The 114,901-nt window shown below is 66.6% G+C and carries 98 protein-coding genes, 1 tRNA gene, 1 other RNA gene and 1 riboswitch (2 of these 101 only partly in view); of the genes, 43 read left to right on the top strand and 57 right to left on the bottom strand.

The genetic code is table 11. From position 1 onward, the window contains the following. Positions 1–1,065, top strand: the 3' portion of a protein-coding gene (gene zwf / locus A1D30_RS07400) for a glucose-6-phosphate dehydrogenase (RefSeq protein ID WP_063460134.1). It extends 390 nt beyond the left edge of the window; the window shows 1,065 of its 1,455 coding nt (coding positions 391–1,455); the start codon falls outside the window, past its left edge; its stop codon occupies positions 1,063–1,065. A gap of 54 nt (positions 1,066–1,119) precedes the next feature. Here zwf and A1D30_RS07395 read toward each other — a convergent pair whose 3' ends face one another. After that, complete coding sequence (locus A1D30_RS07395) at positions 1,120–2,004, bottom strand: LysR substrate-binding domain-containing protein (protein WP_063460133.1); 885 nt, start codon at positions 2,002–2,004, stop codon at positions 1,120–1,122. A 176-nt stretch (positions 2,005–2,180) separates the two neighbouring features. Between A1D30_RS07395 and A1D30_RS07390 the strand changes: the two genes are divergently transcribed. The 6 genes from A1D30_RS07390 (at position 2,181) to A1D30_RS07365 (ending at position 7,740) form a co-directional block, all read left to right on the top strand. After that, positions 2,181–2,930 carry a glucose 1-dehydrogenase gene (locus tag A1D30_RS07390; RefSeq protein WP_063460132.1) on the top strand — a complete coding sequence of 250 codons (750 nt, stop codon included), beginning with the start codon at positions 2,181–2,183 and terminating at the stop codon, positions 2,928–2,930. A 44-nt stretch (positions 2,931–2,974) separates the two neighbouring features. Further along, the gene (locus A1D30_RS07385; protein WP_063460131.1) at positions 2,975–3,961 is read left to right on the top strand and encodes a TRAP transporter substrate-binding protein; all 987 of its coding nucleotides are present in this window, start codon (positions 2,975–2,977) and stop codon (positions 3,959–3,961) included. A gap of 83 nt (positions 3,962–4,044) precedes the next feature. Beyond that, positions 4,045–4,560, top strand: a complete 516-nt coding sequence (locus A1D30_RS07380) for a TRAP transporter small permease (protein WP_063460130.1) — start codon at positions 4,045–4,047, stop codon at positions 4,558–4,560. 27 nt (positions 4,561–4,587) lie between these two features. Continuing rightward, positions 4,588–5,847, top strand: coding sequence for a TRAP transporter large permease subunit (locus A1D30_RS07375; protein WP_063460129.1), 1,260 nt, complete (start codon positions 4,588–4,590; stop codon positions 5,845–5,847). A gap of 37 nt (positions 5,848–5,884) precedes the next feature. Continuing rightward, a complete protein-coding gene (locus A1D30_RS07370; protein WP_063460128.1) occupies positions 5,885–6,739 on the top strand; it encodes a transketolase in 855 nt (284 codons plus the stop codon). After that, positions 6,736–7,740 (top strand): transketolase C-terminal domain-containing protein, encoded by a 1,005-nt coding sequence (locus A1D30_RS07365; RefSeq protein WP_063460127.1) that lies wholly within the window; start codon positions 6,736–6,738, stop codon positions 7,738–7,740. The genes A1D30_RS07370 and A1D30_RS07365 overlap by 4 nt, the downstream gene beginning before the upstream one ends. Positions 7,741–7,815: 75 nt before the next feature. Here the strand turns inward: A1D30_RS07365 and A1D30_RS07360 are convergent, their stop codons facing one another. From A1D30_RS07360 to A1D30_RS07330, 7 genes are all read right to left on the bottom strand, one after another. Next, positions 7,816–8,244: a VOC family protein gene (locus A1D30_RS07360; protein WP_063460126.1), complete on the bottom strand. Its 429-nt coding sequence runs from the start codon at positions 8,242–8,244 to the stop codon at positions 7,816–7,818. Then, positions 8,241–9,218, bottom strand: coding sequence for a glucokinase (gene glk, locus A1D30_RS07355; RefSeq protein WP_063460125.1), 978 nt, complete (start codon positions 9,216–9,218; stop codon positions 8,241–8,243). Before glk ends, A1D30_RS07360 begins: the two co-directional genes overlap by 4 nt. Positions 9,219–9,447: 229 nt before the next feature. Further along, the gene (locus tag A1D30_RS07350; RefSeq protein WP_063460124.1) at positions 9,448–10,515 is read right to left on the bottom strand and encodes an ABC transporter ATP-binding protein; all 1,068 of its coding nucleotides are present in this window, start codon (positions 10,513–10,515) and stop codon (positions 9,448–9,450) included. A gap of 14 nt (positions 10,516–10,529) precedes the next feature. Beyond that, complete coding sequence (locus tag A1D30_RS07345) at positions 10,530–11,399, bottom strand: carbohydrate ABC transporter permease (RefSeq protein ID WP_063460123.1); 870 nt, start codon at positions 11,397–11,399, stop codon at positions 10,530–10,532. Then, positions 11,389–12,270 (bottom strand): sugar ABC transporter permease, encoded by an 882-nt coding sequence (locus A1D30_RS07340; protein WP_063460122.1) that lies wholly within the window; start codon positions 12,268–12,270, stop codon positions 11,389–11,391. The genes A1D30_RS07345 and A1D30_RS07340 overlap by 11 nt, the downstream gene beginning before the upstream one ends. A 122-nt stretch (positions 12,271–12,392) precedes the next feature. Then, a complete protein-coding gene (locus A1D30_RS07335; protein ID WP_063460121.1) occupies positions 12,393–13,511 on the bottom strand; it encodes a carbohydrate porin in 1,119 nt (372 codons plus the stop codon). A 123-nt stretch (positions 13,512–13,634) separates the two neighbouring features. Further along, positions 13,635–14,885 (bottom strand): ABC transporter substrate-binding protein, encoded by a 1,251-nt coding sequence (locus A1D30_RS07330; protein WP_063460120.1) that lies wholly within the window; start codon positions 14,883–14,885, stop codon positions 13,635–13,637. 168 nt (positions 14,886–15,053) lie between these two features. Between A1D30_RS07330 and A1D30_RS07325 the strand changes: the two genes are divergently transcribed. Together A1D30_RS07325 and A1D30_RS07320 are read left to right on the top strand one after the other, a co-directional pair. After that, entirely contained in the window at positions 15,054–15,770 is a 717-nt protein-coding gene (locus tag A1D30_RS07325; protein ID WP_063460119.1) for a response regulator transcription factor, read from the top strand. 140 nt (positions 15,771–15,910) lie between these two features. Continuing rightward, positions 15,911–17,305 carry a sensor histidine kinase gene (locus tag A1D30_RS07320; protein ID WP_063460118.1) on the top strand — a complete coding sequence of 465 codons (1,395 nt, stop codon included), beginning with the start codon at positions 15,911–15,913 and terminating at the stop codon, positions 17,303–17,305. Between the two features lie 208 nt (positions 17,306–17,513). Here the strand turns inward: A1D30_RS07320 and tal are convergent, their stop codons facing one another. Genes tal through A1D30_RS07300 form a run of 4 tightly spaced genes read right to left on the bottom strand, consistent with a single transcriptional unit; the run spans position 17,514 to position 22,840 of the window. After that, the gene (gene tal / locus A1D30_RS07315) at positions 17,514–18,464 is read right to left on the bottom strand and encodes a transaldolase (RefSeq protein ID WP_063460117.1); all 951 of its coding nucleotides are present in this window, start codon (positions 18,462–18,464) and stop codon (positions 17,514–17,516) included. Between the two features lie 10 nt (positions 18,465–18,474). Beyond that, positions 18,475–19,557, bottom strand: a complete 1,083-nt coding sequence (locus tag A1D30_RS07310) for an ABC transporter ATP-binding protein (protein ID WP_063460116.1) — start codon at positions 19,555–19,557, stop codon at positions 18,475–18,477. Beyond that, positions 19,554–21,815, bottom strand: a complete 2,262-nt coding sequence (locus A1D30_RS07305; RefSeq protein ID WP_063460115.1) for an iron ABC transporter permease — start codon at positions 21,813–21,815, stop codon at positions 19,554–19,556. Before A1D30_RS07305 ends, A1D30_RS07310 begins: the two co-directional genes overlap by 4 nt. Next, the gene (locus A1D30_RS07300) at positions 21,815–22,840 is read right to left on the bottom strand and encodes an ABC transporter substrate-binding protein (RefSeq protein ID WP_063460114.1); all 1,026 of its coding nucleotides are present in this window, start codon (positions 22,838–22,840) and stop codon (positions 21,815–21,817) included. The genes A1D30_RS07305 and A1D30_RS07300 overlap by 1 nt, the downstream gene beginning before the upstream one ends. Positions 22,841–23,091: 251 nt before the next feature. Between A1D30_RS07300 and A1D30_RS07295 the strand changes: the two genes are divergently transcribed. Next, positions 23,092–23,937: an SIS domain-containing protein gene (locus A1D30_RS07295; protein ID WP_063460113.1), complete on the top strand. Its 846-nt coding sequence runs from the start codon at positions 23,092–23,094 to the stop codon at positions 23,935–23,937. Between the two features lie 123 nt (positions 23,938–24,060). Here A1D30_RS07295 and A1D30_RS07290 read toward each other — a convergent pair whose 3' ends face one another. The 9 genes from A1D30_RS07290 to A1D30_RS07250 form a co-directional block, all read right to left on the bottom strand. After that, positions 24,061–25,989 (bottom strand): 5'-nucleotidase C-terminal domain-containing protein, encoded by a 1,929-nt coding sequence (locus A1D30_RS07290; RefSeq protein ID WP_242421816.1) that lies wholly within the window; start codon positions 25,987–25,989, stop codon positions 24,061–24,063. Between the two features lie 253 nt (positions 25,990–26,242). Next, positions 26,243–27,280: a dipeptide ABC transporter ATP-binding protein gene (locus A1D30_RS07285; protein ID WP_063460111.1), complete on the bottom strand. Its 1,038-nt coding sequence runs from the start codon at positions 27,278–27,280 to the stop codon at positions 26,243–26,245. Further along, the gene (locus tag A1D30_RS07280) at positions 27,277–28,290 is read right to left on the bottom strand and encodes an ABC transporter ATP-binding protein (protein ID WP_063460849.1); all 1,014 of its coding nucleotides are present in this window, start codon (positions 28,288–28,290) and stop codon (positions 27,277–27,279) included. Before A1D30_RS07280 ends, A1D30_RS07285 begins: the two co-directional genes overlap by 4 nt. 29 nt (positions 28,291–28,319) lie before the next feature. Continuing rightward, a complete protein-coding gene (locus A1D30_RS07275; protein WP_063460110.1) occupies positions 28,320–29,231 on the bottom strand; it encodes an ABC transporter permease in 912 nt (303 codons plus the stop codon). Between the two features lie 118 nt (positions 29,232–29,349). After that, positions 29,350–30,930 carry an ABC transporter substrate-binding protein gene (locus A1D30_RS07270; protein WP_063460109.1) on the bottom strand — a complete coding sequence of 527 codons (1,581 nt, stop codon included), beginning with the start codon at positions 30,928–30,930 and terminating at the stop codon, positions 29,350–29,352. 89 nt (positions 30,931–31,019) lie between these two features. Then, positions 31,020–32,237: a M20 aminoacylase family protein gene (locus A1D30_RS07265; protein WP_063460108.1), complete on the bottom strand. Its 1,218-nt coding sequence runs from the start codon at positions 32,235–32,237 to the stop codon at positions 31,020–31,022. A gap of 150 nt (positions 32,238–32,387) precedes the next feature. Beyond that, complete coding sequence (locus tag A1D30_RS07260; protein WP_063460107.1) at positions 32,388–33,368, bottom strand: ABC transporter permease; 981 nt, start codon at positions 33,366–33,368, stop codon at positions 32,388–32,390. 138 nt (positions 33,369–33,506) lie between these two features. Further along, positions 33,507–35,087, bottom strand: coding sequence for an ABC transporter substrate-binding protein (locus tag A1D30_RS07255; protein ID WP_063460106.1), 1,581 nt, complete (start codon positions 35,085–35,087; stop codon positions 33,507–33,509). Positions 35,088–35,591: 504 nt separating this feature from the next. Further along, the gene (locus A1D30_RS07250; RefSeq protein WP_063460105.1) at positions 35,592–36,644 is read right to left on the bottom strand and encodes a porin; all 1,053 of its coding nucleotides are present in this window, start codon (positions 36,642–36,644) and stop codon (positions 35,592–35,594) included. A gap of 315 nt (positions 36,645–36,959) precedes the next feature. Between A1D30_RS07250 and coq7 the strand changes: the two genes are divergently transcribed. Further along, positions 36,960–37,577 carry a 2-polyprenyl-3-methyl-6-methoxy-1,4-benzoquinone monooxygenase gene (coq7, locus tag A1D30_RS07245; protein WP_063460104.1) on the top strand — a complete coding sequence of 206 codons (618 nt, stop codon included), beginning with the start codon at positions 36,960–36,962 and terminating at the stop codon, positions 37,575–37,577. A 36-nt stretch (positions 37,578–37,613) separates the two neighbouring features. On the opposite strand, the gene A1D30_RS07240 is transcribed toward coq7, so the two are convergent. Then, positions 37,614–38,063: an OsmC family protein gene (locus tag A1D30_RS07240; protein WP_063460103.1), complete on the bottom strand. Its 450-nt coding sequence runs from the start codon at positions 38,061–38,063 to the stop codon at positions 37,614–37,616. A 359-nt stretch (positions 38,064–38,422) separates the two neighbouring features. Here A1D30_RS07240 and ilvA point away from each other — a divergent pair, with 359 nt between their 5' ends. From ilvA to A1D30_RS07225, 3 genes are all read left to right on the top strand, one after another. Continuing rightward, positions 38,423–39,982, top strand: coding sequence for a threonine ammonia-lyase, biosynthetic (gene ilvA, locus A1D30_RS07235; protein WP_063460102.1), 1,560 nt, complete (start codon positions 38,423–38,425; stop codon positions 39,980–39,982). Between the two features lie 86 nt (positions 39,983–40,068). Then, positions 40,069–40,875, top strand: coding sequence for an adenosylcobinamide-GDP ribazoletransferase (locus A1D30_RS07230; RefSeq protein ID WP_063460101.1), 807 nt, complete (start codon positions 40,069–40,071; stop codon positions 40,873–40,875). After that, positions 40,872–41,453 (top strand): histidine phosphatase family protein, encoded by a 582-nt coding sequence (locus tag A1D30_RS07225; protein WP_063460100.1) that lies wholly within the window; start codon positions 40,872–40,874, stop codon positions 41,451–41,453. Before A1D30_RS07230 ends, A1D30_RS07225 begins: the two co-directional genes overlap by 4 nt. Before the next feature lie 45 nt (positions 41,454–41,498). Here the strand turns inward: A1D30_RS07225 and A1D30_RS07220 are convergent, their stop codons facing one another. Next, positions 41,499–41,954 (bottom strand): type II secretion system protein N, encoded by a 456-nt coding sequence (locus tag A1D30_RS07220; protein ID WP_063460099.1) that lies wholly within the window; start codon positions 41,952–41,954, stop codon positions 41,499–41,501. A 71-nt stretch (positions 41,955–42,025) separates the two neighbouring features. On the opposite strand from A1D30_RS07220, the gene gspG reads away from it, so the two are divergent. The 10 genes from gspG (at position 42,026) to A1D30_RS07170 (ending at position 51,666) form a co-directional block, all read left to right on the top strand. Further along, complete coding sequence (gspG, locus tag A1D30_RS07215; protein WP_094286345.1) at positions 42,026–42,466, top strand: type II secretion system major pseudopilin GspG; 441 nt, start codon at positions 42,026–42,028, stop codon at positions 42,464–42,466. A gap of 148 nt (positions 42,467–42,614) precedes the next feature. Then, a complete protein-coding gene (locus tag A1D30_RS07210; protein ID WP_063460848.1) occupies positions 42,615–43,013 on the top strand; it encodes a type II secretion system protein GspH in 399 nt (132 codons plus the stop codon). Further along, the gene (gene gspI, locus A1D30_RS07205; protein WP_063460097.1) at positions 43,010–43,384 is read left to right on the top strand and encodes a type II secretion system minor pseudopilin GspI; all 375 of its coding nucleotides are present in this window, start codon (positions 43,010–43,012) and stop codon (positions 43,382–43,384) included. Before A1D30_RS07210 ends, gspI begins: the two co-directional genes overlap by 4 nt. A gap of 113 nt (positions 43,385–43,497) precedes the next feature. Continuing rightward, positions 43,498–44,142, top strand: coding sequence for a prepilin-type N-terminal cleavage/methylation domain-containing protein (locus A1D30_RS07200; protein ID WP_063460096.1), 645 nt, complete (start codon positions 43,498–43,500; stop codon positions 44,140–44,142). Between the two features lie 101 nt (positions 44,143–44,243). Next, positions 44,244–45,221 carry a type II secretion system minor pseudopilin GspK gene (gene gspK / locus A1D30_RS07195; protein ID WP_063460095.1) on the top strand — a complete coding sequence of 326 codons (978 nt, stop codon included), beginning with the start codon at positions 44,244–44,246 and terminating at the stop codon, positions 45,219–45,221. A gap of 83 nt (positions 45,222–45,304) precedes the next feature. Beyond that, positions 45,305–46,600, top strand: a complete 1,296-nt coding sequence (gene gspL, locus A1D30_RS07190; RefSeq protein WP_063460094.1) for a type II secretion system protein GspL — start codon at positions 45,305–45,307, stop codon at positions 46,598–46,600. Then, complete coding sequence (gene gspM / locus A1D30_RS07185) at positions 46,597–47,145, top strand: type II secretion system protein GspM (RefSeq protein WP_063460093.1); 549 nt, start codon at positions 46,597–46,599, stop codon at positions 47,143–47,145. The genes gspL and gspM overlap by 4 nt, the downstream gene beginning before the upstream one ends. 32 nt (positions 47,146–47,177) lie before the next feature. Further along, positions 47,178–48,008, top strand: a complete 831-nt coding sequence (gene gspN / locus A1D30_RS07180) for a type II secretion system protein N (protein WP_063460847.1) — start codon at positions 47,178–47,180, stop codon at positions 48,006–48,008. Between the two features lie 4 nt (positions 48,009–48,012). Next, on the top strand, positions 48,013–50,259 hold the full coding sequence (gspD, locus tag A1D30_RS07175; protein WP_063460092.1) for a type II secretion system secretin GspD: 2,247 nt from the start codon (positions 48,013–48,015) through the stop codon (positions 50,257–50,259). 18 nt (positions 50,260–50,277) lie between these two features. Beyond that, positions 50,278–51,666, top strand: a complete 1,389-nt coding sequence (locus A1D30_RS07170) for an ATPase, T2SS/T4P/T4SS family (protein WP_063460091.1) — start codon at positions 50,278–50,280, stop codon at positions 51,664–51,666. Positions 51,667–51,773: 107 nt separating this feature from the next. On the opposite strand, the gene A1D30_RS07165 is transcribed toward A1D30_RS07170, so the two are convergent. From A1D30_RS07165 to lpxC, 4 genes are all read right to left on the bottom strand, one after another. Beyond that, positions 51,774–53,426 (bottom strand): methyl-accepting chemotaxis protein, encoded by a 1,653-nt coding sequence (locus tag A1D30_RS07165; RefSeq protein ID WP_063460090.1) that lies wholly within the window; start codon positions 53,424–53,426, stop codon positions 51,774–51,776. Between the two features lie 193 nt (positions 53,427–53,619). Continuing rightward, the gene (thiC, locus tag A1D30_RS07160) at positions 53,620–55,536 is read right to left on the bottom strand and encodes a phosphomethylpyrimidine synthase ThiC (RefSeq protein ID WP_063460089.1); all 1,917 of its coding nucleotides are present in this window, start codon (positions 55,534–55,536) and stop codon (positions 53,620–53,622) included. A 115-nt stretch (positions 55,537–55,651) separates the two neighbouring features. Further along, positions 55,652–55,775: riboswitch (TPP riboswitch) on the bottom strand. 51 nt (positions 55,776–55,826) lie between these two features. Beyond that, positions 55,827–56,003, bottom strand: a complete 177-nt coding sequence (locus A1D30_RS25995; RefSeq protein WP_199865935.1) for a hypothetical protein — start codon at positions 56,001–56,003, stop codon at positions 55,827–55,829. Positions 56,004–56,010: 7 nt separating this feature from the next. After that, positions 56,011–56,934, bottom strand: a complete 924-nt coding sequence (gene lpxC, locus A1D30_RS07155; protein WP_063460088.1) for a UDP-3-O-acyl-N-acetylglucosamine deacetylase — start codon at positions 56,932–56,934, stop codon at positions 56,011–56,013. A gap of 219 nt (positions 56,935–57,153) precedes the next feature. On the opposite strand from lpxC, the gene A1D30_RS07150 reads away from it, so the two are divergent. Next, a complete protein-coding gene (locus A1D30_RS07150) occupies positions 57,154–58,932 on the top strand; it encodes a methyl-accepting chemotaxis protein (protein ID WP_063460087.1) in 1,779 nt (592 codons plus the stop codon). A 184-nt stretch (positions 58,933–59,116) separates the two neighbouring features. On the opposite strand, the gene ftsZ is transcribed toward A1D30_RS07150, so the two are convergent. The 21 genes from ftsZ to A1D30_RS07045 all read right to left on the bottom strand — a co-directional run bounded on the left by ftsZ (position 59,117) and on the right by A1D30_RS07045 (position 85,168). After that, complete coding sequence (gene ftsZ / locus A1D30_RS07145) at positions 59,117–60,358, bottom strand: cell division protein FtsZ (RefSeq protein ID WP_063460086.1); 1,242 nt, start codon at positions 60,356–60,358, stop codon at positions 59,117–59,119. 151 nt (positions 60,359–60,509) lie between these two features. Continuing rightward, the gene (gene ftsA, locus A1D30_RS07140) at positions 60,510–61,739 is read right to left on the bottom strand and encodes a cell division protein FtsA (RefSeq protein WP_063460085.1); all 1,230 of its coding nucleotides are present in this window, start codon (positions 61,737–61,739) and stop codon (positions 60,510–60,512) included. A gap of 113 nt (positions 61,740–61,852) precedes the next feature. Then, on the bottom strand, positions 61,853–62,671 hold the full coding sequence (locus A1D30_RS07135) for a cell division protein FtsQ/DivIB (RefSeq protein ID WP_063460084.1): 819 nt from the start codon (positions 62,669–62,671) through the stop codon (positions 61,853–61,855). Then, entirely contained in the window at positions 62,671–63,660 is a 990-nt protein-coding gene (locus A1D30_RS07130; RefSeq protein WP_063460083.1) for a D-alanine--D-alanine ligase, read from the bottom strand. The genes A1D30_RS07135 and A1D30_RS07130 overlap by 1 nt, the downstream gene beginning before the upstream one ends. Then, positions 63,657–65,090, bottom strand: a complete 1,434-nt coding sequence (gene murC / locus A1D30_RS07125; RefSeq protein ID WP_063460082.1) for a UDP-N-acetylmuramate--L-alanine ligase — start codon at positions 65,088–65,090, stop codon at positions 63,657–63,659. Before murC ends, A1D30_RS07130 begins: the two co-directional genes overlap by 4 nt. A 265-nt stretch (positions 65,091–65,355) precedes the next feature. Then, positions 65,356–66,420, bottom strand: a complete 1,065-nt coding sequence (murG, locus tag A1D30_RS07120) for an undecaprenyldiphospho-muramoylpentapeptide beta-N-acetylglucosaminyltransferase (RefSeq protein ID WP_063460081.1) — start codon at positions 66,418–66,420, stop codon at positions 65,356–65,358. Between the two features lie 79 nt (positions 66,421–66,499). Continuing rightward, on the bottom strand, positions 66,500–67,768 hold the full coding sequence (gene ftsW, locus A1D30_RS07115) for a putative lipid II flippase FtsW (RefSeq protein ID WP_063460080.1): 1,269 nt from the start codon (positions 67,766–67,768) through the stop codon (positions 66,500–66,502). Continuing rightward, a complete protein-coding gene (murD, locus tag A1D30_RS07110) occupies positions 67,765–69,792 on the bottom strand; it encodes a UDP-N-acetylmuramoyl-L-alanine--D-glutamate ligase (protein WP_242421814.1) in 2,028 nt (675 codons plus the stop codon). Before murD ends, ftsW begins: the two co-directional genes overlap by 4 nt. Next, entirely contained in the window at positions 69,789–70,967 is a 1,179-nt protein-coding gene (mraY, locus tag A1D30_RS07105) for a phospho-N-acetylmuramoyl-pentapeptide-transferase (RefSeq protein ID WP_063460079.1), read from the bottom strand. Before mraY ends, murD begins: the two co-directional genes overlap by 4 nt. A gap of 39 nt (positions 70,968–71,006) precedes the next feature. Further along, entirely contained in the window at positions 71,007–72,476 is a 1,470-nt protein-coding gene (gene murF, locus A1D30_RS07100) for a UDP-N-acetylmuramoyl-tripeptide--D-alanyl-D-alanine ligase (protein ID WP_063460078.1), read from the bottom strand. Further along, entirely contained in the window at positions 72,473–73,981 is a 1,509-nt protein-coding gene (locus A1D30_RS07095) for a UDP-N-acetylmuramoyl-L-alanyl-D-glutamate--2,6-diaminopimelate ligase (protein ID WP_063460077.1), read from the bottom strand. Before A1D30_RS07095 ends, murF begins: the two co-directional genes overlap by 4 nt. Continuing rightward, the gene (locus tag A1D30_RS07090; protein ID WP_063460076.1) at positions 73,978–75,723 is read right to left on the bottom strand and encodes a penicillin-binding protein 2; all 1,746 of its coding nucleotides are present in this window, start codon (positions 75,721–75,723) and stop codon (positions 73,978–73,980) included. Before A1D30_RS07090 ends, A1D30_RS07095 begins: the two co-directional genes overlap by 4 nt. Then, positions 75,720–76,040 carry a cell division protein FtsL gene (ftsL, locus tag A1D30_RS07085; RefSeq protein WP_063460075.1) on the bottom strand — a complete coding sequence of 107 codons (321 nt, stop codon included), beginning with the start codon at positions 76,038–76,040 and terminating at the stop codon, positions 75,720–75,722. The genes A1D30_RS07090 and ftsL overlap by 4 nt, the downstream gene beginning before the upstream one ends. A gap of 91 nt (positions 76,041–76,131) precedes the next feature. After that, the gene (rsmH, locus tag A1D30_RS07080; protein WP_063460074.1) at positions 76,132–77,064 is read right to left on the bottom strand and encodes a 16S rRNA (cytosine(1402)-N(4))-methyltransferase RsmH; all 933 of its coding nucleotides are present in this window, start codon (positions 77,062–77,064) and stop codon (positions 76,132–76,134) included. Positions 77,065–77,066: 2 nt separating this feature from the next. After that, entirely contained in the window at positions 77,067–77,495 is a 429-nt protein-coding gene (mraZ, locus tag A1D30_RS07075) for a division/cell wall cluster transcriptional repressor MraZ (protein ID WP_063460073.1), read from the bottom strand. A 252-nt stretch (positions 77,496–77,747) separates the two neighbouring features. Then, positions 77,748–79,073: an ATP-dependent protease ATPase subunit HslU gene (gene hslU / locus A1D30_RS07070; RefSeq protein ID WP_063460072.1), complete on the bottom strand. Its 1,326-nt coding sequence runs from the start codon at positions 79,071–79,073 to the stop codon at positions 77,748–77,750. Between the two features lie 98 nt (positions 79,074–79,171). Further along, complete coding sequence (hslV, locus tag A1D30_RS07065; protein ID WP_063460071.1) at positions 79,172–79,735, bottom strand: ATP-dependent protease subunit HslV; 564 nt, start codon at positions 79,733–79,735, stop codon at positions 79,172–79,174. A gap of 189 nt (positions 79,736–79,924) precedes the next feature. Beyond that, on the bottom strand, positions 79,925–81,679 hold the full coding sequence (locus A1D30_RS07060) for an STAS domain-containing protein (RefSeq protein WP_063460070.1): 1,755 nt from the start codon (positions 81,677–81,679) through the stop codon (positions 79,925–79,927). 58 nt (positions 81,680–81,737) lie between these two features. After that, on the bottom strand, positions 81,738–82,565 hold the full coding sequence (gene dksA, locus A1D30_RS07055; RefSeq protein ID WP_082836357.1) for an RNA polymerase-binding protein DksA: 828 nt from the start codon (positions 82,563–82,565) through the stop codon (positions 81,738–81,740). Positions 82,566–82,745: 180 nt separating this feature from the next. Continuing rightward, entirely contained in the window at positions 82,746–83,807 is a 1,062-nt protein-coding gene (locus A1D30_RS07050; protein WP_063460069.1) for a GTP-binding protein, read from the bottom strand. A gap of 125 nt (positions 83,808–83,932) precedes the next feature. Beyond that, complete coding sequence (locus tag A1D30_RS07045) at positions 83,933–85,168, bottom strand: class I SAM-dependent methyltransferase (RefSeq protein ID WP_063460068.1); 1,236 nt, start codon at positions 85,166–85,168, stop codon at positions 83,933–83,935. A gap of 270 nt (positions 85,169–85,438) precedes the next feature. Between A1D30_RS07045 and A1D30_RS07040 the strand changes: the two genes are divergently transcribed. From A1D30_RS07040 to A1D30_RS07030, 3 genes are all read left to right on the top strand, one after another. Further along, entirely contained in the window at positions 85,439–85,897 is a 459-nt protein-coding gene (locus tag A1D30_RS07040; protein WP_063460844.1) for a chemotaxis protein CheW, read from the top strand. Between the two features lie 32 nt (positions 85,898–85,929). After that, positions 85,930–87,714 (top strand): methyl-accepting chemotaxis protein, encoded by a 1,785-nt coding sequence (locus A1D30_RS07035; protein WP_063460067.1) that lies wholly within the window; start codon positions 85,930–85,932, stop codon positions 87,712–87,714. A gap of 73 nt (positions 87,715–87,787) precedes the next feature. Next, complete coding sequence (locus A1D30_RS07030) at positions 87,788–89,389, top strand: methyl-accepting chemotaxis protein (RefSeq protein ID WP_063460066.1); 1,602 nt, start codon at positions 87,788–87,790, stop codon at positions 89,387–89,389. A 31-nt stretch (positions 89,390–89,420) separates the two neighbouring features. Here the strand turns inward: A1D30_RS07030 and A1D30_RS07025 are convergent, their stop codons facing one another. The 3 genes from A1D30_RS07025 to dapF form a co-directional block, all read right to left on the bottom strand. Next, on the bottom strand, positions 89,421–90,404 hold the full coding sequence (locus tag A1D30_RS07025; RefSeq protein ID WP_063460065.1) for a tyrosine-type recombinase/integrase: 984 nt from the start codon (positions 90,402–90,404) through the stop codon (positions 89,421–89,423). Positions 90,405–90,523: 119 nt separating this feature from the next. After that, positions 90,524–91,216, bottom strand: coding sequence for a DUF484 family protein (locus tag A1D30_RS07020; RefSeq protein ID WP_063460064.1), 693 nt, complete (start codon positions 91,214–91,216; stop codon positions 90,524–90,526). Further along, positions 91,213–92,094, bottom strand: coding sequence for a diaminopimelate epimerase (gene dapF, locus A1D30_RS07015; protein WP_063460063.1), 882 nt, complete (start codon positions 92,092–92,094; stop codon positions 91,213–91,215). The genes A1D30_RS07020 and dapF overlap by 4 nt, the downstream gene beginning before the upstream one ends. 92 nt (positions 92,095–92,186) lie before the next feature. Here dapF and A1D30_RS07010 point away from each other — a divergent pair, with 92 nt between their 5' ends. Then, positions 92,187–92,891, top strand: a complete 705-nt coding sequence (locus tag A1D30_RS07010) for a glutathione S-transferase N-terminal domain-containing protein (protein WP_063460062.1) — start codon at positions 92,187–92,189, stop codon at positions 92,889–92,891. Positions 92,892–93,010: 119 nt separating this feature from the next. Further along, on the top strand, positions 93,011–93,208 hold the full coding sequence (locus A1D30_RS07005; protein ID WP_063460061.1) for a hypothetical protein: 198 nt from the start codon (positions 93,011–93,013) through the stop codon (positions 93,206–93,208). 89 nt (positions 93,209–93,297) lie between these two features. On the opposite strand, the gene A1D30_RS07000 is transcribed toward A1D30_RS07005, so the two are convergent. Then, entirely contained in the window at positions 93,298–94,185 is an 888-nt protein-coding gene (locus A1D30_RS07000; protein ID WP_063460060.1) for a LysR substrate-binding domain-containing protein, read from the bottom strand. Between the two features lie 138 nt (positions 94,186–94,323). Here A1D30_RS07000 and A1D30_RS06995 point away from each other — a divergent pair, with 138 nt between their 5' ends. Next, positions 94,324–95,526 (top strand): MFS transporter, encoded by a 1,203-nt coding sequence (locus tag A1D30_RS06995; RefSeq protein ID WP_063460059.1) that lies wholly within the window; start codon positions 94,324–94,326, stop codon positions 95,524–95,526. Between the two features lie 7 nt (positions 95,527–95,533). On the opposite strand, the gene A1D30_RS06990 is transcribed toward A1D30_RS06995, so the two are convergent. Next, positions 95,534–96,403: a LysR substrate-binding domain-containing protein gene (locus A1D30_RS06990; RefSeq protein ID WP_063460058.1), complete on the bottom strand. Its 870-nt coding sequence runs from the start codon at positions 96,401–96,403 to the stop codon at positions 95,534–95,536. Between the two features lie 101 nt (positions 96,404–96,504). Here A1D30_RS06990 and A1D30_RS06985 point away from each other — a divergent pair, with 101 nt between their 5' ends. The 6 genes from A1D30_RS06985 (at position 96,505) to A1D30_RS06960 (ending at position 103,929) form a co-directional block, all read left to right on the top strand. Further along, a complete protein-coding gene (locus A1D30_RS06985) occupies positions 96,505–97,467 on the top strand; it encodes a tripartite tricarboxylate transporter substrate binding protein (RefSeq protein WP_063460057.1) in 963 nt (320 codons plus the stop codon). A 92-nt stretch (positions 97,468–97,559) separates the two neighbouring features. Further along, positions 97,560–98,312 (top strand): hypothetical protein, encoded by a 753-nt coding sequence (locus A1D30_RS06980; RefSeq protein WP_063460056.1) that lies wholly within the window; start codon positions 97,560–97,562, stop codon positions 98,310–98,312. Positions 98,313–98,400: 88 nt separating this feature from the next. Then, positions 98,401–100,107 carry an MBL fold metallo-hydrolase gene (locus tag A1D30_RS06975; RefSeq protein ID WP_063460055.1) on the top strand — a complete coding sequence of 569 codons (1,707 nt, stop codon included), beginning with the start codon at positions 98,401–98,403 and terminating at the stop codon, positions 100,105–100,107. A 166-nt stretch (positions 100,108–100,273) separates the two neighbouring features. Beyond that, positions 100,274–101,068, top strand: coding sequence for an rRNA pseudouridine synthase (locus A1D30_RS06970; RefSeq protein ID WP_063460054.1), 795 nt, complete (start codon positions 100,274–100,276; stop codon positions 101,066–101,068). Positions 101,069–101,214: 146 nt separating this feature from the next. Next, positions 101,215–102,477 (top strand): YjgN family protein, encoded by a 1,263-nt coding sequence (locus A1D30_RS06965; RefSeq protein WP_063460053.1) that lies wholly within the window; start codon positions 101,215–101,217, stop codon positions 102,475–102,477. Positions 102,478–102,660: 183 nt separating this feature from the next. Further along, positions 102,661–103,929, top strand: a complete 1,269-nt coding sequence (locus tag A1D30_RS06960; RefSeq protein WP_063460052.1) for a M48 family metallopeptidase — start codon at positions 102,661–102,663, stop codon at positions 103,927–103,929. 67 nt (positions 103,930–103,996) lie between these two features. On the opposite strand, the gene rnpB is transcribed toward A1D30_RS06960, so the two are convergent. From rnpB to rtcR, 4 genes are all read right to left on the bottom strand, one after another. Beyond that, positions 103,997–104,348, bottom strand: an RNA gene (gene rnpB / locus A1D30_RS06955) — RNase P RNA component class A. 10 nt (positions 104,349–104,358) lie between these two features. Further along, entirely contained in the window at positions 104,359–105,540 is a 1,182-nt protein-coding gene (locus A1D30_RS06950; RefSeq protein ID WP_242421813.1) for an AAA family ATPase, read from the bottom strand. Beyond that, the gene (locus A1D30_RS06945) at positions 105,528–106,490 is read right to left on the bottom strand and encodes an RNA ligase family protein (protein WP_063460051.1); all 963 of its coding nucleotides are present in this window, start codon (positions 106,488–106,490) and stop codon (positions 105,528–105,530) included. Before A1D30_RS06945 ends, A1D30_RS06950 begins: the two co-directional genes overlap by 13 nt. A gap of 490 nt (positions 106,491–106,980) precedes the next feature. Then, on the bottom strand, positions 106,981–108,609 hold the full coding sequence (gene rtcR, locus A1D30_RS06940) for an RNA repair transcriptional activator RtcR (protein ID WP_063460050.1): 1,629 nt from the start codon (positions 108,607–108,609) through the stop codon (positions 106,981–106,983). 345 nt (positions 108,610–108,954) lie between these two features. On the opposite strand from rtcR, the gene A1D30_RS06935 reads away from it, so the two are divergent. The 6 genes from A1D30_RS06935 to A1D30_RS06910 all read left to right on the top strand — a co-directional run. Continuing rightward, positions 108,955–109,027: transfer RNA gene (locus A1D30_RS06935), tRNA-OTHER, on the top strand. A 314-nt stretch (positions 109,028–109,341) separates the two neighbouring features. Continuing rightward, complete coding sequence (locus tag A1D30_RS06930; protein ID WP_063460842.1) at positions 109,342–110,481, top strand: slipin family protein; 1,140 nt, start codon at positions 109,342–109,344, stop codon at positions 110,479–110,481. A 122-nt stretch (positions 110,482–110,603) separates the two neighbouring features. Further along, positions 110,604–111,824, top strand: coding sequence for an RtcB family protein (locus A1D30_RS06925; RefSeq protein WP_063460049.1), 1,221 nt, complete (start codon positions 110,604–110,606; stop codon positions 111,822–111,824). Positions 111,825–112,048: 224 nt separating this feature from the next. Further along, complete coding sequence (gene rtcA, locus A1D30_RS06920) at positions 112,049–113,134, top strand: RNA 3'-terminal phosphate cyclase (protein WP_063460841.1); 1,086 nt, start codon at positions 112,049–112,051, stop codon at positions 113,132–113,134. 237 nt (positions 113,135–113,371) lie between these two features. After that, a complete protein-coding gene (cysK, locus tag A1D30_RS06915) occupies positions 113,372–114,289 on the top strand; it encodes a cysteine synthase A (RefSeq protein ID WP_063460048.1) in 918 nt (305 codons plus the stop codon). A gap of 213 nt (positions 114,290–114,502) precedes the next feature. Then, on the top strand, positions 114,503–114,901 hold the 5' end (the start) of the coding sequence (locus A1D30_RS06910; RefSeq protein WP_063460047.1) for an NAD(P)/FAD-dependent oxidoreductase. Its footprint extends 1,320 nt past the window's final position; 399 of the gene's 1,719 nt are visible here — the first part of the coding sequence; it begins with the start codon at positions 114,503–114,505; its stop codon lies beyond the right edge, outside the window.

Below are 114,901 nucleotides of genomic sequence, written 5' to 3'. Positions count from 1 at the left end.
CTGAACGGCCCGACCACCCGCGTGGTGCTGGAAAAGCCCCTGGGCCACGACCTGCAGTCCAACCGCGCCATCAACGACACGCTGCGCCGCGTGCTGAAGGAAGAGCAGGTCTTCCGCATCGACCACTACCTGGGCAAGCCCTCGGTGCAGAACCTGTTTGCACTGCGCTTTGGCAACGCGCTGTTCGAGCCCCTGTGGCGCCGCGAGACCATTGCCAACATCCAGATCACCATTGCCGAAGAGCTGGGCGTGGAGTCGCGCGGTGCGTTCTACGACCAGACCGGTGCGATGCGCGACATGGTGCAGAACCACGCGCTGCAGCTCCTGTGCGCGATTGGCATGGAGCCGCCCATCAACTCCAGCGCCAACGCGATCCGCGACGAAAAGCTCAAGGTGCTGCAGTCGCTCAAGCCCTGGACGCTGGAAACCATCGGCCAGCATGTGATCCGCGGCCAGTACGCGGCGGGCAACCACCAAGGCCAGCCCGTGCCCGGCTATGCACAAGAAAAAGGAGTGGCCCCCGGCAGCACCACCGAGACCTTTGTGGCGCTGCGCACCGAAATCAGCAACTGGCGCTGGGCAGGTGTGCCGTTCTACATCCGTACCGGGAAGCGGCTGGCGGGGCGCGATGCGCACATCGTCATCAACTTCCGGCCCGTGCCCCACCCCATCTTCAAGACGCCTGCGGGCGCCGCCAACCGCCTGGTGATCAACCTGCAGCCCAAGGACGGGCTGGAGCTGCACCTGATGGCCCAGGGCGCCGCCCAGCACCAGACGGAACCCGCGCTGTCGCAGGTGCACCTGAACCTGGACTTTGACCAGCGCTTTGGCACCGAACGCGTGGGCGCCTACGAGCGCCTGCTGCTCGACGTGATTGCGGGCCGCCTGAACCTGTTTGTGCGCAGCGACGAGCAGGAAGAAGCCTGGCGCTGGGTAGAGCCCATCCTGCAGTACTGGAAGAACGACCCGGCAGGCCCCCGCCCCTACCCTGCGGGCAGCTGGGGCCCGCGTGCGGCCAGCGCGATGATTGCGCGCGACGGGTATTGCTGGAGTGAGGAGATGTGAGAGCCCCACCACCAGGGCTGCGGACCCTCGCAGTCCTGGTCGCTGGGCCTTCATTCAGGTCTGCGCAGCCTCGCTGTGCAGCCACGACAGAAACGCCTCCACCGCCGGGCGCTTGGCGTGCCGCTCGGGGTACACGGCGAAATGCGCTTTCACCCGCACGGCCTGCTCCATGCCGAACGGGGCTTTCAGCCTGCCATCGGCCAGGTGCCCGCCTGCGTTGACCGCGCTCTCTAGCGCCACACCGAGGCCCTGCGTGGCGGCATCCAGCGACATCTGGGCGCGGTCAAACCGAAGAGAGAAACGGTCGGGCGCCCGTAGCTTGGTGAACCGGCCAAACCAGTCCGACCACTGCACGATGCTCACGTTGCTCTGGATCAGTGGCAGGTCCAGCAGTTGCTCCGCGCGCTTGAGCTTGTGTGCCTTGATGAAGGCCGGGCTGGCCAGCGGCACGATCGCCTCCTCAAACAACGGCTCCACCACCAGATCGCCCCACTGCGGAACGCCGTAGCGGATGTCGATGTCGGCCTGGCCGAGCGCGAAATCGCTGGGTGTGTGGGCGGCCGAGAGGTTGAGCGATATCTCCGGGTAGGCCTGCGCAAAGTGGTGCAGGCGCGGCATGAGCCACAGGCTGGCAATGCTGGGTGCCGTGTGCACATACAGGCTGTTGCGGATGCCCTGCCGCAAATCGTCCGTGGCCGTGGCGATGGCGTTGAGCGCTGCCCCCACGTGCATCAGGTAATGCTCGCCCGCAGGGCTCAGGCGCACCCCGTGGGCGCTGCGTTCAAACAGGCGAACGTCCAGTTGCGCCTCCAGCCTGGAAACCTGGTGGCTGATGGCCGACGCCGTGAGGTTCAACTCCGCCGCTGCCAGCGCGAAGCTGCGGCGGCGCGCCACGGCCTCGAAGGCCTGCAGGTTGGCAATGGGCGGCAAGGTGGGCATGGGGTGAACCCTGACGTTAGATGACGGAATGTCATCTTACGCTGATGATTCATCGCTTGTCATCATCTTGAGCGGCTTTGAGAATCGGCTCCCAGAACAGGAGACACCGCTTTGACAGCCGCCCCACGGGCAGCGTCTGCGTCTCCTGCACCTTCACACCACAGGAGACAAGACACATGCTGCTCAAGAACCAGGTTGCCATCATTACCGGAGGGGCGGGTATCAATGGCCTCGGGTTTGCCACCGCCCGTTTGATGGCCGAGCAAGGGGCCAAGGTCGCGATCCTCGACCTCGAAGGTGCCGACCCAGCGGGCGCCGCCGCGCGGCTGGGCGAGGGCCACCTGGGCCTGGTGGCCGATGTGACCGACAAGGCGTCGTGCGAAGCGGCGGCGGCCCAGGTGCATGCCCATTTCGGCCGCATCGACACGCTGGTCAACAACGCGGGCATCACCCAGCCCGTCAAGACGTTGGAGATCACCGGCGCCGACTACGACCGCATTCTCAACGTGAGCCTGCGCGGCACGCTGTACATGTCCCAGGCCGTGCTGCCCACGCTGCGTGCACAGCAAAGCGGCTCCATCATCTGCATCTCTTCGGTGTCGGCCCAGCGTGGTGGTGGCATTCTGGGCGGGCCCCACTACTCGGCAGCCAAAGCAGGTGTGCTGGGCCTGGCCCGGGCCATGGCCCGCGAGTTTGGCCCCGAGAACATCCGCATCAACTGCATCACCCCCGGCCTGATCGGTACAGACATCATCAAGGGCAAGCTGACCGAAGAGAAGAAGGCCGAGATCGCGGAAACCATTCCCCTGGCGCGCCTGGGCCGGGCCGACGACATTGCCGGAGCCTGCGTGTTCCTGGCCAGCCCGCTATCCACCTACTGCACCGGCATCACGCTCGATGTGAACGGCGGCATGCTCATCCACTGACCGCCCGCACGACCTCTCAACAAACACAAACCAGGAGACAAACCATGCAACGCAAAACCTTCACCCGCACCTTGTTGGCAGCCGCTGCTTTGGCGGTGGCACTGCCCGGCCTCGCGCAGGCGCAAGCCATGAAGCTCACACTGGGCCATGGCGCTGCCCCCGGCAATCCGCGCCATGAGGCCGCCGTCAAGTTTGCCGAAACCCTCAAGGCCAAGACGGCGGGCCGCATCGAGGTGCAGGTGGCGCCCTCAGCGCAGTTGGGCGACGATGCCGCCATGGTCACGGCCGTGCGCACCGGCGCGCTGGACATGACGGCGAACTCGCAAGGCGCCGTGTCGGTGGCCGTGCCCGAATACGCCGCTTACGGCATGCCGTTCATGTTCTCTACCCCCGCGCAGGCCTTCAAGCTGCTGGACGGCCCGCTGGGCCAGGAGCTGGCACAGAAGTCGGCCGACAAGGGCATGGTGGTGCTGGGCTATTGGGACAACGGCATCCGCCACATGACCAACAGCAAACGTCCCATCACCAAGGTCGAAGACATGAAGGGCCTGAAGATGCGCACTCCGCCCGACGCGGTGCTGGTGGACATCATGCAGGCGCTGGGTGCCGAAGCGCAGCAGATCAAGTTTGCCGAGCTGTACGTGGCGTTGCAGCAGGGCGTGGTCGATGGGCAGGAGAACCCGCTGGTCAACATCCATGCGAGCAAGCTGTACGAAGTGCAAAAGCACTTGGCCCTGACCAGCCACATGTTCCAGATGACGCCGTTCCTGATGAGCAAGCGCACCTGGGACCGCCTGTCCGACGCCGACCGCAAGGCCGTGACCGAGGCGGCTGCCGAGGCCACGGCACTGCAGCGCAAGATGTCGCAAGAGGCCGACGACAAGCTGCTGGACGACCTCAAGGCCAAGGGCGTGCAGGTGACCACGGTGGACAAGGCCGCGTTTGCCAAGGCCACGGCTGCGGTGGATGCCAAGTGGTTGACCACGCCCATCGGGCCGTACCTCAAGAAAGTCATCGCCGCCGCGCGCTGACCGTTCTGGCCGCTGCTGCGCCAGTCCTCATTTCCCCGAAGCCGCTGCACGGGCCCTGGCCCTGCAGCCCAAGGAGTCTCCCGATGAACTTCATCGAATGGGCCGTTGTCGGCTTGTGCCGAGTGCTGCTGTGGATCAGCACGTCCGTCATCTTCATCATCCTGGTGGCCAACACCGTGTTGCGCTACGCCACCGGTACCAGCCTGCAGTGGGCCAATGAAGTGCCGGAGCTGCTGTTTCCCTGGCTGGTCATGTCTGGCGTAGTGCTGGCGGCGGCGCATGGTGCGCACATCACCACCAGCTTCCTGATGGACGCCGTGCCCCCTGCGCTGCGCCGCTGGGCGTCCATCGGCAGCTGGCTGGTGGTGGCAGCGCTGTACGGCACGCTCGCCCGGGCCACGTACCAGATGCTGGAGATCGTGCACGACGAGAAGTCGCCCATCCTGCAGGTGCCCGGGTCGCTGACCTATGGGTGCGTGATGGGCGGACTGGTGATGCTGGCACTGCTGGCACTCAAGTCGGCCTGGAACGCATGGGCCACACCGCCGATGCCGACCGCCCCTGATGCAGAGACTGCCGTGCCCGAGGCGCACTGGTAAGCCCCGCCCCCCGCCAAGGATCTCACCATGAGCGCCCTCATTCTTTTTGTCTTTCTCGGTGCGGCCGTGCTGGCCATGCCCATTGCCCATGCGCTGCTGGTGGCCGCCATGGCCGCCGCCGCCACCTCTGACCGCATACCGCTCGACCTGCTGGTGCAGCAGATGGTGGCGCAGGTGCAGAGCTTTCCGCTGATCGCGATCCCGTTCTTCATGCTCACTGGCTCGCTCATGATGGGCGGTCGCCTGGGGGCAGCACTGGTGGGCGTGCTCAGCACGCTGATCGGCCGCTTTCACGGCGGGCCAGCGCAGGTGGGCGTGCTGTCGTCCACGCTGTTCGGCGGTGTGTCGGGCTCGGCCGTGGCCGATGCCTCGGCCATCGGCTCGCTGCTGATCCCCTGGCACAAGCGCCTGGGCTATCCGCCCGCCTTCTCAGCGGCCACGCTGGCTGCGGCCGCCACTATCGACATCCTGATCCCGCCCTCGATCCCGATGATCCTGTTCGCGCTGACGGCCAATGCCTCCATCGCGGCACTGTTTGTCGCGGGCATCCTGCCCGGCATGCTGATGTGCGGCGGCTTCATGTTCATGTGCTGGTGGGTCGGCAAGCGCCGCAACTTCCCCCGGGATCTCACGCCCATCAACTGGAGCGTGCTCCGCGTGCACCTGCTGTACTCGTCGCCCGCGCTGCTGCTGCCGGTGCTGATTGTGTTGTTCCTGCGCTTTGGTATTGCCACGCCGACCGAGGTGGCCGTGTTGTCCACGCTGTATGCCGCCGCTGTGTCGGTGGTGGTGTACCGCGACCTCTCGTTCAAGCGCCTGAATGATGCCGTGGTGCATGCAGGCCTGGCGACCGGCGTGGTGCTGCTGGTGATCATGGCCTCTGCCGCCATCGGCTGGCTGCTGACCTACGACCAGATGCCCACGGGCGTGGCGCACTGGATCCAGCAGAACGTGAGCCAGGGCTGGATCGTGATCCTGATCATGAACCTGCTGATGCTGTTCATCGGCATGTTCATCGACCTGCCCGCCGCCGTGTTGCTGTTGACCCCGGTGTTCCTGCCCCTGGCCGAAAGCATCGGCATGGACCCGGTGCAGCTGGGAATCATGATGGTGGTGAACCTGGCCGTCGGCCTCTACACCCCGCCCGTGGGCACCACGCTGTTCATCACCAGCGCACTGGCCAAGGTCAAGGTGGGCCAGACGGTGCGCGAGCTGGGGCCGTTCTATTTCGTGGCCTTCCTGGTGCTGGCGCTGGTGTCCTACGTGCCCGCCTCGATCCTTCGCTAAACGCTTTTCTTCCCCCGCTTTCACACAGGAGAACTCCATGACTTCCGCCGCAGACAAACTGCAGGCGCTGGCCCGGTGCGCCCATCGCATCCGCCGCTACGCCGTTCGCATGGGTGAGGTTCAGGGCCAGGGCTACATCGGCCAGGCCCTGGGCTGGGCCGACGTGCTGGCCGTGGCCTACGGCCATGCGCTGAACCTGCAACCCCAAGACCCCACCTGGGAGGGCCGCGACCGCTTCCTGCTCTCGCACGGCCACTACGCCATCGCGCACTACGCGGCGCTGATCGAAGCAGGCGTGATTCCACAGGACGAACTCGAAACCTACGGCAGCGACGACAGCCGCCTGCCCATGAGCGGCATGGCCACGTACACACCGGGCATGGAAATCTCCGGTGGCTCGCTGGGCCAGGGCCTGGTGATCGGTGTGGGCATGGCGCTGGGCCTGAAGCAGAAGAAGAACCCCGCGTTTGTCTACAACTCCATGAGCGACGGTGAGCTGGACGAAGGCTCGACCTGGGAGGCCGCGATGTCGGCCGCCCACCACCGGCTCGGCAATCTGATCTGCCTGGTGGACATCAACAACCAGCAGGCCGATGGCCCCAGCAGCAAGGTGCTGGGCTTCGAGCCGCTGGCCGACAAGTGGCTGGCCTTTGGCTGGCATGTGCAGCGCATCGATGGCAACGACCTGGCTGCCGTGCTGGCCGCCTTTGACACCGCCCGCCACCTGACAGAGCCCAAGCCGCGCGTGATCCTGTTCAACACGCTCATGGGCAAGGGCGTGCCCTTCCTGGAGACACGCGACAAGAACCACTTCATCCGCGTCGATCCGCCCGAGTGGCAACAGGCCCTCGCCATCCTCGACCAGACCGACCCCGCAGGAGCCGCCGCATGAACACCGCCGTCGAAAAGAAACCGCGCCTGACCACCTCCGCCATGATCGCCTCCATCGCGGGCGAGGGGCAGCGCGTCAAGGCTGCACCGTTTGGCAAGGCCCTGGTCGAGCTGGCCGCTACCCGCCCCGAAATCGTGGGCATGACCGCCGACCTGGCCAAGTACACCGACCTGCACCTTTTCGCGCAGGCCTACCCCGAGCGCTTCTACCAGATGGGCATGGCCGAGCAGCTGCTGATGGGCGCTGCGGGCGGCATGGCCAAGGAAGGGCTGATTCCCTTCGCCACCACCTATGCCGTGTTTGGCACGCGCCGCGCGTACGACTTCATCCACCAGGTGATCGCCGAAGAAAACCTGAACGTGAAGATGTGCCTGGCCCTGCCCGGCCTGACCACCGGCTACGGCCCCAGCCACCAGGCGACCGAAGACATCGCCATGATGCGCGGCATCCCGGGCCTGACCATCATCGACCCTTGCGATGCGCTTGACATCGAACAGGCCGTGCCGCAGATGGCAGCGCACAACGGCCCTGTCTACATGCGCCTGCTGCGCGGCAATGTGCCGCTGGTGCTGGACGAATACGACTACCAGTTCGAACTGGGCAAGGCCAAGCGCCTGGTGGATGGCGACGAGGTGCTCATCATCTCCAGCGGCTTCCTGACCATGCGCGCGCTGGAGGCGGCCAAGGCGCTGCAGGCCGACCACATTGGCGTGGGCGTGCTGCACTGCCCCACCATCAAGCCACTTGATGTTGGGACCATCCTGGCTGAAGTGCAGCGCAAGCCGCGCCTGGTGGTGGTGGCCGAGAACCACTCGGTGGTCGGCGGCCTGGGCGAGGCCGTGGCCAGCGCACTGCTGCAAAACGGCGTACAGCCCGCGCGGTTCCGCCTGGCGGGGCTGCCCGATGCTTACCTGGATGCGGGGGCCTTGCCCACGTTGCACGACCGCTACGGCATTAGCACCGAGGCACTGTCGGCGCGCGTCAAGGCGTGGTTGAAATAGGACCGTACCCAAAGGGGCAGGTCCGCGCCCTCAGCGCCTGCGCAATGGCAGCGCGGCCTCGCGGCGCTGTGCGGCTTAACGCGCCCTGCCCTCTTCCACCAGCTCAATCGGCAGCCCATCCGGGTCGGCAAAAAAAGTGAACAGCGCCCCCGTGAACGGGTCCGTGCGCACTGGCTCGACGGCCACGCCATGCGCCCCCAGGGCGGCCACGCTGGCCGCCATGTCGGCCACGCGCAGGGCCAGGTGGCGCAGGCCGCAGGCCTCGGGGTAGGACGGGCGCGGCGGCGGGTTTGGAAAGGAGAACAGCTCCACCTGCGTGCCATCGGGCAGTTGCAGGTCCAGCTTGTACGACTGCCGTTCGGCGCGGTAGTGCTCGTGCACCACCTGCAGGCCCAGCACCTCGGTGTAGAAGTGGCGCGAGCGCGCGTAGTCGCTGGCGATGATGGCCACATGGTGCACACCGGTGGGCCGGAGCATGGGCGGTGGTGCGCTGTCGCTACTCATGCGTCCGAGCCCGCAATGTCCAGCGCGCGCGAGGCGCCGTGCAGCGCGGGCGTGGCGCCGGGGTCGATCACCCAGCAGGGGATGCCCGCCAGGTAAGACTGGAAGCGCCCTTTGGATTCAAACCGCGCGCGGAACGGGGACTGATCGAACCAGGCGCCCAGGCGCGGCACCATGCCGCCGCCGATGAACACGCCACCGCGCGCGCCCAGCGTGAGCGCCAAGTTGCCCGCCACGCTGCCCAGAAAGCCGCAGAACAGCTCCAGCGCCTCCAGCGCCAGCGGGTCGTTGGCCTGCAGTGCGAGCTCGGTCACCTGCGCGGCCGAACTGATCTCTTTGCCACCACGCTGGGCCAGCCGGCGCAGCGCGTGGTACAGGTCCACCAGCCCGGCGCCACACACGGCGCGTTCGGCCGACACGTGGCCGTAGCGCTCTTGCAGGATGGCCAGCACATCGAATTCGCGCTGGGTCTGCGCGGCCAGCGTGACATGGCCGCCCTCGCCCGACAACGGCACCCCCAGGTGGGAGCCCGGCGGAAACACCAGGCCCGACACGCCCAGGCCCGTGCCCGGACCCAGCAGCGCAATGGCGGCGCCCGGCACAGCCGCGCCGCCGCCCACGGGGCGCAGCTGCTCAGGCGTGAGCAGGGGCAGCGCCAGCGCGAGCGCGGTGAAGTCGTTGATGACCACCAGCCGCTCAAAACCAAAGGCCTCGCGCACGGCGCGCTGCGAGAAGCTCCAGCTGTGGTTGGTCATGCGGATCGCGTCGCCCGTGACCGGGTTGGCGATGCCAAACGCGGCCTCGCGCGGGGTGGGCACGCCTACCTCCTGCAGATAGGCGGCCAGCGCGGCGTCCACCGTGGGGAACTGCGCGCAGGGCAACACCCGCGTGTCGTTGAGCGGGCCCGTGGGCGATGCCTGCCAGGCCAGGCGGATGTTGGTGCCGCCAATGTCGGCAAGAAGGCGCTGCGGGTGCATAGATCGACGAAAAGAATCCCAAAGGGTCCGAAGAAAGGCCGGACAGGCAGGATGCCACACCCGCCCGGCTGCGGGAGAGCCAGCGGCTGCGGCCCTCGATTGCTACACCATTGATAGCTTAAAAGGCATACCCGTCGCGCGCAGAAGCCTGTTTTTACTTCAAATCCTTGCGCTGACAAAGACCAAAGTCGGGTGGCGGCGCCTGCACCGCAGGATCACGCCTGTTCTCTCAGGCCACCAGCCGCTCTTCCGACTGCGCATCAAACCAGTGGGCATGCGCGGGCGCCAGGGCCAGGCCCACATGCTCGCCGGGCTGCACGCGGGTCTGGGCGTCGGTGCGCAGCGTGACGCTGCCTGCAGCGGTGTCCACCATCACATACGTGTCCGGCCCCGTGGGCTCGACCACGCTCACCCGGCCGCGCCAGGGGGCGGTTTCCTGCATCACCAGGTGCTCGGGGCGCACGCCCAGCAGCACCTCGTTGGCACTGGATGGTGGTGGCGCCAGGTTCAGCGCAGCACCCTGGATGCCAAACTGCCCGCCCGTGACCGCGCCGCGCAGCAGGTTCATAGTGGGCGATCCGATGAAGGTGGCCACATAGGTGTTGGCCGGGCGGTTGTAGATCTCGTCGGGCGTGCCCAGCTGCTGCACCACGCCGCCCTTCATCACCGCGATGCGCGAGCCCAGCGTCATGGCCTCGACCTGGTCGTGCGTGACGTACACGCTGGTGATGCCGCTGGCCTGGTGCAGGCGCTTGATCTCGGCGCGCATTTCCACGCGCAGCTTGGCGTCGAGGTTGGACAGCGGCTCGTCGAACAGGAACAGCTGCGGCTGGCGCGCCAGCGCCCGGCCCATGGCCACGCGCTGGCGCTGGCCGCCCGAGAGCTGGCTGGGGCGGCGGTCCAGCAGGTGGCTGATCTGCAGCATGGCCGCGACTTCGTCGATGCGCTTCTGGCGCTCGGGCTTGGGCATCTTGCGCATCTCCAGCGCAAAGCCGATGTTGTCGGCCACGCTCAAGGTGGGGTACAGCGCGTAGCTCTGGAACACCATCGCGATGTCGCGGTCGCGCGGGGGCATGCCCACCACGTTCTTGCCGCCGATGCGGATCTCGCCCTCGGTGGGCTCGTCCAGCCCCGCAATGATGTTGAGCAGCGTGGACTTGCCGCAGCCCGAGGGGCCGACCAGGATGAGGAACTCGCCGGGCGCGACGTGGATGTCCACCTTGCGCAGCACTTCCACGCTTTTGTCGCCCTTGCCAAAGCGCTTGTTGATGCCTGCAATGTCGAGTGATGACGCCATGATTTCTTACTCTCTTAACCTTTGACCGCACCGGCCGTCAGCCCGCGCACAAAAAACTTACCCGCCAGCACATAGATCACCATCGTGGGCAGGCCCGCGATGATGGCGGCCGCCATGTCCACGTTGTAGGCCTTCACGCTGCTGCTGGTGTTGGCCAGGTTGTTCAGGCCCACCGTCACGGGCTTCGAATCCGTGCCCGAGAACACCACACCGAACAGGAAGTCGTTCCAGATGTTGGTGAACTGCCAGATCAGCGTGACCATGACGATGGGCGTGGACAGCGGCAGCACGATGCGCCAGAAGATCTGGAAGAAGCTGGCCCCATCCATGCGCGCCGCGTTCACCAGTTCTTTGGGGATGGCCGCGTAGTAGTTGCGAAAGAACAGCGTGGTGCCCGCCAGCCCGGCCAGGCAGTGCACCAGCACCAGCCCGGTGATGGAGCTCGACAGCCCCAGCCACCCCAGCACCTGGCTCATCGGCAGCAGCACCACCTGGAAGGGCATGAACACACCAAACAGCAGCATGCCAAACAGCGCATCGCTGCCGCGAAACTTCCACAGGCTCAGCACATAGCCGTTGAGCGCGCCCCACACGGTCGAGATCAGCACCGCAGGCACGGCCATGGCCACCGAGTTCATGAAGAACGGGCGCAGGCCGTTGCAGTCCACGCCCGTGCAGGCGCTCTGCCATGCCGTGCCCCAGGCCGACCAGTTCAGCGAGCCCGGCAGCGCCAGCAGCGATGTGCTGCGGATCTCCTCGGCGTATTTGAACGACGTGACCAGCATCGCGTACAGCGGCAGCAGAAAGAAGGCGGTGGCCAGGGCCAGCACCGCGTAGACCAGAAAGCGGCCCACGGAAGGGAGCAAAGAAGGCTTAGCGGTCATGGGCTTTGGTCCGCAGTTCGCTGTAAAGGTAAGGAATCACCAGGGCCGCCACGGTGGCCAGCATCATGGTGGCGCTGGCAGCGCCCAGGCCGATCTGGCCGCGCGAGAACGACATGGTGTACATGAAGGTGGCGGGCACGTCGGTGGCAAAACCAGGGCCACCGGCGGTGAGCGCCATCACCAGGTCAAAGCTCTTGATTGCCAGGTGCGACAGCACCATGAGCGTGGAGAAGAACACGGGCCTGAGCGCGGGCAGCACGATGCGCCAGTAGATGCGCGGCAGCGAGGCACCATCAACCTGCGCGGCCTTGATGATGCTGTCGTCGATGCCCCGCAGGCCCGCCAGGAACAGTGCCATCGCAAAGCCTGCGCTTTGCCAGATGCCCGCAATGACCACGCAGTAGATGGCCATCTCGGTGTCCACCAGCCAGCCAAATTCAAAGTTGGGAAAGCCCCAGTCGCGCACCATTTTTTCGATGCCCAGGCCCGGGTTCAGCAGCCACTTCCAGGCCGTGCCCGTGACTACAAACGACAGGGCCATGGGGTACAGGTAGATGGTGCGCAGCGCGCCCTCGGCACGGATCTTCTGGTCCAGCAGCACGGCCAGCACCACGCCAATCAGCAGCGATCCACCCACGTAGCCCACGCCAAAAATGCCCAGGTTCTTGAGGGCCACCCACCAGCGGTCCATCTCCCACAGGCGCTCGTACTGCGCCAGACCCGCCCATTCGTAGTTGGGCAGCATGCGCGAGACGGTGAGGCTGAGCACGCCGTTCCACACCATCAGGCCATAAATGAAGGCGAAGCCCAGCACAAAGGCTGGCGCTACGACCAGCTTGGGCAGCCATGTCTCAAACGTGTTCTTGCTCATGGCGGGGGAATGTGTTTGTCATCGTCCTGCGTAGAAAAAAAGCGGGGGACACGCAGGAGTGCCCCCCAAACTGAACAAAGTCACCTCGGAATAACTCGCTAACTCACGATCTCCTCAACAGATCACCACCACACCTCGTACTGCACGCCCACCAGCGTGCGCGAAGTCTTGCCATTGGCGCCAAAGCTGCCCGCATTGGCTGCGGCGGCGGCCTGGTTCCAGTTGGCCTTGGTCACGTACAGGCGCAGCTCGGGGCGCGACCAGAAGTCTTCCGACAGCGCCAGGGCGCCCGCCAGCGTGGCCTTGGACAGGCGCTGGTCGGGGCCACTGCCCTTGCGGGTGGTGGTGGACAGTTCCACCAGGCCCTTGAAGTTCTTGCTGAACGCGTACGAGCCCCGGCCGCCCATCGAGAAGTCCTTGGTCTCCACACCGGTCAGGTCGGCCTTGTTGGTCTGGTAGCCAATGAGGGCCTGGCCGCCAAACGGGCCGCTTTGCCAGTTGATCGAGTCGGCAATGCGCGTGGAGCGGCGGCCAGCGCGCGTGCCGTCGATGGCTTCAAACTCGCCGTCGATGCGGGCATGGCCGCGCGAGGTCTGCAGGTAGAAGGTGTTGCTGATGCTGGGCAGCAGGAATTCCTTTTGCGTGTGCATGAAGGAGATGCCCGAGCCCGAACCGCCGTTGACCTGGCCCTTGCCGCCTACGGCCGTGAGCAGCACCCGCAGCTTGCCGCCGGGGTTGGTGTWGATCTCGGACAGGTCGGCGTTGATGCGGTGTGCCTTGACGTTGTTGGGCAGATTGCCGTCGAACTTGTCGCCGGTGAACAGGCCCACGCCCAGCTTCATACCGCCCACGGGCACATCGGTCACACCGGCGCCGATGTTGTCGCCGTAGTTCAGCAGGAAGTAATCGACGATGTGCACATCCTGAATGCGCAGGCGGCGCTGGCCGGCCCAGAACTTGGCTTCGGGGGCAAACGAGAAGCCGCTCATTTCCACAAACGCCTGCTCGGTGCTGATGTCGCCACTGCCCCACTTGGCGGGCATGTAGTTCACCTTCCACTTCACGCCACCGGCTTCGAAGGTGCGCGCAAAGTTGACTTCGATGCCGTTGTCGCCTTCGTTGCCCAGGCGGAACTTCTGCAGCTCGCCGCCGAGCGCCAGGTTGCCCTTGACGCCGTCCGAGTGGTTGAACACCGGGCCACCGCGTGAGTAGCCGTTGAACTCAAAGCCTGCCACGTCCATGGCAAAGGCGCCATTCGCGCATGCGGCGGCCAAAGCCACCGCCGTGAGGCGGTTTCTTGTCTTCATGATGGGATCCCTCTGGGGTTGGTTTTAGTGTGTGTGTGCGCGTGTGTCTTGCACGGCTTACTTGGTTTTCGCGGCGGCCGCGATCTTCTTCATGGCATCGGCGACGCTGACCTTGTCGTCGTTCCAGAACTGGCTGACCACGTCCTTGATGGCGCCTTCGGTGGCCGGAGCAATCGCCATGCCGTGGGCCGCGCTGGGCACCAGGCCGCCGCTCTTGGCGGTGTCCACAAAGTCTTTGGCCGAGGCCTTGGCGCAGTCGTCGAACTTGTCCATCGGCTGGCCCGCACGCACGGGGATGGAGCCCTTGTTCAGGTTGAACACTTCCTGGAAGGCCGGGCTCATGATGGAGCTGGCCAGGTCGCTCTGCGCCTTCTGCGCGGCCGCGTCCTTGAGCTTGAAAAGGATGAACGAATCGACGTTGAAGGTGAACGCGTTGGCCGAGCCTGGTGCCGCAGCGCACAGGAAGTCCTTGCCCGGCGCCTTGCCAGCGGCCAGGAACTCGCCCTTGGCCCAGTCGCCCATCAGCTGAAAGCCCGCCTTGCCCTGGATCAGCATGGCCGTGGCCAGGTTCCAGTCGCGGCCGGGTGCGCCGGGGTCGGTGTAGCCCTTGATGCGGCGGAAGGTTTCCAGCGACTTCTTCATGGTGTCGCTGGTGAGTGCGGTGTTGTCGAGCTTGACCAATGCGTCCTGGTAGAACTTGGCGCCGCCCACGCCCAAGACCACGGATTCAAAGGTGGTGAAGTCCTGCCAGTTCTGGCCGCCGTGGGCCACAGGCACCAGGCCCGCAGCCTTGAGCTTGTCGGCGGCGGCAAAGAACTCGTCCCAGGTTTTGGGCATGGCGGCCACACCGGCCTTCTTCAGGGCCTCGGAGCTGCCCCACATCCAGTTCACGCGGTGCACGTTGACCGGGGCGGCCACGTAGGCGCCCTTGTACTTCATCACATCGGCGACCACCTTGGGCAGCAACTCGTCCCACTTCTCGGCCTTGGCCAGGGTGTCCATGTTGGCCAGCACGCCTTCCGACGCCCATTCCTGGATGGCCGGGCCCTTGGTCTGCGCAGCCGACGGGGGGTTGCCCGAGATCACGCGGCTTTTCAGCACCGTCATGGCGCTGTCGCCGCCGCCACCGGCCACGGCAAAGTCGCGCCAGGTGTGGCCCTTGCCCTGCATGATCTTCTTGAGTTCGGCCACCGACTTGGCCTCGCCGCCCGACGTCCAGTAGTGCAGGACCTCGACCTCCCCCGCGCTGGCCGACATCGCTGCCGCCAGSCCCACCGCCACTGCGGCGATTTTTGTCATCTTCCACATACCCGTGTCTCCTCGATGTTTGAATCCGTTTGGTGCGCCACAATTCGGTGCTGTTCAGCGCAGTCGGTACTTTAATTACAATAATTAATTTAATTCTCAGGGCTTTCCCTGAGAGTCGCAGCCGGGCCACAAAGGCTTGGCTGCGGGGCCCTTTGATATGCTCAATCCATGGCCACGCTACTCATTGTCGAAGACGACGCCCTCCTGCTCGACGCACTTTCCGGCCAACTCAAGCAACTCGATTACAGCGTCTGCACCGCCAGCAGCGTGCCGCAGGCCATGGCGCTTTTGCAGATGCAAGCGGTGGACGGGATCATCCTGGACCTGGGCCTGCCGGGTGCCGATGGCATTGAGCTGCTGACCTGGGCGCGCGCCCACATTGCGGGCCTGCCGGTGCTGATCCTCACCGCCCGCGACGGCGTGGAAGACCGCGTGCAGGGCCTCAACGCCGGGGCCGACGACTACCTCACCAAACCCTTCAACATGCAGGAGCTGCAGGCCCGCCTGCAGGCCATGCTGCGCCGCGCGCGCCAGCCTGCCTTCACCCAGGCCAGCAGCACCCAGGGCCCGCAGCTCACCACCCTGGGCCCGCTGGTGCTGGACCATGCGGGCCAGGCCGCCGCGCTGAACGGCGACCCGCTGGACCTGACCCAGCGCGAGTGGGAACTGCTGGCCCTGCTGGCCCACCGCGTGGGCGAGGTGGTCACGCGCGACGACGTGCTGGCCGCCTGGCGCGCCAGCCCCACCGAACCCGGCCAGGCCGCAGCGCCCCTGGCCTCGAACGCGCTGGAGGTGTATGTGCACCGCCTGCGCAAGAAGCTGGACGCCTCGCCCCTGAACATCCGCAATATCCGGGGGTTGGGGTACATGCTGAACAGGCCGTGATGAAGCCCCCCCTGAGATGCTTCGCATCTTCCCCCCGTGGGGGGGACGCCGCCAGCGCGGCGGGGCGGCCCTTGCGCGGCGGCACTGGCCTCGGTCGCGCCAGTTGCAGGCCACGCGCCATTTGATTTTTACGGTCATTCATGCGCCACGTTCCCGGGGTCTCTCTTCAACGCAAGCTGCTGCTGTGGCTGCTGCTGCCGCAGCTGGTGCTGTGGCTGTCGGGCGGGTTTCTGGCGTGGCGGATTGCGCTGCAGAACGGCGAGAAGGGCATTGACCAGACGCTGACGCAATCGGTGCGGGCGCTGGCGCGGCAGATCAAGCCGATTGGGGACGGGCTGCTGGTGGACTTTCCGAAGGCCGCGCAGGACATCCTGGAGCAGGACCCGGCCGACCGCATCACCTACATGGTGTCGTCCCCGCCCGGTCGCTTTTTGCTGGGCAACGCGCAGCTGCCACCGCCACCGCCCGTGGAGGTGCGCGTGGGCGACCCCTACCTCTACCACGCCCGCGTGGACGACCGCCCCGTGCGCGTGGCCCTGCTGGACGTGGACTACGGCACCGCCTCCACCCGCCAGCGCCTGCGCGTGCAGGTGGCCCAGAGCCTCACGGTGCGCGAGCGCATTGCCCAGGAGCTGCTGGAGCAAATGGTGTTCCCGATGGGCCTGATGGGCCTGGCCCTGAGCGCCGTGGTGTACGCCGGCGTGCTGCGCGGCCTGCAGCCCTTGAAGCGCCTGGAGGCGCAGATCGAGCGCGCGGGCGCCCGGCCGCACACGGGCACCACACCGCTGCTACCGATCGAGCTGACATCGGCCCCGCAGGAAGTGCATTCGCTGGCCAGCACCATCAACCGGCTGCTGGAAACCGTGGCACGCGGCCAGCAAAAGGAAAAGCGCTTTCTCAACGACGCCGCCCACCAGCTGCGCACCCCGCTCGCAGGCCTGATCGGCCAGACCGAGCTGGCCCTGCACGAAAGCCATGAACCGGCGGTGCAGGCCCGCCTGCAAAAGGTGCTGTCGGCCGCCCAGCGCAGCGCCCACCTGGTGCACCAGCTGCTGCAGCTGGCGCGCTCCGAGTCGAACGTGGAGATGCAGCCCATCGACCTGGCCGCCCTGGCCCGCGAGGTGGCCCGCGAATGGGCCGCCCGCGCCCTGGCCCAGGGCATGGACCTGGGCTACGAGGGCGACGACAGCCTGCCCGTGCAGGGCCACCCGCTGCTGCTGCGCGAGGCGCTCAACAACCTCATCGACAACGCCCTGCACTACGCAGGCCCCGGCGCCACCGTGACGGTGCGCGTGGGCCACGAGGAGCCCGGCCGCTGGGCGTTGCTGGTGGTGGAGGACGACGGGCCGGGCGTACCGGCCGAGCACCTGGGCGATCTGTTTGCGCGGTTCTGGCGCGGGTCGGACAAGGCGGGCGGCTGTGGGCTGGGCTTGTCGATCGTGGAGGAGATTGCGCTGCGGCATGGTGGCCGGACGGTGGCCGAGGGGATGGTGCCGAAGGGGTTGCGGGTGGGGATACGGGTTCCTGCGGGGTGATTTTTTGAGATTTTTTTGGGCTTCACCGCGCTCTGGACATGCCTTTATAGCTATTATTTTTATAGCATCAATAGATCAGAGAGCTGAGTTTTTCATAGTCTGGATGCACCTCAACCCGAACGGGAAATCAAAACAGCAGAGCTAAAAAAACAAAACGGCTGGTGCTCCCAAAACAAGCACCAGCCGCCCCAAAAAACCAAAAGCAACCTCAAGCCGCCAGGATCAACTTCTCCAGCTTCACCGCATCCGCAGCAAACGCCCGAATCCCCTCGGCCAGCTTCTCCGTTGCCATCGCGTCCTCATTCAACGCAAACCGGAACCCCGCCTCGTCATAGTTCACCGCAGGCAGATCCATCGCCTTGGCAGCCTCCGCATCCAGCGCCCGCTGCAACGGCGCATCGCTCGCCGCCAGCTGCGCCAGCAGCTCCGGCGCTATCGTCAGCAAGTCACACCCGGCCAGCGCCGTGATCTGCCCCACGTTGCGGAAGCTCGCGCCCATCACCTCGGTGGCGATGCCAAAGCGCTTGTAGTGGTTGTAGATCTGCGTGACCGACTGCACGCCGGGATCGTTGGCACCGGCGCGCGCGGCCTCGTCCCAGCTGGCGCCTGCCTGCTTCTTGTACCAGTCGTAGATGCGGCCGACAAAGGGCGAGATCAGCTGCACCTTGGCGTCGCCGCAGGCCACGGCCTGGGCGAACGAGAACAGCAGTGTGAGGTTGGTGTGGATGCCCTTGCGCTCCAGCTGCTCGGCGGCCTTGATGCCCTCCCAGGTGGAGGCGATCTTGATGAGCACGCGGTCGATGTGGATGCCTTCGGCCTGGTACAGCTCGATGATGCGTTCGGCGCGCGTGACGGTGGCGCTGGTGTCAAAACTCAGGCGGGCATCGACCTCGGTGGACACACGGCCCGGGATGGTGGCCAGGATCTCGCGGCCGAAGCGCACGAGCAGGCGGTCGATGATTTCATCCATCGGGCGGCCCCGGAACTGGGCCACGGTGTCTTGCAGCAGCGGCGCGTACTCAGGCTTTTGCACGGCCTTGAGGATCAGCGACGGGTTGGTGGTGGCATCCTGGGGCTGGAACTGCGCCAGTTGCTTGAAGTCGCCGGTGTCGGCAACCACGGTGGTGAACTGTTTGAGGGCGTCGAGTTGGTGCGTCATGGTGGCGCCATTATTCCGCATCGGGCGCAGCACCTTCGGTACTACCAACCACCGATACGCCGTGCACCCCCAGACCCAGCTGCACATCGTCGCCCACGGCCAGCACATCGTCGAGGTCGGACGACACCACAAAGATGCTCCCCAGCGCAGTTTCAAACGTGTACTCGTGCACCGCGCCCAGGTAGGCCGACTTGGCCAGCCGCGCGGGCAGCAGCCCCTCGCCCTGGCGGGTGATGCGCCAGGCCTCGGGGCGCACCGCCACCTTCACCGGGCCGCTCTTCACCGCCACGCGCGGGCGCAGCACCAGCGGGCCAAGCGCCACCGTGCCGTCAGCGTCGGCCACGGCCGGGAACAGCATGGCCTCACCCATGAAGCCCGCCACAAACTCGCTGTGCGGGGTTTCGTACAACGCGCGGGGCGAGCCCTTTTGCGCAATCAGGCCCTGGTTCATCACGATGATCTGGTCGCTCACGGCCATGGCCTCGGCCTGGTCGTGTGTGACGTAAGCCACCGTGAGCGACAGGCGCTGCTGCAAGGCACGGATTTCCTCACGCATCTCACGGCGCAGGCGGGCGTCGAGGTTGGACAAGGGCTCGTCGAACAGCAGCACCTCGGGCTCCAGCACCAGCGCGCGGGCCAGGGCCACACGCTGCTGCTGGCCGCCAGAGAGCTCGCTGGGCAGGCGGTCGTCAAACCCCACCAGGCCCACGCCGCGCAGCGCCTCCACGGCCTTGGCGCGCGCCTGCTCCTTGGGCTGGCCCGACATGCGCAGGCCGTACATCACGTTCTCCACCACATTCATGTGCGGGAACAGCGCGTAGCTCTGGAACATCATGCTCACGTTGCGCTGCGCGGGGCCGAGCGTGGTCACGTCCTTGCCGCCGATGAAGATCTCACCGGACGTGGGCGACTCCAGCCCCGCAATCATGCGCAAGGTGGTCGTCTTGCCGCAGCCCGAGGGGCCGAGGATGGTGGTGAGCGTGCCGCGTGGCACCTCGAAGCTGATGCCCTTGACAGCCAAGGCCGCACTGCTGTCAGTGCCGTAGCGCTTGGTGATGTTGCGGAACACGATGCCCGCGTCGCTGTGGTTCATGGCGTTGTTCTTCTTTTGGAGAGGGGACAGTGCGCGGCGGGTGCGGCTGCACGCCGCCCAAGCTTGCGGTCGCCGACGAGCAGTTGAATGAGCCCGATGGAGGCCGACATGAGGATGATGAGCACCGTGCAGTACGCCAGCGCCACCCCGTAGTCGCCATTGCCCACACGGCCGATGATGTAGGTGGTGGCCAGCTCGTTCTCGGCCGTGACCAGGAAGATCACTGCGCTCACCGTGGTGATGGCACGCACAAAGCTGTAGACCAGTGCCGCCACCAGCGCGGGCTTGAGCAGCGGCAGCACCACATGGCGCAGCGTCTGCACGCTACCAGCGCGCAGCATGACGGACGCTTCGTCCAGCGACCGGTCGAGCTGCTTGAAAGCCGCCGTGCCCGCCCGCACGCCCACCGGCAAATTGCGGAACATGAAGCACAACACAATGATGAGCGCCGTGCCCGTCAGCTCGAACGGCGGCACGTTGAAGGCCAGGATGTAGCTCACGCCCAGCACCGTGCCCGGGATGGCAAACGCCAGCAAGGCCGAGAACTCGAACGCGCCCTGCCCCCGGAACTCGGTGCGCGCCAGCAGCCACGCAATGCCGATGCCCAGCGTGGCCGTGAGCGGCGCCGAAATGGCGGCGAGCTTGATGGTCGTGAAGAACGAGTTCCACGCCGTGCCCGCCCACACCACACCGAACTGCCCCCATTCCACGCTGAACGCGGTGCGGAAATGCGCCAGCGTGATGGTGTAGTCGCGCCCCCAGGTCTGCACAAAACCACCGGCGAGCGCGAACAGGTACACGATGAGGGTGAACGCCATCCAGGGCAGCGCAATGGAGTGCACCACGCGGCGCACGCCTTGGGGCAGCGGCATGGCAATGCCTGCATCGCCCTTGCCCGAGACGGTGGTGAAGTTCTGCTTGCCCAGTAGCCCGCGCTGAATGGCGAACACGGTGAGCGCGAACAGCGTGAGGATCCAGGCCAGCGATGCGGCACGGCCCTGGTCGTACTGCGCGCCCACGATGGCGAAGAAGATTTCGGTGGACAGCACCGAGAACTGCCCGCCCACCACGATGGGGTTGCCGAAGTCGGCCATGCTCTCGATGAAGCCCACCAGGAAGGCGTTGGCCAGGCCGGGCTTGAGCAGCGGCAGCGTGACGGTCATGAAGGTCTGGTGCGGGCTGGCGCGCAGGGTTTGCGCGGCCTCTTCCAGGCTGGGCGCCACGCCCTGCACCACGCCGCGCATGATCATGAAGGCGATGGGCGTGAACGCAAAGGTCTGCGCCACCCACACGCCCAGCCAGCCGTAGAACCAGCGCGTGGGCGTGATGCCAAACGCGTATTCGAGGAACTGGTTGAACACACCCGCACGGCCAAACAGCAGGATGAGCCCCAGGCCCACTACAAACGGCGGCGTGATGATGGGCAGCAGCGCCACGATGTTCAGCGGCCGGGCATAGCGGCGCGAGGCACGCTCGGCCATCAGCGCCATGAAGGTGCCCAGCAGCGTGGTGCTGGTGGCCGTCATCAGCCCGAGGAACAGCGTGTTCCACGCAACGCCGCAGCGCTGCCCGCCACCGAGGCAGGCCAGGCCAAAGTTGCGCTCGTGCGCGATGCGCTCCCACATCACGGCAAGCGAGAACGGGCCGTCCTCCAGGAAAAACGCGGCCGACAGCGCCTTGAGCACCGGGAACACGATGAACAGCGCCAGCAAGCTGCCACAGCCCAGCACCGCCGCCGCCACAAACAAATCGCCCTTGAAGAAGCCGCGCCGCGCAACGCCAAACGACAGCAGCACCAGCAGCGCCGACAGCACCACAAAGCCACCCCAGCCCATGCCGGGCTGGCGCGTTCCCAGTTCGCCCAGGTGGGCATTCATCCATTCAAACGCCCAGCCGCGCGCGCCAATGGTGAAGCCACTGAGCAGCAAGGCCACCAGCCCCAGCGCGCCCCCAGCCACCAACACAGCGCCTTGCTGGCGGCCTGCAGGCAGGGCCGCCCCCACGCCTGCCACTGCCAGGCCCAGCAGGCCCAGCCACAGCCAGGGGCGCCCATGCTGCGCGGCCTGCAGCAGGCCATTGGCGGCCTGCGCATCGCCCCACACCAGTCCCACGGCCAGCAGGCCGTTGGCGTCCTGCTGCGCATACCAGGGCAGCAGCAGGTAGCCCAGCACACCGATCAGCACCCAGGCCCACAAGGGCCGGTTGGCTGCCACCGCCCGCCGGGGCGCGGGCCCCATCGCCACAGACACGGCCGCCATCAGCGCGCCGCGTTCTGGACTTCTTTCTCCCAGCGCGCAATCAGGCGGCGGCGCTCGGCGCTGGCACCGTATTTGGCGTAGTCGTAGTTGATGAGCTTGATCTTGGCCGGGTCGGTCATGCGCGGGTCTTTGGGCACCTGCGTGTTGCTGGGCAGCTGGAACTGCTTGGCCGCCAGGCCAAACTGCTGGCCACCGGGCGTGAGCGCCCATTCGTAGAACTTCTTGGCGGCCTCGGTGTTGGGGCCGTTCTTGACGATGCTCATGGAGCCCACTTCGGCGCCCGTGCCTTCGGATGGCGTGACCGAGCCCACGGGGAAGCCGTTGACCGCCTCAGTGGTCACGTCGTGCACAAAACTCACCGACACCGTGGTTTCGCCCCGCGCTGCGGCCTTGACCGGCGCCGTGCCCGAGCGGGTGTAGGTGCTGATGTTGGGGTGCAGGGCCTTGAGGTATTCAAAGGCTTTTTCCTCGCCCATGATCTGCACCAGCGTGGCGATCATGGTGTAGGCCGTGCCGCTGGATGCGGGGTTGGCCATCTGCACCTCGCCCTTGAACTCGGGCTTGAGCAGGTCGGCCCAGGACTGCGGGGCTTTCAGCTTGCGCTTGGCCAGCAGCTCTGTGTTGTAGCCAAAGCCCAGCGGGCCCAAGTACACGCCCACGGTGCGGTATTTGGAGTCCACCGCCTGCTTCTGCGCCCAGGGGTGCAGCTGCGCGAGCAGGTTCGATTTGTATTCGAGCGTCAGGCCCTGCTCGGCCGCCTGCAGGTGCGGGTCGCCCGTGCCGCCAAACCAGATGTCGGTCTTGGGGTTGGCCTTCTCGGCGTTGATCTGCGCGAGCGCTTCGCCCGAGCCCTTGGCCGTCATGTTGACCTTGGTGCCCGTGGTCTTGGAATACACGGTGGACATCAGGTTGCACCACTCGGCCTGCACCGAGCAGATGATGTTGACCTGGCCTTGGGCATAAGCGCTGGAGGCCAGCAGGGCCAGGGCGGCAGCGGCAAAGGTGTGGGAGATGGGCTTGCGCATCGGGGGCTTCCGTTCCAATCAAATATGACAATGAAGTTTCAGTTCATCCTAGAGCCGGGCCACGCCCCCGGCCACCGGGATAACACGCAGGGTGTGCATGCAGAGGGCTCAAGCGGAAGCAAACGCAGAAGCAGACGCAGAGGGCACCGGCCCGATGGAGCCGCCCTCGTGGTAACTCATGACCCACTTTGTATGAAACGCAGTTACCATTTCTTTCTCTGCCGCCGCCCCCCACCAGGAAACCCGCCCCCATGCTCGACCGCATCACCGCCTCGCTTTCGTCCCTGGCCCCTGCCGAACAACGTGTGGCCAAGCTGGTGCTGGCCGACCCCCGCAGCTTTGCCCGCCTGCCCGTGCGCGAGCTGGCCGAGCGCGCCCATGTGAGCAAGCCCACCGTGGTGCGGTTTTGCCGCAGCATGGGGTACGACGGCCTGGCGGACTTCAAGCTCAAGCTTGCGGGCAGCGTGAGCGAAGGCGTGCCCTTCATCCACCGCAGCGTGGACGTGGACGACAAGACGGGCGACGTGCTGGTGAAGGTGGTGGACAACGCCGTGGCGGCGTTCCTGCAGTACCGCAACGCCGCCAGCACCGTGGCGCTGGAGCGCGCGGCCGAGGCCATTGCCGCCACCTGGCAAACCGGCAAGCGCATCGAGTTCTACGGCGTGGGCAACTCCGGCATCGTGGCGCAGGACGCGCAGCACAAGTTCTTCCGCCTGGGCGTCACGTCGATTGCCACCAGCGACGGCCACATGCAGGTGATGAGCGCCACGCTGCTGGGCCCGGGCGACTGCGCGGTGATCATCTCCAACTCGGGCCGCACGCGCGATCTGATGGACGCGGCCGACATCGCGCGCAAGAACGGCGCCACCACCATCGCCATCACCGCCAGCGGCTCGCCCCTGGCCAGCACCTGCCAGATCCACCTGGCCGCCGACCACCCCGAGGGCTACGACCGCTACAGCCCCATGGTGTCGCGCCTTATGCACCTGCTCATCATCGACGTGCTGGCCACCTGCGTGGCGCTGCGCATTGGCGGCTCGCTGCAGCCCATCCTGCAGCAGATGAAGGAAAACCTGCGGGCCAAGCGCTACGCCTAGCCGCCCGGCCGCCTGACATCAGGTCACGCCGAAGGTGTGGGGCACGGGCACTATAAAAATCATAGCTACTAGCGCTTATCCATCAGGCGCAGGCAGCCATTTTTACTTCGAACTCCGACGCACTCAGTTCGCAAAACTCCGGGTGCTGTACAGCTCCACCGGCAGGCGCTGGAGCAGCGGAAGGCTGGTGGCCGCGTCCTTGGCCTGCTTGTCGATGTAGCCGAGGAACACGTCGGCATCCAGCACGCCAATGTCCAGGCGGCGCGCGGCGGGCACGGCGGCAAGGGTCTTGTAGCCGTCGCCGCCGGTGGCGTTGAAGCTCAGCACGAACAGCTTGTAGGTCTTGCCGGTGTCCAGCGCGGCCCAGGCGCCCGTGGCGGGGTTGCGCACCTCGATGTTGGCCACGCGGCTGCCGAAGGCGGCCTTGGCATTCACGTCGTAGCGCAGGCCGCCGGTGTAGGGGTACGGGCCGGTGGAGCCACCCGCACCGTACACGGCTTCCAGGCCGTCTTCGAGCATGCCCTTGACCTCCTGGCCCGTGATGTCGAGGCGGAACAGCATGTTGCCAAACGGCAGCACCTGGATCACCTGTGCGGCCGTCACCGTGCCCTGCAGCGGAATGCGCACACCGCCGCCGCTTTGCAGCGTGATGTCGGCGCCGCCGTACTTCTCGTTGGCCACTTCCAGGTAGGCCTGGGCCACCAGCTGCTGGATGTCGCCGCCGCGCAGGCTCACGCTGCCCTCGGCATTGCAGGCCGCGCTGGAGCGGCTGTAGTCCACCGAGCCCACACCGCCGGGCACACGGCGCGAGCACAGCTCTTGCGGCACCACGGCCACCTGGGTCTTGTTGAACACGGCCACGCGGTCCTTGAATGGTTGCAGGGCGGCGGTGGCGGGGGCCGATGGCGTGGTGATGCGCAGCACGCCGGTGGCGGCGGCACTGGCCTTGATCGCCGCCTTTTCCGCGTCGGTGGCGGCCTTGCCGCCGAGGGTGAAGCTGTCGCCAATCAGCACATGGGGCGTGCCCGTGCACTGCGTGACCTCGCCCTGCGCGTTGAAGCTGACCTTGAGTTCGCCCACCACCTGCGCGTATTCCCAGGCCTGCACCACACACACGGGTTTGCCGTCCTTGTCGGTGATGCGGGTGGGGTAAGCCCCGGCGGGCGAGCCCACGCCGGTGGTGGTCAGGGTGTTGGGGCCCAGCAGCGTGTGCGAGTCTCCGCCCACCACCACATCCACCCCCGACAGGCGCGCGGCCACCTGCTTATCGTACTCATAGCCGATGTGGCTGAGCAGGATGATCTTGTTCACGTTCCTGGCGCGCAGTGCGTCGATCTCGCGCTGCGCGGCGGCGGTCTCGTCCTGGAAGGTGGTGTCTGCGTCGGGGCTGGACGAGGCCTTGGTCTTCTGCGCAATGGTCAGGCCCACGATGCCGATCTTTTGCCCATCACGCTCGACCACGGTGGAGGGGCTGACGTAGCCCGCCGCACGCGTCGCATGGAGCGCCGAGCCCGCGCCGAACTGCACATTGGCGCTGAGCACGGGCGTCTTGCACGTGCCTTTGCGCAGCAGGTCCAGAAAACCCTTGAGGCCCGTGTCGCCCTTGTCGAACTCGTGGTTGCCCAGGGTGAAGGCGTCAAAACACACGGTGTTCATCAGGGCGGCGTCGGCCTCGCCATCGGCCCCTGCGCGGTTGAAGTACAGCGTGCCGGTGAGCGCATCCCCCGCGTGCAGCTTGAGCACATGGGGAGACTGGGCGGCCAGCTCGCTGATGGCGGCCGTGACGCGCGGAAAACCGCCCGCGTCCACCGCCACATCCACAGCCGATGCACCACCGGCCGAGAGCTTGAGCGTCTTGGACCGGGACTCCAGCGTGGAGTGGTGGTCGTTGATGTGCAGGATGGTCAGCTCCAGCGGCTTGGCCTGATCGCCGCCGTCGGAGCCGCCACAGGCGGCCAGCGCACTGGCGGCCGCCAGCGCCAGCAGGCCCACGCGTGCTCGGTGCAGTGCGCAGTGCACCTGCTTCTGAATTGCCCACAAACCCATCGTCATGTTCCGGCCCCTGTCTGTGTATCGGTGTGGTGGATCACAAAAGCCTGCATCGTGGGCAGGCCGCGTGACAGGGGCGTGAAACAACACAGGGAGGCACCACGGCAAAAACGCCACAGGCTCCCGAGGGAGCCTGTGGCGCTGGATGGGCGAGGGACGGGTGTTCTCTAGGCGGGAGAGGGCAATTTTCTAAAGAAAAAAGGCCTTTACCGCGCTTCCATCATGCCTTTATAGCTACATATTTAATAGCAAATCATCAAATACGGCCCTCTTCCACCGCGTGGCAGGCGATGCGGATGCCGCCGATGCTCAGCAGCTTGGGGCGCTCGGTGCGGCAGCGGTCGTTCACATGCGGGCAGCGGGGGTTGAAGGCGCAGCCGGGCGGCGGGTTCAGCGGGTTGGGCACCTCGCCCTGCACGGGGGTGCGCGCCTTGCCGGTGTCGTGCATCTTGGGGATGGCATCGAGCAGCATGCGCGTGTAGGGGTGGCGCGGGCTGTTGAACAGCTGGTGCTTGTCGGCCAGCTCCACCAGGCGGCCCAGGTACATCACGCCGACCTGGTCGCTCACGTGGCGCACCACGGCCAGGTTGTGGCTGATGAACAGGTAAGTGAGCTGCCGCTCGCGCTGCAGGTCCTTCATGATGTTGAGCACCTGGGCCTGCACCGACACGTCGAGCGCCGAGGTGGGCTCGTCGCAGACCAGGAACTCGGGCTCGGTGGCGAGCGCACGCGCAATGGAGATGCGCTGGCGCTGGCCGCCCGAGAACTGGTGCGGGTACTTGACCATGTCGAGCGGCGACAGGCCCACGGACTTGAGCAGCTCGCCCACGCGGGCCTTGAGTTCGGCCTTGTCGGTGATCAGGCCGTGCTCGCGCAGCGGCTCGCCGATGATGTCTTCGACCAGCCAGCGCGGGTTCAAACTCGCGTACGGGTCCTGGAAGATCATCTGGATGCGGCGGCGCATGGCCTGCGCGTCCTTGCCCTTGAAGGCGGCGTGGGCATCCTGGTTGTCGAACGTGAGGCCGCCGCGTGTGGGCTCGTACAGGCCCACCAGCAGGCGGGCCACGGTGCTCTTGCCGCAGCCGGACTCGCCCACCAGGGCCAGGGTCTTGCCCTTTTCGATCTCGAAGCTCACGCCGTCCACCGCATGCAGCAGAGTGCGCGGCTTGCGCTCGATCACGCGGTTGAGCCAGGGGGCAGAGACGTCGAAGGTCTTGGCCAGGTCATGGGCCTGGACCAGGGCCTTGCTCTTCACGGGTGCGGAAGCCGCCGTGGTGGTGGTCGCGGCGCTCATGCGGTCACCCCGGCTTTCGTGGCGGCAGTGGCGGTAGGGGCGGTCGTGGACGCACCGGCGTGCAGCCAGCAGGCGGCACGGGTGGAGCCCGCTGGCATCAGGTCAGGGCGTTCGGTCATGCAACGGTCAAAGGTTTGGGGGCAGCGGGGGTTGTAGGCGCAGCCCTTGGGGATGGCGTTCAGGCGCGGCATGGCGCCGTCGATCTGGTTCAGGCGCTCGCGGTCCATCGTCATGTCCGGGATGGACGCCATGAGGCCCGAGGTGTAGGGGTGCGACGGCTTGTTGATCACGTCGTGCACCGGGCCGATCTCGGCCACGCGCCCGGCGTACAGCACGGCCACGCGGTCGCAGGTCTCGGCGATCACGCCCATGTCGTGGGTAATCAGCATCACGGCCGCGCCGCGCGATTTGCAGATGTTTTTGAGCAGCGTGATGATCTGCGCCTGGATGGACACATCGAGCGCCGTGGTGGGCTCGTCGGCCACGATGAGCTTCGGCTCGGCCGCCAGGGCCAGGGCAATCACCACCCGCTGGCGCATGCCGCCAGAGAACTGGTGCGGGTAGTGGTCGATGCGCTCCTCGGCGGCCGGGATGCCGGTGTCCTTGAGCAGCGCAATGGCGCGCTGGCGCGCCTCGGCGGGCGTGACCGGCAGGTGGGCCAGGATGGTCTCGGTAAGCTGGCGGCCCACGGTGTACAGCGGGTTCAGCGAGGTCAGCGGATCTTGAAAGATCGCACCGATCCGGCGGCCCCGGATGTGGCGCATTTCCTCGTTGCTGAGGTTGTCGATGCGCTGGCCTTCCAGCAGGATCTGGCCCGAGGCCACGCGGCCCGGCGGCTCCAGCAGGCCGATGATGGCTGCGCCGGTGAGGGATTTGCCAGCGCCGGACTCTCCCACCACGCCCAGGATCTCACCGGGTGCAATGGAAAAGGAAATGTCGTCCAGGGCGCGCAGGGTACCGCGGCGGCCGGGAAATTCGACTACGAGGTTTTTGACTTCGAGAAGACTCATGGGAATGTCGCTTTTCTTGTTGTTCTTGTTCAACGCAGGCGCGGGTTGAGCGCGTCGCGCAGCCAGTCACCGAGCAGATTCACTGACAAGGCAATCAGCACCAGCATGGCGCCAGGGAACACGGTGATCCACCATTCGCCCGAGAACAGGTAGTCGTTGCCGATGCGGATCAGCGTGCCCAGCGAGGGCGAGGTGGGCGGCGCGCCCACGCCCAGGAAGGACAGCGTGGCTTCGGTGATGATGGCGGTGGCGACCTGGATGGTGGCCAGCACCATCACCGGGCCCATCACGTTGGGCAGTACATGCTTGCGCATGATGCGCAGCGGCGACACGCCGGTGACGCGGGCGGCCTGCACGTATTCCTTGTTGCGCTCGACCAGCGTGGAGCCGCGCACCGTGCGCGCGTACTGCACCCAGCCGGTGAGCGAGATGGAGATGATCAGCACACCAAAGGCCAGGGATTCGTGCGCGTTCGGGAACAGCGCGCGGCCCACGCCGGCGATCAGCAGGGCCACCAGGATGGCGGGGAAGGACAGCATCACGTCGCACAGGCGCATGAGCACGGCATCGATCCAGCCGCCCTTGAAGCCTGCCAGCAGGCCAAAAGCCACGCCCACCAGCACCGACAGCACCACCGAGGCCAGGCCCACGACGAGCGAGATGCGGGCGCCATAGATCAGCGCGGACAGGATGTCGCGGCCCTGGTCGTCGGTGCCCAGGGGGTATTTCATGGAGCCTTCGGCGCTCCAGGCGGGGGGCAAGCGGGCGTCGCTCAGCTCCAGCGTGGCCAGGTCAAAGGGGTTGTGGGGTGCGACCCATCCGGCAAACACCGAACAGAACACACAGATCAGCGCAATCGCGGCAGCGACCATCGCCATGGGCGATGTGCGAAAGCTGTAGCCGACATCGCTGTCAAACCAGCGGGCAAGGGTTGTTTTCATTGTGGGAACCAGTAAACAAACACCGCCGCCCGGCCCGGGTAGCAGCCGGGCGGTGGTGCGAACTTTCAAGAGAACCGGTTGTTCTCTCTTTCTTCTCTTCGATCTTTTGCGGGCGGACTTACTTGTTGATGCTCATCCACTTGAAGGGCATGAAGTTGTCCGCCAGCTGCACCAGCTTGACGTTCTTGTTCACACCCCAGGCCAGGGCCTGCTGGTGCAGCGGGATGTGGCCCACATCGGCAGCATGCAGGTCAAACGCTTCCTTGATCATGGCGTTGCGCTTGGCCTTGTCGGTCTCGGACTGGATCTTGAGGGTCAGCTCGTCCACCTTGGGGTTGCAGTACGCACCCAGGTTGAACTGGCCTGCGCCCTTGTCGTCCACGCAGCGCACCAGCGCATTCAGGGCGTTGTGCGAGTCATAGGTGGCGGGGGTCCAGCCCAGCATGTAGAAGCTGGTGTCGCGGCGCAGGATCTTGGGGAAGTAGGTGCCCTTGGTTTCGGCCTGCAGGTTGACCTTGACGTTGATGCGCGAGAGGTTGGCGGCCACAGTCTGGCAGATGCGGCCGTCGTTCACGTAGCGGTCGTTCGGGCAGTTCATGGCCACTTCGAAGCCGTTGGGGTAACCCGCTTCGGCCAGCAGCTTCTTGGCGGCTTCCACATCGTAGGGCAGCCGCTTGGCATCGGGCTGGAAGCCGTTGATGCCGGGGCCGACCAGCAGGGCCGAGGGGTTGGAGGCGCCGCGCATCACGGTGCGCTTGATGCCTTCGATGTCGATGGCCTGGTAGAAGGCCTGGCGCACGCGCTTGTCCTTGAAGGGGTTCTTGCCCTTGACGTTGGAGTACAGCAGCTCGTCACGCTTCTGGTCCATGCCCAGGAAGATGGTGCGCAGTTCGGGGCCGGTGATGGCGCGGGTGTTGGCGCCACCGTTCACGCGGTCGATGTCCTGCACGGGCACGGGTTCCATCACGTCCACTTCGCCCGACAGCAGGGCCGCCACGCGGGTTGCATCGTTGCCGATGGGGGTGAACACGACTTCGGTGGCGTTGCCTTCGATCTTGCCCCAGTAGGTGCCGTTGCGGGTGAACACCGAGCGCACATTGGGCTGGCGCTCACGCAGGCGGAAGGGGCCCGTGCCGTTGGCGCGGAACGAGGCCGCGTTCTCGATGCCCTTGCGGCGGTCCACCGGGCCCAGGGCCTGGTTGGTCTCACACCACTTCTTGCTCATGATGTACACGAGCGAGATCACGTCGGGCAGGATGGGGAACGGCGTCTTGGTTTCGATCTCGACCGTGTGGTCGTCGATCTTGCGCACTTCCTTGAAGTCGTTGGTGTAGCTCTTCATGTCCGAGCCTTCCACCTGGGTGCGCGCGAAGCTGAACACCACGTCGTCGGCGGTGAACGGCGTGCCGTCATGGAATTGCACGCCCTTGCGCAGCTCGAAGCGCCAGACGGTGGGCGAGGTCTGCTTCCAGGCCGTGGCCAGCGCGGGCGCCAGGCTCAGGTCCTTGTTGCGGCCGACCAGGGGTTCGTACACGTTGCCGGTCACGCTCAGCTGCAGCGACTCGTTGAGCGAGTGCGGGTCCATGGACAGCGAGTCGCCCTGGTTGGCAACCCGGATGGTCTGCGCACTGGCAACCACGCTGGCCGTTGCCATGGCGGCAAACAAGGTGGCAAGGGCAACTTTCTTCTGGAATTTCATCGGAATCTCCTCGTGAAAAAAAGGATACGAAAGGGGGACATCCAAGGGGATGGGGTGTGGCGTTGCGTGGAGAAACGGGAGGCGTGCTCTCAGGGCATGGCCAGCGGCATCGATTGCTCGATCAGGCTTGCGTGCAATGCGGCGCCCAGCGGCAGGATGTCGTCGTTGAAGTCATAGCGGCTGTTGTGCAGCGCACTGCCGCTGGCCCCCGTGCCCTGGCCCAGGCGCAGGTAGGCACCGGGGCGGGTCTGGAGCATGAAGGCGAAATCCTCGGCGCCCATGCTAGGCTCCAGGTCGCGCACGACATGGTCAGCACCCAGCAGGGATTCGGCCACGTCGCCAGCAAAAATGGCTTCGCTTTCGCTGTTGATGGTGGCCGGGTAGATGCGTTCGTAGTGCACGGTGGCCGTGGCGCCAAAGCCCAGGGCGATGGCATTGCACAGCTCTTTGAGGCGCTTTTCCACCATCTCCTGCACCACCGGGTCGAACGTGCGCACGGTGCCCACCAGCGTGGCAGAGCCCGGCAGCACGCTGAAGGCCCCCAGGTCGCCCGCCTGCGCGGCGCAGATGCTGACCACGGCGCTTTCGATGGGGCGCACATTGCGCGACACGATGCTTTGCGCCGCCGTGATGATGTGCGCGGCCACGACCAGCACGTCCACCGTCTGGTAGGCATGGGCCCCGTGGCCGCCACGGCCCGTGATCTCGATCGTGAAGCGGTCCGCCGCTGCCATCATGGGGCCGGCATTGATGCCCACGGTGCCGGGCTTCATCGCAGGCCAGTTGTGCATGGCATAGATGGACTGCACCGGGAAGCGGTCAAACAGGCCGTCCTCCATCATCACGCGGGCACCCGCAAAACCTTCTTCGCCGGGCTGGAACACCAGCACCGCCGTGCCGTCGAAATTGCGGGTCTCGGCCAGGTAGCGCGCGGCGCCCACCAGCATGGCGGTGTGGCCATCATGGCCACAGCCATGCATCAGGCCGGGTTTGCACGACTTCCAGGAGAAATCGTTGTGCTCGGCCAGGGGCAGCGCATCCATGTCGGCGCGCAGGCCGACCATGCTGCCGCTGGACGTGCTGCGCCCCCGGATCACACCCACCACACCGGTGCGCCCGATGCCGTCGTGGATCTCGTCCACACCGCAGAGCGTCAAGGCTTCCTTGACGCGTTTGCTGGTGTAGACCTCCTCGAACCCCAGCTCGGGGTGCGCGTGCAGGTCGCGTCGCAGCGCGGTCAGCTCGGGGTGGAACTGCGCGATGTGCGAAAACGCCCGGCCTCCGGCTTTGTATTTCAAGGACTGCATGTCAGGTGTCCGGAAAGTTCGTGCAGCACAGGCGACAACCGGCAAAACTGGCGCGGCCCAGGCCAGCGCTCCCGCGCAAGGGCCGCCCCGCCGCGGGGGGAGCACCCCCCCTCTGGGGGGATGGCGCGCAGCGCCTCAGGGGGGAGCTCATCAATGGCCTCCGGCCTTGCCCACGCGCAGGCGGGGGTCCACCGCAAAGTACAGCAGGTCCACTACCAGATTGATGACCACAAAAATCAGGGCAATCAGGCAGAGGTAAGCCGCCATCACAGGGATGTCGGCAAAGGTCACGGCCTGGATGAACAGCAGGCCCATGCCCGGCCACTGGAACACGGTCTCGGTGATGATGGCAAAGGCGATCAGGCCACCCAACTGCAGGCCGGTGATGGTCATCACAGGCACCAGCGTGTTCTTGAGGGCATGGCCGAAGTGGATCGCCCGGTTGGACAGGCCCCGTGCGCGCGCAAACTTGATGTAGTCGGTGCGCAGCACTTCCAGCATTTCAGCCCGCACCAGCCGCATGATCAGCGTGAGCTGGAAGATGGCCAAGGTGACGGCCGGCAGGATGATGTGGTGCCAGCCCTTGGCCTTGAGCAGGCCTGTGCTCCACCACCCCATCTGCACCACTTCACCGCGTCCGAAGCTCGGAAACCAGCCCAGCGTGACCGCAAACACCAGGATCAGCAGGATGCCGATGAGGAAGGTGGGCAGCGACACGCCCAGCAGCGACAGGGTCATGAACAGCTGGCTGGTAAACGTGCCGCGCTTGAGCGCTGCGTACACGCCCATGGGTACGCCAATCGCCAGGGCCAGGAATGCAGCCACCAGGGCCAGTTCGAGTGTGGCCGGGAAACGCTCGGCAATCAGCCGCGACACCTTGGCGCCCTGGCGCAGGCTCAGGCCGAATTCGCCTTGGGCTGCGTTCACCAGGAAGTGGCCAAACTGCACAAAGAAGGGTTTGTCCAGACCGAGCGAGGCGCGCAGCTCACGGATCTGTTCAGGGGTGGCATCCTGGCCCAGCAGGAACACCACGGGATCTCCCACGTACTGGAACAGCATGAAGGAGATGAAGGCCACCGTGATCATGACAATCACAGCCTGGATCAGGCGGCGCAATATAAAGGCAAGCATCGGAGAGTCGAGTGAGTGTTCGATAGGAGCGCCGCAGCCACTTTTGATGGGCAGGGCGCCGGGGGGCGAAACGTCTTCAATCTAAGTCAAAAAAGAGCAAGGACCGCCGGGCCCTTGCTCTCTTCAGGCTGAGCGAGATCAGTTCACCTTGACCGTACGCATGTCCACGCGGTTGTCTGCGCGGTGGACCACTTCCACGTTCTTCTTCATGGCCCATGGGATCACCTGGTCATGCAGCGGAATGTGGGACACCGTATCGTTGGACAGCTGCAGCGCTTCGGTCAGCATGCGCGAACGCACGGGCGCATCGGTTTCCGCCTTGATGCGGTCCACCAGGTAGTCCATGCGCTGGTTGCTGTAGCGGCCCACGTTGTAGTTGCCGTCACCACCCTGGCCCACGGAGCGGGTCAGCGACTGCAGGCTGTACAGCGCGTCGAAGGTGGGCACGCCCCAGCCCAGCATGTAGATGCTGGCTTCGTAGCGCTGGATCATCGGGAAGTAGTTCACCAGCGGCAGCGTGCGCAGCTTGGCCTTCACGCCCACGCGCGACCACATGGCGGTCACGGCCTGGCAGATGGCCTCGTCATTGATGTAGCGGTTGTTGGGGCAGGCGAAATCCACTTCAAAACCGTCGGGGTAGCCCGCCTCGGCCAGCAGCTTCTTGGAAGCTTCCACGCTGTAGGGGAAGCGCTTGCCCACCGCCTCGGTATAGCCCGCCACCTGCGGTGCCACGATGGTGCCCGTGGGCTTGCCCAGGCCGCGCATGATGTTGCGCGAGATCGTCTCGGCATCAATGGCCTGGTACAGGGCCTTGCGCACGCGCACGTCCTTGAGCGGGTTCTTGCCCTTGATGTTGGAGCCGGGAAGTTCTTCGCGGAACTGGTCCATGCCCAGGAAGATGGTGCGGTTCTCGATGCCGTCAATCACCTTCAGCTCAGGGCTTGCACGCAAGCGGCCCAAATCCTGGGGCGTGGGATCCAACACCATGTCCACCTCACCCGAAATCAGCGCTGCGATCCGCGTGGCATTGGACTTGATCGGCGTGTAGATGATTTCGGTCACGTTGCCGTCCATCTTGCCCCACCAGTTGGGGTTGCGCTTGAACACCATCTTCACATCGGGCTGCCACGAATCCAGCGTGTAGGGACCGGTGCCCATGGCGTTGCGGTGTGCAAAATTCTCGTCCGAGCCCTTGATGTCCTTGGGCTCAACCGACTTGTTCTTTTCCGCCCATGCCTTGCTCATGATGCGCAGCTCGGTCATCTGGCGCAGCAGCACCGGATTGGGCGCCGACAGGATCACGTCGAAGGTCTGCGCATCGACCTTCACGACCTTGCTGATGCCCTGAACGTAGGGCGTGAAGTTCGAGGTCTTGGCCATGGCACGCTGGATCGAATACACGGCATCGTCCGTGGTCAGCGTGGAGCCATCATGGAACTTGACCCCCTGGCGCAAGGTGAAACGCACCTGCGTGGGGCTGACTTCCCTCCAGGCGGTTGCCAGCACAGGCTCCACCTCAAATGTCTTGCTGTTGTAGTAAACCAGGCTCTCATACACATTGGCGTGAATGCCGTTTTGCAGGGCATTGTTTTGAGAGTGGATATCCCACGTGGCGATTTCCCCCTGGCTCGCCCATTTGAAGGGCTTGGCATGCACCATAGGCGCACACAACAGCGCGGCAGCTGCAGCCACCGACAAAAGACTGTATTTGAGTTTCATGGAACCCTCTTGAATAAAAGTTTTACTATGCAGTAATGATTGCTCTATAGCCAACGGGAAATCCCTGAATCCCGGGCACACCGAAGGGCCAATCCATGCTGCTTTCGGCAGGCATCTTATGCAAGGATGGTGCCAATCAGTCGGCATCTCTCGCACCAAAGAGATTGCGCCTGAAATAGGGTTACAAGACGCCCAGCCCCGTAGCAGCAAAGGGCCAACACCTCTTGTGCAGCACTCCCAGTGTGCATTTCCCCCGTCTTGCTTTCCAAGCCTTGCCCCATCAGCAAACAAAAGCAGCACAGATCGAAGAATCACCGCCTCCACACCATCAGAATTCATCACCTAGCATTAGCGCAGCCACCCCAAGCGGCAATCTATCCATCCGCCAGTACAAATATCCAGAACCACATACCCACGCTACAGCCATCAAACAGGCAAAAAAAAAGCCGCCCGAAGGCGGCTTTTTGCTTTTATATCGACCACTGGCATAAGCCAGTGTTGATATTAGAAGCTGTGACGGATACCGAAGTCGTAACCGGTCGAGTTGCGGTTTGCAGCAGTCACTGCACCGTTCAGGGACTGAGCGGCGCCATTCTTGTTGCTCACGCGAGCGAACGTGGTGTACAGAGCGGTACGCTTGGACAGGTTGTGCACGTAGCCCAGAGCGATCTTGTTCGAACGGGGATCAGCACCCACGGTGTCGATCTTGTAGGTCGAGTAAGCCAGACGAACTTCGCCAGCGCCCACGGGGATCAGACCACCGATCAGGAAGCCAGTGCCTTCGTTGCCGTTCTTGATGTCGTCGCTGTTGTAGTGAGCCATGATCTTGGCCACGCCCAGGTCGTACTGGCCGCCCAGGTTGAACGCCTGGATGTTGCCGGAAACGAACTTGGTTTCAGAGAAAGCCAGAGCGACGTTGATGGGGCCGTTGGCATAGCCAGCGCGCAGAGCCAGGCCATTGCCGTCCTTCTTGGCAGGCGTGCCGCTGTTGTTTTCACCCATGTAGTACTGGGCTTGGCCGTAGAAACCGCCCAGCTTGCCTGGCAGGAAGTAGCCGATGGAGTTCGAAGCGCGGACGGTGGTAGGGCCACCCAGGCTGGAGTTCAGGGTTTGGGTCGTGCCCACGCCGTTCGTGCCGAACGGATCGAACACGGTCAGATTCCAGAATTGGGGGGTGTAGTCACGGCCCAGACGCACTTCACCAAAGCCGCCGTTCAGGCTGACCGTCGAACGACGGTTGAAAGTCAGACCGCCACCACCGGTAGCACCGCTGGCGCCTTGGTTGTTGGTGCTCGTGTTAGCGCCGGAACCATTGTCATTGTTCACACCGGCTTCCAGCCAGAACGAAGCGGACAGACCGCCACCCAGATCTTCAACGCCACGGAAACCCAGACGGCTGCTGTTGTAGCCGGAGTTCGTCAGTTGCGACTTGTTAGAGACGCTGCCGGAGCCGTAGGCATAGGTTGCGTCAACCACGCCGAACAGGGTCACGGAAGATTGAGCCATTGCAGCGCCGGAAGCAGCCAGCACAGCCAGGGCAATCAGGGATTTTTTCATTGCGAGTTACTCCAAGGTTAAACATCGGGCTCCGGTACGGGGGGTCTATGGTGAAAGCACCTGCACAGTCCCGCCGGTTTCCCGGGCCAACCTCCTGGTGGGGAAGTTGCTCTTATTGCACCAGACCCGGCCGGGTTTCGCAAAGGAATTCACCCACAATCGCCCCGAAAGGGAAATTCCGTTGCAGTGTTGCAACATTCCAGTGCATGGGGGCAGAATCGCTCTTGGCCATGCAACTCCCGTGCCCCGCACATTGATTTTTTGTATCAAGGTGCAATTTGTGTTTCGGCGCACCCTTCGCGCCCCAAGGTATCCATGGACGCTTTTTTGACTGCCGCAGACAGCGCGCTGCGCACACTTTTTGCATCACCCCAGGCGGCCGAAAAGACACCCGCCCACGGAATGGCCGAAGCCGCGCTGGAGCCCGGCGAGAAGCGGCTTGCGGGTGCCCTGATGCGCGTGAACCACGTGGGCGAGGTGTGCGCGCAGGCGCTTTACACCGCCCAGGCCGCCGTGACCCGCGACCCCGCGTTGCGCGCGCACCTGCAGGAGGCGGCGCGCGAAGAAACCGACCACCTGGCCTGGACCCGGCAGCGGCTGGACGCACTCGGCGCCCGGCCCAGCCTGCTCAACCCCCTGTGGTTTGGGGGCGCGTTTGCCCTGGGCCTGGTGGCGGCCAAAGTCAGCGACCGGGCCAGCCTGGGGTTTGTGGTCGAGACGGAAAACCAGGTGGCCGCGCACCTGCAAAGCCACCTGGATCGGCTTCCTGCGCAGGACCTCGCCTCCCGGGCCGTGGTCGCGCGCATGAAAGACGACGAGGAACGGCACGCCGCACAGGCCCGCGCATCCGGCGCACTGGAGCTGCCCGCACCGGCGCGCCTGGCCATGAAGGCGGCGGCCAAGGTCATGACCACCACTGCCCATTACCTCTGAGCAGCAGCCTCCAGGACTTGACCGCCCCGGCAGGCCTCAGGCCTCCAGCACGTCGAACCCGGTGGTGATGTCCGCCGTTTTCCCCAGCATGATGCTGGCCGAGCAGTATTTATCGTGGCTCATCGCAATGGCGCGCTCCACGGCCGCCGCCGGAATGCCCTTGCCGGTCACCGTGAAGTGCATGTGGATCTTGGTGAACACCTTGGGATCGGTGGTGGCGCGCTCGGTGGTCAGCTTGACGCTGCAGCCGCGCACATCATGGCGGCCGCGCTTGAGGATCAGCACCACGTCATAGGCCGTGCAGCCGCCCGTGCCCGCCAGCACGGTTTCCATGGGGCGAGGCGCCAGGTTCTGGCCGCCATTGGCGGGGTTGGCGGCATCGGGGGCGCCGTCCATGGTCAAAACATGGCCGCTGCCGGTCTCGGCCACAAAACCCATGCCCGAGCGGGTTCCCGCCCCGCCGGTCCAACTGACTGTGCATTCCATTTGTGTTTCTCCTGTGTGACACGTGGTTTTTTTCGCACGAAAAACCGAAACGAAAAGAATTTGATGCGAATTTTGCTGCATCGCAACAAGACTCGCGCTAAACTTCGCCCATGCATTGCCGCTTTCGAACAGAAAGGAAGCGGCAGGCGGCAAGAAGTCCGGAACCCGGCACTTGCCCTGCACCGATTGTCTCCTCCATCTCCTCAAAGGATGGATTAGCCCCAGGCCTCACGGCCCGGGGCTTTTTTTTGGCTGGACCGGTCGTGTGGCAGCCCCCACCGGCAAATCGGCCCACAAAAACCGACCCCCTATGATGTGGGCCCCCGCCGCTGCCCCGTGGCGGCCCCACCTGCCCTGCCATGACCCAGCACCTCACCCCCGCCGACTACCTCAAGAAGATTCTGACCGCCCGCGTGTACGACGTGGCGGTGGAGTCGGCCCTGGAACCGGCCAAGAGCCTCAGCCGCCGCCTGCACAACAAGGTGCTCCTGAAGCGTGAGGACCAGCAGCCCGTGTTCAGCTTCAAGCTGCGCGGCGCCTACAACAAGATGGCGCACCTCACGCCCGAACAGCTGCAGCGCGGCGTGATCTGCGCCTCGGCCGGTAACCATGCCCAGGGCGTGGCGATGAGCGCCCACAAGCTGGGCACGCGCGCCGTGGTCGTCATGCCCACGACCACGCCACAGCTCAAGGTGGATGCCGTCAAGACGTTGGGGGGCGAGGTGGTGCTGCACGGCGAGAGCTATTCCGACGCGTACGAGCACGCCGCCCGCCTGCAAAAGGAGCAAGGCCTGACCTTTGTGCACCCCTTCGACGACCCGCTGGTCATCGCGGGCCAGGGCACCATCGCCATGGAAATCCTGCGCCAGCTGCAAAGCCTGGGCAGCAACCAGCTCGACGCGGTGTTCGTGGCCATCGGCGGCGGTGGCCTGGTGTCGGGCGTGGCCAACTACATCAAGGCTGTGCGGCCCGAGATCAAGGTGATCGGCGTGCAGATGAACGACTCGGACGCGATGATCCAGTCCGTCAACGCCCACCAGCGCGTCACGCTGCCCGACGTGGGCCTGTTCTCCGACGGCACGGCCGTCAAGCTGGTGGGTGAGGAAACCTTCCGCGTGGCGCAGGGCCTGGTGGATGAGTTCGTGACGGTGGACACCGACGCCGTCTGCGCCGCCATCAAGGACATCTTTGTGGACACGCGCAGCATCGTCGAGCCCGCAGGCGCGCTGGCCGTGGCCGCCATCAAACAGTATGTGGCCACGCACAAGACCAAGGGCGAGACCTACGCGGCCATCCTCTGCGGCGCCAACATGAACTTCGACCGCCTGCGCTTTGTGGCCGAGCGCGCCGAGGTGGGCGAGGAGCGCGAAGCCCTGTTCGCCGTCACCATCCCTGAAGAGCGCGGCAGCTTCCGCCGCTTCTGCGAGGTGGTGGGCGGCCTGCCGGGTGGCCCGCGCAATGTGACCGAGTTCAACTACCGCATCAGCGACGCCGCCCAGGCGCATGTGTTTGTGGGCATCACCACCAATGGCAAGGGCGAATCGGAAAAGATCGCCAAGAACTTCGGCCGCCACGGCTTCGAGGCGCTAGACCTGACCCACGACGAACTGGCCAAGGAGCATCTGCGCCACCTCGTGGGCGGCCACTCGGCGCTGGCGCAGGACGAGCGCCTGATGCGCTTCACCTTCCCCGAGCGGCCCGGCGCGCTGCTCAAGTTCCTGAGCCTGATGCAGCCGACCTGGAACATCAGCCTGTTCCACTACCGCAACCAAGGCGCGGACTACGGCCGCATCCTCGTGGGCATCCAGGTGCCGCCCGAAGACACCGCCACCTTCGACGCCTTCCTGGCCACGCTGGGCTACCCCTATGTGGAAGAGACGCTCAACCCAGCCTACCGGCTGTTCCTGCGCTCAAAATAATACTCAAAATGGCCGTCACCGCCTGATACAAGGGCGTTGATAGCTATCAAAACAGAAGCAAACACCCAACCCACCCGCCGCACGCCATGCAAGCCCTGCGCCACTACCTGCTGGCCGTGCAGTTCTTCACCCGCATTCCCGTCACCGGGCGGCTGGCAGACTGGGTGGGTTACAGCCCCGCCATGCTGCGCGCCAGTGCCGCGCATTTCCCCGGCATCGGCTGGCTGGCGGCCCTGCTGGCGGCGGGCGTGTATGGCGGCCTTCACTGGGCGCTGGCCCCCAACCCCTTTGCCCCGGCCGCGGCCGCCGTGCTCAGCACCGTGGCCACCGTGTTCATGACGGGCGGTTTCCATGAAGACGGGCTGGCCGACGTGGCCGACGGCCTGGGTGGCAGCGCGCAGCGCGAACGTGCGCTCGACATCATGAAAGACTCGCGCATCGGTGCCTTTGGCGCCATGGCGCTGGTGCTGGCCCTGTTGTCCAAACTCAGCCTGCTCGCGCTGCTGGGTGCGCACAGCCTGGCCGTCGCGTTGTCGGCCCTGGTTGGCGCGCATGTGCTGTCGCGCCTGTGGCCGCTGTTCATCGTGCGCAGCCTGCCGCATGTGGGCGACACCGCACGCTCCAAAAGCAAACCGCTGGCCGACCAGATATCGAGCAGTGCCCTGGCCACGGCCATTGTGTGGTGTTTTGCGCCGCTAGCGCTTGTCTGGCATGCCCAATCAGCTATTTTTCTCATAGCGTCTGCAACCCTCAGCGCAGCCGCCGCCGCGTGGATGGCACGCTGGTTTGCACGGCGCCTGCAAGGCTTTACCGGCGATTGCCTGGGCGCCACCCAGCAGGTGAGCGAAATCGGCTTCTACCTGGGCGCAGCACTCGCCCTGCGCTGGGCATGACCCACCCCGGCGCCCGCCTGTGGCTGGTGCGCCATGCCGCCCCCCAGGTGGCCCCGGGCACCTGCTATGGTGCGCTGGACATGCCCGCCGACCCGGCCGCCACCCAGGCCACCGCGCGGCGCCTGGCCGCCGCCCTGCCCCCCGCACCGGGGGTGTTCTGCTCAACGCTACAAAGATGTGAGCAGCTGGGGCAATCCCTGTGCGCGGAAAGGCCCGATTTGATGCTGATTCCTGATGCCCGCCTGCGCGAAATGGACTTTGGCGCCTGGGAAGGCCGGGCCTGGAGCACCCTCGCCAAAAGCGACATCGATGCTTGGATGGAAGACTTCGCCCACCACGCGCCCGGCGGCGGCGAGCCCCTGTCCCACATGCTCGGCCGCGTGGCGCTGGCGCTGCGGGCGGCCCGCCAGTGGAGCGCCCAGCATGCCGGGGCCGATGTGGTGTGGATCACCCACGCAGGCGTGGCGCGCTGCGTGGCCTGGCTGCAGCAGCATGGCGAAGGCGTGATGCCCCGGCCAGACAACTGGCCCGTGGCAGCCCCGGGCTGGGGCGAATGGGAAGTGCGGGATCTGGCCTAAAGCCAGGCTTGAGACCCAACCAGGGGCCGGGCCTTGAAGGCGGGCTCAGTTCTTGAGCGGCATGTCCAGCGTCAGCGTGGCAGGCCCACCCACCTGGCCGCCCAGCTGCGCCTGCCGGGGGCCCAGCGCTTGCAGCACCAGCCCCTCGTCCACCGCAGCCCCCACACGGAAGGGCTTGGCCGGTTTGCCATCCACTGCAATCAGGGCCGCCCCGCCGCCACTGCTGCGGCCCGACAGCACCCCGATCAGCGTGAAACGGCTGGCCGCTGAGGCCACGGGCGCCACAGGCGCGGCGCCCGGCACCAACGGCTGGGCGCCCAGCAAACGGGCCAGGGCCTGGGCATCGGGCACCACGGGGGTCGGGGCCATCGCCGGGCCCACCGCTACCGCCGAGGGCGCCGACAGGCGCAGCCCCCAGAACACCACACTGGCACCGGCCACGGCCCAGAGCCCCAGCGTGCCCAGACGGACGCCCCATTTGCTGTACGAATTGGTCACCATGCGGCGATTATGATTCACGCGATTCGACCACCGAGAGACCGCCTGCAGTGAACACCTCCCTTCCCCTCCTCGTGCGCTCCGCCCCCCGCCGCCTGGCCCGTACCGTGGCCCGGGGCTTCACCCTCATCGAGCTGATGGTGGTGCTCGTCATCATCGGCGTGCTGGCCGCCCTGATCGTGCCGAATGTGCTGGAGCGCGCCGACGACGCCCGCGTGACGGCCGCGCGCACCGACATCACCAACATCATGCAGGCGCTCAAGCTCTACCGCCTGGACAACCAGCGCTACCCCACGGCCGAGCAAGGCCTGCAATCCCTGGTCATCAAACCCAGCGCCGCCCCGGTGCCCGGCAACTGGAAGCTGTACCTGGAAAAGCTGCCCAACGACCCCTGGGGCCGCCCCTACCAGTACCTGAACCCCGGCATCAAGGGCGAGATCGACGTGATGTCGTTCGGTGCCGACGGCCAATCGGGCGGCGAAGGCAAGGACGCCGACATCGGCAGCTGGCAGTGATGACCCATTCTTTGCCGCGCCCTACAACCCTATGAAACTGGCACGCCCCAGGCGAGGGATGCCGTGGAGCTGGCTTGGCCAGGCCACCGGCATCGTCCCCTCGGGGGGAAGCCGCGCAGCGGCTCAGGGGGGGTTCACACTTCTAGAGCTGCTGGTGGTCCTCAGCATCGTTGCGCTGGCCACGGCCGGTGCGGGCCTGGCCATGCGCGACAGCGGGCAGACGCAGCTGGAGCGCGAGGCCGCGCGGCTGGCGGCGCTGCTCGAATCCGCACGCGCGCAGTCGCGGGCCGGGGGCCTGCCTGTGCGCTGGCGTGCCCTGCCCCAGGGGTTCCGGTTTGAAGGCCTGCCACCCAGCGCCCAGGCGGCACTGCCCAACCAGTGGCTGGACAGCGGCACCACCGTGCGCGGCCCGGCCGTGCTGCAACTGGGCCCCGAGCCCCTCATCGGCCCGCAGCAGGTGCTGATCACCCACCAGACGCACCCCGAGCGGGTCTTGCGCATCGCCACCGATGGCGTGCGCCCGTTTTCTGTGGACGCGGTGCAGTGACCGCCCACCGCCTTCACATCAAGCACCGCGGTTTTACCCTGGTGGAAGTGCTGGTGGCGCTGGCCATTGTGGCCATTGCGCTCATGGCCGGGCTGCAGGCGACTTCGGCACTCACGCGCAATGCGCTGCGGCAGTCCGACATCGTGCTGGCACAGCTCTGCGCCGAGAACGAGCTGGTGCGCGCGCGGCTCTCGCGCCAGATGCCCAGCGTGGGCGACAGCACCCAGCCCTGCGAGCAGGCCGGGCGCCAGCTGCAGGTGCTGACCGTCGTGCGCCCCACGCCCAACCCGAGCTTTAGGCGCATCGACGCGCAGGTGCTGGATGGCGACAACTCCATCCTGCGCATCTCCACCATCATCGGAAGGTATTGATGCCCCCCCTGAGTCGCTTCGCGCCTTCCCCCCGTGGGGGGGACGCACCCGGTGGCCTGGCAGAGCCAGCTCCACGGGTGCGCTGGCCTCGCGCCGCGCCAGTTTTGAAGGTTATGCGCGGCTTCACCCTGGTCGAGCTGCTGCTGGCGATTTCGGTGATGAGCCTGCTGGCCATCCTGAGCTGGCGCGGGCTCGATGGCATGGTGCGGGCGCAGGAGATCACGCGCCAGCGGGCCGATGAGATGCTGGTGCTGCAGGCCGCCCTGGGCCAGTGGGGCACCGACCTCGACGCACTGATGCCGATTGCCAACACCACGCCGCTGGACTGGGACGGCCAGGTGCTGCGCCTCACGCGCCGCAGCAGCGCCGTGCCCGACGAGGGCGCACTGGTGGTGGCCTGGACACGCCGCAATGCCAACGGCGGCGGCCAGTGGCTGCGCTGGCAGTCGCCCCCGGTGCGCACCCGCGCAGACTGGCAGCAGGCCTGGCAGCAGGCGGCCCAGTGGGCGCGCACGCCCGGCGATGCCGAGCGGCGCTACGAAGTGGCGCTGCTGCCGCTCGAAAGCTGGCAAATCTTCTATTACCGGGGCGGTGCCTGGTCCAACCCGCTGTCCAGCACCGGCACCACGCCGGGCGACAGCTCGGCGGCGGTCCCCGACGGTGTGCGCCTGCAGATCACCCTGCCGCCCGGCCAGGCGCTGGCGGGCCAACTGACGCGCGACTGGGTCAACCCGGTGCTGGGTGGGGGCAGGTCATGAAATCCCCCCTGAGTCGCTGCGCGCCTTCCCCCCTGGGGGGGGACGCCACCCGTGGCCTGGCAAAGCCAGCTCCACGGTGGCACTCGCTGTTGCGGGGCCCCTTGCGCAGACACAGAACGCGCGGTGCCGCCCTGCTCGCCGCCATGCTCACCGTCACCCTGGTCGCCACCTTTGCCGCTGCCGCCATGTGGCAGCAGTGGCGTGCGGTGGAGGTCGAGACGGCCGAGCGGGGCCGGGTGCAGTCCACCTGGATCCTGATCGGCGCACTCGACTGGTCGCGCCTCATCCTGCGCGAGGACGGGCGCTCGGGCGGTGCCGACCACCTGGCCGAGCCCTGGGCCGTGCCGCTGGAGGAAGCCCGGCTGTCCACCTTCCTGGCCGCCGAAAACAACGTGAGCCAGGTCGATGACGCGAGCACCGACACCACCGAGGCGTTTCTGTCGGGCCAGATCACCGACATGCAGGGCCGCCTCAACATCACCAACCTGGCCGAGGGCGGACAGGTGCAGGCAGTGGCGCTGCGGCAGTTCACCCGCCTGTTCGAACGCCTGGGCCTGCCCCCGCAGCAACTCACGCGGCTGCTGGACGGGCTGCGGCGGGCGCAGGCGGGTGTGGGCAGCGATGGCAATACCGCGCCGCTGCTGCCCCCCACCATCAGCCAGCTGACCTGGCTGGGCCTGAGCCCGGCCACCTTGGCCACGCTGGCCCCGCATGTGACCCTGCTGCCGGTGCGCACGCCGGTCAACCTGAACACCGCTGGTATCGACGTGCTGATGGTCGCCATCGACGGGATGGACAGCGCCACCGCGCAGAAGATGGTGCAGGCGCGCGAGGCCCGCCATTTCCGCACCCTCAGCGAGGTGCGCGACCTGGTGGGCGCGAGCATCGACATCAACGAAAGCGCCCACGCCGTGGCCTCGTCCTACTTTGAAGTGCGGGGCCGCCTGCGCCTGGGTGACGCGATGGTGGACGAACGCTCGCTGGTGCGCAAACAGGGCATCGACGTGACCACGCTGTGGCGCGAGCGGGGCGCGTTTGACCGCGAAAACGCCCTGGCCACGGCGCCGCTCCCACGATGAGCTGCAGCACATTGGCGACACCCGCGCAACGACTGGCTGCCAGTGTCAAGTCCGCCCCCTAAAATGGCCCGCAAAACCTGCCCATGAGCACCCTCATCCTTTTCCTGCCGCCGGTCCGTCCGGGCCCCGCCACCGAGTACAGCTACACGCTGACGGCAGACGGCCACACCGCCCTTCGCCACGCCACTGCGCCCGCCGCGCTGCTGCCCGAGCCCACCCGCCCCGGGGGCGAGGTGGTGGCCGTGGTGCCCGCCCGTGCGCTGTCGTGGCAGCGGGTACAGATGCCCGCCGGTGTACCCCTGGGCGCGGGCCAGCAGACACCCCGTCTGCGCTCGGTGCTCGAAGGCCTGCTCGAAGACCGCCTGCTTGACGACGCCACCCAGCTGCACTTTGCATTGCAGCCCGGTGCCCACGGCACGGCCCAGGGCGGCGAACCCGTTTGGGTGGCCGTGTGCGACCGCGCCTGGCTGCGCGAGAACCTGCAGGCACTGGAGGCCGCAGGCCGCCGCGTGTCCCGCGTGGTGCCTGAATTTGCCCCCGGCCCTACGGCCAGCGGCGGCCCTGAACTCTGTGCGCTGGGCACCCCGGAAGAAGCCTTTGTGGTGCTCACCGGCCAGGGCGCTGACCAGGGCGTGGCCGTGTTGCCCCTGACCCCCATGGCCTTGGCGCTGGCCCGCGCGGGGACGCCCATGGCCAGCGCCACAGCCGAACAAGATGGCAACACGCTCCCCGTGCGCGCCGAACCCGCCGTGGCCGCCTTGGCCGAACGCATGTTGAACCAGCAAGGCCAGCGCGTGGCACTGCACACCGCCAGCCAGCGCGCCCTGGATGCCGCCCGGGGCGACTGGGACCTGGCCCAGTTCGACCTGGCTAGCACCGGCCGCACCCGGGCCCTGCGCAAGGCGGGCAGCGCACTGAGCGCGCTGCTGAACGCGCCCCAGTGGCGCGCCGCGCGCTGGGGCGTGGGGCTGCTGGTGGTGGCCCACCTGGTGGGCCTCAACGCCTGGGCCTGGCAAGAGCGCCAGGCGCTGGCCGCCAAACAGGCCGCCGTGCGGGCAGCGCTCACCCAGACCTTCCCCAAGGTGCAGGTGGTGGTCGATGCCCCCGTGCAGATGGAGCGCGAACTGGCCCAGCTGCGGCAGGCTGCAGGCAGCGCGTCGGCCCGCGACCTGGAGCCCCTGCTCGCCGCCGCCGGGGCCGCACTGCCCGACGGCCGCCTGCCCACCAGCATCGAATACACCCCTGGCGAGCTGCGCCTGCGCGGCGTGACGCTGGCCCCTGATGAAGAAGCCGCGCTCTCGGCCCGCCTGCAGGCTGCGGGCTACCGGGCGCGGCTGGATGACGGCAGCCTGGTGCTGCGCACCGAGGTGAGCCCATGACCCCCCAACCTGCACTGCAAGCCCGCTGGCACGCGCTGGCCCCCCGTGAGCAAAACCTGGTGCTGGCCGCCGCCGCCCTGGTGGGCCTGGCCCTGCTGTGGTGGGTGGCCGTGGCCCCGGCGCTGGCCACCCTGCGCGCCGCCCCTGCGCGCCACACGGCGCTCGACGCCCAGTTGCAGCGCATGCAGAGCCTGCAGGCCGAAGCCCAGCAGCTGCAGGCCGCGCCCGCCACCAGCCCCGGCGATGCCGTCGGCGCCTTGCGCGCGGCCCTCACGCAGCGCCTGGGCACCACGGCCCAGCTCAATGTGGTAGGTGACCGCGCCACCATCACCCTCAAAGGCGCATCGGCCGATGCGCTGGCGCAGTGGCTGGCCCAGGCACGCAGCAATGCCCGCGCCACCCCCGTCGAGGCCCGCCTGACCCGCAGCGCCACCGCCGCCGCGCCCGCAGGCCAAACCCCGGTCACCCTGGGCCGCCCCGTGGTGGCCATGCCCCGCTGGGACGGCACCCTGGTGCTGGCCCTGCCCACGGCATCCAACCGGTGAACCCGGTGAGCCCCTTGAACCGCCCCGCCACTGTGAACCGATCCTCCCGCACGCACCGTCCCCCCCGAGGCCGCACAGCCACGGCCGCCGCCGCCCCCCGCCCCGCCTGGGGCTGGGCCCTGGTGGGCGCCGTGGCCGGGGTGCTGCCCGCCGTGGTCGCGTTTGCGCCCGCGCACTGGCTGGCCAGCGGCGTGGCACGCGCCACCCAGGGGCAGGTGCAGCTGCTGCAGGCGCGCGGCACGGTCTGGACCGGATCGGCCCAGCTGGTGCTGACCGGTGGCGCCGCCAGCCGCGACAGCGCCGCCCTGCCCGGCCGCCTGGACTGGCAGCTGCGCCCCTCCTTCGATGGCCTGCGCGTGCAACTGCACGCCGCCTGCTGCACCCCCGCCCCCTTGCAGGCCCGGGTGCAGGCCAGCTGGGCGGGCATGACCCTGAAGGTGGCCGATGGCCAGAGCCAGTGGCCGGCCGCGCTGCTGGCGGGCCTGGGCACCCCCTGGAACACGCTGCAGCCCCAGGGCCAGCTGGCCCTGCAGACCCAGGCGCTTGCCATGCGCTGGGCGGCGGGCCGCATGGTGCTGTCTGGCCAGGCGCAGCTGGATGCGCGCGCCATGTCGTCGCGCCTGTCCACCCTGCGGCCCATGGGCAGCTACCGGCTGGCCCTGCAAGGCGGCGAAGCGCCGACCCTCACGCTCAGCACCCTGGACGGCGCGCTGCAGCTCAGCGGCACCGGCCAGTGGGTGGGCCAGCGCCTGCGGTTTGCGGGTGAGGCCAGCGCCGCCCCCGAGCGCGAGGCCGCCCTGTCGAATCTCCTGAACATCATCGGACGGCGCAACGGCGCGCGCTCCATCATCACCGTGGGATGAATCTATGACCTCCTCGTTTTCTCCACGCCTGCGATTTGCTCTCAAAACAATAGCTGCAAGCGCTTTACTAGCGGGCGGTAGCAGCCAAATTATTGCCCAAACTGCGATCGACACCCGCACCGGCAGCGTGCGCCCGAGCGAGCCCGTCACGCTGAACTTCGCCAACGCCGAGATCGAAGCCGTGGCGCGCACCATGGCCACCATCACCGGCCGCAACGTGGTGGTGGACCCGCGCGTGAAAGGCCAGCTCAACCTGGTGACCGAACGCGCCGTCACCCCCGCCGCCGCGTTCCAGCAGTTCCTGGCCGCGCTGCGGCTGCAGGGCTTCACGGTGGTCGAGGCTGCAGGCCTGTACAAGGTGGTGCCCGAGGCCGACGCCAAGCTGCAAGGCGGCAACGTGAGCGTGGTGCAGGGCAGCAGCGGCAACGCCCCCAGCGGCGGGCAGATCGTCACGCAGATTTTCAAGCTCAACTTCGAGAACGCGGCCAACCTGGTGCCCGTGCTGCGCCCGCTGATCAGCCCCAACAACACCATCAACGTGAACCCCGGCAACAACTCGCTGGTGATCACCGACTACGCCGACAACCTGCAGCGCCTGGCGCGCATCGTGGCGGCCATGGATGTCTCCAACGCCAGCGACGTGGAAGTGATCCCGCTGCGCAACGCCATCGCCGCCGACATGGCTCCCCTGGTGGCCCGCCTGATCGATGGCGGCAGTGCGCCCGCAGCCACGCCCGGCCAGGCCGATACCTCGTTCAAGACCACGCTGATTGCCGAGCCGCGCAGCAACTCGCTCATCCTGCGCGCGGCCAACCCGGCCCGCGTGGCCCAGGTGCGCGCCCTGGTGGACCGGCTGGACCAGCCGCCCGCCCCCGGCAGCAGCGCCGCCAGCGGCAACATCCACGTGGTCTACCTCAAGAACGCCGACGCCACCAAGCTGGCCACCACCTTGCGCGCGGCCATGGCGGCCATGGGCACAGGCAGCCCCACCGGGGCCGGTGGCGGCGCCAGCCCGGCAGCAGCCCCCAGCACAGGGCTGAGCGGGGGTGGCAGTAGCGGCAACATGCTGTCCACGGGCAGTGGCCTGTCGGGCACCGGCAGCAGCAGCGGGCTCGGGTCGGGCAACAACGCCATGGGCACCAGCGCCACCAACAACAACCAGCCCTCCACCGGTGGGCAGATCCAGGCCGACCCCACCACCAACTCGCTCATCATCACCGCCCCCGAGCCGCTGTACCGCCAGCTGCGCGCCGTGATCGACAAGCTCGACGGCCGCCGCGCGCAGGTACTGGTGGAGAGCCTGATCGTCGAGGTTGCCGCCAACAAGGTGGCGCAGTTCGGCATCCAGTGGCAGGGCATCCTGGGCAAGCAGGGCGATGGCACCGTGGGCGTGATCGGCACCAACTCTGGCGCGGCGGGCTCCAACATCATCGGGCTGACGGCCGCGCTGGCCTCGGGCAGCACCACCAGCATCGCCACCGCAGCGGCAGGCCTGGGCGCGGGCATGAACGTGGCATTGGCGCCGCGCATCAACGGCCAGTACTACCTGGGCGCGCTGGCCAACTTCCTGCAGAACAGCGGCGACGCCAACGTGCTGTCCACCCCCAACCTGATGACGCTGGACAACGAGGAGGCGCGCATCCTCATCGGCGACAACGTGCCCTTCGTCACGGGCTCGTATGCGAACACCGGCAACAACGGCACCGTGAACCCGTTCAACACGGTGGAGCGCAAGGACGTGGGCCTGATGCTCAAGGTGCGCCCGCAGATCGGTGAGAACGGCACCGTGAAAATGGCGATCTACCAGGAGATCTCCAAGATTGACCGCTCCACCCTGTCCAATGCCACCGGCCCCACCACCAGCAAACGCGCGGTCGAATCCAACGTGGTGGTGGACGACGGCAGCATCATCGTGATCGGCGGCCTGCTGGAGGACACCTACTCGCAGGGCGAGGACAAGGTGCCCCTGATGGGTGACCTGCCCGTGGTGGGCAACCTGTTCAAGAGCGAGAACCGCTCGCGCCGCAAGACCAACCTGATGATCTTCCTGCGCCCCATCGTGGTGCGCGACAACGCCACCAACGACGCCCTGGTGGTGGACCGCTACGACGCCATCCGTGCGCTGCAGCAGAACACCCAGCCCGCCCCCAGCCTGATGATGGGCACCGTGTCGGGTGCCCCCGTGCTGCCGCCGTTGCCCGCACCCGCCGCCAAGCCCGCCACCCCAGCGGCGCCCCAGCCGCAGCAATAAGCAGGCAGACCGACGACCATGCGCCACCCCCTGCCCTACGCCTTTGCCCGCACGGCCCAGCTGCTGCTGGAGGATGACGGCCACCAGCTTGTGCTGTGGCATGGCCCCAGCCCCGACGCGGGTGCGCTGTCCGAGGTGCTGCGCAAGCACCCCGTGCAGCAGCTGCTGCCGCTCGATGCGCCCGGCCTGGCCCAGCGCATCAGCGCGGCCTATTCGCACAGCGAATCGAGCGCCGCCACGGTGGTCAGCGAGGTCGAAAGCGACGCTGACCTCTCGCGCATGATGCAGGAGCTGCCCGCCGTCGAGGACTTGCTGGAATCGGCGGGCGATGCGCCCATCATCCGCATGCTCAACGCCCTGCTCACGCAGGCTGCACGTGACGGCGCGAGCGACATCCACATCGAGCCGTACGAGCGGCATTCGAGCGTGCGCTTTCGGGTAGACGGCACGCTGCGCGAAGTGGTGCAGCCCAACCGCGCGCTGCACGCGGCCCTGATCTCGCGCCTGAAGATCATGGCCGACCTGGACATCTCCGAGAAGCGCCTGCCGCAGGACGGCCGCATCAGCCTGCGCCTGGGCACCCGCGCCATCGACGTGCGCGTGTCCACCCTGCCCAGCGCCCATGGCGAACGCGCGGTGCTGCGCCTGCTGGACAAGAGCGAAAGCAAGCTCAGCCTGGAGTCCGTGGGCATGCAGGGCGACACGCTGCGGCGTTTTGAGGGCCTGATCAGCCAGCCACACGGCATCATCCTGGTGACCGGGCCCACGGGCTCGGGCAAGACCACCACGCTGTATGCGGGCCTGGGGCGCCTGGACGCCACGCGCAACAACATCATGACGGTGGAAGACCCCATCGAATACGAGCTGCCGGGCGTGGGCCAGACCCAGGTCAACAGCAAGATCGACCTGACCTTCGCCAAGGCCTTGCGCGCCATCCTGCGCCAGGACCCGGACATCATCATGATCGGCGAAATCCGCGACTTCGAGACCGCGCAGATCGCCATCCAGGCCTCGCTGACGGGCCACCTGGTGCTGGCCACGCTGCACACCAACGACGCCGCCAGCGCCGTCACGCGCCTGACCGACATGGGCGTGGAGCCCTTCCTGCTGTCGTCATCTTTGCTGGGCGTGCTGGCCCAGCGGCTGGTGCGCAAATACTGCAGCCACTGCCACGGCACGGGCTGTGATGCCTGTGGCCACACGGGCTACGCGGGCCGCACGGGCGTGTTCGAGCTGCTGGTGACGAACGATGCCATCCGCGCACAGATCCACAACCAGGCCGCCGAGGCCGACATCCGCGCCGCCGCCATGGCCGATGGCATGGCCCTGATGCGCGAAGATGGCGAGCGCCTGATCGCAGCAGGTATCACCAGCCGCGAAGAAGTGCTGCGTGTGACGCGGGATTGACGCGGGATCGGGACTGGATTGGCGCAGGACTGAATTGCTACATATTTAATAGCAATCAAGACATACTGGCCGCGCGCAGACGGCCTAAAAGCCTGAAAAATCTGCGGCTACCGGATCTGCAGCGCTGATCGGCGAGCCACCTGGGCCACGGCCGGGGAGGGCGATGCCACCGGTGCGGGCATGGCATACGCCGAGGCCACGCCGTCCTGCAGCTTGAACTGGCTGACCGCATTGGTCAGGTGGTGCGCCTGCTCCCTGAGGGATTCGGACGCGGCCGTAGATTCCTCCACCAGCGCGGCGTTCTGCTGCGTCATCTGGTCAAGCTGCGTGACCGACTGGCTGATCTGGCCGATGTTGTCGCTTTGCTCGGCCGACGAGGCGGTGATCTCGGCAATGATGTCCGACACGCGGCGCACGCTGCTCACGATCTCGGTCATGGTCTGGCCGGCCTGGCTCACCAGGCGCGAGCCGTCTTCGACCCGCTCCACCGACGAACCGATCAGGCCCTTGATCTCCTTGGCCGCCTCGGCGCTGCGCTGCGCCAGGTTGCGCACTTCGCTGGCCACCACGGCAAAACCCCGGCCTTGCTCGCCCGCGCGCGCTGCTTCCACGGCGGCATTGAGCGCAAGGATGTTGGTCTGAAACGCGATGGAGTCGATCACGCCGGTGATGTCGGCAATCTTGCGCGAGCTGGTGGTGATCTGATCCATGGTGGTCACCACCTGCGACACCACGGCACCGCCGCGCGCTGCCACTTCGGCGGCCGACGAGGCGAAGTCGCTGGCCTGGCGCGATGACTGGGCACTTTGCTGCACCGTGCTGGTCAGCACTTCCATCGACGAGGCGGTTTCTTCCAGGTTGGCCGCCGTCTGCTCGGTGCGGTGGCTCAGGTCGTGGTTGCCGCTGGCGATCTCGGAGCTGGCGGTGGAGATGTTGCCCGCTGCGTCCTGCACCTGGCGCACCAGGCCGCGCAATGCGTCCTGCATGCGGCCCATGGCGCCCACCAGCTGGCCCACCTCGTCCTGGTTCATGGCCGCCACATCGCGAGACAGGTCGCCGCTGGCGATGCGCTCGGCCAGCTCCTGGGCCTGGCCCAGCGACTTGGTGATGGAGCGCACGCTGAAGAAGGTGAGCGGGATCAGCACCGCCAGCCCCAGCACCAGCCCGATGCCGATCAGCGCCGACATGGTGGAGGTGCGCGACTCGACGCCCGCGCGGGCCTCATCCATCTGCGTGCGGGCCGAGCTGGCCAGGCTGGAGAACAGCTTGTCGGTGGCCTCCATGTGCACCTTGAAGCGGTCGGCATAGGCGCCGCCGCCCGCGCCATCGAGCTGCGCACCTTCGATTTTCTCGAAGATGGGGGAGATGCCGGTTTCGTACTGCTTGATCTCGTCCAGCGACTTGTCGATGGAGGCCACAAACGCGGCGTCGCCCGACTGCACCTGGCGCACATCGGCCAGGCTCTTGCGCAGCGAAGCCAGGGTCTTGGCCCAGGACTCGCGCAGGGCAGACACCTCGACCGAGTTGTTGAAATTGATGATGATGTCTTTTTCAGTCCGGCGCAGGTCACCCAGGGTGGTGCGCAGCTCGGACATGTCGGTCAGCGTCTGTACCCGCTCGGAGAACAGCACCTGCAGCGTGCCACGCGTGCGGTCCAGGGCCACATAACCCATCGCGCCAATGACGACCAGAAGAATCAGGGAAAAGACGGTTCCGAAATAGAGACGCGTGCGGATGGAGAAGCGGCCGAGAGCATTCATGGCTCTTCCTTACAATTTTTAACAGATTACCCAGCATAGCAAATTTGGTGCCACACCCACCAACCGGCCTTTCTGGGCCGGACGTTGGGGGAAATATAGGCCCAGCCGCTGCCCCCGCCGCACAGGGTAAGCACGGCCCCGTGGCCCTTTTGTAGGGAAACCACGGGGCCAGTAGCCGTTCTTATCCAGCCGTTCAGACGGGCTTGAGGGGGATGTAGAGTTCGCCGCCGCCGCGCTGGAACTCCGCTGCCTTGGTCTCCATGCCCTGGGCCAGCGCATCGGCCTCGGCCACGCCCTTCTGCTTTGCAAAGTCGCGCACTTCCTGCGTGATCTTCATGGAGCAGAACTTGGGGCCACACATCGAGCAGAAATGCGCCACCTTGGCCGAGTCCTTGGGCAGGGTTTCGTCGTGGTACTCCTTGGCCGTTTCGGGGTCCAGGCCCAGGTTGAACTGGTCCTGCCAGCGGAAGTCGAAGCGCGCCTGGCTGAGCGCATCGTCGCGCGAGCGGGCACCCGGGTGGCCCTTGGCCACGTCGGCCGCGTGGGCGGCGATCTTGTAGGCAATGATGCCCTGCTTCACGTCGTCGCGGTCGGGCAGGCCCAGGTGCTCCTTGGGCGTCACGTAGCACAGCATGGCCGTGCCCATCCAGCCGATCATGGCCGCGCCAATCGCGCTGGCAATGTGGTCATAGCCCGGTGCGATGTCGATGGTCAACGGGCCCAGGGTGTAGAACGGCGCTTCGTGGCAGGTCTTGAGCTGCTCGGTCATGTTGGCCTGGATCATGTGCATGGGCACATGGCCGGGGCCTTCGATCATGGTCTGCACGTCATGCTTCCAAGCCACTTGCGTGAGTTCGCCCAGCGTGTGCAGCTCGGCGAATTGCGCTTCGTCATTGGCGTCAGACGCGCAGCCGGGACGCAGGCCATCGCCCAGGCTGAACGAGACGTCGTACGCCTTCATGATGTCGCAGATGTCCTCGAAGTGCTCGTACAGGAAGCTCTCGCGGTGGTGTGCCATGCACCACTTGGCCATGATGGAGCCGCCGCGCGAGACGATGCCCGTGCGCCGTTGCGCCGTGAGGTGGATGTAGGCCAGGCGCACACCGGCGTGGATGGTGAAGTAATCCACGCCCTGCTCGGCCTGCTCGATCAGCGTGTCGCGGAAGATCTCCCAGGTCAGGTCTTCGGCCACGCCGCCCACCTTTTCCAGCGCCTGGTAGATCGGCACCGTGCCAATCGGCACGGGCGAGTTGCGTACGATCCAGTCGCGCGTGGTGTGGATGTTCTTGCCGGTGGACAGATCCATCACGTTGTCGGCACCCCAGCGGATCGCCCACACGAGCTTTTCCACTTCTTCCTCGATGCTGGACGTGACGGCCGAGTTGCCGATGTTGGCGTTGATCTTGACCAGGAAGTTGCGGCCGATTGCCATCGGCTCCACTTCGGGGTGGTTGATGTTGGCGGGGATGATGGCGCGGCCGCGCGCCACTTCGTCGCGCACGAATTCGGGGGTGATGATGCGCGGGATGCTCGCGCCCATGGGGTTGCCCATCAGGCGCTGCTCGCGGCCTGCGTCGGCCATGTACTGCTCCATCCATTCGCGCTTGCCGTTTTCGCGGATGGCCACGTATTCCATCTCGGGGGTGATGATGCCCTTCTTGGCGTAGTGCATTTGCGTCACGTTACCGGTGTGGTTGGCGCCGCTCTTGGCGCGCAGCGGCTTGCGCTGCAGCGCGGCAGCCTCGGCACGCAGCTGGGCCAGGCGGGTGGCGTCTTCGCTCTTTTGCCCATCGTCCAGCGCCACGGGGGCACGGCCTTCGTAGTGCTCCACATCGCCCCGGCCGGTGATCCAACCACCGCGCACGCTGGCCAGGCCCTGGCGCACGTCGATCACTGCATTGGGGTCGGTGTAGGGACCCGAGGTGTCGTACACGCTGACCAGCTCGCCGTTGGTGAGCGCGATGTCGCGCACCGGCACGCGCAGGTCGGTGTGCAGCTGGCCGGGAATGTAGGCCTTGCGCGATGCAGGAAAGGGTTCGCGGGTGCGGGCCAGCAGCTCGGCAAACTTTTCGGGGGCGGCGAGCTGGGCGTGGGGATCGGGGGCGTTCATGGGCAGGTCTCCTGGTTCCGGTGGCGGTGGGGTCTGCTCCGGAATGGACCTGTGCGCCCCCCAGGGGCGGCAGCGCCTGGGGCATGGCGTGCCTGCAAAAAAATGCGGGCACGGGGACAAGGAGGTCGGCTCTTCTTCCGCCGGTATGAACCGGATCAAGTTCGTCGGGTTCGCAAGCTCGCCTGAATTCCTTCAGGACCCTTGCATCTCAGCGCATCAGCACACCCCGGAGCAGGCGCGAGTATAGGGCAGAGGAAAAACGGGGCGGCAGAGCCCGTGCGGTCAGAAGCTCAGGCCAGGCGGCCGATGAGGATCACCGCAAAGAAGAAGACGGTTGCAATCACCGTCCATTTGAGAATGACCAGCCCCAGGCGCTTATAGCGCGCCTGCCCGGTACCGGCATAAAACGCAAACGACACGGCCGCCGCCAGAAGCAGCAGCATGGCCAGCCAGCGGAAGATCAGCATCGCAGCGCTACCAGGCGCGCACGGGCTGCGCAAAACCGGTGGGGGCCTGGCGCTCATCCTCGAAGGTGACCACCTCCCACGCATCGCGCTGGGCCAGCAGTTCGCGCAGCAGCAGGTTGTTCATGCCATGGCCCGAGCGGAAGGCGCTGTAGGCCGCCAGCAAGGGCTTGCCGATGAGGTACAGGTCGCCCATGGCGTCCAGGATCTTGTGCTTCACAAACTCGTCGTCGTAGCGCAGGCCGTCGCTGTTGAGCACCTTGTAGTCGTCCATCACGATGGCGTTGTCCAGCCCACCGCCCAGCGCCAGGCCGTTGGAGCGCATCATTTCCACATCGCGTGTGAAGCCGAAGGTGCGGGCACGGGCGATGTCGCGGCTGTAGTTGCCGGCGCCCATGTCGAACTCCACGCGCTGGCCGGTGGAGTCCACGGCCGGGTGATCGAAGTCGATCTCGAAACTGAGCTTGTAGCCGTGGTACGGCGTGAGGCGCGCCCACTTGGCATTGGCACCGTCGCCCTCGCGCACCTCGACGGGTCGGGTCACGCGGATGAAGCGCTTGGGGGCGTTCTGCAATTCGACGCCCGCACTCTGCAGCAGGAACACGAACGATGCCGAAGAGCCATCGAGGATGGGCACCTCTTCGGCCGTGATATCCACATACAGGTTGTCGATTCCGAGCCCAGCGCAGGCCGACATCAGGTGCTCCACCGTGTGCACCTTGGCACTGCCCACCGCAATGGTGGAGGCCAGCCGCGTGTCCGTCACGGCCTCGGCCCGGATCGGGATGTCCACGGGCTGGGGCAGGTCCACCCGGCGGAAGACGATGCCGGTGTCCGGCTGGGCCGGGCGCAGCGTCAGTTCGACCCGCTGGCCGCTGTGCAGTCCGACGCCAACGGCGCGGGTCAAGGTCTTGAGGGTGCGTTGCTGGAGCATCCGCGCATTTTAGTTTCTGGGCCCCTGCCCCGTACACCCTGAGGTTTTGCGGCCCTCGGCATGCCGGGTAGGTAGAGCTATCGCCGCGTTTTCACATACTGCGCCCGGCCCGGCGTTCGCCGCACAATCCTCTGGCGGCAGCGCCCCGGCGCACCCTGCAAACACAAAGTGACAGCCCACAGAGACCGACAGACGCCGCCCCACCGGAGAACGCACACCATGAGCAAGCTCAGCTTCAAAATGAAAATCATGCTCATGATCGGCACCGCACTTGCTGCGCTGCTGATCATGGCCATCATGTCCCTGCTGCAGGAGCGCCGACTCATCAGTGAATCACGCAAAGACCTGCTGACCACGGCCGTCCAGTCCGCGCACAGCATCGTGGCGGCCTACCAGGCCAAGGCGGCCAGCGGCGCCATGCCGCAGGAAGAAGCCCAGAAAGCCGCCAAGGAGGCCCTGCGCCTGGCGCGCTACGGCGGCCCCGAGGGCAAGACCGAATACTTCTACATCTGGACCACCGAAGGTGTGGGGGTGATGCACCCCTTCAAGCCCGAATGGGATGGGCAGGACATGCTGGGCAAGGTCAAGGACGGCTCGGGCGTGGACATCATCGGCCTGCTTGTGAACGGCCTGCGCAGCAGCAAGGACGGCAAGGCGTTTGTGCCCACCATGTTTGCCCGCCCCGGCCAGACAACCGCCGTGCCCAAGCTGCAGTACATCGTGCGGGTGGATGGCTGGAACTGGATGGTGGGCTCGGGCCTGTACACCGATGACGTGGATGCCCTGCTGCAAAAAGCCCTGTGGTCCAGCCTGGCGCTGGTGGTGGTGGTGTTCCTGGTGGTGGGGGCGATTGGCCTGATCGTGTCGCGCTCTGTGCTGCGCCAGATCGGCGGCGAGCCCACCGAGGCCATCGCCATCATGCAGGAAGTGGCCGAAGGCAACCTGGATGCGCAGATACCGACCTCCCACCCCGGCTCGATGCTCGACGGCCTGGCCCACATGGTCACCTCGTTGCGCAAGCTGGTCACTGAAGTGCGGTCGGCCACGGACAGCATTGCCACGGCGTCGGGCGAAATTGCCCAGGGCAACAACGATCTGGCCCACCGCACCGAAGACACGGCCAGCAACCTGCAAACCACGGCCAGCAGCATGGAAGAGCTGACCAGCACCGTCAAGCAGACCTCGGACTCGGCCCAGACCGCCAACCAGATGGCGACATCCGCTGCCGCCGTGGCGGCACGGGGGGGCGAGGTGGTGTCCCGCGTGGTGTCCACCATGCAGGACATCAACGCCAGCAGCAACAAGATCAGCGACATCATCGGCGTGATCGACGGCATCGCGTTCCAGACCAACATCCTGGCGCTCAACGCTGCGGTGGAAGCCGCCCGCGCGGGCGAACAGGGGCGCGGTTTTGCGGTGGTGGCCAGCGAGGTGCGCAGCCTGGCCCAGCGCAGCGCTGCAGCCGCCAAGGAGATCAAGGCGCTGATTGATGCGTCCGTGGAAAAGGTCGCATCGGGCACCCAGCTGGTGGGCAATGCAGGCGCCACCATGACCGAGATCGTGGACAGCGTTCAGCGCGTGACGGACATCATCGGAGAGATCCGCTCGGCCACCTCCGAGCAGAGCCAGGGCATCGCCCAGGTCAACACCGCCGTGAACCAGCTGGACCAGATGACGCAGCAGAACTCGGCGCTGGTGGAGCAGTCTGCTGCCGCTGCAGACAGCCTGCGCGAGCAGGCCATGAAGCTCACCCAGGTGGTTGCGCTGTTCCGCGTGAATGGCAGCCACACGGCGCCCTCCGTGCCCGCCAGCCGCCCGGCCCCCCGGCCCCCAGCAGCCGCCCCCGCCGTGCGTGCCGCCGCGCCCCGCCCGGCCCTGGCCAAAGCCCCGGCAGCGCGCCCCGCAACCCCGGCACCCAAACCGGCAGCGGCCCTGCCGCCCAAGGCCAGCAGCCCCAAGCCTGCGGCGGACAACAACGACGACTGGGAGTCCTTTTAAAGGCCTGAGTTTGAACGGCTGAAGCAGTGACTTTGCCGCGCGGCTGCCTCTGCACCCGCGAAGCCCGCCACCGCCCCCGCCTCGGCGCCCCCAAAAGAAAAACCCTGCCAGCGTGAGCTGGCAGGGTTTTTTGATGAAGGCTTGCTCAGCCCCGGGAGCACCGGGGCCTCACCCTCTCAATCAATCAATCGGCTTGCTTGCGCAGGAAGGCCGGGATCTCCAGGTCGTCCATGCCGCCGGACGACAGCGCATCGACGCGTGCTGCGGCCTGCGTGCGGTTGGTGCGCCACACGCTGGGCACCGACATGCTGCCGTAGTCGGCCTGCGCGCTGCCCGCATGGCCGCCTTGCACGCCCACGGCACCGCCCACCGTGCCCACACCCGCCACGGGCATCTGGTAGGCCATGTTGTCCGTGCCCGTGCGCAGGCCGCCCTGCACCACCGAGATCGGCTGGCGGCGTGCATTGGCGCGCGACAGGCCCGTGGCCACCACGGTCACGCGGATCTCGTCGCCCAGGGTTTCGTCGTAGGCCGCGCCGAAGATCACATGCGCGTCGGTCGATGCGTAGGCGTTGATGGTGTTCATGGCCTGGCGCGACTCAGACAACTTGAGGCTGCCCTTGCTCGCCGTGACCAGCACCAGCACGCCCTTGGCGCCCGACAGGTCGATGCCTTCGAGCAGCGGGCAGGCGATGGCCTGCTCGGCAGCGATGCGTGCGCGGTCGGGGCCGCTGGCCGTGGCCGTGCCCATCATGGCCTTGCCGGGCTCGCCCATCACGGTGCGCACGTCTTCAAAGTCCACGTTCACCTGGCCGTACTCGTTGATGATTTCAGCGATGCCGCCCACGGCGTTCTTGAGCACGTCGTTGGCATGCGCAAAGGCCTCGTCCTGGGTGATGTCGTCACCCAGCACATCGAGCAGCTTTTCGTTGAGCACCACGATCAGCGAGTCCACATTGGCTTCGAGTTCGGCCAGGCCGTCGTCGGCATTCTTCATGCGGCGGCCACCTTCCCAGTCGAAAGGCTTGGTCACCACACCCACGGTCAGGATGCCCATTTCCTTGGCAATGCGCGCGATCACGGGGGCCGCCCCCGTGCCGGTGCCACCGCCCATGCCCGCCGTGATGAACAGCATGTGCGCGCCCGAGATGGCGTCGCGGATGTCTTCCACGGCGGCCTCGGCCGCATCGCGGGCCTTTTCAGGCTTGCCACCCGCGCCCAGGCCGCTGCCACCCAGCTGGATGACACGGTGCGCCGAGCTGCGCGTGAGCGCCTGTGCATCGGTATTGGCGCTGACAAACTCCACGCCCTGCACGCTGCGGGCAATCATGTGCTCAACGGCGTTGCTGCCGCCGCCGCCCACACCGATCACCTTGATCTGGGTGCCCTGGTTGAATTCTTCGGCTTCGATCATTTCGATGGTCATCTTGGAGCTCCTGTTTCTAAATTCGTATGCAATTGCCAAATGGGAGATGGGGTACTGACAGATGAAGAGCGCGGCGGGCCTGTGCATCGCCATCGCTCGCGCGGTCTTCGGTGTGGACTCCCTCGCGCCAGCCAGAGTGGGTATTTCATGGTCAGAAATTCCCCACGATGAAATCCTTGAAGCGCCCGAACGCGGTCTTCATGGAGCCGCTCTTCTGAGCGACCTTGAAGCCCCGCAGGCGCGCCAGCCGTGCCTCTTCCAGAAGACCCATGACAGTGGCCGCACGGGGCTGGGCCACCATGTCTGCCAGGGCGCTGGAATACTTGGGAATACCACGCCGCACGGGCTTGAGGAAGATGTCCTCGCCCAGTTCGATCATCCCGGGCATCACCGAGCTGCCACCGGTGAGCACGATGCCCGACGACAGCACTTCTTCGTAGCCCGACTCGCGCACCACCTGCTGCACGAGCGAGAAGATTTCCTCGACACGCGGTTCGATCACACCGGCCAGCGCCTGCTTGCTCAGCATGCGCGGGCTGCGGTCGCCCAGGCCGGGCACTTCCACCTGCGCTTCGGGGTCGGCCAGCAGCTGCTTGGCGTAGCCGCTTTCGACCTTGATGTCTTCGGCATCCTTGGTGGGCGTGCGCAGCGCCATGGCGATGTCGCTGGTGATGAGGTCGCCCGCAATCGGGATCACCGCCGTGTGGCGGATCGCGCCGCCGGTGAAGATGGCCACGTCGGTCGTGCCCGCGCCGATGTCCACCACCACCACACCCAGCTCGCGTTCGTCGTCGGTCAGCACCGCCTGGCTGCTGGCCAGCGGGTTCAGCATCAGCTGCTCCACTTCCAGGCCGCAGCGGCGCACGCACTTGATGATGTTCTCGGCCGCGCTCTGCGCACCGGTCACGATGTGGATCTTGGCTTCGAGGCGGATGCCGCTCATCCCGATGGGCTCCTTCACATCCTGCCCGTCGATCACGAACTCTTGCGGCTCCACCAGCAACAGGCGCTGGTCGCTGCTGATGTTGATGGCCTTGGCGGTCTCCACCACCCGCGCCACGTCGGCGGAGGTGACTTCCTTGTCCTTCACCGCCACCATGCCGCTGGAGTTGAGGCCGCGGATGTGGCTGCCGGTGATGCCGGTGTACACGCGCTGGATCTTGCAGTCGGCCATCAGCTCGGCCTCTTTCAGCGCCTGCTGGATGCTCTGCACCGTGGCGTCGATGTTCACCACCACGCCGCGCTTGAGGCCATTGCTGGGCGCCACGCCCAGGCCCGCGAGTTTCAGCTCGCCACCGGGCAGCACTTCGGCCACCACGGCCATGACCTTGGCCGTGCCGATGTCGAGCCCCACCACCACGTCTTTGTACTCTCTTGCCATATCAGCCTCTGCCCTTTTCTGTTCTGTCCCGCTGACCATCCCACCGCGTGCTCAACCGCCCGATGGCGGTGGCCTGCCCCGCACCTTGTGTTGCCTTGTTGCACTGCATCGCATCACCTCCTGCGCACACCGCCGGTGGCACCGGCCACGGCCCCTGCGGCATCGGGGATCACCGTGGTGACCCCCCGCAACCGCAGCGCATAACCACCGGCATGGCGCAGATCAGCCGACTCCAGCGCATCCACACGCCGCCCGTATTGCGCCGCCACCTGGGTCAGCGTGCGCACAAACCGCTGCGTGCGCCGCACCACCTCTTCGGGGGTGCCGCCGCCCAGCTCCACCACGGCATCGCTGTCCAGCCGAGCGCGCCAGCCGCCCCGGCCGGTCAGCTCCAGCTCTTCCACTTCCAGCCCCAGCGGCTCGAACACAGGCTGCAACAGCCCCACCATCTTCAGTGCCTCGGCCGACGAGCCCTGGGGGCCCAGCAGACGCGGCAGGCCTTCCAGCTCCACATCGCCCACATTGGCCTCGAACACCTCACCGTGGCTGTTGACCATGGCCGAGCCGGATTCGGGCCCCCAGAAGGCCACGGCGTCGTGCTCCTGCAGCTCCACCCGCAGGCTGGCGGGGTACACACGGCGCACCTCGGCGCTGCGCACCCAGGGCACCTGCTCGAAGGCCTCGCGGGCGGCGCGCAGGTCCACCGTGAAGAAGTTGCCCACCAGGTGCGGCCCCACATTGGCCCGCAGCGTGACGGCGTTGTTGTGCACCAGCTCGCCCTGCACCACGATGCGCGCAATCGCAAAGCCCGGGTAGCGCAGCACCCACCCCACCCCCGCTGCCAGCACGGCCAGGGCGCAGCCCACGAACAAGACCGACGCGGTCAGGTTCATGAGCTTGACGTCCAGGGGTGCGGGCAGCGCGTGGGTCATCAGGCAGCCTTTGGCCTTGCGGGCGTATCCAATGCCGCGCTCTCCAGAATGCGCAGGCACAGTTCCTCGTAGCTGATGCCCGAGGCCCGTGCCGACATGGGCACAAGCGAGTGGCCCGTCATGCCTGGCGAAGTGTTCATCTCCAGCAAGAACGGCTTGCGGTCGCTGGCGCGGATCATCAGGTCAGCCCGGCCCCAGCCCCGGCAGCCCAGGGTGCGGTAGGCCTCCAGCACGATGCGCTGGATCTCGCGCTCCTCGGCCTCAGGCAGGCCGCTCGGGCACTGGTACTTCACATCGTCGGTGAAATACTTGTTCTGGTAGTCGTAGGCACCATCGGGCGCCACGATGCGGATCACCGGCAGCGCGCGGGCGTCGGCGCCCTGCCCCAGCACGGGGCAGGTGACCTCTTCGCCGTCAATGAACTCCTCGCACAGCACATCGGGGTCGTACTGGGCCGACAGCTGCACGGCTTCCTGCATGTCCGAGTAGCCCCGCACCTTGGTCACGCCAATCGACGAGCCTTCGCGCGGCGGCTTCACGATCAGGGGCAGGCCCAGTTCGTCGGGCACGGTGCGCACCACTTCGCGCTGTTGGCGGTCGGGCGCCAGCCACACATAACGCGGCGTGGGCAGGCCCTCGGCCAGCCACACGCGCTTGGTCATGACCTTGTCCATGGCGATGCTGGACGCCATCACGCCCGGGCCGGTGTATGGGATGCCCAGCAGCTCCAGCGCGCCCTGCACCGTGCCGTCTTCGCCATGGCGGCCATGCAGCGCGATGAAGCAGCGCGCATAGCCGTCGCGCTTCAGGTCGCCCAGCGCGTTCTGCGCCGGGTCGAAGGCATGCGCATCCACACCGCGCGAGCGCAGCGCCTGCAGCACGCCGCTGCCCGACATGAGCGAGACCTCGCGCTCGGCCGAATCACCGCCCATGAGCACGGCCACCTTGCCCAGGGATTTCACATCAATATTGGAATCAAAAGAGGTCATACCGCGCTCCCCTTCAGCGCTTTCAGCTCACTATTTTGTAGCATATCCACCACCTTGCCCGGCACCGCGCCGATGGAGCCCGCGCCCATGCACATCACCACGTCACCGTCCTTGGCGTTGTCGGCGATGGCCTGGGGCAGGTCGGCCACGTTGTCGATGAACACAGGCTCCACCCGGCCCGCCACGCGCAGCGCGCGCGCCAGCGAGCGGCCATCGGCCGCCACCACGGGCGCCTCGCCCGCTGCGTACACCTCGGTCAGCAGCACGGCGTCGGCGTTGCCGATGACCTTCACGAAATCCTCGAAGCAGTCGCGCGTGCGGCTGTAGCGGTGCGGCTGGAAGGCCAACACCAGGCGGCGGCCCGGGAATGCACCGCGTGCAGCGGCCAGCGTGGCGGCCATCTCCACCGGGTGGTGGCCGTAGTCGTCGATCACGGTGAACTGGCCGCCGTCCTTGGCGGGCAGTTCGCCATAGCGCTGGAAGCGCCGCCCCACGCCCTTGAAACCTGCCAGCGCGCGCTGCACAGCTTCGTCGGGGATGTTCAGTTCCACCGCCACGGCGATGGCCGACAGCGCGTTGAGCACGTTGTGCTCGCCCGCGAGGTTGAGCACGATCTCCATGTCGGGCAGCGTCACGCCGTTGCGCCGCTGCACGGTGAAGCGCATCTGGCCAGCCTCGGCCTGCACGTTGATGGCGCGCACCTGGGCGTCTTCCGAGAAGCCGTAGCTGGTGATGGGGCAGGTCACGCTTTGCAGGATGTCGCGCACGGCCGGGCTGTCCACACACAGGATGGCCGTGCCGTAGAACGGCATGCGGTGCAGGAAATCGACAAACGCACCCTTGAGCCGGCCGAAGTCGTGACCGTAGGTCTCCATGTGGTCGGCGTCGATGTTGGTGACCACCGCCATCACGGGCAGCAGGTTCAGGAACGACGCATCGGACTCATCCGCCTCGACCACGATGTAGTCGCCGCTGCCCAGCTTGGCATTGGCGCCCGCGCTGTTGAGCTTGCCGCCGATCACAAAGGTCGGGTCCAGGCCCGCCTCGGCCAGCACGCTGGTCACGAGGCTGGTGGTCGTGGTCTTGCCGTGGGTGCCCGCAATCGCAATGCCCTGCTTCAGGCGCATCAGCTCGGCCAGCATAAGGGCGCGCGGCACCACGGGAATCTTCTTCTCGCGCGCGGCCAGCACTTCGGGGTTGTCGGGCGTCACCGCCGTGGAGGTGACCACGGCGTCCGCGCCGTCGATGTGTGCCGCTGCGTGGCCCAGGCAGGTCTGGATGCCCAGGCCCTGCAGGCGGCGCAGCGTGGCGCTGTCGGCCAGGTCCGAGCCCGAGATGCGGTAGCCCAGGTTGAACAGCACCTCAGCGATGCCGCTCATGCCCGCGCCGCCCAGGCCGACGAAGTGAATGTGGCGAATGGCGTGTTTCATAGAGCCTGTCCAAAATCTTTTCGTGGTACCCGCAAGGCATCAAAAGGCTGCAATCGAGGCGCGCGCCGCAGGCCAGGCTGGTGGCCTGGACAAGGCGCGCAACGATGAGTGCGGCCTTTTGCTGCCTTGCCCGAAGGGTTGCCCCGCAAAGGCGGCATCTGCGGCGTTGCCCATCCTCGCCGCACTCCAGTGCGGCTTGCGGTGTGCGCCTTGCACCTGCCGCCTTTGCGGGGCAACGGGCACCACGAAAAGACTTTGGACAGGCTCATGCCAACTCCTCGCAGGCAGTCACCACTTCGCGGGTGGCGTTGATTTTTTGCATGTTTTTGGCCTTCTGCGCGCTATCCACCAACGTGGAGCGCTCTAAATTCAATAGCATCTGCGACAGCCCCTGGGGCGTGAGGTCGCGCTGCTGCACCAGCCAGCCGCCCCCCGCATTCACCAGGAACTGCGCATTGGTCGTCTGGTGGTCGTCCACGGCCGAGGGGAAGGGCACAAAAATGGACGCGGCCCCCACGGCGGCAATTTCGGTCACGGTGCTGGCACCGGCACGGCAGACGATGATGTCGGCCGCAGCAAACGCGCTGGCCGTGTCGTCGATGAAAGGCGTGCATTCGGCCTCGACCCCGGCCGCCGCGTAGTTGGTGCGCAAGGCGTCGATCTGCGTAGCGCCGCTCTGGTGGACCACAGTGGGCCGTTGTTCGGCAGGCATCAACGCCACGGCCTGCGGCACGATCTCGTTGAGCGCACGCGCGCCCAGGCTCCCCCCCACCACCAGCAGGCGCAGCGGGCCGCTGCGGCCCGCAAACCGCTCGGCCGGGCCGGGCTGCTGCGTGAAGGCGGTGCGCAGCGGGTTGCCCACCCACTGGCCCTGCTTGAACACGTTGGGGAAGGCGGTAAAAACGCGGTCGGCCACACCGGCCAGCACCTTGTTGGCCATGCCGGCCACCGAGTTCTGCTCGTGCAACACCAGCGGTTTGCCCGCCAGCACACCCATCATCCCGCCCGGAAAGGTGATGTAGCCCCCCAGGCCCACCACCACATCGGGCTTAACGCGGCGCACCACCTGCAGCGCCTGCCAGAACGCGCGCAGCAGGCGCAGCGGCAGCAGGGCCAGCGTAGCGATGCCTTTGCCGCGCACACCCGAAAAATCGATGAGTTCCAGCGCAAAACCGTGCTGCGGCACGATGCGCGACTCCATGCTGCCAGGCGCGCCCAGCCAGTGCACGCGCCAGCCACGTGCGCGCAGCTCTTCGGCCACGGCGAGGCCAGGGAAGATGTGGCCGCCTGTGCCACCAGCCATGATGAGGGCGGTCTTCTGCTTGCTCATACGCGACCTCCCCTCATGAGGCACTGCGTGCCTGGCATTGCTTGCGCAATGCACCGCTTGTTTTGGTGAAACAAACTTCTCATACGCGGCCTCCGCGCATGAGCAGTTTGTTTTCGTAGTCCACGCGCAGGACAACAGCCAAAGCCACCAGATTCATCAGGATCGCTGACCCCCCAAAGCTCATCAGCGGCAGCGTGAGCCCCTTGGTCGGCAAGGCGCCCAGGTTCACGCCCATATTGATAAAGGCCTGAAAGCCGATCCAGATCGCCACGCCCTGCGCGACGAGGCCGGAGAACACGCGGTCCAGCGCAATCGCCTGGCGGCCGATGTGCATGATGCGGCGGATCATCCAGAAGAACAGCACGATGAGGGCCAGCACACCCACCAGGCCGAACTCCTCGCCAATCACGGCCAGCAGGAAGTCGGTGTGGGCCTCGGGCAGCCAGTGCAGCTTTTCCACGCTGCCGCCCAGTCCCACGCCAAAAATCTCGCCCCGCCCGATGGCGATCAGCGAGTGCGACAGCTGGTAGCCCTTGCCCAGCGCATGCTGTTCGCTGAAGGGGTCAAGGTAGGCAAACACGCGCTCGCGCCGCCAGGGCGAGCTGGCGATCATGAGCGCAAAGGCTCCCACCAGCACGCCCGCAATCAGGAAGAACATGCGCGCATTGACGCCGCCCAGGAACAGGATGCCCATGGCGATCACGGCCACCACCATGAAGGCGCCCATGTCCGGCTCGGCCAGCAGCAGCACACCCACAATGGCCACGGCCGCGCCCATGGGCAGCACGGCGCGGAAGAAGCGTTCCTTCACTTCCATCTTGCGCACCATGTAGTCGGCGGCGTAGATGAGCACGGCAAACTTGGCCACCTCGGACGGCTGAAAACCAATGGGGCCGATGGACAGCCAGCGCCGCGCGCCATTGACCACCTTGCCCACGCCGGGGATCAGCACCGCCACCAAGAGCAGCAGCGCCACCACAAACAGCCAGGGTGCCACCCGCTCCCACAGCAGCATGGGCACCTGAAACGCCAGCAGGGCCGCCACAAAACCCACCACCAAGTACATCATGTGGCGCGTGAGGAAATGGGTGGGCGAATAGTTGGCAAACCGGGGGTTGTCCGGCATCGCAATCGATGCCGAATACACCATCACCAGCCCCCAGGCAAGCAGCGCCACCACCACCCACAAAAGGGTCTGGTCAAAGCCCAGCACACTTGCGGGTGTGCTGGACGACTGGCGGTACTCGGTGCCGCCCACACGCACGGGCAGCACATCGGCCGCCTTGCCGGGCAGGCCGCCGAACCAGCCGGTCAGGCGTTGCAACAGGGTGCTGGCGGGTGCGGTCATGCCATGCCCTCCGCCGACTGGCCGGCGTCGTCGGCCATGGCCCGCACCGTGTCGCAGAAAACCTGCGCACGGTGTTCGTAGTCCTTGAACATGTCAAAACTGGCGCAGGCGGGCGACATCAGCACGGCGTCGCCCGCATGGGCGCGCTGGGCGGCCAGCGCCACGGCGTCGGGCAGCGTGGGGGCGTCCAGCAGCGCCACGCCGGTGTCCTGCAGCGCGGTGCGGATCAGCGGTGCGTCGCGGCCGATCAGCACCACGGCACGTGCATAGCGCGCCACGGGGGCGGCCAGCGGTGCAAAGTCCTGCCCCTTGCCCTCGCCGCCCAGGATGACCACCAGGCGGCGCTCGGCGCCCAGCCCGACCAGGGCGGCCGCCGTGGCGCCCACGTTGGTGCCCTTGCTGTCGTCGAAATACTCCACGCCGTGGAGGATGGCCACGGGCTCCACACGGTGCGGTTCGCCCCGGTATTCGCGCAGGCCGTACAGCATGGGCGCCAGCGGGCAGCCAGTGGCCGAGGCCAGTGCCAGCGCGGCCAGCGCGTTGGTGGCGTTGTGGCGGCCCCGGATGCGCAACGCATCGGCGGGCATGAGCCGCTGTATGTGCAGCTCTTCCTCCACCTCGTTGCGGCCGCGCTTGCGGGTTTCGTCAGCGTCCATGGCGCGCACCAGCCAGGGCATGCCGCTCACGACCTCGATGCCAAAGTCGCCCGGGCGCCGGGGCATGTCGGCACCAAAGGTGATGTGGGCACGCACCTGGGGCTTTTGCAGCTTGACCTTGACGGGCGGGGGCAGCATCGCCATCACGGCCGGGTCTTCGCGGTTCAGGATCATCAAGCCCGCCTGCCCGAAGATGCGCGCCTTGGCTGCTGCGTAGGCGTCCATGCCGCCATGCCAGTCCAGGTGGTCCTGCGTGATGTTGAGCACGGTGGCGGCCGTGGGCTCGAAACCCCCTTCACCCACGTTCGTGCCATCGAGCTGGAAGCTCGACAGCTCCAGCACCCACACCTCGGGCAGCGTGTCGGCGTCCAGGTGCGTGGCCAGCGTGTCCAGCAGCGTGGGGCCGATGTTGCCTGCCACCGCCACGCTTTTGCCAGCGCGCTCCACCAGCTGGCCGGTGAGCGAGGTCACGGTGGTCTTGCCGTTGGTGCCGGTGATGGCCAGCACCGCTGGCGCGTACGCGTGCGAGGCGCGCAGCGCGGCCAGCGCATCAGAATACAAGCTCAATTCGCCCCCTGCGCGCACCCCGTTTGCCTCAGCAGCTCGCAAAACAGGAGCAACCTGTTGGGGACTCAGCCCGGGCGAGCGGTAGACGGCCTGCAGGTTGTGCCCCACCACCAGGCTGGCATCGAAGGCGCCCGCCACAAAGCGGACCTGGGGCATCTCCTGCTGCAGCGCGGGCAGTTGGGGTGGGGCCGCGCGGGTGTCGGCCACGGTGACCTGTGCCCCGCAGCGCACACACCAGCGCGCCATGGCCATGCCCGAGGCGCCCAGGCCCAGGATGAGGATGTTCTGGCCCTGCAGCAGCTGGGCCATGGCCTCCACGGGGCTGACCAGGGGTTCTGCGGGCGCGGCGTCCTCCCCCACGTCCGCGTCTTGCGCGGCATCGGGCTCGGCAGCAGCGGGCCCTTCGGGGGCAGCCACCTCGGCAAAAATCTGCGCCACAAAATCGGCGGCGGCCTTGGCGGCCGAGACGGCGGGCACGGCCTCGGGGTTCCAGGCGGTGCTGGGGGCTGGTGCCGTGGCAGGGGCTTCGGTGGCGGGCGCTGGAGCCTCGGCGTCGGGAGCAGCCGTCAGTTCGGGGGCGGTCTCAGCAGGCGGGCCCAGGTCCGTGTCCACACCGGCATCCACATCTGCCTCACTGGCTGGGGTGGCCGGAACGGCAGACGACCCGGGCAACGCCACCCCATCGGGCATGGGCCCGGCGCTCGCAGCACCGGGCGCGCCCACCCCCAGCCCCGCCTCAGTCGGCGTGGCCTCCGGCACATCCGAGGTGCCAGGGATGGTGGAGGGATCGTTCGGGTTCATCGCAGTTTCAGGGTGGACAGGCCAATCAGGCACAGCAGCATGGTGATGATCCAGAAGCGCACAACGACCTGCGTTTCTTTCCAGCCGCTCTTTTCAAAATGGTGGTGCAGCGGCGCCATCTTCAGCAGGCGGCGGCCTTCGCCATAGCGCTTCTTGGTGTACTTGAACCAGGTCACCTGCAGCATCACCGACAGGGCTTCGACCACGAAGATGCCGCCCATGATGGCCAGCACAATCTCTTGCCGCACGATCACGGCGATGGTGCCCAGCGCGCCGCCCAGCGCCAGTGCGCCCACGTCGCCCATGAACACCTGCGCGGGGTGGGCGTTGAACCACAGAAAGGCCAGGCCCGCACCGGCCATGGCCGCGCAGAAGATCAGCAGCTCGCCCGAGCCGGGAATGTGCGGGAAGAACAGGTACTTGGAGTACACCGAGCTGCCGGTGACATAGGCGAACACGCCCAGGGCCGAGCCCACCATCACCACCGGCATGATGGCCAGGCCGTCCAGGCCGTCGGTCAGGTTGACGGCGTTGCTCGACCCCACGATGACCAGGTAGGTCAGGACCACGAAGCCCAGCACGCCCAGCGGGTAGCTGATCTCCTTGAAGAACGGCAGCTGCAGCCCGGCCTTGGGGGGCAGGTCGAGCGAGAAGCCGGACTGCACCCAGGCCACGAACAGCTCCCACACCTTGGCGTTGGAGCTTTCAGAAATGCTGAACGCCAGGTACAGCGCGGCCACCAGACCGATGATGGACTGCCAGAAATACTTCTCGCGCGAGCGCATGCCCTCGGGGTCCTTGTTGACCACCTTGCGCCAGTCGTCCACCCAGCCGATGGCGCCAAAACCCAGCGTGACGATGAGCACGATCCACACGAAGCGGTTGGAGAGGTCGAACCACAGCAGGGTCGAGATCGCGATCGACAGAAGGATCAGCACGCCGCCCATGGTGGGCGTGCCGCTTTTGGACAGGTGCGACTGCATGGCATAGCCCCGGATGGGCTGGCCGATCTTGAGCGAGGTGAGGATGCGGATCACCTTGGGGCCCGCCACCAGGCCGATGAGCAGCGCCGTCATGGCCGCCATCACCGCACGGAAGGTGAGGTACTGGAACACGCGGAAAAAGCCGAACTCGGGCGACAGCCCTTGCAGCCATTGCGAGAGCATCAGCAGCATGGGGCACCTCCGGCCAAGGCGGGCACCACGCGGGCAAGGTCAATGTGTTGCGCCATGGGGTCCCTCCAGTGATTCCATCGTCTTTTGTTGTTGTTCTGGGGGTGGTGCAGCAGCGGCAATGGCCCCCACCACCTGTTCCATCTTCATGAATCGCGATCCCTTGACCAGCACACTGCCCACTGTGGGCAGGGCCTGGCGCACCGCATCCAGCAGTGCGCCCATCTCGTTGAAATGCCGGGCAACACCCCCCTGCCCGTTGCCATAGGCCGAAGCCGCGTGCACCGACTGCGCGCCCAGCGCAAACAGCAGGGGAATGCCCGCCGCGTGGGCCAGCGCCCCGGCCTCGGCGTGGAACTGCGGCCCCTGGTCGCCCACCTCGCCCATGTCGCCCATCACCAGCAGCTGCGGGCCGGGCAGTTCGGCCAGCACCTCGATGGCGGCGCGCATGGAGTCAGGGTTGGCGTTGTAGGTGTCGTCCACCACCGTGACCTCGCGGCCCGCCACCGCCACGCTGAAGGCGCGCGAGCGGCCCTTGACCGGTGTGAAGTCGCGCAGCCCCTGGGCAATGGCGGCCAGCGGTACGCCAGCGGCCAGCGCGCAGGCGGTGGCGGCCAGGGCGTTGGTCACGTTGTGGCGGCCGGCGATGTGCAGGCGCGTGGCGACCTCGCCCCGGGGTGTGGCCATGGCCACGGCCCAGGCGCCGCGCTCCCAGGCGGCGCGCGCGCAGCGGACATCGCCGCCCTCGCCAAACGTGAGCGTGCGGCGGCCCGGCTGCGCCAGCGACTGCCACAAGCCCGTGTAGGCATCGCCCGCCGGAAACACGGCCACGCCGTCGGCGGGCAGGCTGGCAAACACCGAGCCGTTCTCGCGCGCCACGGCCTCGACGGTGTGCATGAATTCCAGGTGCTCGCGCTGCGCGTTGTTGACCAGCGCCACCGTGGGCCGGGCCATGGCCGCCAGCTGGGCAATTTCGCCCGGGTGGTTCATGCCCATCTCGATCACGGCGGCGCGGTGTGCGGGCGTGAGGCGCAGCAGCATCAGCGGCACGCCTATGTCGTTGTTGAAATTGCCCTGCGTGGCAAACGCGGCCTCGCCCTGCCAGGCGCGCAGGATGGACGCAACCATCTGCGTCACCGTGGTCTTGCCGTTGCTGCCGGTCACGCCGATCAGCGGCAGGTTGAACTGCGCGCGCCAGCCCGTGGCCAGCGCCCCCAGGGCGGCCAGGCTGTCGGGCACTTCGATGCCCGGCAGGCCCGCAGCCGCGAGGCCGCCATGGGCGATGGCCGCAGCAGCGCCCCCGGCGCGTGCGTCGGCCAGGAAGGCATTGGCGTCAAAACGCTCGCCCTTGAGCGCCACGAACAAATCGCCGGGCTGCAGGGTGCGCGTGTCGGTGTGCACACGGGCCAGGGGCGTGCCGCCCTCGCCCACCAGGCGCGCGGCGGGGATCTGCGGCTGCAGCAGCGCCCAGGCCTGTTGCAGGGTGAGCATGGTGCCGGGGGTGGCGCTCATGGGCGGGCTCCTCGGGCCTGCAGCGCACCAAGCGCATGGGCCATGTCGGAGAACGGCTGGTGCACACCCGCCGTCTCCTGGGTGTTTTCGTGGCCCTTGCCCGCAATCAGCACCACATCGGCAGGCGCGGCGGCTGCCACGGCCAGGGCGATGGCGGCAGCGCGGTCGGGCTCGGCCTGCACAGCGGTGCTGGCAATGGTGCCTTGCAGGATCTGGTGCAGGATGGCGGCGGGGTCTTCGCTGCGCGGGTTGTCGCTGGTCACGACCACCTGGTCGGCCTGCTGCTGCGCCACGGCGCCCATCAGCGGGCGCTTGCCCGCATCGCGGTCGCCACCACAGCCAAACACGCACCACAGCCGCCCACCGCGCTCGGCAGCGATGGGGCGCAAAGCTTGCAGGGCCTTTTCCAGGGCATCGGGCGTGTGGGCGTAGTCCACGGCCACCAGGGGCTGGCCGCTCTGGTGGATCTGCTCCATGCGGCCGGGCACGGGCGAGAGCTGGGCGCAGGCATACAGCGCGTGCTCCAGCGGCACGCCCAGCGCGCGCAGCCCGGCCAGCACACCCAGCAGGTTAGCGACGTTGTACAGACCGATCACGCGCGTCTGCAGCACATGCGCCTGCACGCCTTCGGCCACGGTGAAGCGCAGGCCGCCGTCGCCCATGCCGATGTCGCGCGCCGCCAGCCGGGCGGGGCCGGTGATGGAGACGCTCCACAGATCCAGGTGGCGCCCGGCGAGCGTGGCGTGAAGCTCGGCACCGCGCACATCGTCGATGTTGACCACAGCGGCCTGCAGGCCCGGCCAGTCGAACAGCATGCTCTTGGCCTGCCAGTAGGCGGCCATGCCCGCGTGGTAGTCCAGGTGGTCCTGCGTGAAGTTGGTGAACAGCGCCACGCGGATGCGGGTGCCCACCATCCGGTGTTCGGCGAGGCCAATGGACGAGGCCTCGATGGCGCAGGCGCCACGGCCTGCATCGGCAAACTGCCTAAACGCGCGCTGCAGGCGGACCGGGTCGGGCGTGGTCATGCCCGTGCTGGTGAGCGCAGGCGGTGTTCCCATGCCCAAAGTGCCCACTACCGCGCACCCATCATGCCCATATAGCTCATTTTTTGATAGCACATTGAGTGCTTCGGCCAGCCACCAGCTGGTGCTGGTCTTGCCGTTGGTGCCTGTCACGGCCAGCACGTCCAGGCCCTGCGTGGGGTGTTCGAACCAGTCGGCAGCGATCAGGCCCGTGGCGGCCTTCAGTCCGTGCAGAGCGGCAACGGGCAGGCCAGACAGCACAAACGCTTCGGCGCCTTCATGCTCCACCAGACAGGCCACGGCCCCGCGTGCCAGCGCATCGCCAATGTGCGCGCGGCCATCGGTGGCGGCGCCGGGCCAGGCAATGAAACCATCGCCCGGGCGGATCTGGCGGCTGTCGGTCTGCAGCGTGCCCGTGACGCGCTCGCGCAGCCAGGCCACGGCGTCATGCACCGAGGTGAGCAAGGGCACGGCCAGCGTCATAGCGACTCCTCCACCGCGTTGGCCACGATCTGCGGCTTGACCGCCATGTCGGGCTGCACACCCATCATGCGCAGCGTCTGCTGCACCACTTCGCTGAACACCGGCGCGGCCACGGCACCGCCGTAGTACACGCCGTTGCTGGGCTCATCGATCATCACAGCCACGACGATGCGCGGCTTGTCGATGGGCGCCATGCCGGTGAACCAGGCGCGGTACTTGCCCACGGCGTAGTTCTTGCCGACCTGCTTGCGCGCCGTGCCGGACTTGCCCCCCACCGAGTAGCCCACGGTCTGCGCCTTCTGGCCCGTGCCGCCGGGGCCTGCGGCCATCTGCAGCATCTTGCGCACCTGGTCGGCCGTGCGCTCGGAGAACACGGGCACGCCCACGGCGGGCTGTTCGGACTTGAGCATGGTGGCGGGGATCACGCGCCCGCTGTTGGCAAACACGGTGTACGAGCGCGCCATCTGGAACAGGCTGGCCGACAGGCCGTAGCCGTAGGACATGGTGGCCTGCTCCACTGGGCGCCAGCTCTTGTAGGGGCGCAGCCGGCCGCTGACCGCGCCAGGAAAGTCGATCTGCGGCTTCTGGCCGAAGCCTGCGGCCGAGAAGGTTTCCCACATCTCGCGCGCAGGCATCTGCATGGCGAGCTTGGTGGTGCCCACGTTGCTGGATTTCTGGATCACGCCTTCCACCGTGAGCACGCCGTAGTTGTGCGTGTCCGAAATGGTGGAGCCGGTGATGTTGATGCGGCCAGGGGTCGTGTCCACCACGGTCTCGGGCCGTACCCGGCCGCTTTCGAGCGCCAGGCCGATGGTGATGGGCTTCATGGTCGAGCCCGGCTCGAAGGTGTCGGTGAGCGCACGGTTGCGCAGTTGCTCGCCGGTCAGGTTCTGGCGCTTGTCGGGCACATAGCTGGGGTAGTTGGCCAGCGCCAGCACCTCGCCCGTATGGGCATCGAGCACTACCACGCTGCCCGCCTTGGCCTTGTGCGCCGTGACCTGGTCGCGCAGCTTCTGGTAGGCAAAGAACTGCACCTTGCTGTCGATGGACAGCTGCATGTCCTTGCCATCCACGGGCGGCACGGTCTCGCCCACGCCCTCGACCACCCGGCCCAGGCGGTCCTTGATCACACGGCGCGAGCCCGGCTTGCCCGCCAGGTCCTTGTTGAAGGCCAGCTCCATGCCCTCCTGGCCATGGTCTTCCACGTTGGTAAAACCCACCACGTGGGCAGCGGCCTCGCCCTCAGGGTACTGGCGCTTGTACTCCTTGCGCTGGTAGATGCCCTTGATGTCGAGCTTGGCAATCTGCTGGCCCACGTCCCAGTCGAGCTGGCGCTTGACCCAGACGAAGGTCTTGTCCTCGTCGGCCAGCTTCTTCATCAGCTCGGCCTGGGGCATGTCGAGCAGCTTGGCCAGCTGCTTGAGCTTGGCGCGCACCTCGGGCTTGTCCTGGTCCACATCCTCGGGGATGGCCCAGATGCTGGCCGCTGGCACGCTGGACGCCAGGATCAGGCCGTTGCGGTCCAGTATCTTGCCGCGGTTGGCGGGCAGCTCCAGCGTGCGTGCGAAGCGCACCTCGCCCTGGCGCTGGAAGAAGTCGTTGCCGAACACCTGCACATAGGCCGCGCGCGCGCCCAGGCCCACAAAGCCCAGCGCGATCATCGCCACGATGAACTTGCTGCGCCAGACCGGCGTCTTGCTGGCCAACAGGGGGCTGGCGGTGTAGACCACGCTGCGGCTCATGGCTGTGCGCTCCCAGGCTGCGCCGCCGTGCTGGCCGCCGCCACGGCCGCACCTTGCGGGTCGGACACGTACTGCGTGATGGCCGGGGTGGCGGTGCGCATTTTCAGCTGGTCGCGGGCGATCTTCTCCACGCGCAGCGGCGTGGCCTGCGCGCGCTTTTCCACCTGCAGGCGCTGGTGCTCGGTTTCCAGGCGGCGCGCCTCGGCAATCGCGCGGTCCAGCTCGGTGAACAGGCGGCGCGACTCGTACTGGGTGTGAACCAGATAGATGGCACTGGCCAGCACGGCCACCAGCAGGACGAGGTTGAGCCGGGTCATGCAGCCCCCACGCTCCGCACTGGCGTGTCGTCGCTGCCCCCCAAGGGGGCCGCGTTTTGCCTTGGGGCGGCCCGGCGGCAAAACATCTCGCTCATGCGGTTACCCCAGTGCGTTCGGCCACGCGCATGATCGCGCTGCGCGCGCGGGGGTTTGCCTCGACCTCGGCGGCAGAAGGCTTGATGCGGTCCAGCGCCACGAGCTTCATCGCCTGCGGCAGGGCAAAGGGCGCACGGCGGTCGTACACCTCCTTGGAGTGCTTGGCGATGAACTGCTTGACGATGCGGTCTTCGAGCGAGTGGAAGCTGATCACCACCAGGCGCCCGCCCGGCTGCAGCACCGAGAGGCTGGCCTCTAGCGCCTGTTGCAGCTCTTCAAGCTCGGCGTTGATGAAAATCCGAAGAGCTTGAAATGTGCGCGTTGCAGGGTTCTGGCCCGGCTCGCGGGTTTTGACCGCGCCAGCCACGAGATCGGCCAGTTCGGCGGTGGTTGCAAGAGGACCCCGTTCTTCGCGCCGAGCAACAATCGCCTTTGCAATGGGGCCAGCAAACCGTTCTTCACCGTAGTCACGTATCACCTCCGCAATCTGACCGACTTCGGCCGTGGCCAACCAATCGGCCACGCTTTCGCCGCGCGTGGTGTCCATGCGCATGTCCAGCGGGCCGTCAAAACGGAAACTGAAACCCCTCTCGGGGCTGTCGATCTGGGGCGAACTCACGCCCAGGTCCATCAGCACGCCAGCGGCGCTGGCGGGCGGCAAATCGGCCAGATGGCGAAAACCTTCGTGCCGAATGGAAAAACGCGCATCGGTGATGCGCGTTGCTTCGGCGATGGCTTCGGGGTCCTTGTCAAACGCGACAAGACGCCCTTGGGGGCCCAGCCGCAGCAGGATGCGCCGCGAGTGCCCTCCCCGCCCGAAGGTGCCGTCTACCCAGGTGCCCGCAGGCTCGGGGCCCGCGCCGCCCAGCAGGGCGTCCACGGCTTCTTCGAGCAGGACGGTGGTGTGTTGCAAAGGAGTGGATGTCATGGTCAGAAGGAGAAGTCCTTGAAGACATCCGGCATCTCGCCCTGCATGGCCTTGGCCTCCTGCTCGTCGTAGGTGGCCTTGTCCCAGAGTTCGAAGTGGTTGCCCATGCCCAGCAGCATGGTGTCCTTGGAAATACCGGCTGCCTCGCGCAGCTCGGGCGAAATCAGCACGCGGCCCGTGGCGTCCATCTCCACGTCCATCGCATTGCCCAGAAAAATGCGCTTCCACCACTGGGCGGACATGGGCAGCTGGGCGATGCGCTCGCGGAACTTCTCCCACTCGGGGCGGGGAAACACCATCAGGCAGCCGTGCGGGTGTTTGGTGATCGTGAGCTGGCCCGCTGCGGTGGCCGCGAGCACGTCACGATGCCGGGTCGGCACGGACAGCCGACCCTTCGCATCGAGACTTAGCGACGAGGCACCTTGAAACACGGACAGATTCCCAGTTCGGTTTTGCGCCTCGCAAGTCCAGAAACGGACTCTGAGGGCACTTTTCACCACTTAATTGCACTTTTTTGCACTGTAGCAGGAAAAGCACACCGAACAAGAGGGTGTCCACCAAACTTTGGTAATGAAATCAACAACTTAGGCGCGACTTTGCAGCCCACAAAGAGCCAAAAGTTGTTGAAAAAGAAGAACTTACGGAAGCCTATGAAAGTGACCTCTCAAGGCTGGGCCGTATCGTCACAGGATGTAGCGCGACAGGTCTTCGTCCTGGCTCAGGGCCTGCAGGCGGACATCCACATAGGCGGCATCCACCGTCACCGTCTGCCCCGAGAGACGCGCCGCATCAAAACTGACCTCATCGAGCAAGCGCTCCATGACGGTGGACAGTCGGCGTGCGCCGATGTTTTCGGTGCGCTCGTTCACCTCGAAGGCAATGTGCGCGAGGCGCGTGATGCCTTCGGGCGCAAACTCCAGCGTGACCCCCTCGGTGGCCAGCAGCGCCTGGTACTGCTTGACCAGCGAGGCATGCGTCTGCGTGAGGATGGCCTCGAAGTCCTGGACCGACAACGACTCCAGCTCCACACGGATGGGGAAACGCCCCTGCAGCTCCGGGATCAGGTCGCTGGGCCTGGACAGGTGGAACGCGCCCGAAGCGATGAACAGGATGTGGTCCGTCTTGATCATGCCGTACTTGGTGGACACCGTCGTGCCCTCCACCAGCGGCAGCAGGTCGCGCTGCACACCCTGGCGCGACACGTCCGCGCCACTGCTTTCCTGCCGCGCGGCCACTTTGTCGATTTCGTCGATGAAGACAATCCCGTTCTGCTCGGCGTTCTGCACCGCACGGGTCTTGATCTCCTCCTCGTTCACGAGCTTGGCCGCCTCTTCGTCGGTGAGCAGCTTCAGTGCTTCCGCAATCTTGAGCTTGCGCGCGCGGCGCCGGTCCTGGCCCATCTGGCTGAACATGCCGCGCAGCTGCTCGGTCATTTCCTCCATGCCCTGCGGGCCCATGATCTCCAGCGGCGCGCGGGCCTCGGCCACGTCGATCTCGATCTCCTTGTCGTCCAGGGCGCCCTCGCGCAGCTTCTTGCGGAACACCTGCCGGGCGGTGCTGTCGGCAGCCGGCTCGGTGCCCGTGGCGGCACGGGCGGGCGGGATCAGCACGTCCAGGATGCGCTCCTCGGCGGCGTCTTCCGCGCGCATGCGCACCTTCTTCATCTCAGCCTCGCGCGTCTGCTTGACGGCCATCTCGGCCAGGTCGCGGATGATGGAATCCACGTCCTTGCCCACATAGCCCACCTCGGTGAACTTGGTGGCCTCGACCTTGATGAAGGGCGCATCGGCCAGTTTGGCCAGGCGCCGTGCGATCTCAGTCTTTCCCACGCCGGTGGGGCCGATCATGAGGATGTTCTTGGGCGTGATCTCGTGGCGCAGGCTGCCTTCGACCTGCTGGCGGCGCCAGCGGTTGCGCAGTGCGATGGCCACGGCGCGCTTGGCGCTGGCCTGGCCGACGATGTGGTGGTCGAGTTCGGAGACGATTTCCTGGGGGGTCATGGAGGACATGCGCTGCCTGCCTTCAAATTCAAAGCCAAATCAGCCGTCTACGCGCAATGGATAAGCGCAAGCAGCTATCAAAATGTGAGCAAAAGCACCTCGCCGCCTTACAGCGTTTCGATGGTGTGGTTCATGTTGGTGTAAATGCAGAGTTCGCCCGCGATTTCGAGCGACTTCTTCACGATCTCCTGCGCGGACAGATCGGTGTTCACCAGCAGCGCCTTGGCAGCCGAATGCGCGTAGGCGCCGCCCGAGCCGATGGCCACGATGCCCTGCTCGGGCTCCAGCACGTCGCCATTGCCGGTGATGATGAGCGAGGCGCTCGCGTCGGCCACGGCCAGCATGGCTTCGAGGCGGCGCAGCACGCGGTCGGTGCGCCAGTCCTTGGTGAGTTCGATGGCAGCACGCGTCAGGTGGCCCTGGTGTTTTTCCAGCTTGGCTTCAAACCGCTCGAACAGCGTGAAGGCATCGGCCGTGGCGCCCGCAAAACCCGCTAGCACCTTGCCGTGGTAGAGCTTGCGCACCTTGCGTGCCGTGCCCTTGACCACGATGTTGCCCAGGGTGACCTGGCCATCGCCGCCAATGGCGACCTGGATGCCTGTGGGCGTCTGGCGGCGCACGCTGAGGATGGTGGTGCCGTGGAACACCGGGGTGTTTTGAGATGAGTCCATAGCTGGCGCAGGTGGGGGCGCGGACGCCACTTTCAAGCCAAGATGGCGCCACACGCTACAAGCCAACCCACGCCACTGTACGCAGCCGCCAAACTGGCACTGCCGAGGTCAGTGCCCCCGTGCAAGGGCCGCCCCGCCGCACTGGGGGCATCCCCCTCAGGGGGAAGGCGCGAAGCGACTCAGGGGGAGTCAATTCTTCCGTGGAACCACCCAGGCGTGTTCGTTGATGCCGATCACGTTGAAGAAAATCGCCACCAGCCGCTGCAGGTTGTGGAACTGCACCACATGGCCATGCCCTTGCTGCTCGGCTGCCCAGTTGAGCACCGAGCCTGCCGCCGCAAAATCCACGCGGATGAGCTTGTCGCAGGCAATGGTCAGGGGCACGCCGGGCCGCAGGAAGGCCTCGAACGGCTGCAGCAGTGGCGTGGCATCGCCATCGATGTGGCCACTGAGCTGGGCCACGGGCCCGGACTCCAGCGGCGCGGGCGCGGACAACTCGCCCAGATCGGAGGCCATGAAGTCGCTGTCGGCCGCCAGGGGCGCTGCGCCGGAGGACACGCCTTCGTTGTCGGAATACCCGCAACGCGGCGACACCCAGGAGGGGGGCGAGACCTCGTAGGTGACGCAGTAGTCCAGCGCCACCAGCTCGAACTCATCGGGCTTGCCCATGAGCCGCATCATGGCCATGCGCAGACGCCACCATTCGGGGCTGTTGGACCGGTCGCCCGACTGGGTCTTGGCGTCGAGCAGGGCGTTGAGCTTTTCCACCCCCGAGAACACCAACTGGCCTTCGCGGTCGGACCACTGCGAAACCAGGTCGGCCAACAGGGGCACCGCCGCCTCGTCGATGCTGGTGAGGCGCGACCAGGACAGCGTCCAGGGGGAGGCTGCGCGTGCCAGCGAGGCCTGCAGGGCGGCCACCGACGACACCGCCAGCGCGGGGGGCGCATTCCAGCTGAAATCGCGGCGCATGCTGGCTGCGGGCGCAGCCTCAGCCGCACCTGCGGCGGGCGCGGGCGCCGCCACCATCCCGAGCAGCTCCGGCATCGAGAACCACAGGGGGGCCGAGCGGCTGTACTGGGCCGCAAAGTCGATGGCCAGCGCATCAAAGCGGTCGTGTTGCCCGGTGGCGCGGTACAGGTCAAACAGCGTCATCCAGATTTCGAGCTGCTGCTCGGGCTCGTCCTGCTGGTGCTGGGCCAGCACATCCAGCAAGCCGGACTCGGCACCCGCGTGGTCACCGTTGGCAAACCGGATGGCGGCTTCTTCTAGGTCGGGTTCGTGCACGAATTCCTCCGGTTCGAATGCGGTCGCGGGCGCTGCCGCAGGGGCCGCAGGGCTGAAGGACGCCTCGACAGACTGGTGGTTGCCCGCGAGCATCTGCGCATCGGTGCCACCAAACTTGCCAATGGCCATGCTGTCGTCGGCAAACAGCGGCTGGACAGCGGCTTTGTTATCGAGCGGCGCAGGCAGGCTGCCGGGGGCCGTGGGGGCATAGGCCCTGGCATGTGCAGAGTCGGAGGGCTCCGTGCTGGATCCGGGCATCACACCAGGCTGGGTGGGCGCATCGGCCCCTTGTTTGCTCTTCCACCATTGCTGCGACATCTGCGCTTCGATCTCGTCGATCTTCTTGAGCGTGACGGCACGCTCGTCGGGCGATGCCATGCTGCTCTGAAAGAACGAAGGGCGGCCGGCAGCGTCTTCCACGCGCTGGCCTTGCAGCACTTCGCGCTGGCGCAGCTTGCGCAGCTGATCGAACTCGCGGCGCCGCACGAAGTCGTTGCGGCGCTTGCGCTCGATCATCTCCTTGAGCATCTGCTTGCTGTACTGGCTCTCCCGGTCGTCCTGGATGGAGTCCAGCTCCGTCCAGTTGACCGTGGGATTCTTCACGAACCGAACCACCTTCGATAGCAGGCCGCCGGGGGTGGTTTCTTCCTTGCTCATGGCTCAGGGTACAGGGGAGAGTGCGCAGCGATGATCGTCATCAGGCCGTGGGGCCCGATCAGTCTCCGAACATCTTTTGCTTGAGTTCGCGGCGCTGCTGCGCTTCCAGCGACAGGGTGGCCGTGGGGCGGGCGATCAGGCGGCCCGTGCCGATGGGCTCACCGGTCTCATCGCAGTAGCCGTAGTCGCCAGCGTCGATGCGGGCGATGGACTGTTCGATCTTCTTGAGCAGCTTGCGCTCGCGATCACGGGTACGCAGCTCCAGGGCGTGCTCTTCCTCGATCGTGGCGCGGTCGGCCGGGTCGGGCACCACCACGGTGTCTTCCCGCAGGTGTTCGGTGGTTTCGCCAGCGCTGTTGTGGATGTCCTGCTTGAGCTGAACGAGCTTGAGGCGGAAAAACGCCATCTGCTTGTCGTTCATGTACTCGCTGTCGGGCATGGCCATGACTTCAGCGTCGGTCAGCTCGGCGGCGGACTTGGTTTTCCAGTTGTTCGCCAGCTTGGGGTCTTTTTTGGCAGCCGTGAAAGTGGGCTGCGCTTGCGCGGTCGTGGGCATGGTATGTAGATAACTGGCTTTGGCAGCGGTGGACGCCACTGCCTGTGCCATGGATGGTACGGTCAATTGGGCCAATCGGGAAGAAGGCCGGGTTGTGCGCACGGGTACCTGCGAGTCGGCCGGTGCGGCAGGGCTGGGCGCCGGGGCTGCCACAGCGGGGCTGGCCGCCTTGGCCGCAACAGCTTTGGGGGCCGCCGCTGCTTTGGGTGCGGCTGCTGCCACTTTGGCCGCAGCGGCTTTGGCGGCGGGTTTGGGCGCCGCCGCAGGGGCTGCAGCGGCAGGCTTGGTTGCCTTCGTGGCCGCCTTGGGTTTGCTGGTGTCGGCTTTCACTTCCTGGTCTCCTCGCTGTACGGGCGGGCCCTTGGCCGCTCTCACGGCCCGGGACTGGTGGCAAGCCTTGGGTGGTTTTACCGGGGCGCGATTGTATCGACCTGGGCTGACGCAAACAGAAACGTTGCAGATACAACACAGATCGGGCCGAATCGACGCCCCGACACCGGCGAAGGGGGGTCAGACCAGGCTCTGCTCCAGCCCCTGCAGGAAGATGTCCTTGGGCAGGTCGATGCCAATGAAGACCATCTTGCTCACCCGTGGCTCGCCCTCGGCCCACTGGGGGCCCAGGTCGCTGCCCATGAGCTGGTGCACACCCTGGAAGATCACCTTGCGCTCGGTGCCCTTCATATTAAGCACGCCTTTGTAGCGCAGCATGCGCGGGCCATAAATGTTGACAATCGCCCCGAGAAAGTCTTCGAGCTTGGCAGGATCGAAGGGGCGCTCCGAGCGGTACACAAAACTCTTCACATCGTCGTCATGGTGATGGTGGTGGCCATGCCCGTGGTCGTGCTGGTGCGAGGGGTGGCTGCAGTGCTCGCCATGCTCGTGGTCGTGATCATGGTGGTCATGCCCGTCCCCTTCTTCCTTGAGGAAGTCCGGGTCGATGTCCAGCTTGGCATTGAGGTTGAAGCCGCGCAGGTCCAGCACCTCCTTGAGCGGCACCTCGCCAAAATGCACCGCCTTGATGGGCGCACGCGGGTTCATGTGCTTCAGGCGGTGGATCAGCGCATCGGTCTCCTCGGCGCTGACCAAGTCGGTCTTGGACAGGAAGATCTGGTCCGCAAACCCCACCTGGCGGCGCGCTTCCTGGCGGTCATTGAGCTGCTGGGGCGCATGCTTGGCATCCACCAGCGTGATGATGGAGTCGATGAGATAGGTCTCGGCGATTTCTTCTTCCATGAAGAAGGTCTGCGCCACCGGGCCCGGGTCGGCCACGCCGGTGGTCTCGATCACGATGCGGTCGAACTCCAGCAGGTTCTTGCGCTTCTTGGCGGCCAGCAGCTGCAGCGTCTCGCGCAGGTCTTCGCGGATGGTGCAGCAGATGCAGCCGTTGCTCATCTGCACGATCTGCTCCTTGGACTCGGTCACAAGGATGTCGTTGTCGATGTTTTCTTCACCGAACTCGTTTTCGATCACGGCGATCTTCTGGCCGTGGGCTTCGCTGAGCAGGCGCTTGAGCAGCGTGGTCTTGCCCGAGCCCAGGAAGCCGGTGAGGATGGTGACGGGAATCAGTGCCATAAATCTGTCTTTCAGGGGGTCAAATACTTGCACTGCAGCCCGATGCTGCAGGCTGCAGGGCCCCGCACAGGGGGCGTTTTTTCAGTGTACCGAGGCTGTCAAGCCCTTGCCGGGAGCCGCCGGCTTCACCCTTTGCGCATCACGACCAGGCCCTTGAGATATTCCCCCTCCGGAAACTCCAGCGTCATCGGGTGGTCGGGCGCGCCGCCCAGACGCTCCAGGATGTAGCCGTCCACCCCGGCATCCGCACCGGCGGACGCCACGATCTTGTGGAACAAGTCAGCGCTGATGCCGCCCGAACACGAGAAGGTGAACAGCACGCCGCCGGGCGTGAGCAACTGCAGTGCCAGGCGGTTGATGTCCTTGTACGCCCGGGCCGCACGGTCGGCGTGGGCCGCAGTGGGCGCAAACTTTGGCGGGTCGAGGATGATGGCGTCAAAGCGCTGGCCCTCCTTCAGGAACTGGCGCAGCGAGGCATTCACGTCGGCATCGAGAAAGGTGGCCCGGTTCGGATCGAAGCCGTTGAGCGCGACGTGGGCGCGGGCGCGCTCCAGGGCCGGGCCGGACGAGTCGATGGACGTCACGTGTCCGTCGGCCGAGGCGCCGCCGGCGCGCATGCCGGCCAGCGCCGCCACGCTGAAGCCGCCGGTGTAGCAAAAGCAGTTGAGCACGTGCTTCAAGCCCAGGCGCTGGGTGTAGTCAGCAAAGCGCTTGCGGCTGTCGCGCTGGTCCAGGTAGAAGCCGGTCTTGTGGCCTTCGGCGATGTTCAGCGTCAGGTTCCACTGGTGTTCGTGGATGGTGAGTTCGAGCGGCGGGCCTTCGCCGTCGCCTGCTGCGCCCGTAGGGCCGCCGCGCAGCCAGCCGGTGGCGGGCTCCAGGCCTTCCAGCGCACGCACGCTGGCGTCGGAGCGCTCATACAGCTTGGCGAGGCCCGTCTCGCGCAGCAAGGCGTCGGCGATCACGCCCTTCCAGCGCTCGGTGCCCGCGCTGGTGAACTGCGCCACCAGCGTGTCGCCGTAGCGGTCCACGATGAGCCCGGGCAGGCCGTCGGATTCGCCGTGCACCAGGCGCACGCCGTCGCTTTGCACGTCAAAACGGGCTCTGGCGATGATGGAACGTGCGCAAGCAGCTATGAAAAAAGGAGCATCGATGCGCTGCGCCTCGTCAAAGCTCCACACCCGCGCACGGATGCGCGAGCTGGGGCTGAAGGCGGCCCAGGCCAGGAACTGGCCCTCGTGCGACTCCACACGCACAGTCTCGCCGCTGTCGCCGCCGCCTTTCGCGATGGCCGATTCAAAGATCCAGGGGTGGCGGCGCAAGAGCGAACGCTCTTTGCCAGGGCGGAGGCGAAGGGTTTTCATGCCCCGGATTGTGCGGGTTGGGAGCCCGCCTCACCCCCTGGGCCGCGCAAAAACAGCGATGCAGCCTCCCAAACCCACCAAGCCCTGCAACAGCTGGCGGTGCGCTGCGCCTCCTGAATTTATCAATTTTCACCTCTTTATTTGACAACAATGATTACACATACATAGAATTTCTGACATTATCATTTTTATCAAACAGCCATGCCTGCAACCCACACCCACATTCCCGCCACCCGACTGGCACCTGCGCCCGGCACCGCCCAGGCCACGATGACCGACCTCCGCGAGTTCCTGGCATTCAAGATCGGGAACGAGGAATACGGGGTGGACATCCTGCGCGTGCAGGAGATCCGTTCGTACGAAAAGCCCACCACCATCGCCAATGCCACGGGCGAACTCCAGGGCGTGATGAACCTGCGCGGCGTGATCGTTCCGATCATCGACCTGCGCCTGAAGCTGGGGCAAACCGCCGTGCAATACGACCACCTGAAGGTGGTGATCGTGCTGCATATAGGCCAGCGGACGGTGGGCGTGGTGGTGGACGGCGTGTCCGACGTGCTCACGCTGGAGCGAGAGCAACTGCGCCCCGTGCCCGCCCTGCGCGGCGACATCGCCCCCGAGCATCTGCTGGCCATTGGCTCGGTCGGCCAGCGCATGTTGATCCTGCTCGATATCGAAAAATTTCTTGCCAATTCTGTGGCGAGTGGTACACCTGCTGCCTGCCACTGAGCTGCAGCACAACCTGCAAGGAACTGCACACCATGAACTTCAACGATCTGAAGATTTCTACCCGGCTCACACTGGGCTTCGGCCTGATGGGCCTGCTCATTGGCATCATGGGCACGCTGTCCATGGGGCTGGCCCACCGCGCGGACAACGCCTTCCACTCCATCATCGACGATCGCTTCCCCAAGGTGCTGAACCTGCACGTGGCCAAGGAAGACGTGACGGCTGTGGAACTGGCCCTCACACAGATGCTGCTGGATACCCGTCCCGAAAACCTGCAGCGCCACCAGGCCCTGGTCAACAGCAAGCGGCAAGAGATCACACAGCTCCTCGACACCCTGGGCCAGCAGATCACTTCGCCCGAAGGCAAGGCCGCGCTGGCCGAGACCCAGCGTGCGCGCAGCGACTATGCAGCGCAACTGCAACGCTACTCCGAACTGGCCAACGCGGGTCAGCTGGACGAGGCCCGGACTATCCTCACAGGTGCCATGGCGGCGCCACGCGCCACCTACTTTGAGGCGCTGGACAGGCTGATCGCCTACCAGGAGTCGCTGGCCAAGAACGCCCAGGCCGAGGCGGTGGCCGCAGTGTCCACCATGAATGTGTTTGTGCTGTCGCTTACGGGGCTGTCCCTGATCGCGGGCGCCGTGATTGGCCTGCGCATCGTCCGCTCCACCACCGAGCCCCTGCGCCGCGCCGTGGATGCCGCGCGCGCCGTGGCCGCCGGTGACCTGAGCCTGCCCATCACCTACCGGGGCACCAACGAAACCGCACAGCTGCTCAAGGCCCTGCTGGAGATGCAGCAATCGCTGGTGCATCTGGTGGGCCAGGTGCGGCACAACAGTGACAGCGTCTCCAACGCATCGGCCGAAATTGCCCAGGGCAACAACGACCTTTCGGCCCGCACCGAGCAGCAGGCCAGTGCGCTGCAGGAAACCGCCGCGTCCATGGAACAGCTCAACACTGCCGTGCGCAACAACGCCGACAACGCACAGCGGGCCGACGCCATGGCGCGCAGCGCCAGCGAAGTGGCCGCACAGGGCGGCAGCGTGGTGGCCGAGGTGGTCCACACGATGAAAGACATCAATGAAAGCAGCCGCCAGATTGCGGACATCGTGGGCGTGATCGACTCCATCGCTTTCCAGACCAACATCCTGGCGCTCAACGCCGCGGTAGAAGCCGCCCGCGCCGGTGAACAAGGCCGGGGCTTCGCGGTGGTGGCCACCGAGGTGCGCGTACTCGCCAGCCGGTCGGCCGAGGCCTCGCGTCAAATCAAGGGCCTGATCGGCACCAGCGTGGAGCGCGTGGAAGCAGGCACCGCCTTGGTGGACCGCGCCGGGCAGACCATGAGCGAAGTGGTCGCCTCTATCCGCCGCGTGACCGACATCATGGGCGAGATCAGCGCTGCCAGCACCGAGCAGAGTCAGGGCGTGGACCAGATCAACGAAGCTGTCACCCAGATGGACCAGGCCACCCAGCAGAACGCCGCGCTGGTTGAAGAGATGGCCGCCGCCGCAGCCAGCCTCAACCACCAGGCCACGGATCTGGTGAACACTGTGGCCACCTTCCGACTCTCGCCCCAGGACGAAACCGTGGCCCTGCCGCCGCCCGCCCGCGCAGAAGCCCTGGCCCACACCCAAAACACCCAGCACGCCCCACAGGCTATGCAGCCGCGCACCCCGGCCCGGCCCTTGGTGAGCAGCCACAGCACCCCACGCCCAGCCCTGGGCAACCGGACCCGCACCACCACCGCCTTGAAGCCCGCTGCCGTTGCGCTGGCACCTGCTGGCGGAAGCGACGCAAGCTGGGAAAGTTTCTGACGCGTCACAAGCGCAACAGGCCCTCAGTCCACAGTAGAGGGCAGCAATTTTTTTACCGAGGAGGGCGTTCACCATGAACTTCAAACAGCTGAAAATTTCCACCCGCCTGTCGCTGCTGCTCGCAGCGCTGTGCCTGCTCACCACCGTGATCGGCAGCGTGGGCCTGGCGGGCATGCAGCGCGCCAATGCGGGCTTGAACACCGTGTACCAGGACCGGGTGGTACCCCTCAAGCAGATCAAGCTGGTGTCCGACGCTTACGCCGTGAACGTGGTGGACACGGCGCACAAGGTGCGGGACGGCGCCTTCACGCCCCAGCAGGGGCTGGACTCCATCGCCAAGGCCAAGAAGGAGATCAGCGACAACTGGAGCGCCTACCTGGCCACCGAGCTGGTGGCCGACGAGGTGCGGCTGACTGCGCAGTTCAAGACACTGCAGCCCCAGGCCGATGGCGCTGTGCGCACCCTGGAAGAACTGATTGGCCGCAAGGACCTGCCCGGCCTCACAGCCTATGCCGCCAAAGAGATGTACCCCGCTCTCGACCCCTTGCAGGACGTGCTGGGCGCGCTGGTACAGGTGCAGCTGGACACGGCCCGCAAGGAATACGACCAGGCCGTGGTGTCGTACGCCAATACCCGGCTGTTTGTGGTCTTGGCGATTGCAGGCGGTGTGCTGTTTGCCCTGGGTTTTGGCACCGAGCCCGGCACCGCAGCCGCCCTGGCGCGCAGCGTGGCGCATGGCGACCTCACGGTGGCGATCCACCTCAAGCCTGGCGACACCACCAGCCTGATGGCCCAGCTCAAGCGCATGCAGGACAGCCTCGTGGCCATGGTCGCCATGGTGCACCAGAGTTCGGTCAACGTCGCCAGCGCGTCCGAGCAGATTGCCCAGGGCAACCACAGCCTGTCGTCCCGCACCGAGGAGCAGGCCAGCGCGCTGGAGGAAACCGCTGCGTCGATGGAACAGCTCAATGCCACCGTGCGGCAGAACGCCGACAGCTCGCGCCAGGCCAACCAGCTTGCACACAGCGCCACCACCATTGCCATGCAGGGCGGCGCGGTGGTGGCCGACGTGGTGCGCACGATGAAAGACATCAACGACAGCAGCAGCAAGATCACCGAGATCATCGGCGTGATCGACTCCATCGCCTTCCAGACCAACATCCTGGCGCTGAACGCAGCGGTGGAAGCCGCCCGCGCCGGGGAACAGGGCCGGGGCTTTGCGGTGGTGGCCACCGAGGTGCGGGTGCTCGCCAGCCGCTCGGCCGAGGCCTCGCGCGAAATCAAGGGCCTGATCGGCTCCAGCGTAGAGCGCGTGGAAGCAGGCACCGCCCTGGTGGACCGCGCCGGGCAGACCATGAACGAGGTGGCGGCCTCCATCCGCCGCGTGACCGACATCATGGGTGAGATCAGCGCCGCCAGCACCGAGCAGAGCGAGGGCATGGACCAGATCAGCGAGGCGGTCACGCAGATGGACCAGGCCACCCAGCAGAACGCCGCTCTGGTCGAGGAGATGGCCGCTGCCGCCGCCAGCCTGAACCACCAGGCCGGGGAACTGGTGGACACCGTGGCCACCTTCAAGCTGCCCGAGGTGTATGAACACCGCGCCGCCCTGCCCCACCAGCCTTCGCGCCGCAACCTGCTGGGCCACGGCCCGGCGGGCATCGCTGCGGCCTGACGCGCCCCGGCGGGTGCGCCGCGCAGCGGACTTAGCCTCCTGGCTTTTTCCGGCGAGCGCGCGGATGGGCCGCGTCGTACACCTTGGCCAGGTGCTGAAAATCGAGCCGCGTATAGACCTGCGTGGTGGTGATGTTGGCGTGGCCCAGCAGCTCCTGCACCGCGCGCAGGTCGCCGCTGCTTTGCAGCAGGTGGCTGGCAAACGAGTGGCGCAGCATGTGCGGGTGCACGGGCGTGGTCAGCCCGGCCTGCTGGCTGCGCTGGCGCAGGCGCAGCCAGATGGACTGCGCCGTGAGCCGCGCACCGCGCTGGCCCACGAACAGCGCGGCATCGAGTCGCGCTGCGCCCTCGCCGCCAAACGGCGTGGCGCGGATGGCCAGCCAGGCCTGCAGCGCGGCCGTGGCGGCGGCGCCCACCGGCACGCTGCGGCGCTTGCTGCCCTTGCCAAACACATGGGCCTCGCCCGCCTCCAGATCCACCCAGCCGCGCCCCAGTCGATGGGTGTCGGCGTTGGCAACCGCATCCAGCCCGGCCAGCTCGCCCACGCGCAGGCCACAGCCATACAGCAGCTCGACCATGGCGGCATCGCGCGCCTCCAGCCAGGGGTCGGCGCCTGTGTTGTCAAACTCGGCCAGCCGCACGGCGTCGTCCACGCCCAGGGCCTTGGGCAAGGGCTTGGGTGCCTTAGGGGCGCGCACGTCCTGCACCGGGTTGTGCGGAATCAGCCCCTGCCGCCCGGCCCAGGTGAAGAACCCCCGCCAACCCGAGAGGATGAGCGCAATGCCGCGCCCGCTGCGCCCCGCACTGTGCATCTGCGCCACAAAGCGGCGGATGTGGGCGCTGGTGAGCTGCAACAGCGGCACATTCACCGCCGCCGCCAGCTGGGCCAGCCTTTCCAGGTCCAGGGTGTAGAGCGTGAGCGTGCGCGCGGCCAGCCGCTTTTCGACGCGCACATGCTCCAGATAGCGCAGGACGTGCGGGTCTGCGGGGATCTGCGTGGGCGGCGCGTCGGGCATGGAGCACTACCCCAGCAACGGGCGCGCCCCCAGGCCAGCGCCACCGTGGAACCGGCTTCGCCGGGCCAGGGGTGGCGTCCCCCCGCAGGGGGAAAGCGGCGCAGCCGCACAGGAGGGCATCATTTCAGGCGCAGCAGCGCTGCGCTGGCCAGCTCGGCCATGCGCGACAGGAAGTCGGTGCCCATGGTGGCATCAAAGCGCTGCGGGTCGTGCGAGCCCAGCACCAGCAGGCCAAACGCGGGCGTGGCGCTGTCGATGGCGCCCGCGCGCAGCGGCAGCAACGCCAACGACTGGGCGGGCTCGCCGCTCTCCTGCGCCAGCCAGCCTGCGGGCTCGAAACCCAGGTTGGGGCCGCAGAAGGGCATGGTCAGCGACGAGGCAAACGCGCGCGCGTCTTCGCTCGCGCCCTGGGTGAAGTCGGCGTCGATGTACGGGGCGGCCACTTCCCACACCCGCACGGCCGCCTGGGGCACATCGAACAGGGTGCGCACGCCATCGACCACGGCCTGCGGCAGGTCGAACGGGTCGCGCACCTCCAGCAGGCTGCTGGTCCACTGGTGCACCTTGTGGGCAATGGCCGCGTTTTCGTTGCTGTTGCGCACCATTTCCATGATGCGCTGCTCCAGGCCCTTGATCTTCTCGCGCAGCATCTCGGCCTGGCGCTCCTGCAGGCTCACGGCGCGCGCGCCGTGGGGGCTGGTGATCTGCACGCTGGCCAGCACCTCGGCATGCCGCTCGAAGAAGCCGGGGGTGTTGGTCAAAAACTGGGCGATGTCGTCTTCAGTGATCGGTGGGATGTGGGAGGTCGTCATACGAGGGTGTCAGGAATGTCGATCTGGCCTTCGAACACCGTGGTGGCGGGGCCGGTCATGAAAACGGAATCGGCCTCCTGGCCGCTCCAGGCAATGGTGAGGCGGCCGCCGCGCGTGTCCACCTGCACCTCGGGGTCGAGCAGGCCCAGGCGGATACCCGCCGCCACCGCCGCGCAGGCGCCGGTGCCACAGGCCAGGGTTTCGCCCACGCCGCGCTCGAACACGCGCAGCCGCACATGGGCACGGTCCACGATCTGCAGGTAGCCCGCATTCACCCGCTGCGGAAAGCGCGGGTGGCTTTCGATGAGGGGGCCGGTTTCTTGCACGGGCGCGGTGTCCACGTTGTCCACCAGCTGCACGGCATGGGGGTTGCCCATGGACACAATTGCTACCAAAACGATAGCTGAAAGCGCTTTACCATCGGGCGGTAACGGCCATTTTTGGCCCAAACCTTGCGCCACGGGCACCAGGCCGGACGCATCAAAGGGCACCTTGGCCGGGTCAAACTCGGGGCGCCCCATGTCCACGGTGACGCGGCCATCGGCCGTGAGGCGCGGAGCGATCACGCCGCTTTGGGTCTGCACCCGGATCTGGTCCTTGCCGGTGAGACCCTTGTCGTGCACAAAGCGCGCAAAGCAGCGCGCGCCGTTGCCACACTGCTCCACCTCGCCGCCATCGGCGTTGTGGATCACGTATTCGAAATCAATGCCCTCTGCCGGGGAGGGCCGCACGGTGAGGATCTGGTCGGCCCCCACGCCAAAGTGGCGGTCGGCCAGGAAGCGGTACTGCGCCGCAGACAGCCCCAGGCGGCCCTGGGTTTCGTCGAGCACCACGAAATCGTTGCCCGCGCCCTGCATTTTGGTAAAGCGAATCTGCATGGGAAGGGATTATGGCCCCGGCCCTGCGCCAAACCACGAGGGGGCGTAGGCTTCGCCATTCCCTTCGTCCCTCGGCTTTTCAGGAACCGCGCATGACCGATCTTTCCGCTTTTGCCATCACCCGCAAGTGGCCCGCCCAGCACCCCGACCGCCTGCAGCTGTACTCGCTGCCCACACCCAACGGCGTGAAGGTGTCGATTGCGCTCGAAGAGCTGGGCCTGCCCTACGAGCCCCACCTGGTGAGCTTCGAGACCAACGACCAGACCTCGCCCGAGTTCCTCTCGCTCAACCCCAACAACAAGATCCCGGCCATCCTGGACCCGAATGGCCCCGGCGGCCAGCCACTGGCGCTGTTCGAATCCGGCGCCATCCTGCTGTACCTGGCCGACAAAACCGGCCAGCTGATCCCCCAGGACGCCGCCGCGCGCTACGAAACCATCCAGTGGCTGATGTGGCAGATGGGCGGCGTGGGCCCCATGTTTGGCCAGCTCGGCTTCTTCCACAAGTTTGCGGGCAAGGACTTTGAAGACAAGCGCCCGCGCGACCGGTATGTGGCCGAATCGAAGCGCCTGCTCAAGGTACTGGACGAGCGCCTTGCGGGCCGCCCATGGGTGATGGGCGACCAGTACACCATCGCCGACATCGCCATCCTGCCCTGGGTGCGCAACCTGGTGGGCTTCTATGGCGCGGGCGAGCTGGTGGAGTTCGACCAGTTCAAGCACGTGCAGCGCGTGCTCACCGCCTTCGTGGCCCGCCCGGCCGTGGCCCGGGGGCTGGCGATTCCGGCGCGCGGCTGACGCTGGGGGCCGGGGCGGCGGGTTTCTCGTCCGCCCTTGATCTTGATCATGCCGCGCAGCCCGGCGCACGTTGGCCCCGCACCTACGATGGACCTCCCCAAAAAAACAAGGAGTGCCCCATGGGATTGACCGTTGATGTTCTGCAGGATCTGGACACCCACAACCTGCAGGCTGCTGCCCGCGCAGCGCTGCAAGAGAACAATGCCATCGCGCTGATTGAGCTGCTGGAGATGATGTGGAGCTGCGAGGTCGATGGCGCCAACGCCGTCATCGATGCCGTGCTGCAGCGCCTGCAGCAGCTGCGTGCGCTGCGCTGAGGGCGCGCACAAGCCAAGGGCCCTGCGCCAAGGGCTGAAGGGGGCCACACACAGTGCCCCTTTCCCCGCTCCCCGTCCCCCTTTCCCTTTCAGCCCCCCATGCGCTCCTGCAGAAAATCCAGAAAACACGCGATCCGTGCGGCCAGCTGCGTGTTGCGGTAATACACCGCGTTGATCGGCTGGCGCACCTCCACCGTGTCGCGCGCCAGCACCTGCACCAGGCGGCCGCTCTCGCGGTCGGCGGCGGTCATGAAGTCGGACAAACACACCAGCCCCACATGTGCCAGCGCCAGCTGGCGCAGCGTCTCGCCGCTTGACGCCGTGAGGCTGGGCACGATGGGCCACTCGTCCCCATGTGTGCCGCGCAGCGGCCAGCGGTTGAGCGACTCCGGCTGGTTGAAGCCCAGCAGTGTGTGCCCGGCCAGGTCGGCCACGCTTTTGGGCCGGCCCGCGCGCGCCAGGTATTCCGGGCTGGCCAGCACCCGCAGGCGGCTGGTGCACAGCGGCCGCGCGTGCAGGGTCGAGTCCTGCAGCTGGCCGATGCGGATCGCCACGTCCGTGCGGCGCTCCAGCAGGTCGATGTAGGCCTCGTCCGTGTCCAACTCCAGCGTGATCTGCGGGTAGGCACTGCGAAACGCTGGCACCAGCGGCACCACCGCGTGCAGCATGAAGGGCGTGGCCGCATTCACGCGCAAGCGCCCTGCGGGCTGCTGGCGGCGCGCGGCCATGTGCTCTTCTGCGTCTTCGATGGACGCCAGGATGGCGCGCGTGCGCTGCAGGAAAGCCTGACCCTCCTCCGTCAGCGCGGTGCGGCGGGTGGTGCGGCGCAGCAGTGTGGTGTCGAGCTTTTTCTCCAGCCGCGCCAGCGCCCGGCTGATGCCCGAAACCGTCTGGTCCAGGTGGTCTGCGGCAGCGGTGATGGAGCCGCCGTCCACCACGGCAACAAAGGCCTGCAGCTCTTCCAAAGTGGTCTTCATGGCGCGGGGGTTGGTGGGGTCAATATCCCGCCATTATTGACTTCAAGGCAAGTATTTTCTTCCGATAACCCACTTTTTTCGCAAAAGACAAGCCTCCACACTCCGGCCATCCACACATTGCCTCAGGAGTTTGCTTCCATGCCCATTGCCCTGCTCGCGCTGACGCTCAGCGCATTCGCCATCGGCACGACCGAGTTCGTGATCGTGGGCCTGCTGCCCACCGTGGCGGCAGACCTTTCCATCAGCATCCCCTCGGCGGGCCTGCTGGTGAGCCTCTATGCCCTGGGTGTTGCCATTGGTGCACCCGTGCTCACCGCCCTTACCGGCAAGCTGCCGCGCAAGGCGCTGCTGCTGGCGCTGATGGCGCTGTTCACCGCTGGCAACCTGCTGGCCTGGCAGGCCCCCAGCTACGAGACGCTGGTGGCCGCGCGCATCCTCACCGGGCTGGCGCATGGGGTGTTCTTCTCGATCGGCTCAACCATCGCCACCGGCCTGGTGCCGCGCGAGAAGGCCGCAAGTGCGATTGCCATCATGTTCACCGGCCTCACGGTGGCGCTGGTCACCGGCGTGCCGCTGGGCACCTTCATCGGCCAGCATTTCGGCTGGCGCGAGACCTTTCTGGCCGTGGCGGCGCTGGGCGTGGTGTCGTTCATCGGCAGCGCCTTTTTTGTGCCGCGCAATCTGGCCCACACGCCACCCGCCTCGCTGCTGCAGCAGGCCAAGGTGCTGGCCGAGCCCCGACTGTTGCTGGTGTACGCCAAAACAGCGATTGGCTACGGCGGCACCTTCATTCCTTTCACCTTTCTAGCATCCATCCTCACCGACATCTCCGGCTTCAGTGCCAGTGCCGTGGGCTGGGTGATGCTGGTGTACGGCGTGTCCGTGGCCGTGGGCAACCTGTGGGGCGGCAAGCTGGCCGACCGCCTGGGGCCCATCCCGGCGCTGCGCATCATCTTTGCGCTGCTGGCGGCCGTGTTGCTGTTGCTGCAGTTCACCGCGCCCCACCCCTGGCTGGCGCTGGGCACCGTGCTGCTGTGGGGCGCTGTGGCCTTCGGCAATGTGCCGGGGTTGCAGGTGTATGTGGTCAAGCAGGCCGAGCGCTTCACGCCGCAAGCGGTGGACGTGGCCTCGGGGCTGAACATCGCAGCGTTCAACCTGGGCATCGCGGGCGCCGCCTGGGCCGGGGGCCTGATCGTGACGCACTGGGGCCTGCAGCACACGCCGTGGATCGGTGCGCTGGTGGTGCTGGTGTCGCTGGTCCTCACGCAGTGGAGTGGTGTGCTGGACCGGCGCAGCGGCATCCCCGTGCGCGCCGCTGGTGGCGTGCCTGTGGGGCACTGAGCCCCCTTCAGCCCGCCATCACCCGCACAAAGGCTGGCACCACGCCCAGCAGGTTGTCGCGCCGCTGCACCGCATGCACATCGGCGCGCGGTGCCTTGGCGCCCAGGGGCTTGAACACCACGCGCGGCCCAAACAGCATGCCCAGGGACGATGGCACCAGGGCCACGCCCAGCCCGGCCGCCACCAGGCTCAGCACGGCCGCCAGCTCCACCGTGGTCTGCGCCACGCGGGGCGCGAAGCCCGCCTGCACGCAGCACTGCACCATGTGCTCGGCATGGGCCGATGAATCGCGGCGCAGCATCACAAAGGGCTCGCTGCGCAGGTCTTTCAAAGCCAGCGCCTTGCGCGCTGCCAGCGGGTGGCCGGGCGGCAAAGCAGCCACCACAGGGTCGGGCCACAGCAGGGTGCTGGCGAGCTGGTCGTCATTGACCGCCGTGCGCGAGATGCCCACGTCGATGCGCTTGTCCCGCAGGGCCGCCTGCTGCAGCGAGGGCTGCATCTCGTGCAGCACCACGTCCACGCCCGGGTGGCTTTGCCGGTAGCGCGCCAGCGCCGCCGGAAACGGCCCCAGGAAGTGTGAGCCCGACAGCCCCACCTCGATGCGCCCCGCCTGCCCCTGGCCAATGGCCGCCACGCGCTGGCGTGCCGTATCGAGCCGCTCCAACACCGCCCGCGCATCCACCAGATAGGCCTGGCCTGCCAGCGTCAGCTCCACGCGCCGGCTGGTGCGCACGAAGAGCTGGGCACCCAGTTCTTGTTCCAGCTGGGCGATCTGCAGGCTCAGCGGCGGCTGCGAGACATGCAGGCGCTGCGCGGCGCGCGTGAAGCTCAGCTCTTCCGCCAGGGCGACGAAGTAACGCAGATGGCGCAGTTCCATTGATACTTTTCCGATCTAGATCAAGACCAACAATATATTGGACTGCAGACCCTGCCGTTTCGACAATACGCCCAGACCACAACAACCCGGCGGAGACAACCATGAAGATTCCACACAGCCTGATGGCAGCCACGCTCGCCCTTTCAGGTCTGGCCATGGCCCAGGACAACTACCCGAGCAAGGCCATCACGCTCACCGTGCCCAACCCGCCCGGCGGGGTGGTGGACACCTCGGCACGCCTGCTCAACGAGCCCCTGGCGCGCGTGCTCGGCCAGCCGGTGGTGATCGACAACAAGGCCGGTGGCAGCGGCAACGTGGCCTATGGCGCCGTCGCCCGCGCCAAGGCCGATGGCTACAACCTGCTGATCTCGTACTCGGCCTACCACGTTGGCAACCCGGCGCTCACCCAGAGCCTGCCCTGGGAGGCCAAGGACTTCGCCCCCGTGGCGCTGCTCACCGTGGCCACCAACGTGATTGCGGCCCACCCCTCGGTGCCAGCCAACAACCTCAAGGAATTCATCGCCTACCTCAAGGCCAACCCGGGCAAGGTGAACTACGCCTCGCAGGGCAACGGTTCGCTCTCGCACATCGGCACCGAGATCTTCAAGCAGCAAAGCGGCACCTTCATGACCCACATCCCCTACCGTGGCTCGGGCCCGGCCGTGGCGGATGTGCTGGCGGGCCAGGTGCAGGTGTTCATCACCACGCCGCCGTCGGTCATGCAGCATGTGCTGAGCGGCAAGCTCAAGGCCTTTGCCGTGACCGGCACCAAGCGCCACCCCGGCCTGCCCAACGTGCCCACCGTGGCCGAGGCCGGCATGCCCGACTTCAAGCTCGAAGCCTGGGTGGGCCTGTTCGCCCCGGCCGCCACGCCGCCCGCCGTGGTGGCCAAGCTCACAGCCAATGTGAAGAAGGCGCTGGACATGCCCGAGACGCGCCAGCGCGCCGACGCAGCGGGCATCGAACTGCGCTACCTGCCGCCCGACGCGCTCGGTGAGCTGGTGAAGACCGAAACCGCCTACTGGGCCAAGACCATCAAGGCCGCCGGTATCAAAGCCGACTGACCGGCCCACAAACATCCCCTGCGCGATCCCATTCCCGGCGCTCCGCGCGCCGGGCGGGCAGCGCTTTGCCCATTGACCCCTGAAAGACCACCATGCAACGCACCTACCGCATCGGGCAGATCGTGCCCAGCTCCAACACCACCATGGAGACCGAGATCCCGGCCATGCTGCGCGCCCGCGAGCAGATCCTGCCCGAGCGCTTCAGCTTCCACGCCAGCCGCATGCGCATGCAGAAGGTCACCCAGGAAGAGCTGGCCGCGATGGACCGCGACTCCGACCGCTGCGCGCTGGAGTTGTCGGACGGCAAGATGGACGTGATGGGCTACGCCTGCCTGGTGGCCATCATGAGCATGGGACTGGGCTACCACCGCATGTCCGAGAAGCGGCTGCACGAGGTCACCGTGGCCAACGGCAAGCCCGCGCCCGTGGTGTCGAGCGCGGGTGCGCTGGTCGAAGGCCTCAAGGCCATGGGCGCCAAGAAGGTCTCGGTGCTCACGCCCTATATGAAGCCGCTGACCCAACTGGTGGTGGACTACATCGAGCACGAGGGCATTGCCGTGCACGACAGCCTGTCGCTGGAAATTGCCGACAACCTGCAGGTGGGCGCGCAGGACCCGGCCGCCCCCGCCGAGCTGGTGCAACGGCTGGACACGCGTGGCGTGGACGTGGTGGTGATCTCGGCCTGCGTGCAGATGCCCTCGCTGGCGTCCGTGCAGGTGGCACAGGACCGGCTGGGCATTCCTGTCGTGTCCGCTGCAGCCTGCACCACCTGGGCAATGCTCAAGCGCCTGGGGCTGGAAACGCGGGTGCCCAACGCAGGCGCGCTGCTCTCCGGCGCCTACTGATCCCTGCAGGGAGCAAAAGGCTTCGTCTTTGGCGAAAGCCGAAAGCAGCCAGGCGGCAGGCTGCAGGGCAACGCCGGATAATCGCCCGATGCCCCGCTCCACCCAACAGCTTCACCCCTTCCGCGAACCCGTCGCCACCCGCCCTGCCGCCACCGTGCTGCTGCTGCGCGATGCCATCGCCGCTGGCGGCGCGGGGGGGATCGAGGTGCTGATGACGCGGCGCTCCGACAAGGCCAGCTTTGCACCTGGTGCGTATGTGTTCCCCGGCGGCGGCATTGACGCGCTGGACGCGGCCCCCGACACCCACGCCGCCGCAGACCGCCGCCCCACACAGAGCGACCTGCACCTCACCCAGGCCATCGCCGCCATCCGCGAGAGTTTTGAAGAGCTGGGTGTGCTGCTGGCCCGCCATGCCAACGGCCCGCGCCGGGGGCAGATGGCCGACGCGCAGGACATTGCCGCCATCGACCGCCACCAGCCCTTTGTGGCGCAATGCACCGCGCGCGGGCTGCGGCTGGCTGCGGACGGCGTCTTCTTGCTCGCGCACTGGATCACCGACCGCGACCTGCCGCGCCGCTTTGACGTGCCCTTTCTGGTGGCCCGCATGCCCGAGGGCCAGGAGCCTGTGGCCGACGAGGCCGAGCAGTTCGAGCCCGTGTGGGTGCGCCCGGCCGACACGCTGGTGCGGCACGAGGCAGGGCAGTTTTTCATGATCTTCCCGACCATCCGCACCCTGCAACGGCTGGCCGCGTTTGGCAGCACTCAGGCGGTGTTTGATGCGCTGAAAAGCGAAGCGCCGCTGTGGACCAGCTGCCCCCGCGCGGGCACGCTGGCGGGCAAGGAAGCCCGCTACATGGAAAGCGACATGCCCTATGGCGAGCTGGCCCTGGTCTGCCCCGATGGGCAGATCGTGCACCCGCTGGATTGGCAGACCGAGCGCCCCGTGCCGCTGCTGCGCAATGTGATGCGCCTCACCGCGCCCAACCCCGGCGTGATGACCGGCCCCGGCACCAACAGCTACCTGGTGGGCGACCCGGCCACGGGTTTCATCGCCATCGACCCCGGCCCGGCGGATTCCGAGCACCTGGACAAGCTCTGGCGCGCCGCAGGCGGCGACATCCGCATGATTGTGTGCACGCACTCGCACCCCGACCATTCACCCGGTGCGGCGCCGCTGCAGGCGCTGTGTGTGCAGGCAGGCAAGCCCCCACCGCCCATCCTGGGCCTGCCCTCGGCCCCCACGGCGCGCGCCGCCAGCCAGTTCACGCCCGACAGGGTGCTACAAAATAATGAGCTACTCAGGCTTTATGGTAGCGCGGGAGAGGCCAAAATAACCCATACCCTGCAGGCCATCCACACCCCCGGCCATGCAGCCAACCACCTGTGCCTGCTGCTGGTGGAAGACGGCTTGCTCTTCAGCGGCGACCACATCCTGAACGGCAGCACCACGGTGGTGGACCCGCCGGACGGCAACATGGCCGACTACCTGGATTCGCTGGACCGGCTGGATGCCGTCTGTGCCGAGCACGGCGTCGAGTTCATCCTGCCCGCGCATGGCTATGTACTGGGAGGCCCTGTGAACGGGGCGCGCGGCGCGATCGCCAAACTCAAGGCCCACCGCCTGGCGCGCGAGGCCAAGGTGCTGGCCGCCATGCAGGCGCTGCCCCAGGGCAGCATGGAAGACTGGGTACGCCACGCTTACGACGACGTACCGCCGCGCATGTGGCCGGTGGCGCAGCGATCGCTGCTGGCGCATGTGGAACGCATCCGGGCACTGCAGCCCGGGAACAACTGACAGGAAAATAAATGCGGCCGCTTCACCCCCAAACCGTTCACGCTGAGCCTGTCGAAGCGCCGCGCAATGCTTCGACAGGCTCAGCACGAACGGATGTGCCTGATCGCCGCCTTGACCGGAACGCCCCTGCGCAAGAGGTGTTCCCCATGAACCCCACTCCACCTCCATGACTGACAAGAACCCCGACCCCACCCACATCCGCCTGGCCAAACGCGTGGCCGAACAGCTGAACTGCTCGCGCAGCACGGCCGAGCAATTCATCGAGGGCGGCTTTGTGAGCGTGGACGGCCAGATCGAGGAAGCCCCCGGCGCGCGCGTGCGCCCCGATCAGGCGGTGGCCGTGGCACCCGATGCCAGCCTGCTGGAGCTGACCCCGGTGACCTTGCTGCTGCACAAGCCCGCTGGTTTTGAAGCGGGCCTGGGCCTGCCAGGCGCCCCCACAGGGCAGGCGGCCCACGCCAGCCGCAGCCAGGGTGCGCAGCAGGCGCTCACGCTGCTCAGCGCCGCATCCCACCTGCCTGAGGACGCCTCGGGCATCCGCGTGCTGCAGCGCCACTTCAAGCAGCTGGAATGTTTCACGCCCCTGCCCACCGAGGCCAGCGGGCTGGTGGTCTACACGCAGGACAAGCGCATTGCACGCAAGCTGGCCGAAGACATCGAGGCGCTGGAGCAGGAGTGCATCGTGGAGGTGAAGGGCGAGATCGTGCCCAATGGCCTGCAGCGCCTGTGCCATGGCCTCAGCTTCAACGGCCGCCCGCTGCCGCCCATCAAGGTGAGCTGGCAGAACGAGACCAAGCTGCGTTTTGCGCTCAAGGGCATCCGGCCAGGCCAGATCCCGGCCATGTGCGAGGCCGTGGGCCTCACGGTGGAGGCCATCAAGCGCATCCGCATCGGCCGCGTGCCACTGGCCAAGGTGCCCGAGGGGCAGTGGCGCTACTTGCAGCCGTGGGAGAAGTTCTGAGGCCGCGCCGGGTGGTGCGCCATCGCGCCCCTTAGCTCCTAAAACAATAGCTATCAAGGCATGATGGTAGCGCGCTGACGGCTTTTTTTCATGATTCCCTTGCGCTGGGGCCGCTGCTACACTGCGCAGCACTCAGGAGGGAGTTCATGAACCAAGAAAGATCCGGTGGCGCGGCGGGGCCGATGTCCACCTTCATGCCACAGGCCATCGACGCCTACCCCGTCGAATTCACCGGCAGCGGGGGCGAGTATTTCCGGGTGTGGATCGTCAACGTGCTGCTGTCCATCGTCACGCTGGGCGTCTACACCCCCTGGGCCCGGCGCCGCACCGCCCAGTACTTCTACAGCCACACCCTGGTGGCGGGCAGCCCCCTCGAATTCACCGCGCAGCAGCGCAAGATGGTGATGGGTTTTGTGATGCTGATGATGCTCACCATCGCCTACAACATCGCCGTGCGAACCGGGCAGGACACGGCTGTGGGCCTGTTCCTGCTGACGGGTGCGGCGCTGGCCCCCTTCATCTGGGCCAGTGCCATGCGCTTTCGCCTCGCGGCCACGCGCTGGCGCGGCCTGCGGCTGCAGTTCACCGCCAGCTGGAAAGAGGTCTACATCGCCAGCTGGCCCGTGTTTGCGCTGGCCCTGGTGTGGTTTGGCGTGTTCTTTGGCATGCAGATGCTGTCGCCCGATCTGGCGCAGGCGCTGGAAGCAGTCGAGGAAGAAAGCACCAAAGCACCCATGCCCAGCTTCACCCCCGCCATGGGCGGCTTGCTGCTGCTGGGCCTGGTGCTGTCGATTCTGTGTTTCATCCGGCTGGAATACAACTTCAAGAGCCTGCTGGTGCTCAAGGCCCAGCTGGGCGCAGAAAAGGGCCGCTGGAAGCCGGTGTACATGGACTTCGTGAAGATCTGGCTGGCCACCGTGGCCGTGTTCATCCTGTGTGTGGTGGGCATCGCCGTGCTGGTCGGCGTACTCGCGGGCAGCTCCATCGCCCTGATGGCCAGCCAGAGCGAGCGCATGGGCCTGTGGATGATCGTGGTGGGCATCGTGTCGGCCGTGGTGGGTTTCTTCATGCTGATCCTGGCCTCGGCCCCCGCCCGGGCCTACCGCGAGGCGCGCATGTTCCAGCTCATGTGGGACAACATCGGCGTGAGCCATGTGGCGCGCTTCAAAAGCCGCCTCAAGAGCGGCAGCTACATCGGGCTGCGCATCAAGAACATGCTGCTCACCCTGCTGACGCTGGGCCTGTACCGCCCGTTTGCGCGGGTGAGTGAGTACCGCATGAAGGTCGAGTCCGTCACCCTGCACATCAAGGGCGGCGTGGAACAGGTGGCGGGCGCCATGGTGCGCCAGCAGCAAGGTGCGCTGGGCGATGCGCTGGCCGACGCGGCTGGTTTGGACCTCATCGGATAAAGCGGAACATCCCCCTGAGGCGCTTCGCGCCTTCCCCCCTTCCCGAATCGCTACGCGATTCGGGAAGGGGGGCGCCGCCAGCGCACGCAAGTGCAACGCTGCATTCCCAGCTTGGCGGCCGCTGGCCTGGGTAGCGCCAGTTTCAACGGCCACAGGCCACCTATCACGTGATGGACGACTGAGATGAATGCAACCCTTCACACCGCAACCCCAGTCCCCGGACGCTGGTTCGATGGCCACAGCAGCAAGGCCCGGCATGTGATGGTGAGCCTGCGGCCCACGCCGCAGGGCCCGTCGCTGGTGCTGCATCCGCTCTCGCAGGCCGGTGCCGAGCCCGTGGTGTTTGCCTGCAAACAGGTGGGCTGGCCCGAGGCCTGGAACGAGCGCAAGCCCCAGCCCCGCGTGGTGGTGGATCTGCGCGACCACGGCAGTGTCGAGATCGACGCCGTGGCCGACTGGCGCGCTGCGCTGGCAGCAGCGGGCGAGCGCCCCGGCATCGCTCAGCGCATGCAGACCCGCTGGCCCATGCTGCTGGGCGTGACGGCCGCCGCCGTCATCGGCCTCACGCTGTTCTACCGCTACGGCACGCCCTGGGCCGCCACGCAGCTCACGCGGTTTGTGCCCCTGGGCTGGGAAACCAGCGTTGCCGAGAACGTGCTCAAGCAGATGGACGACGGCACCCTGAAGCCCAGCAAGCTGCCCCCGGAGCGGCAGGCGCAGCTCAAGGCCCGTTTTGACGTGCTGGTGCAGCAGGCGCCCGCCACGCTGCACCGCTACCCCGACTACCGCCCGCCCCTGACGCTGGAGTTCCGCGCAGGCATGGGCGCCAACGCGTTCGCACTGCCCGGCGGCAAGATCGTGATGACCGACGGCATCGTGAAAGCCGCCGCCGACAAGGGCCTGCCCGACGACGCCCTGGTGGGCGTGCTGGCCCATGAGATCGGCCACGTGGTGCACCGCCACACCACCCGCATGGTGGTGGAGCAAGGCGTGCTCAACATGGGCCTGGGCCTGGCGCTGGGGGACGTGTCGGGCATCGTCTCCACCGGCGCCTCGGTAATGACGGGCCTGGCCTACAGCCGCAGCCACGAACGCGAGGCCGACTGCTACGCCATCGCCCTCATGCGCCACACCGCGCTGCCCACGGCACCCATGGGCCAGCTGCTGCTGGCGATTGCGCGTGACGAGGAAGACGAAGAGGGCAAGGGCAAAAGCAAGGACAAGGGCAGCGACAAGGACAAAAAGGCGCCCGGCGACAACAACCCAGCCGATGCCGCCCACGCCCCCACACCCCAATCCGCCGCCAGCGCTCCCGACACCGCACGCAAGCGCAAACTGGGCAAGGAGGCCGAATCCCACCCGGTGTGGTCGCTGCTCAGCAGCCACCCCGAAACGCTGAAACGCGCCACCGAACTGGAGCAGGGGCATGCGCCGCACTGCGCCAAAAGCTGAATGGATGGTGGAAAGCGGTGCCCAGGGCGGGCACCGCACCCGCGTGCCAGCGCGGGCTAGAAATAAAGTGTGAAGCACGCCGATAAGCCGGATTCTGTGCACTGTGGAAACCCTTGCGGGCTCCCGCAGCGTGACCGCCATTAATCTGGGCCGGGTGTCGCCACCACGGCTCGGTGCTACCTACCCGCCAGCTCTGCGGAACCACATCAACGCTGGCCTACTTGGTATTGCTGCGCGTAGAGATTGCCCGTTTCACCCCCGGTGGTTTGCCTTGCGGCACTCCCCCGGGACTCGTCTCTGTTGCTCTGATCCTCACCTCACGGTGGGCAGCTGTTAGCTGCTACGCTGTCCTGTGCAGTCCGGACGTTCCTCCAGTGCCTGGTTTCCCAGATTGCACCAGCGGCGGTCTGGCGTGCTTCACGGGGTGGATTATCCCGCACTTGGCAATGCCACGCCGCTTTCATACATCACAAGGTGCGCTTCCGTGGGCAACGGAGCCTCCCAGCGATGCAACATGCGCAGCAGCGCGGCATTGGTCAGCGTGGTGTCGCGGTGCTGGTTGCGACGCAGCAGTTCGGGCAAGGGCTGTTCCAGGTGCACGATGTCCACCTGCGCATGGTAGGCATACAGCAGGTCCAGCGTCTTGTCGCGCATGCTGTGCGAGAGGTGGGTGGCATTCCATACGAATGGGGCCTGGGCGCGCAGCAGGCTGCGCGCCTGGTCCCAGACCTGGTGGGCCACCTTGCCTTCGTTGTCGCCATGGGCCAGGCCCAGAGCCTCGCGGGCATCGTCAAACGACACCACAGGAAGGTCTGGCCGGTGCCTGGCCACCCAGTGGTTCTTGCCCGATGCGGGCAGACCGCACATCACCGTGACACGCGATCCCGGCTGCGGATGCAGCGGCTCGTCCGGGTACAGGCGCGTGCCACGGAAGTACTGCAGCGCAGTGTGGGCATCTGCAAAGTGTCGGGGACCATCCCACGCACCCTCCTCGCGCACCAGCTCCTCCAGCAAGAGCAAGTCGTCCAGATGGCTGGCCTGGTCCTGGCAGACGCGCCCGCGCATGTCGGCACGGGCCACTGCCAGCAGCTCAGCCCAGCACAACTCCCACGACAGCTTGCGCACCACGTACTCCGGCGGAGTTCCCCGGTGCGAATGCCACACGAAGAACGGCTGCTGGTGCACAGCGATCAGGCGGCAGATGGCCTCGCGCAGCTCCCACGGGCAGCCACTGAGCCAGAGCAGCACGCGCGCATCCACCGCGCCGCGCTGGGAGTGCCCCGGCTGGCGGATGCGACCCGTGGCCTCGTCCACCACCGTGGTGGCGGGCTTGGCAATGTCGTGCAGCAGCGCGGCCATGAACATCACCCACTGCCGATCCGGCAGGGCTTGCTGGAACGTCGCATCCTCGCGCAGGCACGCGATCACCCAGCGGGTGTGGGTGCCAACATCGCCTTCTGCGTGGTGCACCGGGTCCTGCGGAGTAGTGTCCAGCGCGCGCAGAGCCTCAATGGCTTCACAACACAACGCCCAGTCCAGGTCCTGGCCCGGCAGGGGCAACAGCTTGCGCAGGGTCGCATAGGGCGCCACGCGCATCATCAACGGCGCCATGGGGCACCTCCTTTCCGTGCGCGGCGCACAACACGCGCAGCGTCATTGGCATGGTGGGCTTGCAAAGCCTCCAAACCGTACAAACATTGCGCTCCCAGGTCTGCCCAGTTGCAGCGCAGCTGCGGGGCATACAGATCCACACCAGGAGCCAGACCGTTGGGCACGATGGGGCGCTCGCTGTGGTGCGAGCCCGAATCCAGGATGTGCTGCACAAAATCCGCGCGCACAAGTTTGAAACGCGCCAGCACCTGGTGCTCGTCCTCCAACTTCACATACAGCCCCTCGGCCAACGGCGAGGGGTCGCTCTGCTGGCGGCACAGCGCATGCGGCAACGCCAGGCGTTCGATGGTTGTGTCCAGGGCCTCGCTCCAACGCGGTGTGCGCGCCAGTGAATGGCCGACCAGCGACCACAGCCAATCGGCGCGCTGGGGCATGGGGCCTTCGTACAGCACGGGCACCGATACCACCGGCAGGCCTGCCAGCAGAGCATGTCGCCGCGAGGTAGACAAAAAGCACTGCTCCATGCGGTCCCATACATCGAACTCCAGCAGGTAATGCGGAAGCCTGTCGTAGAACATGGCGTGCTTGGCAAACATCCATTCGCCATACAGCACGTAGCGGTCCTGCAGGCAAGCCAGCAGCCCAGCTTCGTGCGCGCGAGCCCAGGGGTGCAGGGCAGCAAACTGGCGCTCGCGCGCCCCGCCCAGCAGGTAGTGGCCACGGGACTGCAGGCACAGCTCGCCACCTTCGGTGAACGAGATGGCACAGTTGGCACCATCCATCTTTTCTTCGATGACGGCGTGGTGCCCCGCCAGCGGCGCGAGCGGCTGCACATCGGGTGCATCGCCCGCCTGTTGGCGCGATCCTTCCAGATGAGGGGTGCGCGGGTAGCGCAGGATGGGCAGCGAAAGTTGTGCTGCCACAGGGGTATTCGAGAGCGTTTTCGCCATGGCGCGCTCCTCCTTACAAGTCAGGTCTGATCGGAATGCAACCCGTGCATGAGGGTTCTCAGACGCAGGGCGAACCGGCGCGCGCAGAGACAGAAGCGGCGCCCCACAGGGCACCACCACGGGTTGCAAAAAACGAAGAAGCCCGACCGCGTGATCTTGGGCGAGCGCAACCGCGCACGAGGAGGCGCGGAGCAAGGCTGGCAGGCGACATGCCACTGCAGCGCTGAAAGCGGTGCCCGTCGATCATGGCATCGACGGGTACGGCCCAGGGGTGCAGGTCAGAGGTTGCCGACGCGCGGCTTCAGCAAGTGATGAAGAAGAAGGTGTGCATGGAAACTCCTGGCGCCATGGTTCGGCGCGATATGCAAGTCTTGAGGAGTGCTCGCCATGGTGAACATCATCACTCTGGCAAGGGGCGCGATGCTAACGGCTGGGCCACACGCAGGTCAATCCGCGCTGTGCGCGGAATGCAACACTCGCGCACATCCACTCAACGCTGTACGGCCCGCTCCCAATCCAGACCAAACCGCGCCAGATACTTGCGCAGCCGGTCCGCATCATTGACCACCGTGCGCTGCGTGCGCGAGGCCTGGAACAGCAGCCGCCCCGCATCGGACAAGGTGCGCGACTGGTGGCAGACCTGCAGCACGGCCGCCAGTTGGAGCTGGTCGAAGAGGTCCATGGACTCCACCGCCTCGTCGCCCAGCAAAGCCGCTAGTTCGTCGCGCCCCACCCCTCCTGTTGCGGATGCCAGACCATGGCGCGCATCGCTCGCGGGCTGCCACAGCCAGCGCAGCCGCGCGATCTCGGCGTCCACCAGCGGCAAGCCGATGCGGCCGCTATCGGCCAGTGTGGCCAGGCGCGTCACGCTGGCCGAGAGGTCGCGGAAGTTGCCGGTCCACAGCGCATCGGGCGACTGGGCGTAGCGCAGGTAGGCCACACGTGCCTCACTGGAAAAGCGCACGCTGCGGCCCAGCTCTTCGCCCGCGCGCACCAGCAGGTGCTCGACGTTGGGCTCGATGTCCTCGGGCCGCTGGGCCAGGCCGGGCAGCACATAGCTCCAGAGGTTGATGCGCGCGAACAGGTCCTCACGAAAGCGCCCGGCCGCCACCTCGGTGCGCAGGTCGCGGTTGGTGCCCGCCACGAGCTGGAAGTCGCTCTCCACCTCGCGGTCGCTGCCCAGGGGGTAGAAGCGCTTTTCTTCCACGGCCTTGAGCAGCATGGCCTGCTCGTCTGCGCCCAGCTCGCCGATCTCGTCAAGGAACAGCACGCCCTTGTGCGCGGTGCGCAGCAGGCCCGCGCGGTCGGCCGCCGCGCCGGTGAACGAGCCCTTCTTGTGGCCAAACAGCGTAGACGCCGCGCCATCGCCATGCAGCGTGGCGCAGTTCACTTCCACAAACTCGCCCTCGACCTGGTGACGCGATTTCTTCAGCTCATACATGCGCCGCGCCAGGTGCGACTTGCCTGCGCCCGTGGGCCCGGTGAACAGGATGGGCGCACGCGAGCGCACCGCCACTCGCTCCACCTCGTCGATCAGCGCATTGAAGCGCGCGTTGCGCGTCGCAATGCCGCTCTTGAGGAACTGCACCGCGTCCTGCTGCTCGGCGCCAAAGCGCTGCGCGATCACGTCGTAGCGCGAGAGGTCCAGGTCGATCAGCGTGTAGCTGCCCGGGTCGCCCATCTGCTGGCGCTTGGGCGGCGAGGTTTGCACCAGCACGCCCGGAATGCGGCGCGACTCCACCAGCAAAAACAGGCAGATCTGCGCGACGTGCGTGCCGGTGGTGATGTGCGTCCAGTACTCCTCGCGCTCGGTGTCGAAGCGGTAGGCCTGCGTCCAGTCGTACAGCTGGGCATAGACCTCGCCAAAGTCCCACGGGTCGGCAATGGGCAGCGGCACCAGGGTCACCGTGGTCTCGGGTGAGGCGGTGGCCATGTCCGTGCGCACCTGGTGGGCCAGTTCGCGGTGCGGCGGGGTGTAGAGCAGCTCCAGCCGTTCGATCACGACATCCTCATGCTGCACCAGGGATACGGAGGGGCGCCATTTCTCCCACCGGCCAGCGCCCTTGCCAGAGTCGAGCTGGGTGCCCAGAAATCCGATGACCACTTTGTTTTTGTGCATTTATTTTTATCTATTTAACTAGCTTTCATTCTAGTTAACTTGATATCTGCACACCCAATCAATTTCACCACGCAGGAAATATTCACATACAAATCAATAACTTACGGGCATTCCAGGCCATGTATTGCAAGCTGGCACACATCTGGCAATAGAAGATGCATCCAGCACAAGCGGTGACCGCTCACAGGCCGGGGTTAGGACAACCGTTCGCCCCACCGGTGCCGGGCATCCGGGGCCTTCGGGTTCTGTCGATGTTCTGCATGCCGCACATCGCAAACGCTGGGTAACGGCACGGTCGTGGTGACCACTCCGAAAGGAGCTGTCTGGTTCGACTCCAGGCGTGCCACCACTGGTAGCTCAGTCTGGTAGAGCCCCGCCGAAAGGCGGTTGTCGCAGGTTCGATTCCTGCCCACGGTCGCAAGACCTTGATTGGAAGTACCGGTCGAAAGACCACCCGCCGAACGCGGGGAGAGGCCCCGAGGTTGCGCCGCAACCGCAAGGGCCCCACCCCGTCAGCCGGTGGCGGTTTGTGCCAGCACCCGGCACAGCCCACGCCCGCAGCCAGCCGCGCTGCCGCCCTTCCCACTGGGGGATGGGGCAGCAACCACGGCGCACTGCAGGGCCCAGGCTGCGCCCCCTGGCACCCCGCCATCGCTGTAACGGCACCCTGATTGCAATGACGACGACGAAGACGCAACGACAACGAAAGAACGAACGAGGAGAAGAAAAATGATGACGCTGTTTCAACGCACCACCGTCAAGAAGAACGAACGCGCCCTGCTGCTGCGCAATGGCAGTTTTGACCGCGTGCTGCACAGCGGCACCTACTGGCTGTTTGCGGGTACCGACCAGTTGCGCGTAGAGACCTTCGCCCTCGAACAACCCGCCTTCACCCACGGCCTGGCCGAGTACCTGATGGCGAAGGAGCCCGCCGTGGTGGCCGCCGAGTTCGTGCTGGTGAACCTGTCGGAAACCGAAGTGGGCCTGCGCAGCGAAAACGGCGTGCTGGTCGAGATCCTGCCGCCCGGCACCCGCCGCCTGTACTGGAAAGGCCTGGTGGAGGTGAGCGTGCAGGTGGTGGACCTGCAAGCGGGCGCTGAACTGCCCGCCGCACTGGTGGCGCGATTGACGCACACCCAGCTGCGCCAGCGCAGCGTGACCGGATTGACCGGCGTGCTGCAGGTGCAGGTGCCCGAGGGCCAGTGCGCGCTGTTGACGGTGGATGGCAAAGTGGAACGCCTGCTGACCGCAGGCACCTACGCCTTCTGGAAGTACGGCCGCACTGTGGCCGTGGAGCTGGTGGACCTGCGCCTGCAAGCCGTGGAGGTGTCGGGCCAGGACATCATGACCCGCGACAAGGTGGGCCTGCGCCTGAACCTGTGCGCCACCTACCGCTACACCGACGTGCTGCGCGCCTTTGCCCAGTTGCAAAAGCCTGCCGACCACCTGTACCGCGAGCTGCAGTTTGCGCTGCGCGCCGCCGTGGGCACTCGCACACTCGATGAGTTGCTGGAGAACAAGACGGTGATCGACGAGGTGGTGACCGCGCACATGGCCGCCAAGCTGTTGCCCTACGGCATGCAGCTGGAGAGCGTGGGCGTGAAGGACATCGTGCTGCCGGGCGAGATGAAAACCATCCTGACCCAGGTGGTGCAGGCGCAGAAGCAGGCCGAGGCCAACGTGATCCGCCGCCGCGAGGAAACCGCCGCCACGCGTTCGCTGCTCAACACCGCCAAGGTGATGGAGGACAACCCCGTCGCCCTGCGCATGAAGGAGCTGGAGACGCTGGAACGCGTGGCCGAGCGGATCGACAAGATCTCGGTGTTTGGCGGCCTGGACCAGGTGCTGAATGGGCTGGTGAAGATGCGCTGAAACCTGTCTTCCACGCGACGGATGGGCGCCACAGGCTGCAAGGCCGTGCCCCATCCAAAGCCCGTGGCACAGTGCCGCGAACGGGCAAAGAGGAACAGAAAAAAGCAAGACGAAAGAACACCATGAACAACTACGAACAATACGAAGTCGAAAACGGCGTGCCCGTGAAGATGTGGACCAACGGCGTGCCCGTGGAAGAAGACGCCAAGAACCAGCTGCGCAACATTGCACGCCTGCCCATCGTGTTCAAGCATGTGGCGGTGATGCCCGACGTGCACCTGGGGATTGGCGCCACCATCGGCTCGGTGGTGCCCACCCTCAAGGCCATCATCCCCGCTGCGGTGGGGGTGGACCTGGGGTGCGGAATGATGGCGTGCAAGACCACGCTCACCGCCAGCGACCTGCCCGACAACCTGTCCGGCGTGCGCGCTGCCATCGAACGCGCCGTGCCCGTGGGGATGACCCCCAAGCGCTTCGGCCGCGACAAGGGGAGCTGGGATACCCCGCCTGCAGAAACCGACCGCGCCTGGGCGGGGCTGGTGGATGAGTTCGACGAGATCTGCGAGGCGCACCCGCGCATCAAGAACACGAACAACTACAAGCACCTGGGAACGCTTGGAACGGGCAACCACTTCATCGAGATCTGCCTAGACGAACACCAGAGCGTGTGGGTGATGCTGCACTCCGGATCGCGCGGTGTGGGGAACGCCATCGGCACCCATTTCATCGAGCTGGCCAAGAAGGACGCCGAGATGAACCAGCGCAACCTGCCCGACAAGGACCTGGCGTACTTCGAAGAAGGTGCGCAGTACTTCGGTGACTACGTGAAAGCCGTGGGGTGGGCGCAAAAGTTTGCCGCCGCCAACCGCGAAGTGATGATGGGCCGCGTGATTGCCGCGATACGCAAGGTGATCACCAAGCCGTTCGAGACGCACATTGAGGCGGTGAACTGCCACCACAACTACGTGCAACGCGAAACGCACTTCGGGCAAGACGTGTTCGTGACCCGCAAGGGCGCGGTGAGTGCCGAACAAGGCAAGCTGGGGATCATCCCGGGGAGCATGGGGGCCAAAAGCTTCATCGTGCGCGGAAAAGGCAACCCCGAGAGCTTCAACAGCTGCAGCCACGGCGCAGGGCGCACCATGAGCCGCACCAAGGCCAAAAAGCTGTTCACGGTCGAAGACCAGATCAAGGCCACCGAAGGTGTGGAATGCCGCAAGGACGCGGACGTGATCGACGAGATTCCGATGGCCTACAAGAACATCGACGCGGTGATGGCGGCGCAGGAAGACCTGGTGGAGGTGGTGTACACGCTCAAGCAGGTCGTGTGTGTGAAGGGGTAGCCCCCCTGAGCCGCTGCGCGGCTTCCCCCAGAGGGGGACGACGCCCTCGCTGCGGGGCGGCCCTTGCTTGGCGTCTCTCGCCGGGGCCGCGCCAGTATCCGGTGGCTTGGTGAATACTATTTTTTTGATAGCTACCAGCGCATGATCATCAGGCGCAGGAGCCATTTTTTATGCACGAAAAACAACAAAAAATGCTGCACTCCGCCCACACGGTGGCGCCGAACATGCGCGTGGAGGTGGTGCAGGAGCAGCAGCCCCTCACCCTCGACGGCTCCACCGGCGAAGGCGGCGGCCAGATCCTGCGCACGGGCCTGGCCCTGTCCATGGTCACCGGCCGGCCGCTGCACATCACGCGCATCCGCGCCGGGCGGCCCAAGCCGGGGCTGATGCGCCAGCACCTGGCCTGTGTGCAGGCGGCCGTGGCGGTATGTGGCGGGCAGGCAGAGGGCGCCGAGCTGGGCTCGCAAACGCTGGTGTTCACGCCCAGCGCAGTGCGCGCAGGCGACTACCGCTTTCAGATCGCCACGGCGGGCAGCTGCCTGCTGGTGCTGCAGACCGTGTTGCCCGCGCTGATGCTGGCCGATGACCCGAGCAAGGTCGAGCTGTCGGGCGGCACGCACAACCCCATGGCGCCGCCGTTTGATTTTCTGGAGCGGGCGTTTGCACCACTGGTGCGGCGCCTGGGCGTGGGGGTGGACTTGCAATTGCAGCGGCGCGGCTTCTACCCCGCTGGCGGCGGCGAGCTGGTGGCGCACATCACGCCCGCCTCCGCCACCACCCAACCCCTGGCGCCCGTGGATCTGCTGGAGCGCGGCCCGCTGCACAACGCATGGGGCGAGGCGCTGGTGCCGGGCCTGGCGCGCAACATTGCCACGCGGGAGCTGGAGGCACTGGGCCAGCGCATGGGCTGGACGTTTGAATCGGGCCAGCTGCGCCAGCCGCCCACGCGCCAGAACGAAGGGCCGGGCAATGCGCTGATCGCCACGCTGGAGCACGCGCACGTGACCGAGGTGTTCTGCCAGCTGGGCGAACGCAGTCTGTCGGCCGAGCAGGTGGCCAAGCGGCTGGTGGACGAGGTGCGCGCCTACCAGCGCAGCACCGGTGCCCTGGGCCCGCACCTGGCCGACCAGTGGATGCTGCCGCTGGCCCTGGCGGTGTGGCGCAGCGGGCGGGCCGCGCGCTACACCTGCACCGAGGTGACTCAGCACACGGCCACCAACGCGCAGACGATTGCGCTCGGGTTGCCGGTGCGGGTGCAGATCACGCCGGTGGAGCGCGCCATGCAGGTGGAGATCCTGCCCGCGCCCTGACGCTGCGGGCCAGGGGCTGTGCTTTGGCGGACTCCGCTATATCCATATCACCAAAGCCATAGAACAACTGGTTCAGAATGCGCGTGGTACCGCAATACCAGCCCGTGAACCCGTTCGCCCGAGCTTGTCGAGGAGCCCGCCATCGTGCCCCGGCTTCGACAGGCTCAGCCCGAACGGATTTTTTCCAGGCGACTCGCATTGCATCAAACCCCTTCTTTGCCCCTCACAGGAGACGCCATGAAAGTTGACAACATTCTGCAGACCATTGGCAACACGCCCCACGTGCGCATCAACCGCCTGTTTGGCCCTGGCGCCAACGTGTGGGTGAAGTCCGAGCGCAGCAACCCGGGCGGCTCCATCAAGGACCGCATTGCGCTGTCGATGGTGGAAGACGCCGAGAAGTCGGGCGCACTCCAACCGGGCGGCACCATCATCGAGCCCACCAGCGGCAACACGGGCATCGGCCTGGCGCTGGTGGCGGCCGTCAAGGGCTACAAGCTGATCCTGGTGATGCCCGACAGCATGAGCATCGAGCGCCGCCGCCTGATGCTGGCCTATGGCGCGCAGTTTGACCTGACCCCGCGCGAAAAGGGCATGAAGGGCGCGATTGCCCGTGCGCAGGAGCTGCAGGCGCAGACGCCCGGATCTTGGATCCCCCAGCAGTTCGAGAACCCTGCCAACATCGACGTGCATGTGCGCACCACGGCGCAGGAGATCCTGGCGGACTTCCCTGAGGGCATCGATGTGCTGATCACCGGCGTGGGCACGGGCGGCCACATCACCGGCGTTGCCAAGGTGCTCAAGGCGAAGTTTCCCCAGCTCAAGGTGTTTGCGGTCGAGCCCACGGCCTCGCCCGTGATCTCGGGCGGCCAGCCCTCGCCCCACCCCATCCAGGGCATTGGCGCGGGCTTCATCCCCAAGAACCTGGACACCAGCCTGCTGGACGGCGTGATCCAGGTCGATGCCGAACCCGCGCGCGAGTTTGCGCGCCGCGCCGCGCGCGAAGAAGGCCTGCTGGTGGGCATCTCGTCGGGCGCCACGCTGGCGGCCATTGCGCAAAAGCTGCCCGAGCTGCCTGCGGGCGCGAAGGTGCTGGGCTTCAACTACGACACGGGCGAGCGCTACCTGTCGGTGGAAGGCTTCCTGCCCGCCTGAGCGGCAGAAAATACAAGCCAAAATGGCCGTTTGCGCGCGGCCATAAAGCGCTTACAGCTATTTAATTGATAGCAAACAGGCTTTGACAGCTTTGGCCCCAAGGCCCGCCACCCGGCGGGCCTTTTTTGTGGGTACGGGCCAGCGGGGCCACGCCGGTAAAATCATGGCCCCACGACTTTGCACGCCGCCCGATAACCACGGGCCCGCAAGACCATGATCCGACTCTCCGAAATCCGGCTGCCGTTCACCGTGGCCGAAGCCCCCGAGGCGCCCCTGCGCGCCGCTGCCGCCCAAATCCTGGGCCTGGCTGACGCCGACATTGCCCACCTGCACGTCTTCAAGCGCAGCTTTGACGCGCGCAAGGCCGACCTGCTGGCGGTCTACATCGTGGACATCACGCTGGCCCAGCCTGAGCGCGAAGCCGCGCTGCTCGCAAAGTTTGCTGGCAACCCACACATCCAGCCCACGCCCGACATGGCCTGGCACCCCGTGGGCCAGGCGCCCGCCGGCCTGCCCTTGCGCCCCGTGGTGGTGGGCTTTGGCCCCTGCGGCATCTTTGCGGCGCTGGTGCTGGCGCAAATGGGCTTCAAGCCCATCGTGCTGGAGCGCGGC

It is taken from the genome of Acidovorax sp. GW101-3H11, from assembly GCF_001633105.1.
GTDB lineage: Bacteria > Pseudomonadota > Gammaproteobacteria > Burkholderiales > Burkholderiaceae_C > Acidovorax.
Note: the sequence above shows the minus strand (reverse complement) of the source record. Positions and strands in the feature narration are given on the sequence as shown.

Bases quoted from the DNA above. Each gene is read 5' to 3' on its own strand.
- A1D30_RS07395 (WP_063460133.1), bottom strand. From the start codon at position 2,004: ATGCCCACCTTGCCGCCCATTGCCAACCTGCAGGCCTTCGAGGCCGTG.
- A1D30_RS07390 (WP_063460132.1), top strand. From the start codon at position 2,181: ATGCTGCTCAAGAACCAGGTTGCCATCATTACCGGAGGGGCGGGTATC.
- A1D30_RS07385 (WP_063460131.1), top strand. From the start codon at position 2,975: ATGCAACGCAAAACCTTCACCCGCACCTTGTTGGCAGCCGCTGCTTTG.
- A1D30_RS07380 (WP_063460130.1), top strand. From the start codon at position 4,045: ATGAACTTCATCGAATGGGCCGTTGTCGGCTTGTGCCGAGTGCTGCTG.
- A1D30_RS07375 (WP_063460129.1), top strand. From the start codon at position 4,588: ATGAGCGCCCTCATTCTTTTTGTCTTTCTCGGTGCGGCCGTGCTGGCC.
- A1D30_RS07370 (WP_063460128.1), top strand. From the start codon at position 5,885: ATGACTTCCGCCGCAGACAAACTGCAGGCGCTGGCCCGGTGCGCCCAT.
- A1D30_RS07365 (WP_063460127.1), top strand. From the start codon at position 6,736: ATGAACACCGCCGTCGAAAAGAAACCGCGCCTGACCACCTCCGCCATG.
- A1D30_RS07360 (WP_063460126.1), bottom strand. From the start codon at position 8,244: ATGAGTAGCGACAGCGCACCACCGCCCATGCTCCGGCCCACCGGTGTG.
- glk (WP_063460125.1), bottom strand. From the start codon at position 9,218: ATGCACCCGCAGCGCCTTCTTGCCGACATTGGCGGCACCAACATCCGC.
- A1D30_RS07350 (WP_063460124.1), bottom strand. From the start codon at position 10,515: ATGGCGTCATCACTCGACATTGCAGGCATCAACAAGCGCTTTGGCAAG.
- A1D30_RS07345 (WP_063460123.1), bottom strand. From the start codon at position 11,399: ATGACCGCTAAGCCTTCTTTGCTCCCTTCCGTGGGCCGCTTTCTGGTC.
- A1D30_RS07340 (WP_063460122.1), bottom strand. From the start codon at position 12,270: ATGAGCAAGAACACGTTTGAGACATGGCTGCCCAAGCTGGTCGTAGCG.
- A1D30_RS07325 (WP_063460119.1), top strand. From the start codon at position 15,054: ATGGCCACGCTACTCATTGTCGAAGACGACGCCCTCCTGCTCGACGCA.
- A1D30_RS07320 (WP_063460118.1), top strand. From the start codon at position 15,911: ATGCGCCACGTTCCCGGGGTCTCTCTTCAACGCAAGCTGCTGCTGTGG.
- tal (WP_063460117.1), bottom strand. From the start codon at position 18,464: ATGACGCACCAACTCGACGCCCTCAAACAGTTCACCACCGTGGTTGCC.
- A1D30_RS07310 (WP_063460116.1), bottom strand. From the start codon at position 19,557: ATGAACCACAGCGACGCGGGCATCGTGTTCCGCAACATCACCAAGCGC.
- A1D30_RS07305 (WP_063460115.1), bottom strand. From the start codon at position 21,815: ATGGCGGCCGTGTCTGTGGCGATGGGGCCCGCGCCCCGGCGGGCGGTG.
- A1D30_RS07300 (WP_063460114.1), bottom strand. From the start codon at position 22,840: ATGCGCAAGCCCATCTCCCACACCTTTGCCGCTGCCGCCCTGGCCCTG.
- A1D30_RS07295 (WP_063460113.1), top strand. From the start codon at position 23,092: ATGCTCGACCGCATCACCGCCTCGCTTTCGTCCCTGGCCCCTGCCGAA.
- A1D30_RS07290 (WP_242421816.1), bottom strand. From the start codon at position 25,989: ATGACGATGGGTTTGTGGGCAATTCAGAAGCAGGTGCACTGCGCACTG.
- A1D30_RS07285 (WP_063460111.1), bottom strand. From the start codon at position 27,280: ATGAGCGCCGCGACCACCACCACGGCGGCTTCCGCACCCGTGAAGAGC.
- A1D30_RS07280 (WP_063460849.1), bottom strand. From the start codon at position 28,290: ATGAGTCTTCTCGAAGTCAAAAACCTCGTAGTCGAATTTCCCGGCCGC.
- A1D30_RS07275 (WP_063460110.1), bottom strand. From the start codon at position 29,231: ATGAAAACAACCCTTGCCCGCTGGTTTGACAGCGATGTCGGCTACAGC.
- A1D30_RS07270 (WP_063460109.1), bottom strand. From the start codon at position 30,930: ATGAAATTCCAGAAGAAAGTTGCCCTTGCCACCTTGTTTGCCGCCATG.
- A1D30_RS07265 (WP_063460108.1), bottom strand. From the start codon at position 32,237: ATGCAGTCCTTGAAATACAAAGCCGGAGGCCGGGCGTTTTCGCACATC.
- A1D30_RS07260 (WP_063460107.1), bottom strand. From the start codon at position 33,368: ATGCTTGCCTTTATATTGCGCCGCCTGATCCAGGCTGTGATTGTCATG.
- A1D30_RS07255 (WP_063460106.1), bottom strand. From the start codon at position 35,087: ATGAAACTCAAATACAGTCTTTTGTCGGTGGCTGCAGCTGCCGCGCTG.
- A1D30_RS07250 (WP_063460105.1), bottom strand. From the start codon at position 36,644: ATGAAAAAATCCCTGATTGCCCTGGCTGTGCTGGCTGCTTCCGGCGCT.
- coq7 (WP_063460104.1), top strand. From the start codon at position 36,960: ATGGACGCTTTTTTGACTGCCGCAGACAGCGCGCTGCGCACACTTTTT.
- A1D30_RS07240 (WP_063460103.1), bottom strand. From the start codon at position 38,063: ATGGAATGCACAGTCAGTTGGACCGGCGGGGCGGGAACCCGCTCGGGC.
- ilvA (WP_063460102.1), top strand. From the start codon at position 38,423: ATGACCCAGCACCTCACCCCCGCCGACTACCTCAAGAAGATTCTGACC.
- A1D30_RS07230 (WP_063460101.1), top strand. From the start codon at position 40,069: ATGCAAGCCCTGCGCCACTACCTGCTGGCCGTGCAGTTCTTCACCCGC.
- A1D30_RS07225 (WP_063460100.1), top strand. From the start codon at position 40,872: ATGACCCACCCCGGCGCCCGCCTGTGGCTGGTGCGCCATGCCGCCCCC.
- A1D30_RS07220 (WP_063460099.1), bottom strand. From the start codon at position 41,954: ATGGTGACCAATTCGTACAGCAAATGGGGCGTCCGTCTGGGCACGCTG.
- A1D30_RS07200 (WP_063460096.1), top strand. From the start codon at position 43,498: ATGCGCGGCTTCACCCTGGTCGAGCTGCTGCTGGCGATTTCGGTGATG.
- gspL (WP_063460094.1), top strand. From the start codon at position 45,305: ATGAGCACCCTCATCCTTTTCCTGCCGCCGGTCCGTCCGGGCCCCGCC.
- gspM (WP_063460093.1), top strand. From the start codon at position 46,597: ATGACCCCCCAACCTGCACTGCAAGCCCGCTGGCACGCGCTGGCCCCC.
- gspD (WP_063460092.1), top strand. From the start codon at position 48,013: ATGACCTCCTCGTTTTCTCCACGCCTGCGATTTGCTCTCAAAACAATA.
- A1D30_RS07170 (WP_063460091.1), top strand. From the start codon at position 50,278: ATGCGCCACCCCCTGCCCTACGCCTTTGCCCGCACGGCCCAGCTGCTG.
- A1D30_RS07165 (WP_063460090.1), bottom strand. From the start codon at position 53,426: ATGAATGCTCTCGGCCGCTTCTCCATCCGCACGCGTCTCTATTTCGGA.
- thiC (WP_063460089.1), bottom strand. From the start codon at position 55,536: ATGAACGCCCCCGATCCCCACGCCCAGCTCGCCGCCCCCGAAAAGTTT.
- A1D30_RS25995 (WP_199865935.1), bottom strand. From the start codon at position 56,003: ATGCTGATCTTCCGCTGGCTGGCCATGCTGCTGCTTCTGGCGGCGGCC.
- lpxC (WP_063460088.1), bottom strand. From the start codon at position 56,934: ATGCTCCAGCAACGCACCCTCAAGACCTTGACCCGCGCCGTTGGCGTC.
- A1D30_RS07150 (WP_063460087.1), top strand. From the start codon at position 57,154: ATGAGCAAGCTCAGCTTCAAAATGAAAATCATGCTCATGATCGGCACC.
- ftsZ (WP_063460086.1), bottom strand. From the start codon at position 60,358: ATGACCATCGAAATGATCGAAGCCGAAGAATTCAACCAGGGCACCCAG.
- ftsA (WP_063460085.1), bottom strand. From the start codon at position 61,739: ATGGCAAGAGAGTACAAAGACGTGGTGGTGGGGCTCGACATCGGCACG.
- A1D30_RS07135 (WP_063460084.1), bottom strand. From the start codon at position 62,671: ATGACCCACGCGCTGCCCGCACCCCTGGACGTCAAGCTCATGAACCTG.
- A1D30_RS07130 (WP_063460083.1), bottom strand. From the start codon at position 63,660: ATGACCTCTTTTGATTCCAATATTGATGTGAAATCCCTGGGCAAGGTG.
- murC (WP_063460082.1), bottom strand. From the start codon at position 65,090: ATGAAACACGCCATTCGCCACATTCACTTCGTCGGCCTGGGCGGCGCG.
- murG (WP_063460081.1), bottom strand. From the start codon at position 66,420: ATGAGCAAGCAGAAGACCGCCCTCATCATGGCTGGTGGCACAGGCGGC.
- ftsW (WP_063460080.1), bottom strand. From the start codon at position 67,768: ATGACCGCACCCGCCAGCACCCTGTTGCAACGCCTGACCGGCTGGTTC.
- murD (WP_242421814.1), bottom strand. From the start codon at position 69,792: ATGAACCCGAACGATCCCTCCACCATCCCTGGCACCTCGGATGTGCCG.
- mraY (WP_063460079.1), bottom strand. From the start codon at position 70,967: ATGCTGCTGATGCTCTCGCAATGGCTGCAAGGGCTGTCGCCCGAGTTC.
- murF (WP_063460078.1), bottom strand. From the start codon at position 72,476: ATGAGCGCCACCCCCGGCACCATGCTCACCCTGCAACAGGCCTGGGCG.
- A1D30_RS07095 (WP_063460077.1), bottom strand. From the start codon at position 73,981: ATGACGCTGGCCGTGCCCTTGCTCACCTCGGTGCATGACGCCGTGGCC.
- A1D30_RS07090 (WP_063460076.1), bottom strand. From the start codon at position 75,723: ATGAGCCGCAGCGTGGTCTACACCGCCAGCCCCCTGTTGGCCAGCAAG.
- ftsL (WP_063460075.1), bottom strand. From the start codon at position 76,040: ATGACCCGGCTCAACCTCGTCCTGCTGGTGGCCGTGCTGGCCAGTGCC.
- rsmH (WP_063460074.1), bottom strand. From the start codon at position 77,064: ATGACATCCACTCCTTTGCAACACACCACCGTCCTGCTCGAAGAAGCC.
- hslU (WP_063460072.1), bottom strand. From the start codon at position 79,073: ATGTCCTCCATGACCCCCCAGGAAATCGTCTCCGAACTCGACCACCAC.
- hslV (WP_063460071.1), bottom strand. From the start codon at position 79,735: ATGGACTCATCTCAAAACACCCCGGTGTTCCACGGCACCACCATCCTC.
- A1D30_RS07060 (WP_063460070.1), bottom strand. From the start codon at position 81,679: ATGAGCAAGGAAGAAACCACCCCCGGCGGCCTGCTATCGAAGGTGGTT.
- A1D30_RS07050 (WP_063460069.1), bottom strand. From the start codon at position 83,807: ATGGCACTGATTCCCGTCACCATCCTCACCGGCTTCCTGGGCTCGGGC.
- A1D30_RS07045 (WP_063460068.1), bottom strand. From the start codon at position 85,168: ATGAAAACCCTTCGCCTCCGCCCTGGCAAAGAGCGTTCGCTCTTGCGC.
- A1D30_RS07040 (WP_063460844.1), top strand. From the start codon at position 85,439: ATGACCGACCTCCGCGAGTTCCTGGCATTCAAGATCGGGAACGAGGAA.
- A1D30_RS07035 (WP_063460067.1), top strand. From the start codon at position 85,930: ATGAACTTCAACGATCTGAAGATTTCTACCCGGCTCACACTGGGCTTC.
- A1D30_RS07030 (WP_063460066.1), top strand. From the start codon at position 87,788: ATGAACTTCAAACAGCTGAAAATTTCCACCCGCCTGTCGCTGCTGCTC.
- A1D30_RS07025 (WP_063460065.1), bottom strand. From the start codon at position 90,404: ATGCCCGACGCGCCGCCCACGCAGATCCCCGCAGACCCGCACGTCCTG.
- A1D30_RS07020 (WP_063460064.1), bottom strand. From the start codon at position 91,216: ATGACGACCTCCCACATCCCACCGATCACTGAAGACGACATCGCCCAG.
- dapF (WP_063460063.1), bottom strand. From the start codon at position 92,094: ATGCAGATTCGCTTTACCAAAATGCAGGGCGCGGGCAACGATTTCGTG.
- A1D30_RS07010 (WP_063460062.1), top strand. From the start codon at position 92,187: ATGACCGATCTTTCCGCTTTTGCCATCACCCGCAAGTGGCCCGCCCAG.
- A1D30_RS07005 (WP_063460061.1), top strand. From the start codon at position 93,011: ATGGGATTGACCGTTGATGTTCTGCAGGATCTGGACACCCACAACCTG.
- A1D30_RS07000 (WP_063460060.1), bottom strand. From the start codon at position 94,185: ATGAAGACCACTTTGGAAGAGCTGCAGGCCTTTGTTGCCGTGGTGGAC.
- A1D30_RS06995 (WP_063460059.1), top strand. From the start codon at position 94,324: ATGCCCATTGCCCTGCTCGCGCTGACGCTCAGCGCATTCGCCATCGGC.
- A1D30_RS06990 (WP_063460058.1), bottom strand. From the start codon at position 96,403: ATGGAACTGCGCCATCTGCGTTACTTCGTCGCCCTGGCGGAAGAGCTG.
- A1D30_RS06985 (WP_063460057.1), top strand. From the start codon at position 96,505: ATGAAGATTCCACACAGCCTGATGGCAGCCACGCTCGCCCTTTCAGGT.
- A1D30_RS06980 (WP_063460056.1), top strand. From the start codon at position 97,560: ATGCAACGCACCTACCGCATCGGGCAGATCGTGCCCAGCTCCAACACC.
- A1D30_RS06975 (WP_063460055.1), top strand. From the start codon at position 98,401: ATGCCCCGCTCCACCCAACAGCTTCACCCCTTCCGCGAACCCGTCGCC.
- A1D30_RS06970 (WP_063460054.1), top strand. From the start codon at position 100,274: ATGACTGACAAGAACCCCGACCCCACCCACATCCGCCTGGCCAAACGC.
- A1D30_RS06965 (WP_063460053.1), top strand. From the start codon at position 101,215: ATGAACCAAGAAAGATCCGGTGGCGCGGCGGGGCCGATGTCCACCTTC.
- A1D30_RS06960 (WP_063460052.1), top strand. From the start codon at position 102,661: ATGAATGCAACCCTTCACACCGCAACCCCAGTCCCCGGACGCTGGTTC.
- A1D30_RS06950 (WP_242421813.1), bottom strand. From the start codon at position 105,540: ATGGCGCCGTTGATGATGCGCGTGGCGCCCTATGCGACCCTGCGCAAG.
- A1D30_RS06945 (WP_063460051.1), bottom strand. From the start codon at position 106,490: ATGGCGAAAACGCTCTCGAATACCCCTGTGGCAGCACAACTTTCGCTG.
- rtcR (WP_063460050.1), bottom strand. From the start codon at position 108,609: ATGCACAAAAACAAAGTGGTCATCGGATTTCTGGGCACCCAGCTCGAC.
- A1D30_RS06930 (WP_063460842.1), top strand. From the start codon at position 109,342: ATGACGCTGTTTCAACGCACCACCGTCAAGAAGAACGAACGCGCCCTG.
- A1D30_RS06925 (WP_063460049.1), top strand. From the start codon at position 110,604: ATGAACAACTACGAACAATACGAAGTCGAAAACGGCGTGCCCGTGAAG.
- rtcA (WP_063460841.1), top strand. From the start codon at position 112,049: ATGCGCGTGGAGGTGGTGCAGGAGCAGCAGCCCCTCACCCTCGACGGC.
- cysK (WP_063460048.1), top strand. From the start codon at position 113,372: ATGAAAGTTGACAACATTCTGCAGACCATTGGCAACACGCCCCACGTG.